The organism is Providencia sp. Je.9.19 (assembly GCF_051129765.1).
Classification (GTDB): Bacteria; Pseudomonadota; Gammaproteobacteria; order Enterobacterales; family Enterobacteriaceae; genus Providencia.
The window spans coordinates 57,672-173,014 of sequence record NZ_JBCPSS010000001.1 but is presented as its reverse complement, the minus strand read 5'-3'; the positions used below and the strand labels follow the sequence as shown (position 1 = coordinate 173,014).

General features: G+C 39.0%; 107 protein-coding genes, 4 tRNA genes and 2 pseudogenes (1 of these 113 only partly in view). 51 read left to right on the top strand and 62 right to left on the bottom strand.

Annotated elements, in window-relative coordinates:
- Window positions 1-1,321, top strand: partial view of an anion permease gene (locus tag AAZR93_RS00830; RefSeq protein ID WP_294107683.1) — the 3' portion only. The gene continues 113 nt to the left of window position 1, outside the view; only the last 1,321 of its 1,434 coding nucleotides appear in the window; its start codon lies beyond the left edge, outside the window; the stop codon is at window positions 1,319-1,321.
- A 500-nt stretch (window positions 1,322-1,821) separates the two neighbouring features.
- Window positions 1,822-2,880: a 4-oxalomesaconate tautomerase gene (locus tag AAZR93_RS00825; protein ID WP_434718690.1), complete on the top strand. Its 1,059-nt coding sequence runs from the start codon at window positions 1,822-1,824 to the stop codon at window positions 2,878-2,880.
- A 119-nt stretch (window positions 2,881-2,999) separates the two neighbouring features.
- Here AAZR93_RS00825 and AAZR93_RS00820 read toward each other — a convergent pair whose 3' ends face one another.
- The 4 genes from AAZR93_RS00820 to AAZR93_RS00805 form a co-directional block, all read right to left on the bottom strand.
- Complete coding sequence (locus tag AAZR93_RS00820) at window positions 3,000-4,133, bottom strand: AAA family ATPase (protein ID WP_434718689.1); 1,134 nt, start codon at window positions 4,131-4,133, stop codon at window positions 3,000-3,002.
- Window positions 4,133-4,840, bottom strand: coding sequence for an RNA ligase family protein (locus AAZR93_RS00815; RefSeq protein ID WP_294107687.1), 708 nt, complete (start codon window positions 4,838-4,840; stop codon window positions 4,133-4,135). Before AAZR93_RS00815 ends, AAZR93_RS00820 begins: the two co-directional genes overlap by 1 nt.
- A 224-nt stretch (window positions 4,841-5,064) precedes the next feature.
- Window positions 5,065-5,883 carry a VanW family protein gene (locus AAZR93_RS00810; protein WP_434718688.1) on the bottom strand — a complete coding sequence of 273 codons (819 nt, stop codon included), beginning with the start codon at window positions 5,881-5,883 and terminating at the stop codon, window positions 5,065-5,067.
- A gap of 339 nt (window positions 5,884-6,222) precedes the next feature.
- Window positions 6,223-7,539, bottom strand: a complete 1,317-nt coding sequence (locus AAZR93_RS00805) for a CitMHS family transporter (protein ID WP_294107691.1) — start codon at window positions 7,537-7,539, stop codon at window positions 6,223-6,225.
- A gap of 597 nt (window positions 7,540-8,136) precedes the next feature.
- On the opposite strand from AAZR93_RS00805, the gene AAZR93_RS00800 reads away from it, so the two are divergent.
- Entirely contained in the window at window positions 8,137-9,228 is a 1,092-nt protein-coding gene (locus tag AAZR93_RS00800) for an NADH:flavin oxidoreductase/NADH oxidase (RefSeq protein ID WP_294107693.1), read from the top strand.
- Between the two features lie 90 nt (window positions 9,229-9,318).
- Here AAZR93_RS00800 and AAZR93_RS00795 read toward each other — a convergent pair whose 3' ends face one another.
- Both AAZR93_RS00795 and AAZR93_RS00790 read right to left on the bottom strand, forming a co-directional pair.
- Entirely contained in the window at window positions 9,319-9,639 is a 321-nt protein-coding gene (locus AAZR93_RS00795) for a hypothetical protein (protein WP_294349568.1), read from the bottom strand.
- Between the two features lie 242 nt (window positions 9,640-9,881).
- Window positions 9,882-10,754 (bottom strand): DMT family transporter, encoded by an 873-nt coding sequence (locus AAZR93_RS00790; protein ID WP_294107697.1) that lies wholly within the window; start codon window positions 10,752-10,754, stop codon window positions 9,882-9,884.
- A gap of 368 nt (window positions 10,755-11,122) precedes the next feature.
- Here AAZR93_RS00790 and AAZR93_RS00785 point away from each other — a divergent pair, with 368 nt between their 5' ends.
- Entirely contained in the window at window positions 11,123-11,335 is a 213-nt protein-coding gene (locus AAZR93_RS00785) for a 3-oxoacyl-ACP synthase (RefSeq protein ID WP_434718687.1), read from the top strand.
- A 214-nt stretch (window positions 11,336-11,549) separates the two neighbouring features.
- Here the strand turns inward: AAZR93_RS00785 and AAZR93_RS00780 are convergent, their stop codons facing one another.
- Window positions 11,550-13,022, bottom strand: a complete 1,473-nt coding sequence (locus AAZR93_RS00780) for a DASS family sodium-coupled anion symporter (RefSeq protein WP_294107700.1) — start codon at window positions 13,020-13,022, stop codon at window positions 11,550-11,552.
- A gap of 699 nt (window positions 13,023-13,721) precedes the next feature.
- On the opposite strand from AAZR93_RS00780, the gene cutA reads away from it, so the two are divergent.
- Both cutA and AAZR93_RS00770 read left to right on the top strand, forming a co-directional pair.
- Window positions 13,722-14,069, top strand: coding sequence for a divalent-cation tolerance protein CutA (gene cutA / locus AAZR93_RS00775; protein ID WP_434718686.1), 348 nt, complete (start codon window positions 13,722-13,724; stop codon window positions 14,067-14,069).
- Window positions 14,070-14,457: 388 nt separating this feature from the next.
- Entirely contained in the window at window positions 14,458-14,799 is a 342-nt protein-coding gene (locus tag AAZR93_RS00770; RefSeq protein WP_294107702.1) for a carboxymuconolactone decarboxylase family protein, read from the top strand.
- An 89-nt stretch (window positions 14,800-14,888) separates the two neighbouring features.
- Here AAZR93_RS00770 and AAZR93_RS00765 read toward each other — a convergent pair whose 3' ends face one another.
- Window positions 14,889-15,248, bottom strand: coding sequence for a hypothetical protein (locus AAZR93_RS00765; RefSeq protein WP_336430842.1), 360 nt, complete (start codon window positions 15,246-15,248; stop codon window positions 14,889-14,891).
- A gap of 304 nt (window positions 15,249-15,552) precedes the next feature.
- Here AAZR93_RS00765 and AAZR93_RS00760 point away from each other — a divergent pair, with 304 nt between their 5' ends.
- Window positions 15,553-16,470 carry a chitinase gene (locus tag AAZR93_RS00760; RefSeq protein WP_434718685.1) on the top strand — a complete coding sequence of 306 codons (918 nt, stop codon included), beginning with the start codon at window positions 15,553-15,555 and terminating at the stop codon, window positions 16,468-16,470.
- Window positions 16,471-16,531: 61 nt separating this feature from the next.
- Here AAZR93_RS00760 and kdgR read toward each other — a convergent pair whose 3' ends face one another.
- Window positions 16,532-17,314 (bottom strand): DNA-binding transcriptional regulator KdgR, encoded by a 783-nt coding sequence (gene kdgR / locus AAZR93_RS00755; protein WP_294107708.1) that lies wholly within the window; start codon window positions 17,312-17,314, stop codon window positions 16,532-16,534.
- A 228-nt stretch (window positions 17,315-17,542) separates the two neighbouring features.
- On the opposite strand from kdgR, the gene AAZR93_RS00750 reads away from it, so the two are divergent.
- Together AAZR93_RS00750 and AAZR93_RS00745 are read left to right on the top strand one after the other, a co-directional pair.
- Window positions 17,543-18,475: a sugar kinase gene (locus tag AAZR93_RS00750; protein ID WP_434718684.1), complete on the top strand. Its 933-nt coding sequence runs from the start codon at window positions 17,543-17,545 to the stop codon at window positions 18,473-18,475.
- 16 nt (window positions 18,476-18,491) lie between these two features.
- On the top strand, window positions 18,492-19,109 hold the full coding sequence (locus AAZR93_RS00745) for a bifunctional 4-hydroxy-2-oxoglutarate aldolase/2-dehydro-3-deoxy-phosphogluconate aldolase (protein WP_294107713.1): 618 nt from the start codon (window positions 18,492-18,494) through the stop codon (window positions 19,107-19,109).
- A gap of 83 nt (window positions 19,110-19,192) precedes the next feature.
- On the opposite strand, the gene AAZR93_RS00740 is transcribed toward AAZR93_RS00745, so the two are convergent.
- Together AAZR93_RS00740 and cbpA are read right to left on the bottom strand one after the other, a co-directional pair.
- Window positions 19,193-19,489, bottom strand: coding sequence for a chaperone modulator CbpM (locus AAZR93_RS00740; protein ID WP_434718683.1), 297 nt, complete (start codon window positions 19,487-19,489; stop codon window positions 19,193-19,195).
- A complete protein-coding gene (cbpA, locus tag AAZR93_RS00735) occupies window positions 19,489-20,427 on the bottom strand; it encodes a curved DNA-binding protein (protein WP_434718682.1) in 939 nt (312 codons plus the stop codon). The genes AAZR93_RS00740 and cbpA overlap by 1 nt, the downstream gene beginning before the upstream one ends.
- Window positions 20,428-20,708: 281 nt before the next feature.
- Here cbpA and AAZR93_RS00730 point away from each other — a divergent pair, with 281 nt between their 5' ends.
- Window positions 20,709-21,155 carry a GNAT family N-acetyltransferase gene (locus tag AAZR93_RS00730; protein ID WP_336430844.1) on the top strand — a complete coding sequence of 149 codons (447 nt, stop codon included), beginning with the start codon at window positions 20,709-20,711 and terminating at the stop codon, window positions 21,153-21,155.
- 352 nt (window positions 21,156-21,507) lie between these two features.
- On the opposite strand, the gene AAZR93_RS00725 is transcribed toward AAZR93_RS00730, so the two are convergent.
- Together AAZR93_RS00725 and AAZR93_RS00720 are read right to left on the bottom strand one after the other, a co-directional pair.
- Window positions 21,508-22,221 carry an RNA polymerase sigma factor FliA gene (locus AAZR93_RS00725; protein WP_294107719.1) on the bottom strand — a complete coding sequence of 238 codons (714 nt, stop codon included), beginning with the start codon at window positions 22,219-22,221 and terminating at the stop codon, window positions 21,508-21,510.
- Between the two features lie 456 nt (window positions 22,222-22,677).
- Window positions 22,678-23,826: a FliC/FljB family flagellin gene (locus tag AAZR93_RS00720; protein ID WP_434718681.1), complete on the bottom strand. Its 1,149-nt coding sequence runs from the start codon at window positions 23,824-23,826 to the stop codon at window positions 22,678-22,680.
- 358 nt (window positions 23,827-24,184) lie between these two features.
- On the opposite strand from AAZR93_RS00720, the gene fliD reads away from it, so the two are divergent.
- Genes fliD through fliT form a run of 3 tightly spaced genes read left to right on the top strand, consistent with a single transcriptional unit; the run spans window position 24,185 to window position 26,404 of the window.
- Window positions 24,185-25,621: a flagellar filament capping protein FliD gene (gene fliD, locus AAZR93_RS00715; protein ID WP_434718680.1), complete on the top strand. Its 1,437-nt coding sequence runs from the start codon at window positions 24,185-24,187 to the stop codon at window positions 25,619-25,621.
- A 5-nt stretch (window positions 25,622-25,626) separates the two neighbouring features.
- Window positions 25,627-26,025: a flagellar export chaperone FliS gene (fliS, locus tag AAZR93_RS00710; RefSeq protein ID WP_294107726.1), complete on the top strand. Its 399-nt coding sequence runs from the start codon at window positions 25,627-25,629 to the stop codon at window positions 26,023-26,025.
- Entirely contained in the window at window positions 26,015-26,404 is a 390-nt protein-coding gene (gene fliT / locus AAZR93_RS00705; protein WP_336430845.1) for a flagellar protein FliT, read from the top strand. Before fliS ends, fliT begins: the two co-directional genes overlap by 11 nt.
- A gap of 201 nt (window positions 26,405-26,605) precedes the next feature.
- Here the strand turns inward: fliT and def are convergent, their stop codons facing one another.
- Window positions 26,606-27,109, bottom strand: coding sequence for a peptide deformylase (def, locus tag AAZR93_RS00700; RefSeq protein WP_434718679.1), 504 nt, complete (start codon window positions 27,107-27,109; stop codon window positions 26,606-26,608).
- 693 nt (window positions 27,110-27,802) lie between these two features.
- Between def and AAZR93_RS00695 the strand changes: the two genes are divergently transcribed.
- Window positions 27,803-28,915, top strand: coding sequence for a YadA C-terminal domain-containing protein (locus AAZR93_RS00695; RefSeq protein WP_434718678.1), 1,113 nt, complete (start codon window positions 27,803-27,805; stop codon window positions 28,913-28,915).
- Between the two features lie 161 nt (window positions 28,916-29,076).
- On the opposite strand, the gene AAZR93_RS00690 is transcribed toward AAZR93_RS00695, so the two are convergent.
- Window positions 29,077-29,577, bottom strand: coding sequence for a hypothetical protein (locus AAZR93_RS00690; protein ID WP_434718677.1), 501 nt, complete (start codon window positions 29,575-29,577; stop codon window positions 29,077-29,079).
- Window positions 29,578-29,981: 404 nt separating this feature from the next.
- Between AAZR93_RS00690 and AAZR93_RS00685 the strand changes: the two genes are divergently transcribed.
- Window positions 29,982-30,437 carry a DUF1097 domain-containing protein gene (locus AAZR93_RS00685; protein ID WP_294107736.1) on the top strand — a complete coding sequence of 152 codons (456 nt, stop codon included), beginning with the start codon at window positions 29,982-29,984 and terminating at the stop codon, window positions 30,435-30,437.
- Between the two features lie 570 nt (window positions 30,438-31,007).
- Here AAZR93_RS00685 and AAZR93_RS00680 read toward each other — a convergent pair.
- The 4 genes from AAZR93_RS00680 to fliE all read right to left on the bottom strand — a co-directional run bounded on the left by AAZR93_RS00680 (window position 31,008) and on the right by fliE (window position 33,797).
- On the bottom strand, window positions 31,008-31,235 hold the full coding sequence (locus AAZR93_RS00680; RefSeq protein WP_294107738.1) for a sulfurtransferase TusA family protein: 228 nt from the start codon (window positions 31,233-31,235) through the stop codon (window positions 31,008-31,010).
- 8 nt (window positions 31,236-31,243) lie between these two features.
- Window positions 31,244-32,287: a YeeE/YedE thiosulfate transporter family protein gene (locus AAZR93_RS00675; protein ID WP_434718676.1), complete on the bottom strand. Its 1,044-nt coding sequence runs from the start codon at window positions 32,285-32,287 to the stop codon at window positions 31,244-31,246.
- Window positions 32,288-32,372: 85 nt separating this feature from the next.
- Window positions 32,373-33,044 (bottom strand): MmcQ/YjbR family DNA-binding protein, encoded by a 672-nt coding sequence (locus AAZR93_RS00670; RefSeq protein WP_434718675.1) that lies wholly within the window; start codon window positions 33,042-33,044, stop codon window positions 32,373-32,375.
- A gap of 441 nt (window positions 33,045-33,485) precedes the next feature.
- Window positions 33,486-33,797: a flagellar hook-basal body complex protein FliE gene (gene fliE, locus AAZR93_RS00665; protein ID WP_336430847.1), complete on the bottom strand. Its 312-nt coding sequence runs from the start codon at window positions 33,795-33,797 to the stop codon at window positions 33,486-33,488.
- Window positions 33,798-34,038: 241 nt separating this feature from the next.
- On the opposite strand from fliE, the gene fliF reads away from it, so the two are divergent.
- The 15 genes from fliF (at window position 34,039) to AAZR93_RS00590 (ending at window position 46,637) form a co-directional block, all read left to right on the top strand.
- Window positions 34,039-35,724, top strand: a complete 1,686-nt coding sequence (gene fliF / locus AAZR93_RS00660; RefSeq protein WP_336430848.1) for a flagellar basal-body MS-ring/collar protein FliF — start codon at window positions 34,039-34,041, stop codon at window positions 35,722-35,724.
- A complete protein-coding gene (fliG, locus tag AAZR93_RS00655; protein WP_294107748.1) occupies window positions 35,721-36,713 on the top strand; it encodes a flagellar motor switch protein FliG in 993 nt (330 codons plus the stop codon). The genes fliF and fliG overlap by 4 nt, the downstream gene beginning before the upstream one ends.
- Window positions 36,706-37,437 (top strand): flagellar assembly protein FliH, encoded by a 732-nt coding sequence (gene fliH / locus AAZR93_RS00650; protein WP_336430849.1) that lies wholly within the window; start codon window positions 36,706-36,708, stop codon window positions 37,435-37,437. The genes fliG and fliH overlap by 8 nt, the downstream gene beginning before the upstream one ends.
- Window positions 37,434-38,798: a flagellar protein export ATPase FliI gene (gene fliI, locus AAZR93_RS00645; protein ID WP_294107752.1), complete on the top strand. Its 1,365-nt coding sequence runs from the start codon at window positions 37,434-37,436 to the stop codon at window positions 38,796-38,798. Before fliH ends, fliI begins: the two co-directional genes overlap by 4 nt.
- Before the next feature lie 11 nt (window positions 38,799-38,809).
- Window positions 38,810-39,253 (top strand): flagellar export protein FliJ, encoded by a 444-nt coding sequence (gene fliJ, locus AAZR93_RS00640; protein WP_294107754.1) that lies wholly within the window; start codon window positions 38,810-38,812, stop codon window positions 39,251-39,253.
- Window positions 39,254-40,657, top strand: a complete 1,404-nt coding sequence (locus AAZR93_RS00635) for a flagellar hook-length control protein FliK (RefSeq protein ID WP_434718674.1) — start codon at window positions 39,254-39,256, stop codon at window positions 40,655-40,657.
- Between the two features lie 163 nt (window positions 40,658-40,820).
- Window positions 40,821-41,303, top strand: coding sequence for a flagellar basal body-associated protein FliL (fliL, locus tag AAZR93_RS00630; RefSeq protein WP_294107757.1), 483 nt, complete (start codon window positions 40,821-40,823; stop codon window positions 41,301-41,303).
- A gap of 5 nt (window positions 41,304-41,308) precedes the next feature.
- Entirely contained in the window at window positions 41,309-42,316 is a 1,008-nt protein-coding gene (gene fliM, locus AAZR93_RS00625; protein ID WP_336430850.1) for a flagellar motor switch protein FliM, read from the top strand.
- Window positions 42,309-42,725, top strand: a complete 417-nt coding sequence (gene fliN, locus AAZR93_RS00620; protein ID WP_294107759.1) for a flagellar motor switch protein FliN — start codon at window positions 42,309-42,311, stop codon at window positions 42,723-42,725. Before fliM ends, fliN begins: the two co-directional genes overlap by 8 nt.
- 26 nt (window positions 42,726-42,751) lie before the next feature.
- Window positions 42,752-43,210: a flagellar biosynthetic protein FliO gene (fliO, locus tag AAZR93_RS00615; RefSeq protein ID WP_294107761.1), complete on the top strand. Its 459-nt coding sequence runs from the start codon at window positions 42,752-42,754 to the stop codon at window positions 43,208-43,210.
- A 12-nt stretch (window positions 43,211-43,222) separates the two neighbouring features.
- The gene (gene fliP / locus AAZR93_RS00610) at window positions 43,223-43,966 is read left to right on the top strand and encodes a flagellar type III secretion system pore protein FliP (protein WP_294107763.1); all 744 of its coding nucleotides are present in this window, start codon (window positions 43,223-43,225) and stop codon (window positions 43,964-43,966) included.
- An 8-nt stretch (window positions 43,967-43,974) separates the two neighbouring features.
- Window positions 43,975-44,244 carry a flagellar biosynthesis protein FliQ gene (gene fliQ / locus AAZR93_RS00605; protein ID WP_294107765.1) on the top strand — a complete coding sequence of 90 codons (270 nt, stop codon included), beginning with the start codon at window positions 43,975-43,977 and terminating at the stop codon, window positions 44,242-44,244.
- 2 nt (window positions 44,245-44,246) lie between these two features.
- On the top strand, window positions 44,247-45,026 hold the full coding sequence (fliR, locus tag AAZR93_RS00600; protein WP_336430851.1) for a flagellar biosynthetic protein FliR: 780 nt from the start codon (window positions 44,247-44,249) through the stop codon (window positions 45,024-45,026).
- A 355-nt stretch (window positions 45,027-45,381) separates the two neighbouring features.
- A complete protein-coding gene (locus AAZR93_RS00595) occupies window positions 45,382-45,744 on the top strand; it encodes a hypothetical protein (protein ID WP_434718673.1) in 363 nt (120 codons plus the stop codon).
- 74 nt (window positions 45,745-45,818) lie between these two features.
- Entirely contained in the window at window positions 45,819-46,637 is an 819-nt protein-coding gene (locus AAZR93_RS00590) for a colicin-like pore-forming protein (RefSeq protein WP_434718672.1), read from the top strand.
- A gap of 22 nt (window positions 46,638-46,659) precedes the next feature.
- Here AAZR93_RS00590 and AAZR93_RS00585 read toward each other — a convergent pair whose 3' ends face one another.
- From AAZR93_RS00585 to flgB, 13 genes are all read right to left on the bottom strand, one after another.
- Window positions 46,660-46,995 carry a colicin E1 family microcin immunity protein gene (locus AAZR93_RS00585; protein WP_434718671.1) on the bottom strand — a complete coding sequence of 112 codons (336 nt, stop codon included), beginning with the start codon at window positions 46,993-46,995 and terminating at the stop codon, window positions 46,660-46,662.
- 28 nt (window positions 46,996-47,023) lie between these two features.
- On the bottom strand, window positions 47,024-47,443 hold the full coding sequence (locus AAZR93_RS00580; RefSeq protein ID WP_434718670.1) for a hypothetical protein: 420 nt from the start codon (window positions 47,441-47,443) through the stop codon (window positions 47,024-47,026).
- Between the two features lie 399 nt (window positions 47,444-47,842).
- Window positions 47,843-48,778 carry a flagellar hook-associated protein FlgL gene (gene flgL, locus AAZR93_RS00575; RefSeq protein WP_434718669.1) on the bottom strand — a complete coding sequence of 312 codons (936 nt, stop codon included), beginning with the start codon at window positions 48,776-48,778 and terminating at the stop codon, window positions 47,843-47,845.
- Window positions 48,779-48,904: 126 nt separating this feature from the next.
- On the bottom strand, window positions 48,905-50,545 hold the full coding sequence (gene flgK / locus AAZR93_RS00570) for a flagellar hook-associated protein FlgK (protein ID WP_294107772.1): 1,641 nt from the start codon (window positions 50,543-50,545) through the stop codon (window positions 48,905-48,907).
- A 172-nt stretch (window positions 50,546-50,717) separates the two neighbouring features.
- Window positions 50,718-51,695 carry a flagellar assembly peptidoglycan hydrolase FlgJ gene (gene flgJ / locus AAZR93_RS00565; RefSeq protein ID WP_434718668.1) on the bottom strand — a complete coding sequence of 326 codons (978 nt, stop codon included), beginning with the start codon at window positions 51,693-51,695 and terminating at the stop codon, window positions 50,718-50,720.
- Entirely contained in the window at window positions 51,695-52,798 is a 1,104-nt protein-coding gene (locus AAZR93_RS00560) for a flagellar basal body P-ring protein FlgI (protein ID WP_434718667.1), read from the bottom strand. Before AAZR93_RS00560 ends, flgJ begins: the two co-directional genes overlap by 1 nt.
- Before the next feature lie 29 nt (window positions 52,799-52,827).
- The gene (locus tag AAZR93_RS00555; RefSeq protein WP_434719610.1) at window positions 52,828-53,502 is read right to left on the bottom strand and encodes a flagellar basal body L-ring protein FlgH; all 675 of its coding nucleotides are present in this window, start codon (window positions 53,500-53,502) and stop codon (window positions 52,828-52,830) included.
- Window positions 53,503-53,702: 200 nt separating this feature from the next.
- On the bottom strand, window positions 53,703-54,485 hold the full coding sequence (gene flgG / locus AAZR93_RS00550) for a flagellar basal-body rod protein FlgG (protein WP_294107779.1): 783 nt from the start codon (window positions 54,483-54,485) through the stop codon (window positions 53,703-53,705).
- Window positions 54,486-54,504: 19 nt separating this feature from the next.
- On the bottom strand, window positions 54,505-55,260 hold the full coding sequence (locus AAZR93_RS00545; protein WP_294107781.1) for a flagellar basal body rod protein FlgF: 756 nt from the start codon (window positions 55,258-55,260) through the stop codon (window positions 54,505-54,507).
- Between the two features lie 15 nt (window positions 55,261-55,275).
- Window positions 55,276-56,496 carry a flagellar hook protein FlgE gene (flgE, locus tag AAZR93_RS00540; RefSeq protein WP_294107783.1) on the bottom strand — a complete coding sequence of 407 codons (1,221 nt, stop codon included), beginning with the start codon at window positions 56,494-56,496 and terminating at the stop codon, window positions 55,276-55,278.
- A gap of 83 nt (window positions 56,497-56,579) precedes the next feature.
- Window positions 56,580-57,437 carry a flagellar hook assembly protein FlgD gene (locus AAZR93_RS00535; protein ID WP_294107785.1) on the bottom strand — a complete coding sequence of 286 codons (858 nt, stop codon included), beginning with the start codon at window positions 57,435-57,437 and terminating at the stop codon, window positions 56,580-56,582.
- 12 nt (window positions 57,438-57,449) lie between these two features.
- Window positions 57,450-57,854 (bottom strand): flagellar basal body rod protein FlgC, encoded by a 405-nt coding sequence (gene flgC / locus AAZR93_RS00530; protein WP_294107787.1) that lies wholly within the window; start codon window positions 57,852-57,854, stop codon window positions 57,450-57,452.
- 6 nt (window positions 57,855-57,860) lie between these two features.
- A complete protein-coding gene (gene flgB / locus AAZR93_RS00525) occupies window positions 57,861-58,274 on the bottom strand; it encodes a flagellar basal body rod protein FlgB (protein WP_294107789.1) in 414 nt (137 codons plus the stop codon).
- A 310-nt stretch (window positions 58,275-58,584) separates the two neighbouring features.
- Between flgB and flgA the strand changes: the two genes are divergently transcribed.
- The 3 genes from flgA (at window position 58,585) to AAZR93_RS00510 (ending at window position 60,136) form a co-directional block, all read left to right on the top strand.
- Complete coding sequence (gene flgA, locus AAZR93_RS00520) at window positions 58,585-59,253, top strand: flagellar basal body P-ring formation chaperone FlgA (protein WP_294107791.1); 669 nt, start codon at window positions 58,585-58,587, stop codon at window positions 59,251-59,253.
- 129 nt (window positions 59,254-59,382) lie between these two features.
- Window positions 59,383-59,685, top strand: coding sequence for a flagellar biosynthesis anti-sigma factor FlgM (gene flgM / locus AAZR93_RS00515; RefSeq protein WP_294107793.1), 303 nt, complete (start codon window positions 59,383-59,385; stop codon window positions 59,683-59,685).
- A 10-nt stretch (window positions 59,686-59,695) separates the two neighbouring features.
- The gene (locus AAZR93_RS00510; RefSeq protein WP_294107794.1) at window positions 59,696-60,136 is read left to right on the top strand and encodes a flagella synthesis protein FlgN; all 441 of its coding nucleotides are present in this window, start codon (window positions 59,696-59,698) and stop codon (window positions 60,134-60,136) included.
- A gap of 506 nt (window positions 60,137-60,642) precedes the next feature.
- Here AAZR93_RS00510 and flhA read toward each other — a convergent pair.
- The gene (gene flhA / locus AAZR93_RS00505) at window positions 60,643-62,739 is read right to left on the bottom strand and encodes a flagellar biosynthesis protein FlhA (protein ID WP_434718666.1); all 2,097 of its coding nucleotides are present in this window, start codon (window positions 62,737-62,739) and stop codon (window positions 60,643-60,645) included.
- The gene (gene flhB / locus AAZR93_RS00500; protein WP_434718665.1) at window positions 62,732-63,883 is read right to left on the bottom strand and encodes a flagellar biosynthesis protein FlhB; all 1,152 of its coding nucleotides are present in this window, start codon (window positions 63,881-63,883) and stop codon (window positions 62,732-62,734) included. The genes flhA and flhB overlap by 8 nt, the downstream gene beginning before the upstream one ends.
- A gap of 261 nt (window positions 63,884-64,144) precedes the next feature.
- Between flhB and AAZR93_RS00495 the strand changes: the two genes are divergently transcribed.
- Window positions 64,145-64,702 (top strand): hypothetical protein, encoded by a 558-nt coding sequence (locus AAZR93_RS00495; protein WP_294107802.1) that lies wholly within the window; start codon window positions 64,145-64,147, stop codon window positions 64,700-64,702.
- Window positions 64,703-64,919: 217 nt separating this feature from the next.
- Window positions 64,920-66,167, top strand: coding sequence for an SGNH/GDSL hydrolase family protein (locus tag AAZR93_RS00490; RefSeq protein ID WP_434718664.1), 1,248 nt, complete (start codon window positions 64,920-64,922; stop codon window positions 66,165-66,167).
- A 92-nt stretch (window positions 66,168-66,259) separates the two neighbouring features.
- Here the strand turns inward: AAZR93_RS00490 and AAZR93_RS00485 are convergent, their stop codons facing one another.
- The 12 genes from AAZR93_RS00485 to flhD form a co-directional block, all read right to left on the bottom strand.
- Window positions 66,260-66,898 carry a protein phosphatase CheZ gene (locus tag AAZR93_RS00485; RefSeq protein ID WP_434718663.1) on the bottom strand — a complete coding sequence of 213 codons (639 nt, stop codon included), beginning with the start codon at window positions 66,896-66,898 and terminating at the stop codon, window positions 66,260-66,262.
- 24 nt (window positions 66,899-66,922) lie between these two features.
- A complete protein-coding gene (gene cheY / locus AAZR93_RS00480) occupies window positions 66,923-67,315 on the bottom strand; it encodes a chemotaxis response regulator CheY (protein WP_294107808.1) in 393 nt (130 codons plus the stop codon).
- Between the two features lie 40 nt (window positions 67,316-67,355).
- Window positions 67,356-68,423, bottom strand: coding sequence for a protein-glutamate methylesterase/protein-glutamine glutaminase (locus AAZR93_RS00475; RefSeq protein ID WP_294107810.1), 1,068 nt, complete (start codon window positions 68,421-68,423; stop codon window positions 67,356-67,358).
- Complete coding sequence (locus AAZR93_RS00470) at window positions 68,423-69,259, bottom strand: CheR family methyltransferase (protein ID WP_434719609.1); 837 nt, start codon at window positions 69,257-69,259, stop codon at window positions 68,423-68,425. The genes AAZR93_RS00475 and AAZR93_RS00470 overlap by 1 nt, the downstream gene beginning before the upstream one ends.
- A 90-nt stretch (window positions 69,260-69,349) precedes the next feature.
- Window positions 69,350-70,915 carry a methyl-accepting chemotaxis protein gene (locus AAZR93_RS00465; RefSeq protein WP_336430852.1) on the bottom strand — a complete coding sequence of 522 codons (1,566 nt, stop codon included), beginning with the start codon at window positions 70,913-70,915 and terminating at the stop codon, window positions 69,350-69,352.
- 125 nt (window positions 70,916-71,040) lie between these two features.
- Window positions 71,041-72,726, bottom strand: coding sequence for a methyl-accepting chemotaxis protein (locus tag AAZR93_RS00460; protein WP_294107816.1), 1,686 nt, complete (start codon window positions 72,724-72,726; stop codon window positions 71,041-71,043).
- 105 nt (window positions 72,727-72,831) lie between these two features.
- Window positions 72,832-73,329, bottom strand: a complete 498-nt coding sequence (gene cheW, locus AAZR93_RS00455) for a chemotaxis protein CheW (protein WP_294107818.1) — start codon at window positions 73,327-73,329, stop codon at window positions 72,832-72,834.
- A 15-nt stretch (window positions 73,330-73,344) separates the two neighbouring features.
- A complete protein-coding gene (gene cheA, locus AAZR93_RS00450) occupies window positions 73,345-75,423 on the bottom strand; it encodes a chemotaxis protein CheA (protein ID WP_434718662.1) in 2,079 nt (692 codons plus the stop codon).
- A 108-nt stretch (window positions 75,424-75,531) separates the two neighbouring features.
- Window positions 75,532-76,452, bottom strand: a complete 921-nt coding sequence (gene motB, locus AAZR93_RS00445; protein ID WP_294107822.1) for a flagellar motor protein MotB — start codon at window positions 76,450-76,452, stop codon at window positions 75,532-75,534.
- 7 nt (window positions 76,453-76,459) lie between these two features.
- The gene (motA, locus tag AAZR93_RS00440) at window positions 76,460-77,347 is read right to left on the bottom strand and encodes a flagellar motor stator protein MotA (RefSeq protein WP_294107824.1); all 888 of its coding nucleotides are present in this window, start codon (window positions 77,345-77,347) and stop codon (window positions 76,460-76,462) included.
- A 97-nt stretch (window positions 77,348-77,444) separates the two neighbouring features.
- The gene (gene flhC, locus AAZR93_RS00435; RefSeq protein WP_434718661.1) at window positions 77,445-78,035 is read right to left on the bottom strand and encodes a flagellar transcriptional regulator FlhC; all 591 of its coding nucleotides are present in this window, start codon (window positions 78,033-78,035) and stop codon (window positions 77,445-77,447) included.
- On the bottom strand, window positions 78,032-78,382 hold the full coding sequence (gene flhD, locus AAZR93_RS00430) for a flagellar transcriptional regulator FlhD (protein ID WP_336430853.1): 351 nt from the start codon (window positions 78,380-78,382) through the stop codon (window positions 78,032-78,034). The genes flhC and flhD overlap by 4 nt, the downstream gene beginning before the upstream one ends.
- A 1,657-nt stretch (window positions 78,383-80,039) precedes the next feature.
- Between flhD and AAZR93_RS00425 the strand changes: the two genes are divergently transcribed.
- Both AAZR93_RS00425 and AAZR93_RS00420 read left to right on the top strand, forming a co-directional pair.
- Window positions 80,040-80,480 carry a hypothetical protein gene (locus tag AAZR93_RS00425; protein WP_294107829.1) on the top strand — a complete coding sequence of 147 codons (441 nt, stop codon included), beginning with the start codon at window positions 80,040-80,042 and terminating at the stop codon, window positions 80,478-80,480.
- 1,358 nt (window positions 80,481-81,838) lie between these two features.
- Window positions 81,839-82,960 (top strand): JmjC domain-containing protein, encoded by a 1,122-nt coding sequence (locus AAZR93_RS00420; protein ID WP_434718660.1) that lies wholly within the window; start codon window positions 81,839-81,841, stop codon window positions 82,958-82,960.
- Between the two features lie 108 nt (window positions 82,961-83,068).
- Here AAZR93_RS00420 and AAZR93_RS00415 read toward each other — a convergent pair whose 3' ends face one another.
- From AAZR93_RS00415 to AAZR93_RS00385, 7 genes are all read right to left on the bottom strand, one after another.
- On the bottom strand, window positions 83,069-84,310 hold the full coding sequence (locus AAZR93_RS00415; RefSeq protein WP_434718659.1) for a lipase/acyltransferase domain-containing protein: 1,242 nt from the start codon (window positions 84,308-84,310) through the stop codon (window positions 83,069-83,071).
- 1 nt (window position 84,311) lies between these two features.
- Window positions 84,312-85,730 carry an AmmeMemoRadiSam system radical SAM enzyme gene (gene amrS / locus AAZR93_RS00410; protein ID WP_434718658.1) on the bottom strand — a complete coding sequence of 473 codons (1,419 nt, stop codon included), beginning with the start codon at window positions 85,728-85,730 and terminating at the stop codon, window positions 84,312-84,314.
- Window positions 85,731-85,744: 14 nt separating this feature from the next.
- Window positions 85,745-87,961 (bottom strand): penicillin acylase family protein, encoded by a 2,217-nt coding sequence (locus AAZR93_RS00405; protein WP_434718657.1) that lies wholly within the window; start codon window positions 87,959-87,961, stop codon window positions 85,745-85,747.
- Entirely contained in the window at window positions 87,958-88,989 is a 1,032-nt protein-coding gene (locus tag AAZR93_RS00400; RefSeq protein WP_434718656.1) for an NAD-dependent epimerase/dehydratase family protein, read from the bottom strand. The genes AAZR93_RS00405 and AAZR93_RS00400 overlap by 4 nt, the downstream gene beginning before the upstream one ends.
- A complete protein-coding gene (locus AAZR93_RS00395; protein ID WP_434718655.1) occupies window positions 88,976-90,067 on the bottom strand; it encodes an acyl-CoA reductase in 1,092 nt (363 codons plus the stop codon). The genes AAZR93_RS00400 and AAZR93_RS00395 overlap by 14 nt, the downstream gene beginning before the upstream one ends.
- Window positions 90,064-91,101, bottom strand: a complete 1,038-nt coding sequence (locus AAZR93_RS00390; protein WP_434718654.1) for a hypothetical protein — start codon at window positions 91,099-91,101, stop codon at window positions 90,064-90,066. Before AAZR93_RS00390 ends, AAZR93_RS00395 begins: the two co-directional genes overlap by 4 nt.
- A 217-nt stretch (window positions 91,102-91,318) precedes the next feature.
- On the bottom strand, window positions 91,319-91,801 hold the full coding sequence (locus tag AAZR93_RS00385) for a glutathione peroxidase (protein WP_434718653.1): 483 nt from the start codon (window positions 91,799-91,801) through the stop codon (window positions 91,319-91,321).
- A 392-nt stretch (window positions 91,802-92,193) separates the two neighbouring features.
- Here AAZR93_RS00385 and AAZR93_RS00380 point away from each other — a divergent pair, with 392 nt between their 5' ends.
- The 3 genes from AAZR93_RS00380 to AAZR93_RS00370 all read left to right on the top strand — a co-directional run bounded on the left by AAZR93_RS00380 (window position 92,194) and on the right by AAZR93_RS00370 (window position 94,142).
- Window positions 92,194-92,949: a DNA-binding protein gene (locus tag AAZR93_RS00380; RefSeq protein ID WP_336430857.1), complete on the top strand. Its 756-nt coding sequence runs from the start codon at window positions 92,194-92,196 to the stop codon at window positions 92,947-92,949.
- A 310-nt stretch (window positions 92,950-93,259) separates the two neighbouring features.
- Entirely contained in the window at window positions 93,260-93,646 is a 387-nt protein-coding gene (locus tag AAZR93_RS00375; RefSeq protein ID WP_434718652.1) for a hypothetical protein, read from the top strand.
- 313 nt (window positions 93,647-93,959) lie between these two features.
- Window positions 93,960-94,142, top strand: coding sequence for an IS3 family transposase (locus AAZR93_RS00370; RefSeq protein WP_434719608.1), 183 nt, complete (start codon window positions 93,960-93,962; stop codon window positions 94,140-94,142).
- Between the two features lie 29 nt (window positions 94,143-94,171).
- On the opposite strand, the gene AAZR93_RS00365 is transcribed toward AAZR93_RS00370, so the two are convergent.
- Window positions 94,172-94,687: a lipocalin family protein gene (locus AAZR93_RS00365; RefSeq protein ID WP_434718651.1), complete on the bottom strand. Its 516-nt coding sequence runs from the start codon at window positions 94,685-94,687 to the stop codon at window positions 94,172-94,174.
- 397 nt (window positions 94,688-95,084) lie between these two features.
- Here AAZR93_RS00365 and AAZR93_RS00360 point away from each other — a divergent pair, with 397 nt between their 5' ends.
- Window positions 95,085-95,216: an entericidin A/B family lipoprotein gene (locus tag AAZR93_RS00360; RefSeq protein WP_048607741.1), complete on the top strand. Its 132-nt coding sequence runs from the start codon at window positions 95,085-95,087 to the stop codon at window positions 95,214-95,216.
- 134 nt (window positions 95,217-95,350) lie between these two features.
- Here AAZR93_RS00360 and AAZR93_RS00355 read toward each other — a convergent pair.
- Window positions 95,351-95,479, bottom strand: a pseudogene (locus AAZR93_RS00355) (glycoside hydrolase family protein); the annotation flags it as partial.
- A gap of 210 nt (window positions 95,480-95,689) precedes the next feature.
- Here AAZR93_RS00355 and AAZR93_RS00350 point away from each other — a divergent pair.
- Both AAZR93_RS00350 and AAZR93_RS00345 read left to right on the top strand, forming a co-directional pair.
- Window positions 95,690-96,682: an acetyltransferase gene (locus AAZR93_RS00350; RefSeq protein ID WP_434718650.1), complete on the top strand. Its 993-nt coding sequence runs from the start codon at window positions 95,690-95,692 to the stop codon at window positions 96,680-96,682.
- A gap of 96 nt (window positions 96,683-96,778) precedes the next feature.
- Window positions 96,779-97,072: pseudogene (locus AAZR93_RS00345) on the top strand (tyrosine-type recombinase/integrase); the annotation flags it as partial.
- Window positions 97,073-97,142: 70 nt separating this feature from the next.
- On the opposite strand, the gene AAZR93_RS00340 reads toward AAZR93_RS00345, so the two are convergent.
- Window positions 97,143-97,218, bottom strand: a tRNA-Lys gene (locus tag AAZR93_RS00340).
- A gap of 256 nt (window positions 97,219-97,474) precedes the next feature.
- On the opposite strand from AAZR93_RS00340, the gene cycA reads away from it, so the two are divergent.
- Window positions 97,475-98,875 carry a D-serine/D-alanine/glycine transporter gene (cycA, locus tag AAZR93_RS00335; RefSeq protein WP_294107222.1) on the top strand — a complete coding sequence of 467 codons (1,401 nt, stop codon included), beginning with the start codon at window positions 97,475-97,477 and terminating at the stop codon, window positions 98,873-98,875.
- A gap of 90 nt (window positions 98,876-98,965) precedes the next feature.
- On the opposite strand, the gene putP is transcribed toward cycA, so the two are convergent.
- Entirely contained in the window at window positions 98,966-100,450 is a 1,485-nt protein-coding gene (gene putP, locus AAZR93_RS00330) for a sodium/proline symporter PutP (RefSeq protein ID WP_294107223.1), read from the bottom strand.
- A gap of 472 nt (window positions 100,451-100,922) precedes the next feature.
- On the opposite strand from putP, the gene putA reads away from it, so the two are divergent.
- Window positions 100,923-104,906: a trifunctional transcriptional regulator/proline dehydrogenase/L-glutamate gamma-semialdehyde dehydrogenase gene (putA, locus tag AAZR93_RS00325; RefSeq protein WP_434718649.1), complete on the top strand. Its 3,984-nt coding sequence runs from the start codon at window positions 100,923-100,925 to the stop codon at window positions 104,904-104,906.
- Window positions 104,907-105,204: 298 nt separating this feature from the next.
- On the opposite strand, the gene fliZ is transcribed toward putA, so the two are convergent.
- On the bottom strand, window positions 105,205-105,717 hold the full coding sequence (gene fliZ, locus AAZR93_RS00320; RefSeq protein ID WP_294107225.1) for a flagella biosynthesis regulatory protein FliZ: 513 nt from the start codon (window positions 105,715-105,717) through the stop codon (window positions 105,205-105,207).
- A 1,046-nt stretch (window positions 105,718-106,763) separates the two neighbouring features.
- Here fliZ and AAZR93_RS00315 point away from each other — a divergent pair.
- Window positions 106,764-107,072 carry a DUF5339 domain-containing protein gene (locus AAZR93_RS00315; protein WP_294107226.1) on the top strand — a complete coding sequence of 103 codons (309 nt, stop codon included), beginning with the start codon at window positions 106,764-106,766 and terminating at the stop codon, window positions 107,070-107,072.
- A gap of 298 nt (window positions 107,073-107,370) precedes the next feature.
- On the opposite strand, the gene mgtA is transcribed toward AAZR93_RS00315, so the two are convergent.
- The 4 genes from mgtA to cspE all read right to left on the bottom strand — a co-directional run bounded on the left by mgtA (window position 107,371) and on the right by cspE (window position 111,865).
- The gene (gene mgtA / locus AAZR93_RS00310) at window positions 107,371-110,073 is read right to left on the bottom strand and encodes a magnesium-translocating P-type ATPase (protein WP_434718648.1); all 2,703 of its coding nucleotides are present in this window, start codon (window positions 110,071-110,073) and stop codon (window positions 107,371-107,373) included.
- Between the two features lie 150 nt (window positions 110,074-110,223).
- Window positions 110,224-110,922 (bottom strand): MgtC family protein, encoded by a 699-nt coding sequence (locus AAZR93_RS00305; protein ID WP_336430794.1) that lies wholly within the window; start codon window positions 110,920-110,922, stop codon window positions 110,224-110,226.
- A gap of 427 nt (window positions 110,923-111,349) precedes the next feature.
- Complete coding sequence (gene dsrB, locus AAZR93_RS00300; RefSeq protein ID WP_294107229.1) at window positions 111,350-111,541, bottom strand: protein DsrB; 192 nt, start codon at window positions 111,539-111,541, stop codon at window positions 111,350-111,352.
- Window positions 111,542-111,652: 111 nt separating this feature from the next.
- Window positions 111,653-111,865: a transcription antiterminator/RNA stability regulator CspE gene (gene cspE, locus AAZR93_RS00295; protein WP_294107230.1), complete on the bottom strand. Its 213-nt coding sequence runs from the start codon at window positions 111,863-111,865 to the stop codon at window positions 111,653-111,655.
- Window positions 111,866-112,360: 495 nt separating this feature from the next.
- Between cspE and AAZR93_RS00290 the strand changes: the two genes are divergently transcribed.
- The 5 genes from AAZR93_RS00290 (at window position 112,361) to pyrC (ending at window position 115,302) form a co-directional block, all read left to right on the top strand.
- Window positions 112,361-112,864, top strand: a complete 504-nt coding sequence (locus tag AAZR93_RS00290; RefSeq protein WP_434718647.1) for a YlaC family protein — start codon at window positions 112,361-112,363, stop codon at window positions 112,862-112,864.
- Window positions 112,865-112,999: 135 nt separating this feature from the next.
- Window positions 113,000-113,075: transfer RNA gene (locus tag AAZR93_RS00285), tRNA-Asn, on the top strand.
- Between the two features lie 422 nt (window positions 113,076-113,497).
- Window positions 113,498-113,573: transfer RNA gene (locus AAZR93_RS00280), tRNA-Asn, on the top strand.
- A gap of 369 nt (window positions 113,574-113,942) precedes the next feature.
- A tRNA-Asn gene (locus tag AAZR93_RS00275) sits at window positions 113,943-114,018 on the top strand.
- 231 nt (window positions 114,019-114,249) lie between these two features.
- The gene (gene pyrC / locus AAZR93_RS00270; RefSeq protein ID WP_434718646.1) at window positions 114,250-115,302 is read left to right on the top strand and encodes a dihydroorotase; all 1,053 of its coding nucleotides are present in this window, start codon (window positions 114,250-114,252) and stop codon (window positions 115,300-115,302) included.
- Window positions 115,303-115,343: the final 41 nt, after the last annotated feature.

Here is a 115,343-nt window from a genome sequence, read left to right as displayed (position 1 = left end):
TTACCTTGCCGCAATTGTTGGGCTGGTATTAAAACCTTATTCAGAACCAGTTATTTTGTTAGCAACCATCGCTGCTAGTGCCATTATTATTGGCGTAACCGGTACCAAAGAAGTTAAAGCGGGTGAAGTATTAAGTGGTTATGCATCCGGTACCACATGGTTGGTATTTGCTGCATTTACACTGAGTGCTGCGTTTGTTATTACAGGCCTTGGTAAAAGACTCTCCTATATCCTCATTGGTAAATTAGGCGGAACAACTCTAGGACTAGGATATGTCACAGCTTTACTTGACTTAATCATAGCCCCAGCAACACCGTCAAATACAGCTCGTGCGGGTGGGATTGTTTTTCCTATCATTAATAGTGTGGCGGTAGCGCTTGGCTCAGATCCTGAAAAAAGCCCCCGCAAAGCAGGTCATTACTTGTTAGTTAACGTTTATATGGTGACGAAAACCACCAGCTATATGTTTTTAACAGCAATGGCACCGAATGCTTTAGCATTGGCTATGATGACGGACATTATGGGTATTCACTTAAGTTGGGGCGGCTGGGCTTTAGCGGCATCAGTACCTGGCTTAATCATGCTTATTTTAACGCCATTGATTATTTATAAACTCTATCCACCTGAGTTAAAAAAGGTCAATAACAAAGAAATCGCCGCAAAAGGTCTTAGTGACTTAGGCCCAATGACTATCCGTGAAAAGCTGCTCGCTCTTATCTTTATTATTGCACTAGCAGGCTGGATATTTGCAGATAAAGTCGGTGTTAGCGCCTCAAGCGTGGCTATCGGTGTCATGGCATTAACGCTAATTCTTGGTGTTGTCACTTGGGATGACGTATTAAAAAATAAAGGTGGCTGGAATACGCTGATTTGGTATGGCGGTATCATCGGAATGTCCGGTGTTTTGACTAAAGCAGGCTTTTTCAAATGGCTAGCTGATGTCATGGGACAACACCTTTCCTTTGGCGATCAAACCATGTTGGCGTTCTTTGTCATCATGTTTATCAGTGTCGCGATACGCTACCTATTCGCCTCTGGCGGTGCATATGTCGCCGCAATGGTACCTGTATTTGCTACCGTAGGTATGGTTGCAGGTGCACCTCCGATGCTGTTAGCACTAGGCTTATTATTCTCCAATGCCTATGGCGGTAGCTTAACCCATTACGGAGGCGCTGCAGCTCCAATCGTATTCGGTGCAGGTTATAACGATATTCGTTCTTGGTGGATTATTGGTGGGATCATCGCTTTCTTAAGTTTGTTAGTGCATATGACTATCGGCTTGGGTTGGTGGGAAATTCTAATCAATACAGGCTTGATTTAATGCCTTCGCATTTAATTACCCACTAAATATTCCTAATGGGGTGCAATGTAAAAATTGTACCCCATTTAAATACAGTATTATTTCTTGCTAAGCGATTATTACTTTCAAAATTAACGCCACAGCTTGAAATAGAATAAGTAACCTACTCAAAATAGTTCGAGTTGTGGCTAGGCGGCAAGTGACTAGGGTTAGCAAGCGCAGCCAACAACGCCACAGCTTGAAATAGAATAAGTAGCCTACTCAAAATAGTTCGAGTTGTGGCTAGGCGGCAAGTGACGCTAATCCCTAGGAGCATACATAAGTATGTGACTAGGGTTAGCAAGCGCAGCCAACAACGCCACAGCTTGAAATAGAATAAGTAACCTACTCAAAATAGTTCGAGTTGTGGCTAGGCGGCAAGTGACGCTAATCCCTAGGAGCATACATAAGTATGTGACTTAGGGTTAGCAAGCGCAGCCAACAACGCCACAGCTTGAAATATGAAGAGTAATAAGGACACTATGAAAAAAATTCCTTGCACCTTAATGCGCGGCGGCACCTCAAAAGGTGTCTTCCTACTCGCTGACTCTTTACCTAATAATATTAAAGAACGTGATGAGCTTATTTTAGCCATTATGGGTTCTGGCCATCCGTTACAAATTGACGGTATTGGCGGTGGTAGCCCGCAAACAAGTAAAGTGGCGATTATTAGTCAGTCAACTCATCCTGATGCTGATGTTGATTATCTATTTGCACAGGTGGCGGTTACTGAGCGTATTGTCGATACAGCGCCTAATTGCGGTAATATGCTGTGCGCTGTTGGGCCTTTCGCTATTGAACAAGGCTTAGTTTCTACTTCAGGTGATTTAACAACGGTTCGAATTCGCAATATAAATACTGATACTTTTGTTTATTCCACTGTTCAAACCCCTGATGGTAAAGTTCGATATGATGGTGAGACTGAGATTGCCAGTGTACCTGGTCGCTCTGCGCCAATAGCGCTAACATTTCTAAATGCTTGTGGCTCAAAAACAGGTAAATTATTACCCACTGGTAACGTCATTGATTCTATTGATGGTATCGATGTGAGTTGTATTGATATGGCCGTTCCTGTCGTTTTAATTGATGCCCCTCAGTTAAATAAAACCGGATATGAAACTGCCGCTGAGCTTGAAGCAGACAAAGCATTTATGCAGCAAGTTGAAAGTATTCGATTGCAAGCTGGCATTGCGATGGGTCTCGGTGATGTCAGTAAAAAAGTGATCCCAAAACCGATTTTAGTTTCTCCCGCCATCAATGGTGGCACCATTAATGTGCGTTATTTCATGCCTCATAAATGCCATGGCGCATTGGCGGTTACAGGCGCGATTGCCATTGCTATGGGAGTACTATTACCGGACAGCATTATTCAGCAATATATTGATATCAAGGCTGTTGATACAAAAAATATATCAATAGAACATTTAAGCGGTAAATTTGAGGTATCTCTGACTCAAAAGGGAAATTTCCCTGAAGGGGTACAAGCGTCTATTATCCGAACAGCTCGAAAATTGCTTGTTGGTGATGTGTTTGTGCCTTAATTTATTACCAATAAATAGCCTGTCTATTTTCTCTTATTCAATAGATTCAAGACAGGCTATTCTCACTTTTCTATACTCGATTCACTCTACTCGCCAAATAATTCAGCAATTCATTATTGTTATTTAAATAAAGTAACGAATTCTCCATTAATATAATACGAAACCTGATGAGCTTCATCTGGCGTTGGTACTTCGAGCTTACCTGCCATTCGTGCAATAGCATTATCAGGTACCGCATATTGTCGCTGACGATTTTGCTGCATCCACTGTTTGTAAGGTACTTCAAGATACACCAAATGGATTTTTGCTTGATAACGAGCAAACAAACTCACCATTCGTTCTCTTAAAGAAGCGCTTAATGAGGTTGCATTCCAGATAAAATCTTGTTTATCGCGCAACAATATTTTTGCCTGATCCTTCCCTTGCTGAGCCACCCATCCTTGTGCGTTTTTATCTGTGGGACTTATTTTGTGCGTCCGCCGAATATCATCAAGGCATACCATTGAAGTTTGCGGATAAAACTTCTGAATAAAATGATCTTTACCCATCCCTGGCAAGCCACATAACATAATCACTTCACTGCCTTGCTCTTCAAAAGGTGCGTAATCCGTTGTGCCACGTTGATAATGAAAATAACTAAAACGTCCTGCTAACGAAGCAAATTGTTTTGGTTGATCCCAGCAGCCGTTTTCACGACAAAAAAGTTCAAATAGCTCAATACGGGAAAGTAACTCGCCCTGATCTTCACATATTCGACCAATCGCATCCGCTTTCGCTAACAGACATAAAAGTGACATTTCAACGCGTAACGAGGCGGCAAATAATGTCCGCTCTGGATCCGGTTTTTCCATTAACCATAATGGTAAACCATGAAAACGTACAAGTGCCGCAATTTTCTCACGAATAGCAAATGGTGTTTCTGCTTGTCGAAAAAGAATGTTTCTCGCGGATAACTCCCCTTTTTTAGCGTGTCCCGGAGAGATAATGCGTCCATTTTCATCTTCTCGTGTCGTACTGCGTTTTTCTACATCGTGTAATAATGCCGCTGCCCAAACAATATTTTGCTGTAATAATGGAAGCTGTTGATATTCAGGTAAATTCACTAGGGCCGCTAATACCATTTGGGTATGAATAGCCACATTACCTTCCGCATGATGTTGGCTATCTTGAGGTACAGCTTGCATATCACGAACAAAATCAAATTGTGCCTCAAGGTGTAACCAGCTAGGTTTATCCATTAATTGCCAAGTCATTAGTGACCTCCTTGGCGTTCAAACGCAAGTGGCGCACGCTGCCAATTGCGTTTCCAGTGAATATCTGTTTTCACATGGTTTTTGCGTACATATTTAAAGATATGTTGTATAAAATTATCCACGTGAAAGCCTTGGCTATCACGAGTAACGATACCTTCCATGCTACAAGCTTTCCCTGTATGAGTATCTTTAGCAATGAATTGACTATCTAATGATGCCGCATCCATTAATAAGCCTGTGTATTCTTGCTTACCTAACTGTTTATCAATTGAAAGCGTAAGCTGTGGTACCGTAGGAAAATCAAATAATGCTGCGTAAAATTTCACTTCTTCCCAGCTTAACCAATAGTTACCCTGCCTAACGGCAAACACATAGAAATAATCTTCAATATGTTGATATTCAATGGAATGTATCGCGTACAGGTTTTCGCCAAATAGCTCAATATCCGCTAAATCGTTTTTAATTAATTGCCACCGTTGGCGAATTTGTTGACTCCACGCTGATTGCGTAGGTGCTCCATGAGAGCGTGCAAAAACGCCATGACGATTCAGACAATTATTTTCACCATCAAGTTTTTCAGTATGAACAAGTTGTTCAATATTTTGGATGTGTGACCACCAATCGTGATTAATACGATCGTCACTAGTGGTACCGGGTGAGAACGGATAGTGATACGTTCTACCATACTTTCTTGATTGCATATTCATTATGCTTTCTCTACATAAATAGGAATAACAACAAACCTTATGCAAGATTTGCTTGTTGAATTATTGAGAAATCAAGTGTTGGTATTACATATTGGTTCCGAGCTACGGCCTCTTTAAGCTTGTTTTTTAATAAAAACAGTAAGAAATAATAAATCGAGAAGATTTTAGACCAATAGTCAAGAGAAAGGCTATCAATTTATTCCTAATTTGACATTCGTTTCAATCTATTCAGTACTAATTTGGTTGTCATCAAGAGGATATTTTACAACTACCTTATTGCGATATAAGCACTTATCTTGCAACGTAGTGGGTTCCTGCCCTTTTGTCGTCACTTTTTGCCAAATTTCATTATGACGATAAACCACACCATTTTTTCGTGTGAATTTATGATTTTGCTGATGAATATGATATTTAACACCGCGAGGTGCTGAGCACAACAATTCACCTTCAAGTTGATGCTCTGCTATATTAAAAATCAGTTGAAATGTCGTTTCAGTTGGATTGTAAAAAACCAAATCAATATAGTTATAGAAGATAGCGGCTCCTGAGCCAAATGGCAGTACCCGCCCTTCATCGGGGAAAGGATCAAAACTATGATTTGCCCGCTCAACCACTTGTAATGGTGAATGTAATATCATCCAGTGAATTAAATTACTAAGCTGACAAATTCCGCCGCCAATACCTGATCGCGCTTCACCAAATGACAATTCCATTCCTTCAACAAAACCTCGTTTTACACTTGGCTTACCCACTAAGCGGCAAAAAGAGAAATATTCCTTCGGCCTAATAACAATGCCATTCATAGCATCAGAAGCAATTCGTAGGTTAATCACTTTATTATGTTGAAGTTTTAAATCTGAGTTACCCAATTTACGAATAAGTTTAGACGTGTGCTTGTTATAGCGATATTCCAAGCGCTGTGCATCTCGTTTTCGGGCATATTGCCTAGTTGAAAATGTCCAATGTAGCCTGCGAACAAATCGTTTTTGCCGAACCCGTAGCCAATAAAGTATTGGGTGATATGTCGATAACGGCCGGCGCATGAAACATCCTTATCAGTGATGGTAAGTTACAGATTATCTGCATCTCTCTAATCCCTGAATAATCCCACACTTAACCAACAATCAAAATATCAATTATCCGATAAACATTATTCATCTTAGCAACTAACCCCATAAATTACTTTTTCAGCTTATGATTTCTTATTTCTTAGTTTTCAGTTTTCAGCTTTCTCACATTGCAATATTTGCTCTAAGGATTTCAAATTGCAGCTAGGCGGCAAGTGATTTCATCCCTGGGAGCATAGGTAACTATGTGACTAGGGTGAAAGACCGCAGCCAACAACGCTGCGGTTTGAAAGACAACGAGCAAAAACGAGTAAGTTAGTAGAGGCCGAGGAAAGCACCGACAGCCAGTGTAAAAAAGCTAAACACCCAAATCCATCCAAACGAATAACGCAAATGCCTTCCCATATCAATTCCTGCTAGTCCCATTGCTAACCACGCAGCAGGAGAAAATGGGCTTACAAATGTCCCTGCGTTATTGCCTATTGCCATGGCGTATACGACCGCTGATGGGTCCACCCCTGCTGTTGCCGCGATTTGCTGAATAATTGGTAACAGTGCGAAATAATAGGCATCTGTACTGGTGAAAATATCCATCGGGACGCCGAGTATACCGACGAAAATATGAATTTTTGAAATCCATTCAGTAGGTAAGATTGCCGTTAAATCCGTTGCGATAGATTTAAGCATCCCACCGTCAGATAGAATACCCAAAAATGCCCCTGCGGCTAAAATGATTGCCACCATTCCTAAGGCTTGCGGAGCATGTTGCGATAGCACTTTCATTTGGTCTTTAGGATTCGGGTAGTTAACTAACAGCGCGATCGATAACGCTATCATAAATACATAAGGCGCTGATAATAATCCAAATGCTAAACAGATAACTGAAGCAATGATCAGACCACCATTAATCAGTGGTTTTTTAGGTTTGTGAATAACATCGGTCAAATCAGCTGTTTCATCACTGAGCGGTAATAATGAATCCATTTGATACGGTGTTGTTCCTTTTTGCGCCGCGGCAGCAATCCGCCTTTTCTCTCGTATTCCCATTATCGCAGCAAACCCCACTGCGCCAGCCATACCAATAATTTGAACCGGAATTAATCCCTGCCACAGCACGGATGCGTCAATCCCTGTTACCGCAGAAGCTCGACCTAGCGGGCCTCCCCACGGCACCATATTCATGATCCCCATACTGGCGCACATCAATAACAACATCAAATAAGGGCTCATACCCAACTGGCGATATAACGGAAGTAATGCTGGGATAATAATAAGAAAAGTTGCCGCACCCGAACCATCTAAATGTACAACCCCAGCAATCAAAGTTGTCATGATGCAAACAACAATGACATTTCCTCGAGTCATTTTAACCATTATACGGATCAGTGGATCAAAAATATGAAGGTCTTTCATTAAACTAAAGAATAAAATGGCAAATAGAAACATGGCTGCCACTTTTGAAACTTTATTAATACCGCTCTCAAAGAAAACGGAAATTTCTGGAATTGAATAACCGGCGGCTAAGGCACCGATAAATGGAATACAAGACATTGCAATAATAGGGCTTGCTTTCCCCATCATTAATAAAGTCACAATCGATACAATGATTAAAATACCAATAATCGTCAACACATTTATCTTCCTTATTAGAATTATATTTTTCAGGTGAATTGATTTTAAAAATAGTACTTACATCCAACATGTCTTACTTTTAGACATCAGGACACTAAAATCGTAAAACTCTATTTTCGTTAAATATCAATTTCTTCTTATATAAACCTATCAACAATCATGCAAGATGAAATTTATTTTTTTGCGATGGCAACATGTCATTTACAATTACTTAAATCACCCTTTAAAATAAAAAAACAGTTTAAAACGCTATTAGCACCATTAAAACCATTAGTGATTATTAGCACCATTTAGATTTGGTTATTATTATTTTAATTATTAACACTTGGATTATCAGTGCCTGTTTAATATTACTATCTACATTATTTTATTTTTTCTATTTTATTTTAGCTAAAATGCATGATATACGATAACAACACACAGAAAATTATACTTTTTGCTATTTTTCTCAAATTTAGACTTAACTACTTGCATTTTTTATCTGCTACTCAGTGAAAAAAGACAATAACTATCAAATATCACACCTTCTCACAAAAAAAACTCATCAAAATTTGTATACTTAAGAAATTATTAAAATCTACAGATAAGGAATACACAATGAGTCACCTTTTTTCCTCGGCGTCTGTTGGTCAGGTATTATTAAAAAATAGAATTATTATTCCCCCTATGTGCCAATATTCTGCGGACGAGGGAATGCCAACTGCTTGGCATCATGCACACTACATGAACTTAGCGTTATCAGGAGCTGCGCTAGTCATCGTGGAAGCCAGTGCGATCACACCTGCTGGCCGTATTACCTATAAAGATTTAGGAATATGGAACGATCAACAAATGACTGAGATGCAAAAGATGCTAACGGGTATCAAACAGTTTTCAGATACACGCCTTGGTATCCAAATTGCCCACGCAGGTAGAAAAGCATCGACCGACTTACCTTGGTTTGGCGGCAAAAGCTTAAGTGCTACAGATAAAAATGGCTGGCAAACAGTTTCCCCTACAGCGCTTTCTTTCGCACAGAATCATCCTCCTCGTGAACTAAGTGTCGATGAAATCTTAGAAGTAAAACAACAATTTGTGGACGCAGCTAAACGTGCAGAACAAGCAGGATTTGATGTAATCGAAATCCATGCAGCCCATGGATATTTATTGCATGAATTCTTATCACCAATATCCAATAAGCGACAAGATGAATATGGCGGTAGCTTTGTAAACCGTAGCCGTTTATTACTTGATGTATATCAGGAAATAAGAGAAGCCATTGATCCTAATATTGCCGTGGGTGTGCGTATTTCAGCAACAGACTGGATTGACGGTGGCTGGGATGTTCCTGAATCAATTGAGCTAAGTACATCACTTGAAGAATTAGGTTGTGATTATGTTCATGTATCCTCTGGTGGTCTTTGTGACAAACAAAAAATACCATTAAGCCCTAATTACCAAGTACCTCTAGCGCAAGCTATTCATGAGCAAACCATGATGCCCGTAATTGCGGTCGGTTTAATTACCGAACCTCTTCAAGCTGAAGCCATTATTGCCACACACCAAGCCGACTTTATCGCAATTGGTCGAGGAATATTATTTGAGCCTCGCTGGCCATGGCGTGCAGCAACCGTACTCAATCAACAAATTGAAGTCGCACCACAATATTTACGTAGCGCTCCTCATCAATTTAAAAATTTATTTAAATAACTACAAATAAAAACCGCAGCCTTTCAATAGTGCAAGCTGCGGTTTAAATTGAACTAATTTAAAAATTAAATATTCAAGTATTTAATTCTATTAACGTGAATTTTGTGAACATTGTTGAACAAATTCAATCATAGACTGCTGAAATTCCGGAACCGCAGTACCTGATTTAGCCAACTCACTATCCATACGTTTAAATTCTTTTAAGCCATATTTTTCAATGGTTTTATCATAGGCACAACCACAGATTGCGGTCACAGCGTTAGCAGTTTCACCCTGTGGGTTACCTGATGCAACAACGCAAGTGTTTACAAAATTGGTTTTATACTCTGCAATTTCTGACTTTTCATCTGAACATGCGGATAAAACTGTCATTAAACCTGCCATACCCAATACTAGTGCAATTTTTTTCATTTTACGCCTATTCTCCCTTTATGCTTCAAGTTGTCACTAAGCAGTGAAGTGAAAAACCACGCTTTACTCACTACAACTCAAATTATTTAGGGTATTTATTATGTTTGAAATACCATTAATCTTAATATCTAAAATAAAAACATCATATTAAGATTAATATCCCTACCACAATGCCATGTTATTAATAATAGCGTCTTTAATATAAAAAATCTGCTACCTGTCACTTATTTTTCAAACTCATCTTATTTAGACGATGAATTAAAAGAACGCCAGCGATAATAAAAAAGTGCCAATAATATAAGAATACAGCCAACAATCTGAATAAATGGCATTCTTTCGTGATACCAAATAGCAGCTACAAATACAGTCATCACGGGCTCTAAAATCATAATAATTGCAGCATTAGCCGCAGTCGTATTTTTTTGGCCAATAAGTTGCAAAACAAAACGTAAGCTTGTTGCTATAACGACACTAGCAATAAACCACATAATTGTAGGAGTAGTTAAATTTGTAGGCCATTGTTCTAAAAATGCCGATAACACTAAGCCAACAACTCCAGTACAGGCAAGTTGCATCGCAGTCAAAGGTAGAATAGGGACACTGCGAGTATATAAACTGGTGTAGCAAAAATAAATCGCCTGAACAATAGCTGCACCAAGAAACCATAATTGACTAGCTTTAAATTCTAATTGAGCCTTAAAAAGAGTTAGACACGCCAACCCTAAAATCGCAACAGGTAAAGCTTCCCAAAAATATCGGCTTGGCTTGCTTTTAAGAATAACCCAAGCCACTAAAGGAACAAAAAGCATAGCAAGGCTCATAATAAAAGCCCCTTCCCCTAATGAATCTGTAATAGCAACTGCATGGATCCATAATACGAGATTTAGTGCCATCCAACCGCCCGTCATCACAATTTTAGGCAGTTGTTTGCGGCTAACTTTATTTGCTTTACCCCGACAAAACGGTAATAAAATAATTGCAGCAAGTAAAAATCGCGTTCCTAAAAAAGCAAATATTGGCATTCCTTGTACAGCTTCACGAGAAAAAACCCACCCCCAAGCGGCAATCATAGTTGTCAGCACTAAGAATAATTCTGCTTTTCTTTGTGAGTACATTTTTTCCTCTAAATATTTTTACTGCTTAATAGCTTTCATCATACTGGCTTTCGTTGGTAAACCAATCATATTTTGGTCTTTATTCCCCATGAGCAACATAAAAAAATTTATAACTAAAATTCGATAAATAAGACCTTTAAATGAAGGTAATTTCCTCTTAACAGCGATACTTTTACTTTCATTCAGCGAATTCATCCCTCTTTTTCGTTAAGAAATACTTTTTCAAGTGATAAATGAGGATATCCACTTATAAGCTGGTCAATTTTTCTTTTTTTCTATCCTGAGATAATCATGACATAACAGCTAAGTCTATCAATTAGAAAGCTTAGTATTTGAATTAATCGTTATTTCAAAGGTAGGTAGCTATAATGACCAATACCAATCAAACACAGTCTGATATCTCTCTGGTCAGACAAATTAAGTCAACCATCCGTACTCGAAAGTATGCTCATGTTGATGAAATCAATATATTATGGCGGCATGCAATGAGATCGCAAAAAGTAATTGAGTGGCGTAATATTATGGTCATTTCGAGTATTGTGTGCGCCATCATAGTACTCATTAAATACTCATCATTTTAATACTCCATTACTAGCAAGCAAAAAAGGTAAAAACCAGAAACTATTTGGCAAGAACTGTTTTTGTTCTGATATTCAAAACTAAGCCATAGTTTTTGCTTTTAACATCAATAATCAGCCGGCTAGTTGAAAAACCGGCTGATGTTAATGAAAATTCTCTTTACGATTGATAGCTATTGTTTTGACTTGTTATTAATCAGTTTTTATCTGCAAGCAGTTACCAATAACCAAGAAATTTCCACCAAAGACTTCCTAAACTAATCCAAATAATTAAGTTCACCACACTCATCACAAAACCAGCTTTCCACCATTCGCCTAAAGTGGCATAACCCGAACCGAAAATAATGGGTGCCGTACCTGTACCATAATGGGTCAAGGACATCATAAGAGATGAAGAAAATGCCAAAATTAAAGCTAATAACATTGGCGGTGCGCCAAGCGCTAAACCAGCCGCAAAAAATGCAGCAAACATAGCGGTAATATGCGCAGTGGTACTCGCAAAGAAATAATGAGAATAAACATAGATAAGCACCAATATTAGCGTGCCCCATACCCAACTAATTCCCATACTATCAATTGAATTACCAACCGATAATGACATCCATTTAATTAGGCCTAATTTACCTAAGAAACTCGCCATCATAACCAATGCGGAAAACCATACGACAGTGTCCCAAGCACCTTTATTTTTAAGAACATCATCCCAATTGATGACGCCAGTTGCCAATAAAATACTTAAACCAACAAATGCAGCAGTGGTCGCATTAACACTGAACGCTGGGCCAAATAACATAGCCGGTACCCCTGCCCACATTAATAGCAATAGTCCAAATACTGCTAAAGTAATTATTTCAGGTAAGGAGATAGGACCTAATTGCTGTAAACGTTCCTTTGCAAAATCGGGTGCGTTTGGCGTTGAGGTAATTTCAGGCTTATACATTGCATAAATAATAAGAGGCATTAAAATTAATGACACAATCGCAGGAACAAAAGCTGCGATTGCCCACATAGCCCAAGTCAATTCATTCCCCTGACTTGTTTCACTAATAATCAGACTGACTATTAATGGATTTGGCGCAGTCGCAGTAATAAACATCGCAGAGGTAATAGGATTAATATTATAATTAACTAAAGAAAGATAACGCCCAATTTTCCCCGCAGTGCCATCATCAGCCTTTGAGCCAAAACTATCTGAAATCGAGCGCATAATAGGGTGAATAATTCCCCCACCACGAGCAGTATTACTTGGTGTAACTGGAGCTAATATTGTTTCTGCAATTGCTAACGAATACGCAATTCCTAAGGTTTTTTTACCAAATAATGAAATAACATAATATCCAATCCTTGCGCCTAATCCAGTCTTATTCAAACTCATCGAAACCATGATTGAAATACCAATTAACCAAATTAAATCATTAGAAAAGCCGCTTAATGCATCAGCTATTGCCCCTTTAGTTGATTCAGGATTAGTTACACCTGTAATTGCGACCAGAGAAATAGCCACAATTGATACACCACCAATCGGCAATGCTTTCCCAATTATGGCTGCAATAGTTCCAACAAATAAAGCCAACAAATGCCAAGCATTCGGATTAACCCCTTCAGGAACAGGAATAATAAACCAAATAATTAAAGTGATAGCTAAGGCTATTAAGGTAGGTATAGGTTTTAACGGCGTCAATTTATTCATTAGGGTATCCATACAAGTTATAAGATGGAGTAACAGAGAAAAAACAGTTATATATTCTTATCTTTATCACCATGTTAACAAACCATCCTATATAAACCTTGATCGTTATCAGTGAGTTACTTTGTTTAGGATAAAAAGTAACTATTTTTGTAACAGAGTGTAATTCATACTTTGAGTAAATGTTTTTTATTTAGTACGCAAACACATGACTTATTACTAAACACAATACAAATATATTTAGTTATTAAAACAACTCCTCACCCGCAAGTTGAGTAAAAGAGTTATTAAGAGTTTAAATTAAGATAAATCATTCTGTTGGCGTCAATCTTAATATACAAAAAAAACAAACTAAATTATATCTACATCCCTAAATCTGTAGGCTGAATCGAGTAAATGAAAGTAAATATAAAAATGACTTAATAAATTAGATATACATAGTAAATATTTAAATCCAATAAAGCCGATACAAAAGGTCAAATAGCAAGCTCAAACCGAACAAATAATAACCAATTCAAAATAGTCATCACAATAAATACAACGACTATGAGTTTTATTTTCAATTGATATAATAACAACACTAAATATTAATTAGATTTTATATTGATATCTATTTTTAATATTTAAACATTCCAGTTGTATTTAATCTAACATTACAGTGTCTTTATTCTAAATAAGACTACTTCTATTAAGGAAATAAAAATGACACTAAATGACACTCATATTATGACTAACCAACAACCCTGTATTATTTTATGTACAACAAATAGCTATGAGAGCGCGATGAAAATAACACAATCTTTGCTAAACAACCGCCTTGCAGCATGTGTATCATTATTACCGGAGATAATTTCGTTATATCTTTGGGAGGAAAAAATCACTCAAAATAAGGAGATATTATTACTCATTAAAACAATGCAAACTAATCAAATTAAGTTATTTGAGATGATTAAAGAAATTCACCCATATACAGTACCCGAATTGATCCGCTTAGACCAAAACCAAGTAGAAGATAATTATTTACAATGGCTAATAAACTCCATAAAATGACGTATCCATATGATTTTAATATTATTTTTTGATACTTAAATTACCTCTATTATGAGTTTACAATTTAAACTAACTGGTCGGCTATGGTTTATAATAATTTAATGTTATACAGATAGCCTCGCTTTATATTTTTATTTTTTTCCCCTCCTCTTATTTTGGAGGGTTTTTTTTGCTTATTTTTCACACCTTCAGAACTAAACTCTGATATTAACGAAAGCGCTTATTTCAGGTAATGGAATATTTCAATAGCATAAAAATAAAAAGCCATTAACTCTATAATCTAATCTTTTAATATATTACCTTGATAAATTACATAAAAACATTATATTAAAAAGTATATTGTTAGTGAGGTTTTTTTTTATTGATAAACGGCTTATAGGATATAAAAATGACTAAATTTAAAGATATAACCAGCAATATTTCCGGTAATTTAAATGAATTGGGCAAGCATATTCCAGATGTCATGAAGCAATTTTCTGGCCTTGTTACTGCGGGCACTCAAGATGGCGCCTTGGATAAAAAAACCAAAGAATTGATTGCCATTGGTATCGCTGTTGCAAACCGCTGCGATGGCTGTATTGGTTTTCACACGAAAACATTAGTTGATTTAGGCGTGACAGAGCAAGAATTATCTGAAGCTCTTGGTGTCGCTATCTTTATGGGCGGTGGTCCTTCTGTTATGTACGCCGCAGAAACAATCAGCGCATATAAAGAATTTTTAACAAAATAACTCAACGGTCACAAACAAGAGAAGCTAATACTTCTCTTGTTTATATCCGCTTAGTTTCTTTTTACCTACGCATCCTGCGCAATATCAGATCAGTGCGGTATTTTCGCTTGTTCCATCATATGTTTCAGTTGTTGTGGCTCATCTATCCACGCTGGTGAATTAGGGCAGCCGGCACTCTTGGGATTAATATCGCACAACGTAAACTTATTCAATATCGATTTTTCATCTGAATCTCTTTGTGCCAATAAATCCTGATAGCTTCGATCCTCTTGCGCGATTTTCTTGTTTGGATCAAAAACAAATTGTTTTTTTGCCTGTACTTCTTCACGATTTTGACCGATTTCTGCATACTGACGGTCAACGGGTGGCTTTTCATGGTATGAATAATCGGCGGCAAAACCGCAAAAAGAAAAACCAAAAAAGATAAGAAAAATAATCTTTCTAAACATATAGATACCTCCAAACTTTGGATATAAGTTGGCATTATAGGCATCTGATAATTCAATGCTATTAAAAATTAAAAATAAATATATAAAAAGCTTATCATTCAACTTGTTATTAATAAATAACTATACAATCAATTGATTGATGAGATTATTCTTTTTCCATAAGCAAAAAGTGTAAACTTAAAAATTGCACACTGCTATTTTTTAACCTTGTACCCTCTGTCTTTTTTCCTTCAAAGTGATCACGCTAAATATGCCTTTACGACATTATTTATTTTAATTGATCACCACAGCGAAGGAATACCTAATGCACAAAACACAATTTGGACCCTATATTGATGTCAGCGTAAATGCAATTTGGGATGACTGGCAAAATTATCCAAATGGAAGACCTAACCCTGAGTACAGCCAAGCAGCAATAAAGTATGGAATGGATATTCTGTATCTTGGTTTTTTAACCGCAGATCCTAACAACAATGCTGCTTGGTCAGCTCAACCGAGCATGCCAATTTCATGGGCGACACCGATGAGTGATGAATTAGTTGCAGGTAAGGTTAAAGTAGCGGTCTCTTTTGGTGGCGCAGCAAATAAAGATGTTTCACTAGTACAAACACCTGAGCAATTAATCGCAACATATCAACAAGCAATCGATATATTACAAGCGTCTCATTTAGATTATGACTTTGAAAATGGACTTTATGATGAAGATAAAGCGTTCAATGCATTAGCGGTTATCATAGAAAGAAATCCCGAAATAACGCTAAGCCTCACTTTACCCACTATGCCGACAGGCCTAACAAGTACCGGACTTGCACTAGTTAAAAAATCGATTGATGCAGGTTTAGTCATGAAAATCAATGGAATGGCAATGGATTATTATAACCCTAATTACCCAGATTTAGGTAAAGCGGCCATTCAAGCGGCAATCAGTATCAAGAATCAATTAGAGACCTTTTACCCGACACTATCAGACAGTGAGCTATTTAATTTGGTCCAAATTACGCCAATGATTGGCTTGAATGATGATCTAACGATGTTTACTTTTGATGATGTCAATATTCTGAGTGATTTTGCTAAAACCACTGGCGTCAATTTACTCTCAATGTGGAGTCTTACCCGAGACATGCCGGGTGCTAGTCCCTATCCTGAAGCAACAAGCTCAGGTAATCCAGAGCAAACAGAAGATTTCGAGTATTCTGCGTGTTTTACACAGGCACTCAATTAATTATTAATACACCAATGAGTACAAAAATAGTTTTGTGCTCATCTATTACAGGCCGCTCTACCTATGACGGATAATGATGAAAACCCATTTTCTCAGACACGTTTCGACCAGCGGTTTTTAATAACGTCACATAATGGTCAATTTGCAATTCATCAAAACGGATCGTTGGAAATGATATCGATAACCCTGCAATCACGTGACCTAAACGGTCATATACTGGCACTGCAATACAGCGCAAACCTAATTCTTGCTCTTCTCTATCTTGTGCATAATGCAATTCACGTACCGATGCCAACTCCGCCAGCAATTGGTCAATACTCAGCAGCGTCGTCTGTGTTTTTTTAACAAATGACTCATCTTTTAATGCATGACGAATAGCATCTTCACTTTTCCACGCTAACAGTATTTTACCAATTGCAGTGCAATACAAAGGGTTACGCCTACCAACCCGTGAATACATACGTAAATTATAGTTTGAGTCTATTTTATGAATATAAATAATTGCATTTTCATCTAATGCGCCGAGATGTACCGCCTCATGGGTTTCTAAGCTTATCGCACGCATTTCTTTGTCTGCGATTTCAATTAAATCAACATATTCGAGAGACTTAGCACCAAGTTCGAATAATTTTAACGTTAACGAATATTTATCAGCTTCCCCTTCTTGCGTCACATAACCGAGCTGTTTCATGGTTTGTAAAAAACGAAAAGTTGTCGCTTTAGACATTAACAAACGTTGCGATAATTCAGACACGCCGATTTCTTTTTGTTCGCCTAGCGCACTGAGAATACTAAATACCTTAACGACCGCAGACACCGCATCCGTTTGAATTGTTTTATCCATATCTATTATTCATCCACTATTGATAAGAAATCGCATCTAATTATTTACATTATACCTATTCAGTCAAACTTCACGACAGAGCCAGTAGCATAATTGCCCATTAACTAAAAAACAAGAACAGTGATTTGATATTTTTAAAACAGCGTTTCATTTTGTTGAACTTATTTTGAAAATGCGTTTTAATAGTAAGCAACACGCAAAGTTATCGTCATAGAGTAGGTGGTAAATATGGGTACAGGTCTACAAGTTGCCGTTATTGGTGAATGTATGGTTGAGTTGCAAAAATCAGGGGAGCTTTATAAGCAAACCTTCGGTGGCGACACGCTAAACACTGCGTTATATTTGTCACGCTTAACGCAATCACAAGGTGTCACAACCCGTTACCTTACTGGATTAGGACAAGATCCATTCAGCCAGCAAATGCTTTCAAGCTGGCAGCAAGAAGGTATCAACACTGAAAATGTCGCAATTTCAGACAAACTTCTTCCCGGCATGTACCTTATTGAAACTTCACCCGATGGCGAGCGCCGTTTTTTTTATTGGCGTGATAATGCAGCCGCTAAATTTTGGTTAAATGAAGACAGCAAAGCACACACACAGCAACTTCTTAATGAACAACAATTTATTTACCTTAGTGGCATCAGTTTAGCCATTTTACCCGACGCCGCACGCCAATTACTGTTTGAAATTCTTCAACAAGCTAAGCAGCATGGCGCTAAAATAATATTCGATAATAATTACCGCCCTACACTTTGGCCTTCAAAAGATGTTACAAAACAAGCATATCAACAAATTTTAAACCTAACTGATATTGCATTTTTAACCTTTGATGACGAACAACTACTCTATGGTGATACCCAAGAAACTGAATCTATCGTCCGCGCTCAGCAATGTGGTGTAAAAGAGATCGTCATTAAACGTGGTGCAGAAGCCTGTTTTATTATTATTGATCATCAAAAAATCGAAGTACCTGCCAATAAAGTCGACCATGTGGTGGATACCACCGCCGCAGGGGATTCTTTCAGCGCAGGATATCTTGCATGTCGTATATTAGGTGGTACACCTATCGAAGCGGCAAAAACAGGCCATTTATTAGCTGGAACCGTCATCCAACACCGGGGAGCGATAATTCCATCTGAAGCAATGCCGGCTATTAATTAATTGAAAAGGTTAAATAATGAATCAGCTACTTGAAAAAATAAAAAGTCTCAAAGTTGTCCCTGTTATTACAATTAATAACGCTGAACATGGCGCACCACTCGCAAAAGTATTGATGGAAAATGGCCTACCTTGCGCTGAAGTGACTTTTCGCACCCCTGCGGCAGTACAAGCAATTAAAAACATGCGAGCGGCTTATCCTGATTTGCTCATTGCCGCTGGTACCGTATTAACTACAGCTCAAGTGGATCAAGCCATTGAAGCTGGTGTTGATTTTATTGTTAGCCCAGGTTTTAATCCAAAAATCGTCGCTTATTGCCAACAAAAAAATGTGATTATCATTCCTGGTGTGAATAGCCCAAGTTTGGTTGAACAAGCTCTCGAATTTAATCTAACTACATTGAAGTTCTTCCCTGCGGAAGCTTCTGGTGGTGTTGCGATGTTAAAAGCCTTAGGTGCCGTTTACCCAGTCAAATTTATGCCAACTGGCGGTATTGGTTTAAACAATATTGCGCAATATACCGCACTACCGTCTGTTCTCGTTTGTGGTGGCTCGTGGATGGTACCTAATTCGCTGATTGATAGCGAAAATTGGCAAGAACTTGGTAAGTTAGTGGCTGAAGCCGCAAGTATTTAATTTTTAGTTAAATTGGCAAGCCTCGTTACCAAAATTTTAAATGGTACGAGGCTTGCTGTTTGCATCGAGGAAATTAACGCAAATCAACTATTAATAAACCGTTTTAATTGTTGATGTAATTTATTGTTTTCTTGCTTAAGCAGTTCATTCTCTTCAAGTAAATTGATGGTAATTGCAATACCCGGCCAATCAATTTCCAGTTCATGATAAAGGCGTACTGCACGTTGAACAATAACAACCGCACTATCATCAAATAACCATTCTGTATGGCTGATAATGGGTTGAACTATCCCTAAACCGACAATTTCATTCAATTCATCTTCACGGATACCCGTATGAACGCAAAATTCAACAGTTGTGAGTGTAGTAACTTGTCCCATTATTTTTTCCCCCAATCTTGGCGTGGGTCAAAACCTTGCTGGGAGGCTGCGAGTTTCTCCCAAAGTACAGTCGCTTCAGCATTCGTATTGGTTGGCATGACTATCTTAATGATAGCGTACAGATCGCCGGTTTTTTCTTTACTCGCCAACCCTTTGCCTCTTACGCGCAACCTTTGTCCCGCTTGGCTATTAGCTGGTATCGTCAAGGCAATTTTTTCTTTCAAGGTCGGTATGGTGACTTTAGCGCCTAAAGCCGCCTCCCATGGAGCGAGTGGGACAACAATTTCAATATCATGATCTTTAACATCAAATAGCGGATGCGGTGCAATACGAATTGTTAGCCATAAGTCGCCATTTTCGCCACCATTCTCCCCTGCCGTTCCTTGCCCTTTTAAACGAATTCGTTGCCCTTCTACAACACCTGCCGGAATTTTCACATTCAGAGTTTTAGGTATTTCACTTTCAACAAAGCCATAAGCATTATATACAGGCAGGTTATAACTCAGAGTTCGCGTATGTGCTTCTTGGGTTTCTTCTAAAAAAACGGCCAATTCTATTTCTAAATCGTGACCGCGCGTACTACGTTGTTGATGCCAAGAGCTGCGCCCACGTTGGCCAAATATTGAGGAGTAAATGTCGTCAAAATCTTCAGGGCTGGCCCCTTGCTGACGATAAGATTGATTAGGCTGCCCTTGGCCATATTGCTGAAATTGTGGGTCATTTCTGTGTTCCCACAGTTGGTCGTATTCTGCTCTTCGCTCTTTGTCACTCAAAACTTGCCACGCTTCGGCAATTTCTTTAAAGCGCGCCTCCGCATCGGGTTCTTTACTGACATCTGGGTGATATTTTCGTGCTAGGCGACGATAAGCCGTCTTGATTGTTTTTAGGTCATCGGTACGTTTTACACCCATAATGGTGTAATAATCCTTTAATTCCATAGTCATATCCTGTTTATTTCATGGTGGATAGATTTCTTATGGTGCTCTACGATATCAATTATAGGTCAGGTAAATATAATAACCGACTCAAATTTGACTTATATGACTTAACGCATAAATGCCACTATTTTAGAGGATATCGGTAATATCTATATATGTTTATCACTACCATTATCAATGTAGAAAGCAATTCAGCCCCACAAAAATACAAAAAAAATAGGCAATTTTTATAATTTCACGCTAAACCTATAAGAGCATCTTTCTTTGCAAAGGACCACTCTATGGACGCAATAGCAAATGGCCTTACTTATCACGTTAATCACTCGATTGCGGTTGAAGATTTTATTACGCTAATTAGGCAATCACCGCTCAATGCGACGGTTCAAACCGATAATATCGTTCAATTAGAGAATATGCTGAATAATGCAGATTTGTTGATTAGTGCATGGGATGAAATACAGGTGGTTGGTTTTGTGCGAGCGATCACCGATTTTAGTTCTTGTTGTTATATCGCCGAATTAGCGATAGATACGAACTATCGCCAGCATGGCATCGACCGACAGCTTATGCGTATGGTCGCTGAAGAACTCCCACCCGAGTGCGATATCCTGTTTCTGTCCACTGAAAGCAACCACACCGGATACTTAAAATTGGGCTTCAGCCAATCACCCCGCGCATGGCACACAAATGCCAAAAATTTTTTAGATAAGCTGAATGAATCACAGTGATTAGCTGATAAATAAACAAAAATAGTTATATATCAAATGATTATAATATCGAAATAGATTTAACAACAGCACAGCAGTAACTAAATAGTTCACCATACGAATGGAAGACAAACGAAGATATACTTTAGAAATAACTTAGTATTTTAATTTTTAATTTTTAATTTTTAATTTTTAATTTTTAATTTTTAATTTTAGAATTAAGTCAGTTTTCCCTCGCCACCCATCTGATGCTCAAAATAATTCGTATTGTGGGTAGGCGGCCAGTGAGGATATCTTGGGGAGCATACATAAGTATGTGACCCAAGTAGCCGAGAGCAGTCAACACCCCTACAATGCGAAGTATGACGAGCATCTATTTGAGACGACCGCGGAGACGCTTAATAGCTTGACTATGCAACTGACTCACCCTCGACTCCCCGACATCCAACACCGCCCCTATCTCTTTTAAATTCAGCTCCTCCTGATAGTACAGCATCAAGACCATTTTCTCCCGTTCAGGTAGTTGGTCAATTGCAGCTACAATTTGCTCACGCAAACTGGATTCCATCAGTAGGCTTAACGGGTTTCCACCATCGTCATCATCCATTGAGGGTTCACAACTTTCCCCATGAATTTCATGCCATTCATCATAAGAGGATAGCTGGCTGTTATTGGTGTCTAGCAAGGCTTGGCGATATTCAACGAGGTCAATGTCGAGCGCTTTGGCAATTTCAGGCTCGGTGGCACTGCGCCCAAGGGATTGCTCCAATGTGCCGATCGCTTTCGTCATTTCACGGGCTTGACGACGCACACTACGTGGCGCCCAGTCACGGCTACGCAGTTCATCGAGCATAGAACCCCGAATACGCTGTACCGCATAGGTGGCGAACGAAGCCCCTTGGGTAGCATCGAAACGTTCCAATGCATGCAATAAACCGATGCCCCCCGCTTGAATTAAGTCGTCGATATCGACACTGGCGGGTAATCTGACTTGCAGTTTTAGGGCTTCATGGCGTATTAGAGGGTAATAACGCTCCCATAGGCTATTTTTATTAATGACACCTTCGGCAGTATACAAATCACTCACAACCTGAATCACCCTTCAAGTTTTACGAAAGGTAGTTATTATCTGTGTTGATTTTAATTTCAATCCGCAGAGTAAGGCGCTAAATCAGGCTCTATTTACCCTATCCTAAATAGGTAAAATTTGAATGATTACCATTTTAATGGTTGTTCTAAGTGGATTTATGGTGTGATTTGTTGGTGACACAAGAGATAAAATTCAGCACTATTTTTCTTAAAAATTAATTGGTTAGAGCTAAATCTTAGGCTTTACATTTGAAAAATGGGAGTTTTAAAAATGGCTAATGATGGTCTAAATAATTCGAGTTGTAGGAAGGCGGCAAATAAGGTTATCCCGATGAGCGTACATAAGTACGTGATTCGGGTGGCCTTATGCAGCCAACGCATCTACGACTTGAAGTATGACGACCAAAGAAAAAGGCCAGCAATGCTGGCCTTTAATCAGGAATACAAGTCTAAATTAACGAAGCAGACTCAGAACACCTTGTGGAACTTGGTTAGCTTGTGCCAACACTGCAGTACCTGCTTGTTGCAGGATCTGACCACGGCTCATGTTAGAAACTTCTGTTGCGAAGTCAGCATCTTGAATACGGCTGCGTGCTGCGCTCAGGTTGTTAACAGAATTGTTCAGGTTGTTGATGGTAGATTGCATACGGTTTTGAATCGCACCCAAATCTGAACGGAAGCTATCAACTTGAGCCAATGCTTTGTCTAAAGTATCTAATGGCTTCAATGCAGATTGCTCTTTTTCAGTTATAACATTACCTTTTGCAAAGGCAATTTCTGCTGGGTCTGTAGCTGGAGTAGTACCATCAGTAACACCATAAGTTGTTTTTACTGTATACTCTTTGCCATCAGCAGTTTTACCTACAACATACACATTTTTACCATCAGCTTTACCATCTGCATCTAATTTTTGGTATACTTTAGCTTCAGTAAATGTAACATCAGTTTTACCATCTGCATCAAATTTCATTGCTTTTAAAGCAGTATCAGTCGCACCAGCTCCGACTGCAACGCCCCCTGGTCCTTTCATCGCATCGAAATCAGCTAAAGATATTTCTTCACCCATACCTTTGCTTGCTGCATCAAAACCAGTTAAGCCTAAAGTAGCACTGTCGATTTTTTTCAGGCCGATAGAGATAGTTTCATTATCGTTAGTACCGACTTGAATACTCATTTTAGTGTCTTGAGTTAATACTTTTACACCGTTAAATTGAGTTTGTTCAGAGATACGGTCAATTTCTTCCATGCGAGCTTTAACTTCTTTATTGATTGACTCTAAATCGCTCTTAGAGTTAGTCCCGTTTTGTGCTTGAGCAGTCAGTTCACGAACACGTTGTAAGTTATCGTTAATTTCGTTAACTGCGCCTTCAGCGGTTTGTGCGATAGAAATACCGTCGTTCGCGTTACGTGCAGCTTGAGTTAAACCTTTAACGTTTGCAGTGAAACGGTTAGCAATTGCTTGGCCCGCAGCATCATCTTTTGCGCTGTTGATACGTGAACCTGAAGATAAACGCTCAATTGCAGTACCCAGTACGCCTTGTGAACGGTTTAAGTTGTTCTGAGTAGTCAGAGACAGAATGTTAGTGTTGATAACTTGAGCCATGATTTATATCCTTGTTATTCATATTAATACGTTAAGCCTAGATGCTTAACTCTGTAAATTTCGTCAGCAAGTAGATTATCGGCTGCAACCAAAACCCCTTTAGGCCTTTTAATGAATATTTTTGTTAACAAGGTAAGAAATGGCGCTGCTATCAGCTTCTTGACGGATAACTTTTTTATTTAATACCCGAATTTTCATTCATTTCATCATCATTTATTCTTAATAAAGATAATTACCTCTATTTAGCCCCCTTACTCCCGTCATCATTATTTATAGAAATAGTCTAATATTTTCAGCCCATCCGCCGATAAAGAGCTAAACAGTATTTATTTTTAGGATTTATATTCAGGAGTAAGACATGGCAGGTATATCTACACTCGGTATCGGGGCTAACTTAGATTTAAACGTCCAAATGGACCAACTTGAAGCGATGGAACGCCGTCGTCTTGATCCGCTAAACACCCAAAAAGCCAGTTATGATGCACAAATCAGTGCCTTTGGCAAAATGCAATCTTCATTAGAAAAGCTTAAAAAAGCAGCGGAAGATTTAAAAAAGTACGGCGATATCAGCACCACTAAAGTGACGGGTGAATACAAAGCTTTTGACGTCAAAACGGATGGTAAAGCAGTTGCCGGTGTGCATGACATTTTAGTTACTCAGCTCGCTAAAGCGCAGACCATTGCCACCAAAGGGCAAACAGATAACAAAGCGCTACTCGGTAGCGATGCCGCTGAACGTACAATTACCATTACTCAGCCTTCGCAAAAAAAAGATAGTGATAAAATCGTTATCAAACTTGATAAAGAAAGTACCTCATTAATTGAAATTGCCGATGCGATTAATAAAACCGATAAAAATATCACAGCTTCAGTAGTTAAAGATAAAACCAACAATTACCATTTGGTTGTCACCTCTAAAAAAGAAGGTACCGAAAACCGCATTAGTATTAATGTTGATGGGGATGATACCTTAGCTGCCATATTGAATGTCGAATCTGACATTGACGATAAAGGTAATGTGACTTTAAAAAATGCAGCTAGCTCTGGTATGGAGCAAAAAGTTGCCCCGCAAAATGCCCTGCTTGAAATTGATGGCTTTGAATTAGAATCACAAACCAATGAAGCTAAAGACTTATTCCCTGGTTTAACGCTCACCCTAAAAAAAGAAAGTGAAAATGGCAAACCCGATCATTTAATTGTGTCGGAAGACATTGAACCAGCCAAAGCAAAAATCAAAGTTTGGGTCGATGCTTATAATGAATTCCAAACACTCGCCTCTGAATTAACCAAATATACACCAACAGAAAGTGGCACCGCCCCCAATAAAACTAACGGCCCACTGATTGGTGATTCAACTTTACGAGGCATTCAGAGCCAATTACGCACACATGTACGAACAGCCCAAAATAGTGGAGAGCTCAATTTACTCAATAAAATGGGTATTAAACAAAAGCTTGACGGTACCTTAGAGATAGACAATAAAATTTTAGATAAAGCGCTAAAAGAGAACCCTTCCAGTGTTAAAGTATTTTTTGCTGGTGACGGTGAAAAAACTGGCTTTGGTACTGAAAATTTTAATTTCTTAAAAGATACTTTAGACAGTAAAGAAGGCACCTTACATAACGCCACTGACGGCATACAAAAGAAAAAGAAAAGCCTCGATAAGCGTATTGAACAAACCAATAAGCAAATTGAAAACACTATGGACATCTATCGTCGTCAATTCCAAAATCTCGATAAAATGATGAGTTCACTTAGTAGCACCACAAACTCATTAAGCAGACTTTTAGGTTAATCATTATGTATCAACGTAAGGCCAATCAAGCTTATCAACAAGTCAACTTAGAAAGTGAAATTACCAATGCGACACCTTACCAACTGATTCAAATCTTATTTAAAGGGGCATTAAGTGCCCTTAAACGAGGTGAAATCTTTATGGCGCAAGGCAAAGTGGCAGAAAAAGGTAAAGAAATCTCAAAAGTTATCGACATCATTGACACAGGCTTAAAACAATCGCTAAATTATGAGGCTGGCGGTGAGCTTGCTGAAAATTTAGCAAGTTTATATGACTATATGGTCATGCAACTATTACGCGCCAACCTCGAAAACGACGTGGCTTTAGTCCAAGAAGTTTACCAATTACTCTCCGATATCGCGTCTGCATGGCAGCAAATCGGTGCAAATGTGGATGAAAGATAATCAGGTGGACAATAAAAATCCTATCGATTTACAAGAAATATATCGTAATGTCTTAGTATTAAGTGAAAATTTAGTGGCCTTGGCCAAATCTGCACAGTGGGAGACGCTAGTTTCTCGCGAAACAGAATATGTGCTTGCGGTTGAAAATCTCACCGTATTAACCCATGAATACGAACAGCAAGAACCGATTACTGATGAATTTATTCAGTTTTTGCAGCAAATTATTGAGAATGAACGTATCACTAAAGAGTACTTACAAAAACATTTAAATTTTCTCAGTAAAGAAATGAAGCAATTAGAACAAAAGCGGGTACTCAATAATAGCTACGGACAGTTTAATGATTCAGAGACCCCTTATATTATTAAACCCATGGAATGAGCATTCAGGTGTCAGGCATTTCTAGCTGGCACTTAAACCCTCCGTTTAAAAATATTAGCAATCAATAGATTCGCTATATAACTTGATAATTAAAATCTAACCGCCACATACTTCAACCCGAATCCCACGCGCTACTTATCGTATTCATCGGGAGGTTTTAAAATATCGTAGTCGTTTGGAATGAACAAATAAGCAGATAGCTTATTGCTTTAAACGTTGCTGTTTCTTTAATTTTTTCAACAGCATATTACGTTTTAATGTTGATAAGTGGTCGATAAACACTTTGCCGTGTAAGTGGTCAATTTCATGTTGCATCACAATAGATAAAAACTCATCGCTATCAACAATAAATTGTTCACCATTTCTATCGAAAGCTTTCACTTTGACACGTAAAAAACGATCAACATCCGCGTAGATCTCAGGGATAGATAAGCACCCTTCCTGATAGCTTGTTTCCCCTTCACTTTCAATAATTTCAGGGTTAATAAACACCATAGGTTGATTACGGTCATCAGAAATATCAATCACCATTATCGACAACGTTTCAGCAATTTGTGTCGCCGCCAATCCAATACCGCTATCAGTGCTGTACATGGTATCTAATAAATCATCGATTAATGTTTGTACTGCCGCGAAATCTGTGACAGGCTTACACTTGATGCGCAATCTTTCATCAGGAATTTCAATAATCGTTCTTACTGCCATCGCTTAAATCCTATTAATTCAATTACTTTAATTCAAATATCTATAAAATATTATCGTCTTTTTATTTTTGTGATTACATGCAAAAAATGTCATATCTGTTTGATTGATGATATCTTTTATTATAACTCAATACGTTAGCGCATGATCAGCGTTTTAATCACTTAACAAAAATAGATTACATAACAAGTTTTACAGAAAAATAACATGTTATATAGAAAAAAACACCTGAATTAGAAAAAATAGTGATGAATTATTTTGATAGATGCTTTATTCAACAGCTTGTTTTCTTGATTTATCTTTTAGCTCATGGCCTTCACGATTATAGTTTTACACTGCTACCACCATAAAAACTTAACTCATTGATATTTTTATGTAATTCAAAATAAGTCAAATACATAATAAACTTATAGTGTAACTTTTAATTCACTCAATTTAATTAAAATTAATTTCACTTTTAATATATTAATTTATAAATAAACACCAAAAATAGGCTAATCACTTTAATTTTCATTGTAAATGTTACCGTGTTAATTTTAATCAACCACGGATATACCGAACCAAAATCATTAAAAAACTGATTTTACCATTAAAATAAAATTCTTTATTATTAAGTTTCACGTTAAAAAGCAAAATTAACTAAACTTAATTTATTAATTTTAATTATTATTTTTTCAATTATATGGAAATTACAGAATGAAAAAGAAATTATTATTAAATAGCATTACTATTACTTTGCTATCGAGTTTATCTTATACCACTATAGCAAATACAGTTGTTAATAATGAAGCAGAATTAGATGATGGATATGAATATACATCTCATACATATAATATGCCCACTCCCTCCTTAGATAACTTAAAAAATAAAACCAATAATTCTACATATTCAAAACCGGCCCCTACTTTGGATGACTTAAACGTAAAAACTGAAAACCAAAATAAGGTATCACTAGCGATTACATCAACGTCTAAAGAACTCGAAGATCTTGTTACTCATGTCCCCCTTATCTCACCTTTATCAACAACAACTTTGAATTCAACGATAAAAGATAAATTATTACAACAAGACGATTCAAATGAAGCTATCCCAACTATGGCTATCATCAGTACCGAAAATGCGTTAGGCAGTAGTGCATTAAACATGCTACATCTGGAAGAATTTACTGAGGGGCTTATTACTGCCTTCACCCCAGTTCCCCCACTAACGCCGCCCGCTAAATTAGCTGCGCTTCCTAATAATACCAATTTAAAAAATCCAAATAGACTAAAAAACACTATTCATCAATTATATACAAACTCAATAAAAACAAATAAATCGGTAATAGAAACAGCAAACAGAGTCAATAATTTAGTTGATGAAGTCAAAAATACAAATAAAAATAATTACGAGTTAAATAATAAAATAGAAACAAGTTTTAAAAATATAGATAAAGATATTAGTAAAAATAAAAATATAATTACAGCGATGAAGGCCAATGCCATAAAAACGCAAAAAACTAATGATAAAAAGTTTACTGCATTCGAAAGCAAATATGATAATGCAGTTAATCAACTAGACAACAAGATTGATAAAAGATCTAAAGAGGCTAATTCAGGTATTGCCTCGGTTGCCGCCATGAGCAACATTCCATATGCAATCAATACACGTTTTAGTGCTGGTGTTGGTGCAGGAAACTACAAAAATGGTACCGCGATCGCTGCTGGTGCACAGTATCAACTCAAAGAAAACGTAAACTTACGTAGTTCCATATCATGGAATAACTCAGATAGTGCTGTTATGGGGGCGGGTATCGCTTTTGGCTGGTAATTCAGCTGTTAACACCCACAACAGCTAAAGTTATTTTTTAATTACCACTCACTAATAGTGCATAGTGAATAGCTCAATAGTGAATAGTCCCGACATCTTCTCGGTGCTATTCACTAGTCATATCTGTTAATTAAATCTACTACAGAAACTGTCTTACTAATTTACTCTTGGGTATATGTCACTATCGCGATCGGCGTTGGATTAATGGTAATCCAAAGGTTAGACATACCTATGGTTGTTTTTGATGATTCGCCAACTTTATTACATGTCGGTTCAAGCTGACACTTATCACTAATTAATTTACTCGTTTCTTTATTAAAACCCTTCGACGTTAAGTAACTAAGCTCACTATTCAATTTACCCGTAAAATTATCAAAATTAGGTTTAGGCAATGAATAATCCTCAACACCGACAAGAGTTGTAACCACTTGGGTAAGGTTATTACTCTCAAATATAAGCTGATTTTGATAGCTCCAATCATTGAATGGCTTTTGATTATCGAACGTGCAAATGGTTTTACCTCCATTGACTTTACAATCACCGCCTTTGATAAAATTGACACTATCGATCGTTTGTCCCCAATTAAGACCAAACGGTGCGTTAGATGCATTATCACACCCAGCCAAAACCAATGCAGCAAAACCAGCAATAATCCATTTCATTCAGTTACTCCCACTATGCATTATTCAATTGTTATTCATCAATACTTCCATCGATAGACTCACTAAAATAGCTAAGTTCAAATAATGGAAAGTGGAGATCTACAGTAAGCTTAAATCATCTTAATTTAAAGCTGATAAATTTGTCTTATACAAATTGCAACGCTTCTCCTGTCCCTATACAATGCTTGGCTTTGTTAGATAGCGTGGCTGTAATAACATAATAAAAATCATAATATTTGTATGTTTGGCAATTATATTGGCACTTTTCCCCGATGAACTCCCCTGCAAGGGCAATATAACCGCATAAAGTCGGCTCAATAATGCCTAAATTTGATGGATGAACCACGTTACAGCACTAACGGATTCGTTCTACTCACTTGTAACTATAACTTTAAGTGTAAATTGTGAAGATACTTTTCTCTCTTTCTTTGACCACAGCACTGCTTTCAGGCGTCTGGGCATGGGTTGCTGACGCATTAGGGCTCATCGGGTGGGCCGGATTTTTAGGCTGTACAGCCTATTTTGCCTATCCTAAAGACGGCATCAAAGGACTTGCTGTAACCGCTATCACTGTCGCTAGTGGTGTTGCTTGGGGTTTAATTATTATTCATGCCAGTTTATGGCTAAAAGATTCTCCGAATGTTATCGGATATCTCATCACAGGCGTTATCGCTTTTATAATGTGTATCCAAGCCCATAAATCATGGTTTGCTTATATCCCTGGAACATTTATTGGAGCATGTGCGATATTTGCCGCTCAAGGCGAATGGGCGATAACAATACAATCTTTAATCGTCGGTGTTTTGTTTGGCTATTCCATGAAACAAAGTGGACTTTGGTTATCTCGAAAATTGAAATAATCAATTATCTCAAATTTGTGCGAATACGTAGGAAATCTAAAGAGATAAATTTGGGTAATAAATCAAATAAAAAAAACCGCCATAATGGCGGTTCGAACATAATCAAAATGAAACCAAGGGAAATTCAAGACCAAACTGATAATACATTAAATTCACATACTAACAATATATAACACAATGATTTAACTAACTAATAACAACCATATAAACCAAGTATGAATACCTAATAATACGGAATAAATAGCAAAAGTATTATTAAAGAAACGATAATACCACTATCATGGTATTCGTTTAATGATTAAAATAGTTGATATGACTGAGTGAATATTCATTAACTAAAATAAGAAACTACACAAGAACGGAGTAATTAGGATTTATCTGTATGATTTTATAAAGCACCAAAGTAAGAATCAGATTTAAATCTTGCATAAAGTAAAATATAAATAACAAATATTAAATAAGGAAGGAAAAACTAAAAGCATTTTAGTAATAACAAATAAAGATAATAGCGTAAAAATTTACCATAGCGTTAAGTAATAGCGGCGGATATACCGCCACCGTATGCTAATGTTACCCTTTCTTTATTTGCATGCGCCACTGAGCATCTGCGAATTGTTCAAACTCAACAACTTCATGTCCCTCTTCAGCTGCCCATCGAGGTATATTTTCTGTTGCTTGCGCACAATCGTATTCAATGACAAGTAGATCTCCCGTTGCCATCAATTCTATTGCTTTTTTAGCTTCAATTAATGGAAATGGACATAGATGGCCGCATGTATCTAATTTAACTGTATTCATATTGTTTCTCACTTTTTCGTATATTGTGGACGAATGATCGTAAAGTAACTAACAATCCAACTTCCCAGAATGATACAGGGAATAAATGCCCAACCTTGCCATGAAAACCAAGCTGTATTCACTAAAGTATTTCCTAACATACAGCCACCAGCTAACCCACTCCCTACCCCCATAAACAAGCCGCCAATTAGACTTTTGAAAATGACAGGAAAACCTGGATGACGAAATTTAAATTCTCGACTTCCCTTTGCCGCAATAAATGAACCAACAAAAATACCAATCAGTAAAAAGCCAGCCCAATTAAAAAATTTCAAATTTCCTTCAGTCACTAACGAGAAAAGTTGAGCGCTCGGACCACTAATTCCCAAACCGCCAATTCGCCCATCAGAAAGACTTGAAGGCCATGCTAATAATGCAATAACGCCAATTATTATTGCTGAAATAAAGGGATGCCATCTAGCTTCAAAGAGCAAATGTGCAATTCCTATTCTTTTAGCTTTCATTCTCGGTATTTTTATCGATGACGTTTTCTTGAGATACCTAAATACCAATAACCCTGTAATTGCGACTAATATAAAAATAGCGATATAAGGAGGGATATTAAATGTCTGAGTGATAGTGCTGTTATCTAATTTTGGGGAGGTGATCGGTTGAAATAGATTTTTTAATATCGACTGCCTAATCAACCAACTTGCAATAACAAAACCCACTACTGCTAAAATACTGCCAATTAACCCCTCTGCTGCTCGATAATAAGCACCTGTTGAGCAAGACCCTGCACATCCCATTCCAATACCAAAAAGAAGTCCGCCAACAATCGTAGCCAACCACGCAAATGCATCTGTCGGAATTTTGGCCAACTCAAAATGGGCGAAAATAAATAAGCCGATACTCTGAATAGAGATAACAATTAAAATTGCAATCAGCATTCGAGTATCACGAAAAAGATAGAGATCGCGTAAGCCGCCAGCCATACAAAAGCGTCCACGTTGCATTACAAAGCCGAGAAGAATTCCTAAGAAAAGCCCGGAGAGATGAGATAAACTTATCATAAGCATCATTCCTATTGAAAACGGATATTCTACTTAGGATAAAATTTAATTTTTTAGATCTAAGTCATGCATATTTAAATAATTTTTATTTTGCCAAATGATAACTTGCATTCAACTTATCAACTATTTCTTCAAAACTTACCCTTCCATCTAGGCAAATAGTGAACCAGTGATTTTTATTCATATGATATCCGGGGAGATATTTATCATTATCAATTATTTTTTCTTTATCTTCTGGACGCATTTTTAAATCTATAATCTCAATAATGCCTTCACCAGATACGCCTATTTTACTTCTTTCAACGGTTAATAATGCAGCAAACCATTTTTGATTATCCAACCGTCTCACAATCGCATTATTGGGAAATTTAGCCCATAAATATTCAAACTCAATGGAATATTCAACATTAACGTACTCAATAATTTTATTGGCTAGTTCTGACTTAAAAACATTGTTATCAAAACATTTCTCGATGATATCCGATAATATTTGATTATACTCTTGGCGAACAAGGCCAACAAATTCGCCTGTCGATGTTGGGTTTAAATGTAAAGTATATTCTTCTCCTGCATTCAAATCCGTTAACATTGTATGAACTACACCAGAAAGCGAAATAGTTATTTTTAAATGAAAACCACTGCTTTTTAATGTGCATTCATACTCATAACATTGGTCACCTAAGATAAAGCCATAATCAATCAAGCGACCGAAATTAGGCTTTTTATTCTTGAAATCAACACGTTCAATTGTATTCATTGCACACCATAGCGTTAAATGTATTTAGATGAATGATTTTTATATCTTAACACTTTAAGTTTTATCAACATCCTATAATTTGATTATCACTTATTGTGCCATTCCCATATCAACTTATCATACTCTGAATGAGACGTGATATTTTCAATTAGAATTAAGTAAAAAATTAAGTAAAGAATTTAGTCATGTTCAGCGAGGTTGTAGCCATATATCATCAAAACTGGGGGAGGCGATGAAAAATCGATAAGAAGAATGCTAATTTAAAAAAGAATGACGTTAATATTAAGAATCAAAATAAAAAGCTCTAACTAAATAATGAAATAAAAATTATGATAATTAAATAAAACCGCCCCACTAAGATCCTATACGAATATCACAAATGAATATTGCAGAAAAACATGAGTAGAGCTATAAATGCATAATAATCAATTATATAATGTATTAAACAGGCATTGACATAATTTCTTGATAAGCTGACACCAGCTTATTTCTTACCTGAATCCCCATTTGTAGGCTCAAGCTCGCTTTTTGCATATCAACCATCACATCATTTAGGGAAATATCTTGTTTACCTAGCGTAAAGTCTTCGACTTTCTGTGCTGATTGATTACGTACCTGATTAATTTGATTAACGGATGCAACTAAGTGATCGGCAAAACCAACAGGCTCAATGATAGGCTTAGTTTGATTTGTCGCTTGTGTCGCCACAACATTTAGCTGTGATAAAACGCCTTCAATTGCTTGGATTGTCATCTTTTTCTCAACTTGTTATAGAGTAAATTCTTTCAAAAAATTATTTAGCTTGCCTACCCTACCACACCATTTTTAACTTGAAGCCGATAAATAACACCTAAATTAGGGGCTGATTCCGTCATTAGAACCCAACAAAGCATTAAATAATAGCAGCGTAAAAAAGTGACGTTACGAAGAGGGAAATAACATTGTTTCACCAAAAGTATTTTCATCCGTCTAGTCTGCAAAGCAGGGAATATTTATGAGTGCCGCATCTAAAGATACGGGAGAGGCCAAAACAGGTTTTGCCTCAATTGTTGAGAGTATAAAAGCCAATCCTAAAATACCGTTAATTATTGCCGGTGCTGCAGCGATATCGATTGTTGTCGCCCTTCTTCTCTGGTTACGCAGCCCTGACTATCGCGTACTGCTTAGCAATTTGAGTGCTAAAGACGGTGGCGAAATTGTAAGTCAGTTGACTCAGATGAATGTACCATATCAAATTGCTGATAATGGTAGTGCCATTTTGGTTCCCGCGGATAAAGTCCATGAATTGCGCCTAAAATTGGCACAAACGGGTTTACCTAAAGGTGGTAACACCGGATTTGAGTTACTTGATAAAGAACAGTTTGGTATTAGTCAGTTTAGTGAACAAATTAACTACCAACGTGCTTTAGAAGGTGAATTATCTCGGACAATTGAATCACTTAGCCCAGTACAAAGTGCTCGGGTACATTTAGCTATTCCCAAACCGACTCTTTTTGTTCGTGAACAAAAATTACCAACAGCGTCAGTTACCGTCGGCTTATTACCTGGCAGAATGCTTGATGAAGGTCAAATCAACGCTATCGTACATATGGTGTCAAGCAGCGTAACGGGTCTGACAGCCGCTAACGTGATTATAGTTGATCAGACAGGTCGTTTGCTAACGAATAATGATAATAGCCAGCAATCTGCTAACAACGCACAAATAAAAATGACCAAAGAGATGGAATCACATCTCAAACAACGCATTGAAGATATTCTGTCGCCATTAGTCGGTCGTGCAAATATTCATGCACAAGTTACCGCCCAAATGGATTTCTCTAAAGTTGAACAAACTTCCGAAGAATATAAGCCAAATCAAAAACCTGATGATGCTGCTATCCGTTCGCGCCAAAACAGCCAAAGTACGCAAAATAGCAACGGCGGTCCAGGCGGTGTTCCGGGTGCACTCTCCAACCAACCTGCTAGCGCGCCTAATGCTCCAATAGAAACCAATAAAGATAATAAAGACACACAGCAAACCGCTAACACGCGTAATACGACAGTTAACTCGCAAAGCGATGAAACGACAAATTACGAAGTGGATCGCAAAATTAGTCACACCCAGCGACAAATCGGCGTGGTTGATAGGCTTTCTGTCGCCGTTATCGTTAATTATCATTCTCAGCAAGGTGAAAGTGGTCCAGAAATGAAACCATTGCCACCAGAAATGATGAAACAAATTGATGCATTAACCCGTGAAGCGATGGGCTACTCTGCTAACAGAGGCGATTCAATCAACATTACAAACTCATTATTTACCGATGAGTCACCGATTGAAGCTGAGCCATCGATGCTGGATAACCCGCAGTTGATCGCCCAAGCCTTGGATTATGGAAAAATTTTGCTGATTGCCATTATTGCTTGGTTTATGTGGCGCTTTGGTATTAAACCTCAATGGGTTAAATACCGTAAAACACAGCAAGCACAAGCGGATGCCGATGTTTTTGTCGCGACACAGAAAATTGCACCATTCGTCGTAGAAGAAGAAATTGATGAAGAGATGGATGAGAAAACCCGTCGTCGTCTGACTCGTCAACGCGTGAGTGCTGAAATTCAAAGTCAACGTATTCGTGAAATGGCCGAAAAAGACCCTCAAGTGGTGGCTATGGTTATCCGTCAGTGGTTAGGAAAATCGCAATGAGTTTAAGTGGAACAGAAAAAAGCGCCGTAATGCTAATGACTCTCGGCGAAGATCAGGCTGCGGAAGTATTTAAGCATCTGAATCCAAAAGAAGTTCAACAATTGAGTATGGCGGTGTCTAACATGCGCCAAATCTCCAACAATGAACTGGCGGAAGTGTTAACCGAATTTGAAGAATCAGCCATTCAGTTTGCAGCATTGAATATCAACACTAACGATTACCTACGTTCAGTGTTGATCAAAGCACTTGGCGAAGAACGCGCATCAAGCTTGCTCGAGGATATTTTCGAAAAACAAGAAACCACTTCAGGTATCGAAAGCCTCAACTATATGGAACCGCAAACCGTTGCCGATATCATTCGTGATGAACATCCGCAAATCATCGCAACCATATTGGTTCACTTAAAACGCAACCTTGCAGCCGATGTTTTAGAGTTATTTGAAGAGCGTCAACGCAATGACATTATGCTACGTATCGCAACCTTTGGTGGCGTACAGCCAGCGGCATTAGCAGAGCTGACTGAAGTTCTTAATAACTTGCTTGATGGCCAAAATCTCAAACGCAGCAAAATGGGTGGCGTAAGAACCGCGGCAGAAATTATCAACTTGATGAAAAATCAGCAAGAAGAAAGCGTTATCGATGCAATGCGTGATTACGATGGTGAGCTGGCTCAGCGTATCATTGATGAAATGTTCCTATTCGAAAATCTTATCGAAGTGGACAACCGCAGCATTCAGCGTGTTCTACAAGATGTTTCTACCGATTCGTTGGTTATTGCCCTCAAAGGCAGCAATCAAGCGCTGCGCGACCATTTCCTCAACAATATGGCCGCACGTGCAGCCGAAATTGTTCGCGACGATTTGGAATCTCGTTCACCAGTGCGTATGTCACAAGTGGAAAGCGAGCAGAAAGCCATCCTACAAGTGGTTCGCCGTTTAGTCGAAAAAGGCGAAATTGCGATAGGTGGTGGAGACGATGTCTATGTCTAAGTCAACAAAATCAAACGAACAATGGCAGCCTTGGCAACTACGTGAGCTTAATCAATGGGAGCTTAATTCCTCAGGAATTCCTTCATTAAGTAATGTACCTGAGCCAGATGTGCCTAAGATCCCCTGCCTTGAGCCAAAAGAGGTGTTAGAGCAAATTAATTTGCTGGATAACATCAAAGCAGAGGCTCAGCGCACGGGCTTTCAGCAAGGTCATGAAAAAGGCCAGCAAGAGGGTTATCAAGCCGGTTTTGAGCAAGGCCTACGAGCAGGAGAAGAACAAGGTCGCGAGCAAGCTCTCGCCCTGCAACAGCCCGTTATCGAAACTTGGCAAAAATTGCTGTCTGAGTTTAATTATTCTCTAGATACCTTTGATACGGTAGTGACCACCAAGTTGCTGCAAATTGCATTAACTGCGGCTAAGCAAGTTTTGGGCCAATCTACCGTTTGTGATGGTACTGCATTACTTGAAGAAATCAGTAACCTATTACAGCAAAAACCTGTCTTTAGTGGTCAGCCGGAATTGCATGTTAATCCAAATCATTTTGAGTTGATTGAACAGCACCTTGGCTCACTGCTGAATCTTAATAATTGGCGTCTAGTGGCTGATCCAAAATTGCATATTGGTGGTTGCCGTGTTGTCGCTGAAGATGGCGAAATTGACATGACCGTTGCCACTCGTTGGCAAGAACTGTGCCGGTTATATGCACCGGAGAGCTTATCATGACCGCTCGATTAGGGCGCTGGATTGCAGCACTCGATGGTTTTGAATCTCGAATGAAAGGTATTCCAATGGTGCGCCAATACGGCCGCCTGACTAAAATCACCGGATTGGTGATGGAAGCCGAGGGCATCAAAATGCCCTTGGGCGCCACCTGTTTTATCGAGCGTTCTATGAATGGCGGTACTGATGAGGTCATTTGTGAAGTTGTCGGCTTCAATGGCCCTCGCATGTTATTAATGCCATTAGCCGATTTAGAAGGTATTGCGCCCGGTGCACGTGTTTATGCACAATCTACTGGTGATGAAGGACAAACTAGCCGTTTATTACCTCTGGGTAATGAGCTGCTCGGCCGCGTGCTAGATGCACAGGGTAATCCCCTTGATGGTAAAGGCGTACTCGAAGTTAAAACACGCGCTCCGCTAATTACTCCACCTATCAACCCATTAGAACGATCGCCAATTAATAGCGTACTCGATGTTGGTGTCCGCGCCATTAATGCCTTACTCACCGTCGGTCGTGGCCAGCGCATGGGTTTATTTGCTGGTTCTGGCGTCGGTAAAAGTGTGCTTCTCGGTATGATGGCGCGCTTTACTCAAGCCGATATTATTGTGGTTGGATTAATTGGCGAACGTGGCCGAGAAGTTAAAGACTTTATTGAAAATATTCTAGGTGCCGAAGGCTTAAAGCGCGCCGTTGTCGTCGCGGCGCCTGCGGATGTTTCCCCACTATTGCGCATGCAGGGGGCATCCTATGCCACTCGTATTGCTGAATATTTTCGCGACCTCGGTATGAGTGTTCTATTAATTATGGACTCGCTTACCCGCTACAGTATGGCGCAGCGTGAAATTGCATTAGCTGTCGGTGAACCGCCTGCCACCAAGGGATATCCACCTTCTGTTTTCGCCAAACTTCCGGCCTTAGTTGAACGAGCGGGTAATGGTAAAAATGGCGGCTCAATCACGGCATTTTATACCGTATTGACCGAAGGGGATGATCAGCAAGACCCTATAGCTGACTCTGCTCGCGCTATTCTTGATGGCCACATTGTGCTTTCTCGTTCTTTGGCTGAATCAGGACATTATCCTGCGATTGATGTTGAGGCTTCCATCAGTCGCGCAATGACTGAATTAATCACCAAAGACCATTATCGTAAAATTCAACGCTTTAAACAGCTGACATCAAGTTACCAACGCAACCGAGATTTAATTAACGTCGGTGCTTACGCAATGGGAACCGATCCTTTACTTGATTCAGCCATTCAGTATTACCCACGTATGTCTAAATTTTTACAGCAAGATATTGATGAACGTTGTGATTATCAAACAGCTTGTGAGCAACTTATACAGGTTGTTCCAAGTGAATAGCGAGGGGATAAATGTCAAATAACAATGCCTTAGCCACATTATTAAGCTTAGCTGAAAAAGCCTCCGAAGAGGCGGCGAAAGTATTGGCACAGGTACGTCAAACACATACGCAAATGAGCCAACAACTCAATATGTTGGAAAATTATCAGTCAGAGTACCGACAAAAACTAAATCAAACTCTGCACGCTGGGATGGCGTCTGACAAATGGCAAAATTATCAACAATTTCTAGTGACTCTAGAGCTCACCATTGAACAGCAACAACAGCAACTGACTATGTGGGAGCAACGAGTTAACGACGCCAACCGCCATTGGCAAGAAAAACAACAACGAGTCAACGCGTTTGATACCTTAATTCAACGCGCAGAACATACCGAATGCCAACGTCAAAATCGTTTAGAGCAAAAACAGATGGATGAATTTGCCCAACGAGCGACTTTACGGAGAATCCAATAAATGGATGTCAACGCGAACTTACTACCCACAGCTTTACCGGCTAATACCGCTAAAAATGCCAATTCGCAAAAAAATGAAACACATACTGATGAAAATCAAGCTACTGTGTTGCCATTTCAAGCCGTATTAGAGAGCCAACAACCCGCGCCTAAAAATACACAAGCGGATGCTTCCACAAAAACGCCAAATGATGAAAATGGACTGAATAAGCAAATTGTCTCGGATAAGCTCGCTGAATCAAAAACTGAGGCAACTTCGCAACCGCCAATAACCAAAGAAAGTGCTGAAAATACCCTTGATCAGCTCAATTTCAGTCGTAATTTGCGCGCTGATAACGGGTTAGCAATAGACAGCACACAAACTGCACTGAAAGCCGAGCTTCTGACGGGTAAGCAAGAGGGTGAACAAGCGTGGCAAGATAATTTAAAGTTATCTTTAACCGATCGCATACAGACTACATCTACGACAACTATCACTACAGATAAGCAAACAACCCTCGGTGTATTCACCCAGAAGATGCAACCGTTGAATGATGATATACAAAATGCCTCACAAACTGATGGTAAGCATTTAATTGGCTCACAGTTGGAATTAGCGGACGAAGAAAAAGCGCCAACTTTGGGTGTATTTATCAAAAATGAAAAAGATGAACGCCGCGATCAGCCACTTTTTTCGCTAGATAATCATCGTGATATCACCACTAAAAAATTAACTGAAGACTTTGCGCCTCTGAATAAAAAAGTTGTCGATAAAGAACCGTTATCGAGCCTACAAACTATCGTATCAGACAGTATCAATAGTGGTGCAAAAGGCGCATTTACAATCCAAAGTGAAACTGGGGCTTTTGCTAGCTCACAAACTCACCAAGCAACAACACAAGCCATTAGTATGATGCCTACGCAGTCAACGGCACAAGCAGCGGCGATGAATGCGCCAATGGCTCCACCCACTTTGCATCTCAATAGCCAATTGGGAAGTGAAGCTTGGCAACAACAGCTAAGCCAACATATGCTATTTTTCTCACGCCAAGGTATTTCACAGGCTCAGATTCGTTTACACCCCGAAGAACTCGGTTCCCTGAATGTTCATTTGCGTATTGAAGACAACCAAGCTGTGATGCATTTCGTTTCACCTCATAGTCATGTGCGCGCCATTATGGAGTCTATGATGCCTGTTTTGCGCAGTGCATTGCAAGAAAGTGGCATTAACTTAGCACAAGGCTCGGTTGGGCAAGATAATTTCAATCAACAATCTGATTCCCAACAGCAAAACGCCACCCATCATGATGGAAAAATTACGGCGACGCATTCAACAGCCGGTGCCGTCGGGATCAGTGAGGCGAATACTATCAATTCCGTTAATAACAATACGGCTCGCCAAGGTGGCATCAACACTTTCGCATAATTAATAAACAAATGGCGGTGATTTTATAACTGAAGCCCAGAGTTACCGCCTTTTTGTTTCGTTTTTCACTCCTTTAACTCTACGCAAGCAAGCCATAATGCTAGAGATCATAAAGTAAAAACCCATTTGGGTTTGGCATCTAAGAAACAGGAATTCAGCTAACATGTCGTCTTCACGCAATGAATCTAAGAGTTCGAATAAAGGGTTGATCATACTGTTCGCCCTTCTCGCCCTAGCCGGTGCTGGTTTTGGTGGTTATAGCTGGTGGATGACACAACAAGAGGCTCATGTCACAAATGAAGACGAAAAACGTCCTAATATGCCTCAACCGATTTTTATGGAGCTGGAACCTTTTACCGTTAACCTACCAGGGTTAAGCGACGCACCAGATCGCGTGCTCTATATCCATATCACCTTGCGTCTTGCGAATGAGAAATCACGTAAACAACTTCATGAATATATCCCTGAAGTACGTAGCCGTATATTGCTTCTGCTTTCAGAACAACAATCTAAAATAATGAGCACTCATGAAGGCAAGCTAAAATTGATGAAAGAAATTAAGGGTACGCTAACTCCTGCTTTGATCCCCGGAGATACCGATCAGGATATTTCCGATGTGCTATTTACTACTTTTATTCTGCGATAATTCTAATGAGCGATAATATTTTATCTCAGGCTCAAATTGATGCGCTACTGAATGATGATGCGCCATCAACCAATACGCCTGCTCCCGAGCATCAAGGAAAAGATAATATCCGACCATATGACCCGAATACTCAACGTCGAGTTATTCGGGAGCGGATGCAATCCCTTGAAATCATTAATGAACGCTTTGCTCGTCAATTCCGTATGGGCTTATTTAATATGTTACGCCGTAGTCCAGATATTACGGTCGGTGGCATTAAAATCGAGCCATATCATGAATTTGCTCGAAATCTACCCGTACCCACAAACTTAAACTTAATTCACATGCCACCTTTACGTGGTACTGCCTTGTTCACATTTGAACCCGCGCTAGTTTATATCGCTGTGGATAATTTATTTGGTGGAGATGGTCGGTTCCCTGTCCGTTCAGAAGGTAAAGAGTTTACTAATACCGAACAGCGTATTATCAATCGAATGCTTAAATTAGCCTTAAATGCTTATCGCGATGCATGGAAGCCAATTGCCGATATCGAAGTTGAATATGTTCGTTCTGAAATTCAAGTTAAGTTTACCAATATCACCACGTCGCCGAATGACATTGTCGTTACAACGCCGTTTTTAGTCGAAATTGGTAACACCGTGGGTGAATTCAGTATTTGTATTCCGATTGCCATGATTGAACCACTGCGTGAGCGTTTAATTAATCCGCCAGTGGAGCAAGGACATCAAGAAAATGAAGCTTGGGTCACCAATTTAGTCACTCAAGTGAAACGTTCTGAACTTGAACTCGTCGCTAATTTTGTCGATATTCCGCTACGAATTTCCCGATTACTGCAACTCCAAAAAGGGGATGTTATCCCTATAGATAAGCCAGACCGCCTGATGGTGAATGTCGATGGCGTGCCGGTATTGACCAGTCAATACGGAACCCAAAATGGCCAATATGCGTTGCGCGTAGAACATTTGATTAACCCTGTTTTAAACACTCTAGATGAGGAAAGTACCAATGAGTGAGGCGAAGAATTCTTCTGATGCATCAACCAATCAAGACACTGAAGACCTGTGGGCTGAAGCACTAGAACTGCAAAAAAAAGCGGAATCCGCCGCCTCAGGTGCGCAAGCCTTTGATAGCTTTGATGGGCAAAATCCACTCAATCAGTTATCTGATATCAATCTGATTATGGATATTCCCGTTCGCCTTTCGGTGGAATTGGGTCGCACTAAAATGACTATCAAAAAATTACTGAGTCTATCTCAAGGCTCGGTCGTGTCTCTGGATGGTTTAGCTGGTGAGCCTTTGGATATTCTGATCAATGGTTACTTAATCGCTCAAGGTGAAGTGGTCGTGGTTTCGGATAATTATGGTATTCGAATTACTGACATTATCACGCCATCTGAACGTATGCGCCGCTTAAGTCGCTAAGCTAATAAACAGGTGAATAACTGAATATGACATTACCGACTGAAACGCAACAGACGCCGAACAACGCGCCATTTTTATCTAGCACTATCATGCCAAGTGAACCTGCTGCGCCGGCTATCAATCATAATGATAGTTTGATACAAATTTCGGGGTCTCTTGGCGGTATTATTTTATTGATACTTGTCGGCGCTTGGTTGGTTAAAAAATTAGGCTTTGCACCCAAAAAAATGGGTAAAAACCAAATTATTAATGTTAAAGGCAGTTGTTCACTGGGTAATAAAGAGCGCGTTGTCGTGATTGAAGTTAATCATGAATATTTAGTGCTCGGCGTTACGGCTCAGACCGTCAATTTGTTGCATCAATACCCTGCTCAATCAGAAAATGAATTTGATGCGCAATTAGAGCCACTCACGTTTCAATCTTTATTAAATAAAAAACAAGATGCCGCCAAAAAAGCGGCTTCGGTTGTACCTATTTATAAGTAACCGGAAGCGCACATGTTATCTTTAAAACCGACCGCGGTTATTGCTGCGCTCTTGTTTATTCTGCCCAACAGCGCTTTCGCAGCGCTACCCGCAGTTATCAGCCATACGCTCGCTGATGGTGGCCAAACATGGTCATTGCCTGTACAAACACTGCTATTTTTAACACTACTTGGTTTTATCCCTGCATTACTATTAATGATGACCAGTTTCACCCGTATCATTATTGTGCTGGGATTATTGCGAAATGCGCTAGGTACCCCTTCTGCACCACCCAACCAAGTGCTGCTAGGATTAGCTCTGTTCCTCACCTTTTTTGTGATGTCCCCCGTGGCAGATCAGGTTTACCGTGAGGCATATCAACCTTTTAGTGAAGATAAAATCAGCCTTGAAATCGCCTTAGAGAAAGGAACTGCGCCGTTTAGAACCTTTATGTTAGGGCAAACTCGTGAGTCAGACTTAGCATTGTTCGCACGTATCGCCAAAATTGGTGATATTCAAGAAGCTAAAGATGTTCCGATGCGAATTTTAGTACCTGCATTTATTACCAGTGAGCTAAAAACAGCATTTCAGATCGGTTTTACCATTTTTATTCCTTTCCTGATCATCGACCTCGTTGTCGCCAGTGTTCTGATGGCGTTAGGTATGATGATGGTGCCACCTGCAACTGTTTCGTTGCCATTTAAATTAATGCTATTTGTACTGGTTGATGGCTGGCAATTGTTGCTTGGTTCATTATCGCAAAGCTTTTTTAATTAGGAATTATTATGACACCTGAATCCGTTATGGCGATGGGCACTGAAGCAATGAAGATTGCGCTAATGCTAGCAGCACCTTTATTGCTAGCCGCCCTTGCTGCTGGTTTGATTATCAGTTTGCTACAAGCCGCGACTCAGGTTAATGAGATGACGTTGTCATTTATTCCTAAAATATTATCTGTAATTTCGGTATTAATTATCGCTGGCCCTTGGATGCTAAACTTGCTCACTGACTATATACGCGCCTTATTTACTAATCTGCCGTTTATAATTGGTTAGCAATGTTAACCATCACCAGTGAAACACTCACACTGTGGCTTAGCCAAGGTTTTTACCCTTTCATACGCCTTTTGGCGCTGTTTGGTACAGCGCCATTTTTTAATGAAAAACAATCAGTAACTAAAGTTCGCGTCATGCTAGCGTTCTTTATTGTTTTGATTGTATCGCCGCAACTTCCCGTAGTTAATATTCCACTGTTTTCTGCTATGGGTTTATGGGTGATTGTTCAGCAAATGGTGATTGGTGTCGCTATGGGATTAACGATGCAAATGGCTTTTGCTGCTGTACGCCATGCGGGTGAAGTAATTGGCTTGCAGATGGGATTATCTTTTGCGACCTTTTTTGACCCGACTGGCGGCCCTAACATGCCGATTCTAGGCCGTATTTTAAATCTTATTACACTATTACTTTTTCTCGCCTTTGACGGCCATTTATGGCTAATTTATATTTTAGTTAGTTCTTTTGACCTACTACCGATTCAAACGGCTCCTTTAAATCGAGATGGTTTTTGGGTCTTTGTACAATTTGCTAATACCATATTTATCAATGGATTAATGCTGGCATTGCCCTTTATTATTTTGTTTTTAATCCTCAACCTTGCCCTCGGTATATTAAACCGCATGACCCCGCAACTCTCCGTATTTGTCGTCGGTTTCCCCCTCACCCTGACAATTGGCATCAGTATGTTAGGCGTGCTTATTTCCATTCTCCCCAGCTACACAGAACGTCTTATTAGCCAAGCCTTCGAACAGTTATCACTGATGTTTAATTTGTTTGTTTGATGGTTTTTGACAACGGTTATCAATTACGTATTTAAGATTTGCGCTCAAATGCTAGAAAAACGACTTTATATTTTCAGAGTAAATTTGAGTACCAGAGTACTTGAGAAACATAATATTTAAGCGCCATAGTATATGGCGCTTAAATCGTCCTGACTGAGTAAAACGGGCAATGTTAAGCGGTAAATCCAGAGACTTAATAAAATGAGCCTTAAGCGATTTAACTGTGTAGCACCAATATAGTAATGTCGCTTTTTATTTATTGCACTGGGAATAATTTTCATTGATATATACCCACATGACTGTATAAAAAAACAGTACATGTAATATGTTATTTGGATAAAGAGGGTAAATTATTATGGCTAATCGATATGAAGATACAACACCTTATGAAAGAGAAGTAATGACCTCTATGGGGTATCAATGGCGAGAACATTCATGGCAAAAATCTTATGGTAATACTAACTTTATGTCAGTTCATGCATGGGTAGGTCAAATCCCCAAACAATCAGGTCGTATATCAATGTGGGATAGTAAGCTAGGTGATATGAATAATAATGATAGTGTGCTACGTGATCTTTGGGAGGACGATAGTCCACCGCCGATGGTTCCCCCTAAAGTCCCAGAGGAAGTCAAAAAAAACGTCGAGAAGAATTTAAACGATTATTTTCTCAGATTGATGAAGTTAAAAAGAAATTGGTTTCTAGCCGTGATGCATTAGCTCAAGAAATTAATAAAAATTTAGATAAAATAAAAAAATAAAATGATCCTTTAACTAAAAGTGAATTAAATTTATTGTCAGAAAAATCACAACTTCAAAAAGAAAAAGAAGTTGGCATACAAAAAGAATTGGAACTAGAAGAAGCTAAAGCCAAGTGGAGAAGTGAAGGTGATGAAGCAGAATATTACTTTGATGAGACAGGTAAAGGTAAATATGGGACGTTGCAAGATGCAATTGATAACGAGACGGCCTATTATAAAAGTTTAGATGTTTTAAAAAATGTAGTAACGAAACAAAATAATAAAATAAAAAATGCTGAAAATAACGTCAGTAAAGCGGAGAAAGAGTTTAATGATGTTAAAGACTCGGTGAAATTTGTGGCTGATTTCTACAAAGAGGTCTTTAAAGTTTACGGAGAAAAGGCAGAACAGTTAGCTAAAGCATTAGCAAACCAAGCCAAAGGAAAGAAAACCCGCAATGCCAATGATGCACTAAAATCTTACGAAAAACACAAAGCTAACATCAATAAAAAAATCAATGCTAAAGACCGTAAAGCTATTGCGACAGCATTAGAATCTGTAAAAGTTGCAGATATTGCTAATAACTTTAAGCGGTTCAGTAAAGGTATGGGATATGCTGGTATAGCTATTGATGTTAATGATCTCAGAATAGAATTAATAAAAGCCTACCAGACTGATAACTGGCGCCCATTTTTTGTTAAGGCAGAAACAATTATGGCAGGAATGGCGGCTACAGCTGTAGTCGGATTTGCATTCAGCTTCTTGTTGGGTGGCCCTATAGGGCTTCTTGGTTACGGCTTAATTATGGCTGTAGTCGGTGCCTTAATTGATGATAAATTGGTCGAAGACGCAAATAAACTGATTGGCATTTAATTAGTTTAATAAAAAAAGCTGCTTATTTATCTAGCAGCTTTTTTATCAATAAGCCTAATAATAAAAATACTGTAATTGGAATGGAAAATAAAAAAACAGTCCCATAATATATCGCCAATCCGCCCATTTTACCGGGAGTATCCATAAAGAATCCTCTATTCCAAAACTCCCGAGTGGTGAATTTCAAGAATAGCCACTCAACCGCCCATTTAGCAAATGGATATAACCCCATGCCGGAAATACTAATGAATAAAATTAAATTTTTATATTTTAATTCACTATCCAGACATGAGTATAAAAATAAGGCACCTATAAACCAGCCCCAGCACATATTTTGAATATAATATTGTTTACTCATTAAACTCTATCCTGTTATCCGCTGGGTATTATTTTACCTTAAATTTCCCTTGTTTCCATTGCTTGATAGTATTCGCTTTGGCTGCGGCACTCTGAATATAACCAATCCCCCACGAACCGACACCGTACTGATAAATCTGATGTTTATAGGCACTTTCAGCGGTCGCTTCCCCAGCATAAGGCGCAACCGTATCCTGAAATGCCATAATGCCGTCATTTGTCCCGAAATCAGGCCAGTCAGCAATAAATTTTTTGATATCATCAGCCCCTTTTTTACAGGCTACTACTAATTCTTTATACGGTGTTTCAGCTCCCTCTTTAATTAATGCTTTAGCATTATAATCACAGTTATAACCAATATAAGCAGTAACCGCTTGTTCATATTCAGTATCAGCCAACCCAAATGGGCTGAAGCTGAGAGTAATAACTAATAATATTTTTTTATTCATCAAACTTTATCCTGCTATCTCAGATGGTGGCTATAGAGCATGTTAAGATAAAGTTTATATGAGAATGATACGTAATACCAATAATGTTAATATCGTCATGTGCCAAATTTTCGTAATATAGAATTCACAAATTAATCGATTGGTTCATCCTTCATATAATGAATTATTTAACATAATACCTTTTACATACCCTGCGAATGTAGCACCAATTTACTTATAACTTTAGTCAAAGGAGTTATGTATTTATGTGATAACAATCTAAGAGAATCGTATTTTTACTTTGCGAGAAAGGGGGTGACATTTTAAACTTGCAATAACAAAAAAATCACACCTGAAAATAAAGATATTATTTCAAAATGTGATTTATTTAAACGCGGTCTACTTAAACAAAAAAGCGAATTAACGGCCGCCGAATAACGACATGCTGTTCAAGTCCTTAAAGATATCTTGAGAAGCTTCAAACATCGCTTTTTCTTTATAGTAATCGGTCGTTGTACCTGTCCAGTTAGTACTTAACAGCTCACTTTTACGCTGCTCATTTTGAATGGTGCGCGTGTCAGCCAAGAAATCTAATTTTTCGATTTCTTGTAGTTGTAAGCCTTGTTTTGCTTCAATATTAGAAACTTGGTCTAGTGCTAACTTAATGCCTCTGTTAGCGGCATTTATGCCTTCTTGTGCTCTGTCTAAATCTGCTTGTGGTGCATCTTCTTGAGGAATTTTAAGCGCTTTAATCCCTTCATTCAGCGATTTAAACACATTCACCACATTGCTACCGTCTGTTTCAAAAACCTGCGCACCAGTGAAATAAGTGGTCATTTCCCGATCGCTAGACACGTTCTGCATAACAGGCTTGTCGCCACCATTGTATTTAACTTCACCATCGGCAGTGGTTTCAAATGGTGGCTTATCTGACTTAAAGCCAGCAAAAATATAACGGCCATTACCATCAGTGGTATTGCCCAGCGCCACCAACTGATCTTTAAGACCCGTTAATTGTTCTGCTAGTGAATTTCTATCTTTATCACTCAAGCCACCTTGGTTTGAAGCTTGAATAATAGTGGTATCGATTTGTGTTGTCACATCAGTCATTTGCGACAAAATACTCATTTGTAACGTCATGCCTGTTTTTGCAAAACCACGGCTCGTTACATACTGTTGATTACGGTTTTCAGATTGATTAATGCGTACCGCTTGGGATGAGGCTTGTGGATCATCCGAAGGCTTACTCACTCGTTTACCCGATGCTAATTGGCTACCCGCATCCATCCAACGAGATTGTGCATTATTCATGTCTTGCAATCGTTGATGGTAAATCATATTGGTACTTAAACGCATAATATTTAAATCCTTATTTAACGCTCTCTTATCCCCAAAATAACCTTAACTTATTGCCAATAATTCAAGTTACACAGTAATGGCGATGTGATGCATAGTCACTGGTAACTTGAAAAAACGAATAAATTAAAATGCGCGCATCAATGCATTAAACAAGTCATCGACGGTCTTTAATACCTGAGCATTAGCATTAAAAAACTGCTGAATTTTTTGCATCTGAATACTTTCTTCATTCATATTCACGCCAGAAATCGCTTGTTCTTGCTGATAAAAACTTTCTGTCATTTTATTTTGTGTTTCAGAGTCAATTTGAGCTTGCTTTGTTCTGCTACCAACGTCATTAACTAATGTTGCGTAGAAATCTGAGAACGTAGAACTATTATCAACTAGTTTTTGATCCTGTAATTTAACCAGTTCTTTGATGTTTTCGTTATCACCAGGACCACTATCTTTACTACCCGCTGCGGCAAAATCGGATGCATCAGTGACTTTGGTTTGCATCCCATTAATAACGCCGTTCACCGGCTTAACAACGAATGAATCCCCTTTCATGGCAGGACCATTACTGATGTTAAGTTCTATACCATCAAATTTGAGAACACCATTCGTTGCACTATCTACAGTGACTTTACTGCCTTCAGGCAAACGAGTGACATTCCATTCAGTGCCATCAAAACGCATTTCATAGTTATTACCCGTCACCTTAGATACATCACTGTATTTAAGATCGAAATCGACTTTGCTTTGATTATAGGTATTGCTAACTACGCTACCTTTACCAATATCAAAGAAATCCCCCCCTTGTTCACCGTTAGCTTTGAAACCTTTACTATGCGCTTCATTAAATTTGGTGGTGAACACTAAGGCGAGCTTATTTAATTTTTGATAAGCAGGGTCAATCACTTCTTGGCGTGAGCGTAAAATGCCGCTTAATTCACCACCACGGAATGATTCATCCGGTATTTCACGTGCTTGACCATTTGCACCAACAAACCCAATACTAAAACGGCTGTCATCTTTAGACGATGGAACGGCTTCTAGACGATTCGCTTTTTCACCCGTGACTAATGGCAAACCATTCGCAAAGGTCACGTTATAGTTACCATTTTGTTCGATAACTTTAACGCCAATCAGTGAATTAACTTCATTCACGAGGCGATCGCGCACATCTAGCAAGTCATTAGGTTCTGAACCGCTAACTGAGCGAACTCGTGCTATTTGCTGGTTTAAACCCGCAATTTTTTCTGCGTAGATATTAATGTCTTTCACCTTGTTTTCAATTTGGTGATTAATATCGCGCTCCATTTCTTGTAGACGTCTATCGGCTTCTTTGAATTGCCCTACAAGAGCATTCGCTTTGCCTAAAAAGACATCAATCAGTGTTTTATCACTTGCATCACTGGAAGCTGAATCCAATGCAGTAAAGAAACTACCAATATTGCTTGAAATATCTTCAATATCGTTAGTCAGTAAATCATCAACCTTATTACAGTTTTTAACGTAAGCCTCATAATCACCGCTACGTGCGCGAGATTGGCTATATTGTGCGTTAACAAATTCATCAAACTCACGACGAACATGACTGAAATAAGTACCATTACCAAAATAACCGTTAGGTGTCATTGTGCCGGGATTCTCCCCGAAAACAGCACTTTGGCGGTGATAATAGCCCACACCGGCGTTCGCTAGGTTATTTGAAATAACACTTAGCCCACCTTGCGCGGCATTGACACCACTTAGCGCATTATTCATTACATTGTTCAGCATAAGCTTTTCCTGTTCTTGGCGTGTATCCCATAAGGATAGTCACCTGAATTTCTTCACTTAATCAGTTATCGGAAAATTGGCGTAAACATTTAGTCCTAACGCCCTTTAATACTTAAAATAATTCAGGTTTTGAGCTAAATAGTGACTCACACAACCGAAAACATGTTCAGTATTAAAAAATATCATTTAAGTCGATGGTGTAAGCCTGTACAGCTCTAGATGCAGACGTATTTACTGGTTGATGACCACGAATTTGGTTAATCAACGTAATTAATTTATCTGAGTACCCAGGATCTGTTGCATACCCTGCTTGATGCAATCGACGAGCAGCTATTTCAGGACTCGATGCTGTTTGTACATTCTTATAGCGTGGATTATCAGTCAGTAGGCTAATGTAATCGGCAATAGCTTCTTCGTATGAGCCATACACCCGAAAATCATCTCGCATTTTAAGGGTTTTACCGTCAATCACTTCTGTCGTCATGATATTTGTGACAGGGCCTTGCCAGCTTTTTCCTGCTTTAATACCAAACAGGTTATGACTAGTTTTACCGTCCATAGTGAGGATTTCTCTTTGTCCCCAACCACTTTCTAGCGCGGCTTGCGCTAAAATCAAGAAATGCGAAATACCACTTTTTTGGCTCGCCGCTTTCGCAGGCTCCATCAATCGACCAATAAAATTAGTGCTATTAAGTGATAATGATTTTATTTTTTGGAATGGTGCAGAAAGTGCATCTCCCGTAGGGGCAAAACGGCGCATCATTTGTGCCATCGAAAATGGCGGCAATGATTGCAAGGTTTTCTCATCTAACGAGGAAAAAGAAGCTTGAGTCGGTAAATCTTGTTGCTGCGAGTTGCGCGTTAACTGTTGGTACATCATATCGGCAAAACCAAGCCCTTTTTGCGATAAATCTTGAGCAATTTGCTGATCATACATACTGGTTAACATACGTGTTTGGTCGCTTGAAAACATACCATCTTGTGGAAGCGCCGAACGCATACTTTTTAGCATCATTTGAACAAAAGTGGCTTCAAGTTGCTGCGTAACATGACGCAGCCCTTGTTCAGGATCTTTATTCAATTCACCTTTCAAGCTGCTTAGGGACTGAACATCAAATGCAGCCCCTTGCAATAACTGCATATCACTCATTAAATAATCTCCAATTTCGCACGTAGGCAACCTGCACTTTCCATCGCCTGCAAAATTGACATCAAATCATTAGGTGTCGCCCCTAATGTATTGAGTGCTTGAATTACTTGATTGAGTTGCACACTCGCGTTGACTTTTTGCAGTGCCCCACCTTGATCACGCACACCCACACTGGTATTACGCGTGACAACGGTTTGACCGCCTGCAAAAGGCGTATCAGGCTGACTCACTTGAGTTTGTCTTTCCACTGTAACTGCCAAACTACCGTGGGCTACTGCGCAGCTTTCTAACGTCACACTGCGATTAATCACCACTGAGCCTGTTCGGGAATTTAATATCACTTTGGCTTCTGCGATTGGCGTGCGCACATTCAACTCTTGTACACGGGATAAAAAGAGCACTTGATCTCGATTGTTTGCAGGAACCAGCAATTGAACAGTACGTGAATCCAGCGCCGTTGCTGTGCCCATCCCACCCATACGGTTAATCGCGTCTGTAATATCTTGTGCTAAGGTAAAACTATCTTCATTCAATTGCAGGTTGATAGCACCACTTTGACCGAAGTTGCTCGGTAATTCGCGCTCAATCGTCGCTCCACCAGAAATTCGTCCGCCATTAAGTTGATTCACTTTAATGCTGCTGCCACCACCACTTGCTCCCGCACCGCCCACTAAGACATTGCCTTGTGCCATTGCATAAACTTGACCGTCAGCGCCTTTTAACGGCGTCATCAATAACGTACCACCACGTAAACTTTTGGCATTACCCATTGATGAAACAACAATATCGACTTCCTGCCCTGCACGTGAAAAAGGAGGCAGTTTTGCCGTGATCATCACCGCCGCCACATTTTTCAATTGCATATTAGTGCCAGCCGGAACAGTGATCCCCATTTGGGATAACATATTGTTCAAGCTTTGAGTGGTAAATGGTGTTTGCATGGTTTGGTCACCAGTTCCATCAAGGCCAACCACTAAACCATAACCAATTAATGCGTTATCTCGCACACCTTGTATGGAGGTAAGGTCTTTAATGCGCTCACTTTGCGCAGGTGCCACAACAAGGCAAAATAGTGATAGCAAAATGAATATTTTGTTTTTCATTGAATTCTCTCGGCTGTTCTATTCGCTAATTAATAAGGGGATACATTTAAGAAGAAGCGCTGTAACCAACCCATATTTTGCGATTCATTGATATAACCATCGCCGACATATTCAATACGAGCGTCTGCGACTTGCGTCGAGCTCACATTATTATCTGCACCAATTGTGCGTGGATTGACGACACCAGAGAAGCGGATGGATTCAGTACCTTGATTAATAGCTATCTGTTTTTCACCCACGACATGTAAATTCCCATTGGCTAATAACTGGTCAACGGTAACGGTAATAGTGCCTTTAAAGGTATTATTTGCATTCGCGCCACCTTTACCGGTGAAATCACTATTTCCTTTGATATCCAACTCAGTGTTATTACCGCCTATCCAACCTTGCATAAATCCAGGCAGGATAGCCGCCAGAAAGCCTGTTTTCCCACTCCGATTCGCGTTAGCTGATGAGTTTTTACTAGCACTGACATTTTCTTGTAAGTTGATAGTCAAAATATCACCGACATTGCGCGGTCGCCTATCTTCAAACAGAGGCTGATAACCATAATAAGCAGGCTGAGCACTTTGAAAAATAGCACCATTTGGCGAAGGCGCAGTAGGTGCTGTTGGCACCGCTGTCGTTGTCGTATTCACCAACGGACTTGGTTTGATATACGCACAACCGCTCATCGTGAACATCAAAACAGCCACCAGCCACATTGGCTTAGGCGTACAAAAACGCGAATGTAAAACTGTTGCCTGCGGTTGTGGAACCATGTCGCTTTCAATCATCATGCTACTCTTTTGCTGCTGTATACGTTTTGTCATCATGAAGAGTTCCTTCTCACTGACAATTCACAACGCTAGTCTTACAATACGATGTGAATTGTCGCTCACGCGAGTGTCTATCAGGGCATTAATTACAGTTGTGCTAGACGTTGTAACATCTGGTCAGACGCCGATACCGCTTTACTGTTAATTTCATATGCACGCTGAGTTTGAATCATATTAACCAGCTCCTCAGCCACATTGACGTTAGAGGTTTCTAACATGTTCTGATAAAGCAAACCGGCACCATTCGTTCCCGGTGCACTTTCATTTGGTGCGCCTGAACTGGCCGTTTCCATATAAAGATTTTCACCCATGCTCTCAAGGCCAGCATCATTGATGAAAGTCGTCAGAGTAATTTGTCCAATTTGCTGCGGCTGATTATCCCCAAAAACAGTGACCGAGACAGTACCATCACGAGCAATACTGAGGCTATTTGCATTATCGGGGATCATAATTGCAGGCACGATTTGAAAACCACTAGAGGTGACTAATTGTCCATCTTGGTTTGGCTGCAAAGCACCATCACGCGTATAAGCATCGGTCCCATCTGGCATTTGAACATGCAAAAAGCCTTGGCCTTTGATCGCGATATCCGTCGTGTTACCTGTTTTATTCAGGTTCCCTTGCTCATGAACACGCATTGTCGCAACCGGACGTACCCCTGTACCCATCTGTAAACCGGATGGTAACGAGGTTTGATCTGAGCTCATAGCACCCGGCTGGCGAATGTTTTGATACAATAAATCTTCAAACACAGCCCGTTGACGTTTAAAACCATTGGTACTGACGTTAGCCAAGTTATTCGAAATGACATCAAGGTTAGTTTGTTGAGCATCAAGCCCAGTTTTCGCAATCCATAGAGAACGGATCATAATAATTCCTTACTGAATATTAGCTGATGGCAAGCAATTGATTTGCCCGTTGTGCATTTTCATCGGCACTACTGACAACTTTCATTTGCATTTCAAAATGCCTTGCATTGGCAATCATCGATACCATCGCCTCAGCAGCATTGACGTTACTTCCCTCAATCACACCTGATGTGACAATAGCGCGCTCACTTTGTGGCAAGACGTTGCCATTGGCCGCTTGTGCCTGAGGCGATAAATGGAATAAACCATCTTCACCACGAATTAAATCTTGAGGCTGCGCTTCGACAACTTTTAAACGCCCAATTTGTCCCAACATGGTTGGAGGATCAGTTGCAAGCAGTGCAGTAATGGTGCCATCAGTACCAATGGTAAGATCAGCATTAGGCGGCACGTTAATAGGACCGCCATCGCCTTGTAAACGACGCTCTCCAATCATCAACTCACCATCCGATGAAATTTGAAGATTACCGTTACGGGTATAAGCTTCTGTACCATCGGCTAATTCGACTGCAAGAAAATGCTTATCGTTTAGCGCTACATCTGTTTGCCTACCCGTATAGTTAAGCGGCCCTTGACTCATGTCAGCACCTGGAGTTGAAGCAACAACGAGTGTCCGCGTTGGTTCGCTATCCCCATTAATTGGCACAGCGCGCATCGCAGAAAGCTGCGCCTTAAAACCTGCCGTTGATACATTGGCAATGTTATTAGAGACAATCGCTTGGTTTTCAAGCGCATGACGCGCTCCACCCATAGCAGTATAAATGACGTGATCCATGGACAGCCTCTAGACTTATCGTAAGTTAACCAGTGTTTGTAACATCTGATCTTGCGTTTTAATGGTCTGTGCGTTTGATTGATAATTGCGTTGCATCACTATCATGCTGATGAGTTCTTGGCTCATATCCACGTTAGATGATTCAAGTGCACCACTGGTTAATTTACCAAACTGACCGACACCCGGTACGCCGTCCATTGGGTTACCTGATGCATTAGATGATGCCCAAACGTTACCACCTTGAGAAACCAGTCCATTAGGATTAGCAAATGCAGATAGTGCAATTTGTCCCACAATACGTTTTTGTTGGTTTGAATAGTTAGCGACAAGCATGCCGTTATCTTCGATTTTGAACGTGGTGTATTCACCCGCTGGATAACCGTCAACATCAATCGCACTGACAGAAGATTCACTGACTTTTTGTTGACGAGTTTTACTCAGATCTATCTGTAAAGTGTCATTATTCGCGCCATTAAGACCGGTATAAGCAAAATCAAATCTCGCATTTGCTGAGTCTTTTAATTTACCGTTACCATCAAACTCCAAATCACCGATTTTTTTAGCTTCTTTATCATTTGCATCTTTTGCATAAGCGGTCCATTTATTGTCAACAGTCTTAACAAAATAAACAGAGATCTCATGGGTATTACCTTGGCTGTCATAGGCAGTCATAGTAGTGCTAAAGTTATAGCTCGCGTTATCATCTGGATTTTTAACATCAAACGGCTTGTCTTTGACTTTATCGTCTGAATTCAAGTTAATCGTTAATTTCGCTAATTTAGACGCTTGCGCATCCATCATATCCGTTGGAATATTCAAGCCTGCTGGCACGCCACCGCTTTGTATAGATACATTACCTTTTTCATCAACACTTGCTGGATAGCCTGTCACAACCATGCCTTGGTTGTTCACCAAGTTACCGCTTTTATCTCGTTGAAATTGACCATCACGGCTATAAAAAATATCGCCATTTTTATCTTGTACACGGAAAAAACCACTGCCTGAAATCGCGACATCTGTTGCTCTATCAGTACGTGTAATTGGGCCATCTTTGAAGTTTTGTGTTACAGCCGCGACATTAACACCAAGACCCACACCTGAACCTGCAAACATATCTGCAAATGAGGTAGTCGCGCCTTTAAAACCATTAGTTGCGGAGTTGGCAATATTGTTACCAATCGAATCAAGTCCCGCTGAAGCCGCATTTAAGCCACTGACTGCTTGTGAAAAAGACATATTTTCTCCATAAAAATTAGGGGGCTGCCGATCTTAGTTGCTTATTGTTACAGGGCAAAAAGATTGAAAAACAACCAATTAAATTAAGATGCGGGATACACTTTAAAGATGCTGCTTAGCGGCACGCTTTGCCCAATACCAACATCTAATAAAGGGGCATCTGATCCCGGTGTAACACCATTGACGCGGGCATAGCCCAATTTGGTGACATCAATTTCAGCCCCCGACTTCAATGCTTTCACATCAAAGTAATATTTACCTTTGGTGTCTGAAACTAAATTACCGTTGTTATCACGTCCATCCCATGCCATATCGTAAATATCAGGTTTAACTTCGGTGTCATAAGTGATGGTACGGACAACCATTCTATTTTTATCGCGAATGGTAATTTCAACGGTGTCTGCTAATTTAGGTAAAAAGAAGCCAAACGGTGATGAAATATAATCCGTTTGTGGTTCTTCAGTTGCCTCTTCGCCATCAATTGCACTTTTATCACTAAGTGCAAATATGGATGCGCTATTAGGACTAATACCTTCTTCCGGTAGTGGATTGGAGGGTTTGGAGATTGTGCTTTTCTCGCCATTACTTTCTTTTTTCAACGGCGCTAAAATAATTTCGTTGCGAGGAATCAAGACCCCTTTGCCAACGAGCTGGGTCGCTTGTAGTGATTGTCCAGAACCAATTTGTTGAGAAATACCACTAACGTTGTCACTGAGCTTATTCATGCTCTCAAGAGTGGCAATTTGCGCCAACTGACTCGTTAAATCGGTATTTTCCATTGGTTTGGTTGGATCTTGATTTTGCATTTGCGTCACAATCATTTTCAAGAAAGTGTCTCGCATGTCATCACTTTGACTTTTTTTGGGTACATTACTTGCCGCCGCTGCGGGGCCAGCAGTGCTGTTATCCAAAGAATCGTACATTGTGGCTGCAATCCCCATACCGTGCCTCCGTTATTGACCTAGAGTTAATGTCTTTTGTAGCAATGACTTTGCAGTGTTCATCACTTCTAGGTTGGCTTGGTAGCTACGTGATGCAGAAATGGTATTGATCATCTCGCCAACAGTGTCTACGTTAGGCATTTTCACATAGCCTTTTTCATCGGCTAGAGGATGACCAGGTTTATATTCCATACGTGGTGGTGATGGGTCTTCAATCAATTGACTCACACGTACGCCGCCAACTTCATTACGCCCTTGTGGTGACATTTGAAATACCACTTGTTTAGCACGATATGGCTGACCATCAGGGCCTGCCACACTTTCTGCGTTTGCCATATTGCTCGCACTCACGTTAAGGCGTTGAGATTGTGCGGTCAGCGCTGACGCAGAAATATCGAAAATACTCAGTAAGGCCATGAAAAATTACCCTTGCTGCAAAACAGCCAACATGCTTTTGATGCGGCTATTGATGAATGTAAGATCAGCCTGATATTTCAGGGTGTTATCGGCAAACTGGCTACGTTCAATATCCATATCGACCGTATTACCGTCCATTGACGTTTGATAAGGCACGCGATATTTCAGATCTAATTGAGGTGCTTTCATACCATGCCCTTCAATGTGTCCCTTAGATGTCACCGCGAGAGAAACGCCTTTTCCTTGTACTGCGCCTTTATCCATCGCTTGTTGTAATTGACGATTAAAGTCAATATCACGCGCCTGATAGCCCGGCGTATCGGCATTAGCAATGTTAGAAGCTAAAACCGTCTGTCTCGCTTCTCTTATTGACAAAGCCTGCTGCTGGAATGCAAACGTGGCATTTAATTTATCAATCATATTTACCTCAACGGGTTTAAAGCCAGCCCTGGATTTATACGCAAAATAGTTCAAGCTAGATGAAATAAGCTATCCCGAGAACCACGATAAACTATGTGATTCGGGGAGCTGAGTGCATGTCAACGCACAGGCAACTTGAAGAATGACGAGTATTAAATGTTAAAATTCGACGCGCCTATATTAGCCGCCTAACAAAAAATCTAATGGCGAGATAAAGGCAAAATTATTGACCTATTTGAGTCATTCATTGTTTTTGAGGTGGGTAAACTGCAAGCGTGAAAAAGTTTGATTCTTGGGAGACGGCATAGGTATGCTTCGTATTCGTTCACTGATTTGGTTCCCAACTTTTGGTGTGTTGAGTTTATTTTCTAGCGTGGCACAAAGCGCACTGCCACAGGATATTAACCAATATTTTCGTCAAATTCATGGGGAGAAAAATAGTATTTCTATTGAAATTAAAACCCCTATTGACCGTTGGCCTAACTGTGAAAAACCCCAAATTAGTCCTGCTGTTGGGGGGCGAAATATGGGAAATGTCTCTTTACCTGTGCAGTGTGGTAAGAAAAAACAATTTATGCAGCTCACTGTTAATGTGATGGGGCAGTATTATGTAGCGACTCGAAATATCTCACGAGGCGAAATAGTTGAGTTTGTCGATATTGGTACTAAGAAAGGGTTATTGCATAAGCTTCCTGCGGGTGCTGCAACAGATAAAATAGCCGTGCGTGGAACCATTGCCCTACGAAATATATCCGCAGGACAAACATTGACGAATTCAATGCTTAGACGTCCTTGGGCCATTAAATCAGGACAAACAGTATTTGTATTTGCGACTGGCGATAATTTTTCGGTGAAATATGAAGGCCGCGCCATTAATAATGCAGTTACAGGTGGAAATCTACGTGTACGCTTAGTGAATGGACAAGTTGTTAACGGGGAAGCTTTAGAAAATGGCAGTGTAAAAGTTGCCTTAAAGTAAATGGAATTATTAATTATTTCATAACACTAGATAGCTATGCAATATTTTGTAACACTAGAGACACTAAAGATTCATACAGGATTGCCGATAACCTAAATATGAAAAATATCGGGAACAGGAAAACACATTATGGCTATTGAGCAGACATCTGCAATTTCTGCATTGACTCAGGTGACTAACCGCGATCCACAAGACGCGACTATCCCGGTGCGCGATAAAAAAGTTTTAATAAATGAAGTAGTTAAAGAAAGTGCATTTGCACCAAGTGAACTACAAAAAAAATTATTACAGCCTCAAGCTAGTGATATTGATCTGGCTAAAGTTGAAAGAATTAAGCAAGCGATTCAAGACGGCACCTTAAAAATGGACGCTGGCAAAGTCGCCGATGGTATTTTACGCGATGCTCACGAATGCATGTTATCAATGAAATAATATAATTATCATGAATGACGAATTATTAATATTACTAGAGCAACAGCTCTCACATTTGCAGTCACTGCAAATTGTGATGAAAAATGAAGAATTATTATTAGGTTATCATCAAGTTCCGCCTTCGCCTTTTCAAGAGACGACAGAGCAAAAACGTTTTTTAGTTGCGGCAATTAGCTATGGTGAAAACCATCGTTTACAGCTTGAAGCACAAGCGCAAATTGTCGCACCTTATGAAGACAATCTTGCGTTAAATGGCATCTGGGAAATGATCAAATCTTTAACGGGTGAATTAAAAGATCTAAATTACCGTAACCATCAAATGCTACAACTGCATATGGAACTTAATTCAGAGCGCCTGAATTTTGCAAAAAAACATAATAATCAATCAACTTATGGTGCAGACGGTCTAGAATCTAAACGCCCAGTTTTAGGTAAAAAGATATCAATTTAGGCGATTAAAGGCTTTATCTTCCATTATGATTAAAGATGGGAATTTTCGAATAACACGCCGAAAACATGGGCTTATTCATAATTATTGATTTAGATAATCAGTGTTTTTAATTCAATTAAATTAAAAAGTATTAGCACAGCACTATTTGCTTTAATTTCGCCTCGCGCCCATTTTGATACGTTTTCTTTCATCATATTCAATATCAAGGAAAAAATGATTGTGAGATATTATTTTGCTCACAAATTCGCCTGATATTTTTACCTGACATCAGTTTAGGCTCACCAAATTTTGTCATTCCTTTGCTTTTATTCTAGCGTCTATGCGCCGAGCCACTACGTCATCGGTAATACCAACCGCTTACATCTCTTGAGAAAATTGAAATAGTTCATTCAGTTTATTCTTCATCATTAATCTTAATCAAAATATTGCTTAAATAATTCGAATCACAGGTAGGCAACAAATGAAGCCAACACCCCTGTGATTCAAAGTATGACAGAAAGAAAAAACTAAGCGCCGCTAATCATCGACGTCATCCTAATCTTCCGATGATCGCTCAACTCAAGATTAGACATCACGACCAACTGCGGCAAGCTACGACGTAAGAAACGAGACAAAATCAGACGTAACCCGTGATTGACCAACAATACTGTTGGCGCGCCCATTGCCTCTTGGTGGCCTATCGCCTCTTCTGCTTGAGCTTGAATAAACTGTGCTAAATTAGGTTCTAAACCACCACCATTTTTCGCCGCTTGTAGTAAAATTTGTTCTAAATTTGCGTCTAAACCAATGACTTGAATCTCTTCTGCATTACCAAACCACTGTTGAGTAATAGCACGCCCTAATGCAATTCTGATTTGCGATGTCAGGTAATCAGTATCTTTTTGCTCGCCGTTTTCACCTGCCATTTCAGCTAACGTTTCGATAATAGTGCGCATATCACGAATAACCACATCTTCCATCAACAAGTTTTGCAAAACTCGATGTAAAATCGTTAAAGAAATCGTATCTGGGATCAAATCATCAGCCAGTTTCGGCATCTCTTTTTTCACACGGTCATACAGCATTTGCGCTTCTTGACGACCAAAAAGCGAACTGGAATTTTGTAATAAAATTTGATTAAAATGCGTCGCTACTGCGGTACTGGCTGAAACAACCGTATAACCTTGAATTTGTGCTTGCTCACGCAGATCATCATCAATCCAAACCGCCGGTAGACCAAAGGCTGGCTCTTTCGTAGTATCGCCTTCTAATGAACCCGCCGCATTGCCTGGGTCGATAGCTAGACTTCGTCCCGGTTGTGCTTCGCCACGCCCAACTTCAGCACCTTTAATTAAAATGCGGTATTCACAAGGAGATAGCTCTAAGTTATCGCAAATATGCACCACCGGTGGTAAATAGCCGATCTCTTGTGCAAATTTTTTACGTAATCCACGTAAACGCCCTAATAGCTCCCCCTGCTGCTCGTTATCAACCAACGGAATTAAGCGGTATCCCACTTCCATGGCCAATAAATCTTCCAGCTGCACATCATCCCACGTCGCTTCAACCACTTTATTTGCTTCATTAAAATGTTGCGCTTGGCTACTATCCGCTTTCCCTTCCGGATTTTTTGATTTACGAATCAGATACCAACCTAATCCAGCTAAAGCCGCGGTAAACAATAAAAATACAAAATTCGGCATGCCTGGAATAAGACCAATCAGCCCCAACACTCCAGCACTTAACCACATAACCCGTGGGTTATTGAACAGTTGGTTAACCATCTGTTCGCCCACATCTTCATCGGTCGCTACACGGGTAACAATTACCCCTGCGGCAGTTGAAATAATCAATGCAGGAATTTGAGCCACCAAACCATCACCAATAGTGAGCAATGTATAGGCACTCGTTGCATCCCCCAGTGACATATTGTGTTGCCCAACCCCGATGATAAGACCACCAATCACGTTAATTACCATGATCATGATCCCAGCGACGGCATCCCCTCGGACGAACTTACTTGCACCATCCATCGAGCCATAAAAATCAGCTTCTTGAGTCACTTCAGAACGGCGTTTTTTGGCTTCATCATCACTAATAATACCGGCGTTTAAATCGGCATCGATAGCCATCTGCTTACCGGGCATACCATCAAGGACAAAACGCGCGCCCACTTCGGCAATACGTCCAGCACCTTTAGTAATAACCATAAAGTTGATTAAAACTAAGATGATAAATACAACGATACCAATCGCAAAATTACCGCCAACCAAGAAGTGGCCAAATGCTTCAACCACTTTACCTGCTGCATCAGGGCCAGTATGACCATCCAATAAGATAATACGTGTCGAGGCGATATTGAGTGATAAACGCAATAACGTAGCAAATAGTAAAATAGTCGGAAAAGCGGCAAAATCAAGCGTGCGCTTAGTGAACATAGCCACTAATAGCACCATGATCGACAACGCGATATTAAAAGTAAATAATAAATCCAATAAAAAAGCCGGCAACGGTAAAACCATCATCGACAAGATAAGTAAGATAAGAATTGGCCCGGCAAGTATTTGCCACTGCGTTCCTTGTAGATTTTTCGGCAATTTTAAAAGAGCAGCCAAATTAGCCATCGCGATTGTTATCTCCAGCAAAGTCCAGTGTCGGTGGCACTGGTAAATTTTTCGGTTTTTTCGGTCTGAGTCCACCCTCACTACGCCAACGGCGTAATTGATAAACCCATGCTAAAACTTCTGCTACCGCTGCATACAGCGCAACAGGGATACTTTGTCCTATTTCCGCATGACGATATAACGCACGCGCCAGCGGAGGGGCTTCTAGCTGCAATATTCGATGCTCTTCCCCAAGTTGTTTGATGCGTTGAGCAATAACACCAGCGCCTTTGGCCAACACTTTTGGGGCTCCCATTCTTTTATCGTCATATTTAAGCGCTACTGCATAGTGAGTCGGATTAGTGACGATAACATCCGCATTTGGCACATCGGCCATCATACGATTACGCGCAATTGCCCGTTGCTGTTGGCGAATTTTCGCCTTGATATGTGGATCGCCTTCTTGTTGTTTAAACTCATCCTTAATTTCTTGACGGCTCATACGTAATTTTTTCAGATGAGAACGGAATTGATAAAACACATCGAACGCCACCATCGGGATCAGCAAAAAGACAATTAAATATCCTGCAAAAATGACCTTTTCTAGCCCATTAGCAAGCGCAGTAACAGGCGCTTCCATCGCAAGATGTAATAGCGATGGCCAACTTTGCCATAAAAATATAAACGTACCGAGCCCCACAAAGAATGACTTCAAAATGGCTTTGAAAAGCTCAGAAAGCGCATTCATCGAGAAAATTCGCTTTAATCCTTTTATCAAATCAAGCTTTTTCAAATCAAACTTAATTAGCTTACTATTAAAAACTAATCCACCAACCAATGACGACGCTGAGATCCCAACTAAGGCCAATCCCCCTATCACCGGAAATAATGCAAAAAGAGCTTCACTAACAACACGCCCTAAATAACTGAGCATCAACCCCGTATTTTGTAAATAATGCCCATCAAAAATAAAACCTTGGCGTACGGTTTGACGTAGTTGATCCGCCAAATGCCCACCGCTAAGCCACAGCAAACTAATACCCGCTAACATCATCATTAATGAGTTTAATTCTTTCGAACGAACGATTTGCCCATCATCCCTAGCTTTTTCTTTTTTATGGGGGGTGGGCTCTTCTGTTTTTTCTACATCGCTTTCGTCGGACACTTTTGTTCCAAAATTTAAACACAATATGAGTTATCGCTATAGCATGACAGACTGTCAAAAAATCAATGGTGGAAAATAGATGTACTTCAAGGGGGTTATTTGGCAATTGAACAATATGACAACAGTTTTGTGAACCGCGATGCAACGATGAATATTTAATGAAAAATAAATGAGGAAAAATCAAATAAGCAATTGATTTATTAATTGACCAATTTTAATTAATATAGTTGAAAATCAATTTGAAAATAAGGTCATTATGTTATGGATATTTGCCACCTAGTTGCTCCGGATATCAATTTAGAAGATGCCCCAAAAGAAGCGGAGCGAATGCTTAGCTGGCTTAAACAACAAGGTATTATTGATCCTATCTTTCAAGGCATTGAAGATGACGAAATCATTTATCGCCCGACCGCCGAATATAAAGAACCTGTTTTGTATGTGATTGATGACAATGTTGTACCAACACAGCTGCCAGAAAACACATTGAAAAACTATCTCACAATCGTGACTGAACGTACTGTATTTCACGCTGGTGGCAATGGCCTTGGTCTTTATTGCCCGCAATGTACCAGTGAACAAAGTGAACGTAGCAATGATTGGAGTGATACGGTAACTGATTGGTATGAGGGTAAACCTGAAAGTCTCGCATGCATTAATTGCGGCTTTGATGCGCCACTGTCCGGCTGGAAATTCGACCCTCAATGGGCATTTGGTCATCTTGGCTTTAGCTTTCATGATTGGGATCTCAGCGATGCTTTTATTATGGAGTTTGAACAAACGCTTGGCAGTGAAATCATCGTTGTTTATCAACATGATTAGTTATTAATATCAATTCAATAGTAGGATTACTTGCACTTAAATAAATACAAGTATTCCTACTATAAAACACATCATATATTATTAATTTTTATAAACTTTTTTATAAAACTCTTATCCACTTAGAAATAATCTATATTTGATATTTTATCAAATAAATACTTGGTATTTTACTCACACAAAACCCTTAGATTTAAGATTAATCAAAAAAGGTATTTTTATGTACGTACAGCAGTATTCAAATAATAGAAGAATACTTTCATGGAATAAACCTTCATTTAAAAAAGCATTTATTAATTTATTCACTAAGAATATAGTTAAAGTTAATTTATGCGACATACCAAAAACACCTAATACCTTAGTTGCAAATACGGCTATTGTAAATAATATTCCCTGCTTTGATGAGGTTGATTCTAGGCAAGAGATAAATAAACTAAATAAAGAGAATGATCACCCAAAATTTAAATTAGCTGCTTATATAGAAAAAAATAGAGAGTATTGTAATGGCATAGAAACACCAAGTATCAGTGCCCTAAATCAATCTCACAAAAAAGACATTATCGATTGCTTTAAACGAGTTATTGTCATTGGTGATAGTTTATCTGACTCTAAGGGCCGTATGTTTGCTAAAACTTTTGGAATACTGCCCTCGGCACCACAGTACCATGAAGGGAAATTTACCAATGGTTTTACTTGGCCTGAATTCCTTACTTCGCCACATTTCATGAAACATAAAACTATTGATACTCAGAATAATCGAATCACCTATTCCCCTGTGACTCTAATGAATAAAGCTGAAGGTGGTGCAGTCGCGGGAAATTATAATCAGTTGATTCCTAAGTTCAAATTTATTTCAAACATGAAAAAACAAATAAATAAAATTAAATTTGAGGTTACAGACTTGGCAATTGTTTCCCTCGGAGCTAATGATTATGTAACTTTTGCTAAAGAAGACATTAATAAAGTTATCGATGACCAAATTAATTTAATTAAAAAAATGACTCAGCAAGGAGCAAAAAATATTTTAGTAATGGGGATACCTAACCTAGCATCAACACCTTTCGCCAAAATACAATCCAGTACCTATAAAAATAAGATGAAAATAATTACACTCATTCATAATATAAGGCTAAAATTGCGATTAAATAAAATTACCGCTCAAGAAGATATAAACATTAAATTCTTTGACCTTTATAAGGCTATGGCCGAAATAACAAAAAAAGCTGAAGAACTAAATTTATTAAGTAGTTCTAATATTGAAGGCGATACCAAAAACCGACCTTATATTTTAGACAGGCCTTTTACGAATGGTTATATTGGAGGAACAGGCTATATGGATACGGCCCCCAATTATCTATTTAATGATAGCGTCCACCCGACGCAAGAAGTTCACTCCATTATCTCAGTGATATTAAACGATTTTATTGTGAAAGAGTATCAAACCAAAAATAATTCGAGTTACAGGTAAGCGGTAATTGAAGCTATCCCAAGAACATCCATAAGTATGTAACTTGGGTAGCTGAGAGCTGCTCTGTAGCTCGAAGTATGATAGGAATTGATTTAGAATCCTAACTCATCAAGTAAATCATCCACCTGCGATTGTGATGCCATCACATTCACACCTTCTTTATTAATTTGCGGACCATTCAGTAAACTATCAGTTTGCTGCTTCGCACGCATTTCTGGTGGTGTGTTTTCCACTAACAGCGCGAGAAGTTGTTTCTCTGCTTCTTCAACGACTTCCATCATTTTTTTAATAACTTGGCCGGTTAAATCCTGGAAATCTTGCGCCATCATAATTTCTAACAGTTCAGCTTTAGTTGTTTCACTGTCTTCAATCACTTGCGTTAAAAATGCTTGAGTTGACCCTTGCAGTTCAACAGAAACACCTTCTGCCTCTGAATTTTGCCATTGTTGCTGCAATTCAATCGCATCTTTGTTCATTTTCACTTGCAATGGCTTAATCACATCAATGCCATTAAGTGTTTTTTCTGCTGCCTGAGCGGTCATTTGAGCAATATAGCGTAACCTGTCTTTCCCATCAGGAATACTGGCTACCGCTTGCTGAACACTTTTTTCAAGACCAAGCTCACGCATGCTCTCTCTAAGTGTTCTCATTAAAGTACCAATTCGAGTAATAACTTGTTTTAAGTCTTCGTTACCATTTCGATTGCTTTGTAAAAATGTTGATTCAGTCATCACAGTCTCCTTTAACAAGTGCGCTTATTGCAGTCCCATTTTTTCGAATACTTTATTAAGTTTTTCTTCTAAAATGGCAGCTGTAAATGGCTTCACAACATACCCACTTGCACCAGCTTGTGCTGCGGCAATGATATTTTCCTTTTTCGCTTCAGCGGTAACCATTAATACAGGAATATGCTTGAGCGCTTCATCACCACGAATAGTTTTGAGTAACTCTAAACCGTCCATATTTGGCATATTCCAATCTGCAACGACGAAATCAATATTTCCAGTACGAATTTTATCTAATGCATCAACGCCATCTTCAGCTTCTTCTATTTTATTAAATCCAAGCTCTTTTAATAAGTTACGTACGATACGACGCATTGTGGAAAAATCATCAACAACCAAAAAACTAAGATCTTTAGCGGCCATAACCACTCCTTCAAAATACAATAGTGAATATCTGTAACAGTTATGCCGTTACAGAAGAAAGTTTTGCTAAAATACTTGGTGCAATTTTAAGAATATCTTGCACTTCATCTACAGCATCCATTTCGATAGCAGCTCGTGGCATACCAAATACCACACAACTACTTTCGTTTTGAGCATAGGTAATTGCACCTTGCTTACGTAAATTTAAGAGTCCTTTTGCACCGTCCATACCCATTCCGGTTAATAAGACACCGACACATTTACGCCCGACACATTGAGCTACTGAATCAAAGAGGACATCAACAGAAGGCCGATGACGATTTACCGGTTCACTTTGCTGCAAAATAACTTGAAAACCTTTGCCTTTATCAGCAATCAACATATGCGAATCACCAGGTGCAATGTAGGCATAACCTTTTTGCAATAATTCATTGTGCTCAGCTTCTTTTACCGTTAACACACACAGTTTATTAAGTCGTTCAGCGAACGAGCGCGTAAATCCGGCTGGCATATGTTGCGTAATGACCACAGGCGGACATTCACGAGGCAACATTTCTAAAAACTGACGTATCGCTTCAGTTCCCCCCGTTGATGCACCAACTGCAATAACGCGACTATGGCATACATGCGGGGAAAGCGGTTTCGCAAACGTTGTAGATTCTGACGCTTTATTTTCGACTCGTGCAAAACGAGTACGCTGCGTGATTTTCGACATCGCTGCCGCGCGAATTTTTTCTCCAATCAAGTCACGATAACTCATCATGGTTTCACGAATACCAATCTGTGGTTTAGTGACAAAATCGACCGCACCTAGCTCTAAAGCTTTTAATGTAACTTCAGAACCTTTTGAGGTTAATGTTGATACCATCACAACAGGCATAGGATGAAGTCGCATCAATTTCTCAAGGAAATCAATACCATCCATGCGAGGCATTTCAACATCAAGCGTGATCACGTCAGGAACAAGTTGCTTAATCAAATCACGCGCGACATAAGGATCAGGCGCAGTATCAACCACCTCCATATCAGGATGGCTGTTGATAATTTCCCGCATTAATTGGCGCATCAGTGCGGAGTCATCAACGCAAAGCACTTTAATTTTTTTCACTACCCCCTCCTTCCAGCTTGTACGCTGTAGACGGTTTGTCCTTTAATCACGAAACTTTGCGACAATTGAGATAAATTTTCAGAATGACCGATAAACAACAAGCCATCTGGTTTAAGTAATGTGGCAAATCGTTCAAGCATTTTTATTTGCATTTCTTTATCAAAATAAATCATGACATTACGACAAAAAATAGCATCGAAGCGATGCTGTAATTGCCAGTCGTTGTCACTCAGATTTAAATAACGAAACTCAATCATTTGCCGCAATGCCGGTTTAACTCGGGCATAGCCTTCAAACTCACCGACACCTTTCATAAAATTACGTTGCCTTTGCAAAGCACTTAAGGATTTGAGTTCTTCAACACGATAAACGCCTTGCTTGGCTTTATCTAAAACCTCGGTATCGATATCACTAGCTATCACTTTGGCATTAATTGCATGGGGCCCTAAAACATCGCTCAATGTCATCGCGATTGAGTAAGGCTCTTCCCCTGTCGAAGATGCCGCACACCAAATGTTAATATTGCTGTCTTTTCGTGTGCGGATAAAATCTGATAAGGTCACAAAATGATGTGGTTCACGAAAAAATGCCGTTAGGTTGGTCGTTAATGCATTCACGAAAGCCTGCCATTCTGGATTCGATGGCTCTCGCTCTAACATACGTAGATAATCAGTAAAATTGTCGATATTACAGTCACGTAACCGTTTTAATAACCGATTATAGACCATACTTTTTTTATTCATGGTAAGGACAATGCCTGATTTTTTATGAATAAATCGACAAACCCGACCAAAGTCTTCATCGGTCAATGGTTCTATTTGTGGTACAAAAAGCATCGTACTTGTCGCCCTATTCAATAAAACCCCAGAGGTAGCCTTCAATTGGTGGCCAGACTCTGAGGTTAATAACGCTATTGTTGATTAAATTCACCGTTTAATGCGGCTTGTTTGGTTGTCTGGTAGTTCAAAGAATGCAACGGTATCCACTAAGTTATTAGCTTGATCTTCAAGCGCTGCCGTTGCGCTTGTTGACTGCTCAACTAAAGCCGCATTTTGTTGCGTTACTAAATCCATCTGACTCACTGCGGTAGCGACTTGCTCAATACCTCTGCTTTGCTCATTCGATGCAGATGCAATACTCCCCATTAATTCAGTTACTTGATTAACCGCAGCAACCAATTCATTCATGGTTTGCCCTGCTTCATTAACTAAGAGGGAACCTTGGCTAACCCGGCCAACAGATTCATCGATAAGTGCTTTAATTTCTTTTGCTGCTTCAGCGCTACGTTGTGCCAGTGCGCGAACTTCACCAGCAACAACAGAGAATCCCCGACCTTGCTCACCAGCTCGAGCCGCTTCAACTGCTGCATTAAGGGCTAAAATGTTAGTTTGAAATGCAATACCATCAATCACGCTAATGATTGCGCTGATTTTTTGTGAGCTATGAGAAATCGACGTCATCGTTGCAATAACATCAATCGTGATTTCACCACCTTTTGTTGCCGTTTTTGATGCACTGACTGCCAATTCACTAGCTTGACGTGCATTGTCTGCATTTTGTTTCACTGTCGCGGTGAGTTCTTCCATACTCGCAGCAGTTTCTTCTAATGAGGCCGCTTGCTGTTCAGTACGCGATGATAAGTTGTTATTGCCTAACGCTATCTCACGAATACCGGTATACATTTGATCGGTGTTAGAACGTAATGCCGTAATCGACGTCGCGAGTGAATTTTGCATTAATTTCAATTGTTCAAATACATATCCAATTTCATCACGCGTGGTCACTTCAATCTTTTGATTTAATTTACCTTCAGCAACTTTAGTAAAATGTTCACTCATGCTACTTAATGGCTTGATAACTTTTCGTTTCATCCAATAATGCGCAAATGTTGTCACCAAAATAATAATGACGATAACTGAAAGGAATGAACTCCAAGCGAAAGTATTATAGAGCCTTGCCGCTTCTAAGGATTCTTGATCTTCAATTTTGATTAATGCTAAATAATCATTAATCATTCCTAATAACTGATCTTGATGAGCTTGCGCAGGCAGTGAAATATAAGAAGCGACATCATTGTTATCAAGGTGAGTATTTAATGCATTAAGTACGGTAATAAATGCTTGGTATTTGTCCTCAAGAGCTGCAAGATTTTCTTTTTCGGACAAAATAGGTTGAATTTTGAAAGATTCATAATCTTTCGCAGCTTCTGCCATAAACCGGTCAAACGTCGTTTTCGTTTCTTCGATAAGTGGCGCGTTATCACCTACTTTTAAAAGCAATGCAATTTGAGTAAGACTATTTCGAGCCTGCATTAAATCTTTATTTATTTCTTCTAATAATGCACTTTTTTTAGCGCCTAAATCGATACGCTCTAAAGAGTTTAATTCACTCGTGACTATTGCGACAGAAACCCCGCTCGATACAATTTGCATCCCGCAAAATAAAAAAAGCAATAGATATAAACTTACTGAAATTCGTATATTACCAAACATATAACCCCCACTTACGCCAACCAGGTTTCTGTAGATTTAAGCATCAATTTTGCGATATACAGAAACGCTGCAAAGTTGCTACCTAATAAGGTAATAACTTCACAGCGCTAAACTGTGCTTAACCTTTAGAACGTTTCCCAATTATCATCATTTTTATGATCCTTAGATGATAATTTAGCTAGATCCGGGGTTTTAACGATATTTGAAATCGTCCTTGCCGCCGGCTTTGTATTACGCACTTCCGTGTGTTTTAACGCCGGTAGACGGAAAATAGAAATGAGCTGTGACAGTTTTGCAACCTGTTCTTCCAACACATTTGCCGCTACCGCCGATTGCTCAACCAGTGACGCATTTTGCTGAGTCACTTTGTCCATTTCAGCGACTGCTATGCTGACTTGTGAAATACCTTTACTTTGCTCATCAGATGCAGTGGCAATATGAGACATAATGTCTGTGACCCGCGTGACCGACTCAACAATCTTGGTCATCGTTTCACCCGCATCTTCAGCTTGACGAGCGCCAGTGCCCGTTCTTGAAACAGAATCTTCGATGAGCGTTTTAATTTCTTTTGCTGCATCGGCACTGCGCTGAGCTAAGTTACGGACTTCATCGGCAACGACAGCAAAGCCACGACCATGTTCCCCAGCACGTGCTGCTTCAACGGCTGCATTTAGTGCTAAGATATTGGTTTGAAAAGCAATGCTATCGATAACAGCGGTAATATCAGATATTTTTTGTGAGCTATCGGCAATATTAAGCATGGTGCTAACGACATTAGAGACAACTTTCCCGCCTTCTTTCGCAATCACCGACGCTTGATTCGCAAACTCACTCGCTTGATGAGCATATTCGGTATTTTGTTTTACCGTCGCTGTTAACTCACTCATACTCGCCGAAGTCTCTTCTAGACAAGCAACCTGCTGCTCTGTTCTAGATGAAAGATCATTATTTCCGGCGGCAATTTCAGTCGTTCCTTGATAAATAGTTTCGCTACCATCAAGTACACCACGCACCGTATTAATAAGCTCTTGCTGCATGTGTTGCACACCTCGAGCAAGTTCGCCTATTTCATTATTGGCGTTGGTATCAACCTTTGGTGTTAAATCTCCGGCTGCAAAAACTTTAATACGTTCAATCAATAAAGTTAGTGGCTCAATAATACCTTTACGTACATAGCGGTAACTTAATAAGCCCACAAATGCCAACGTAATCGATAAAATCACTAACATATAAAGTGATTGGCGGTAATTATTGTCTGCATTGACAACTTCAGCCTGAAAATCGGCAGAAATATCAGCGAAATAGGCATTGAACTGTTCTTCAAATTTAACTTGAAGACCTGAGGTTCGATGCGCATAAAACTTTTCTAAATCACCTTTTTCTGCATATTCACCTAAGGTAACTAATGCATTACGATAATCTTCATAGGTTGCAAATAATTTCTCGAACTTAGCTTTATCATAGGTCGAGCTTTGCATCAGTTTGTTGTAACGAACATACGCATCATCTGCAGATTTAAAATTACGTTTAGCTGCTTTAATTAAATCTTCTGTTGTTGAATCATCTTGAATTTTTCGACCTTCTAATAAATAGGCATTTACTGACCGATTTAAGTTGGCACGAGCTTGTAATAAGTTAACCCAGCTTTCAGTTAATACTTGTCTTTGGCGTTGGAGCGAATTTAAATAATTAATACTGTCACTGTTATCGCCGAGCTTGTTAAACATCAAACCACTAGATACCAGTTGCAATAAAATAAAAATAAAAATGACGGACAGAAGTCCTGATACGATCTTAATTCGACTATACATGACGTTTTACTAACATTATTTTGTTGTATTTTGGATATCGGTCATTCAACTAAAAACTTTAGTTAATGAGATATTAATATTTGAGCAATGAATAAAGCTGAGTTGTTACTCAGCCATACTGTCAATTAATGCCATTTCATCGCTGGTCAGCAATTTTTCAATATCAACCAATATCAACATGCGGTCATTAACCGTACCAAGACCGGTCAAATATTGGGTCGATAACGTGACTGCAAAGTCAGGTGGTGCAGCAATTTGATCTTCGTTGAGAACCAACACATCTGAAACACCATCAACAACGATGCCAACCACTCTGTCTTTTAAATTCACGACAATCACGACAGTATTATCGTTATAAACCACATTTTCATGGGAGAATTTCACACGTAAATCAATAATAGGAATGATCACACCGCGCAGATTTGTTACACCTTTAATAAAATCTGGTGTATTAGCAATCCGAGTCACTTGTTCATAGCCTCGGATTTCCTGCACTTTTAAGATTTCAATTCCGTACTCTTCTTCCCCAAGAGTAAAAATGAGGTAACCTTCACCATTTTTTTCTTCATCAAGCTTATTTAAATCATCATCGAACATAGACATATGCATGACCTCTATTTAGTGCACCACAGGTTGTGAAACCTGCTGTTTCTTTTTAATCAAAATGCTGTTATTCATTTTTTGTAATTCAGCGACATCTAAAATCAACGCAACTGAGCCGTCTCCCATAATTGTTGCAGCTGAAATACCCGGAATTTTGCGGTAATTACTTTCAACATTTTTCACAACGACTTGTTGCTGTCCTACTAGCTTATCGACCAATAAAGCAAAACGATGACCTGCATTTTGGATAATCAGCACAATACTGTTATCTAAATTACGCTCAGCATCTTCAATGCTAAACACTTGATGTAATTCAACTAATGGCAAATATTCACCACGTACTAATAACATTTTTTCTTCGCCAGCTAAGCGATAAATATCATCCTGACGCGGCTGTAATGTGCTGATAATTGAACTTAGCGGAACGATAAACACATCTTCTGCAACTTTGACGGACATGCCATCCAAAATAGCTAATGTGAGTGGCAGAAGAATACGAATAATAGTGCCCTTGCCTTCCGTAAAACCAATCTGGACACGACCACCCATGTCTTGAATATTTCGTTTCACCACATCCATGCCAACCCCACGGCCAGAAACATCCGTGATGACTTCAGCCGTTGAGAATCCTGGTGCCATAATGAGCATTGCCACTTCTTCATTGCTCATTGCATCGTGAACATTCATACCTTGGGAGCGAGCTTTAGCAAGAATGCGTGTTCGATTAAGCCCCGCACCATCATCACGCACTTCAATACAAATATTTCCGCTTTGATGTGATGCTGCAAGAGTCAAAGTACCCGATTCCCGCTTGCCATTAGCAAGACGAACCTCTGGTTTTTCAATCCCATGGTCAAGACTATTACGAACAAGGTGATTCAGTGGATCGACAATACGCTCTATCAAACTTTTATCTAATTCAGTTGCACTACCTTCCACTTTAAGTTCGATTTTTTTACCCAATTTCGAGGCAATATCACGAACCATGCGAGGAAAACGACTAAATACATAGTCCATTGGCATCATTCGAATTGACATAACAGACTCTTGTAGAGCTCTTGAATTGCGCTCTAACTGGACAATCGAGCCTAGCAAATCAGCATATTCATTTTGATCTACCTGCTGGCTATGTTGTGTCAACATGGATTGAATGATAACGAGCTCGCCAACAAGATTAATCAGTTGGTCAACTTTTTCGACGGCAACACGAATACTGCTCGAGTCACCTTTTGGTTTAGTCACTGATGCTTTGCGTGTTACTGGCGCAGCTTCTTTTTCGATAACCTCAGCTTTAACGGCTTCGGCCTCAGCTTGAACCTCTACTTGGTCTGCTTGTTCATTAGCCTCTTCTTCGACAGCTTGAATATATGGCTGACAATCGTCGAAACTAATTACTTCATGGCTAATTTGAGATTCATCCACAACAAAGCACAGTACACCGCAAACATCATCAATTTCGGTATTACTTCCGAGCCAAACTTGTAAGCTATTTTCAGTTTTTTCGGTGTGATACACAGTGCCAAATAATTCCAATTCATCGGCAAGCAAATCAACTTCAGTGGTTTTTAATTGTTGAAGCGTGATCATAAAATAATACGTATGTTCACTTTTCATACCACAGGTTTGAGGTGCGTTCACAGATACTGCGGAATGTTCACTGTCAGACAATTGAGTTTCAGTTGACGCCAATGACGATTCGGTTATTTCTTCGGCACGCTGCTCAACGCTGCTTAACACATCACAAATACGTTTAAACATTTCATCATCAGGTAATGAACTGTTTTTATACGCATCTAATTGCGATGCCATCACATCTTTAGCATCTAAAAATATATCAATGATGTCAGGTGTTAATGTCAGCTGGTCGAGACGCGCCTTATCCAATAAATTTTCCAATGTATGAGTGGTATTTTGCAACTGAGTGAAACCAAAAGTTGCAGCTCCTCCTTTTATAGAATGAGCACTACGGAAAATGGCATTTAGCTGCTCGCTATCCGGGTCAAAAGGATCGAGCTCAAGTAAATGTTGTTCCATATCCCTGAGCAACTCATCGGCTTCATCGAAAAATGTTTGATAAAACTCGGTAATATCCATGGTTTTTATCCAGTTTCGCTTAGGTTTCACTTAACGCTGACTGCCGGAACATCCGGCAGTACAACTAAAATAGATTAATATTCAAATAGTCTTTGTAAATCAGTGCATTTATTGCTGAACTTTTACAGTGACTACTTCATTGGTTGCCGGTACTGGCTCGCGTTTTATCACTTTATTTAACACATCATTTATGGGTGTTGCCCCATCGTATTCACGTAAAATTTGTTTCGTTTCTTCATCATTTAAAACAATAATACTTATCCTGCGATTTATTGGTGCAAGACCATGTTCTTTATCTAAATGAATAGACGCAGCCATCCCAACAACTCGCAATACTTTGTTTTCATTCATTCCACCACGTATTAATTCGCGACGTGATGCATTTGCCCTATCAGAGGAAAGCTCCCAGTTGCTATAATTTGCACCGTTAGCGTAAGGCAAATCATCGGTATGCCCTGAAATACTGATCCGATTTGGTACATCATCAAGCAACGGTGCAATTGCACGTAAGATATCTCGCATATAAGGCTCGACAGTGGCAGAACCCACTTTAAACATAGGTCGATTTTCACTATCAACAATTTGAATACGTAAACCGTCGTTAATCATGTCAATAAGTAAATGAGGCTTCAATTCATTAAGGCGAGGGTCATTTAAAATCGCTTGCTCAAGTGATTTTTTAAGTTTTTCAAAACGATAATTAGCATCACCATCAGTGAGAGAGTTCGGCTCAGGTAAAACATCACCATCACGATAAATAGGATCTTTGCCGCCCCCGGGAATTGGGTTTGTCGCATCACCACTTTTTTTACCCGGATTAATTGCGGTACTCAGTGGCGTTCTAAAATATTCAGCAATTTGTGTTAATTCTTGAGGACTTGAAATCGAAATAAGCCACATCACCAAAAAAAATGCCATCATTGCTGTCATAAAATCAGCATAAGCAATTTTCCATGAGCCGCCATGCCCACCTTGATGATGTGAAGCACGTTTTTTGACTCGAATTATTTGAGGGTTATTGGCTGCCATCGACCGATTACTCCTCGCTCGATTCTTGAGCGCGATTGCCTATTTTCACTTCACGAACTTTATCTTCAAGCTCCAAAAATGAAGGTCTATCGGCACTAAACAATACTTTACGTCCGAACTCTACGGCGATTTGTGGCGCATAACCTTGCAATGCGGACAGGAAAGTGACTTTAATGCACTCCATCATTTTTAACTGTTCGCCACTGCGCAAGCGGATCAATGAAGCTAACGGTAAAATAAAACCATAAGCCACTAAAATACCTAAGAATGTACCGACCATTGCATGAGCAATTAATGCACCAAGTTCACCGGCGGGCCTATCGGCTGAACCCAAAGCATTTACTACCCCCAAAACAGCCGCAACAATACCAAAAGCAGGCATAGAGTCGCCGACCATGTTTAAGCCGGATGCAGGGACTTCATTTTCTTGGCGAAAGGTTTCTAATTCTTCATCCATCAATGCTTCTATTTCATGACTTTGCAAATTACTTGTCACCATCAGACGCAAATAATCAACAATGAACATCAATGTAGATTCATCTTTTAAAATTCGAGGATATTGCGAAAAGATTTCGCTTTCTCTCGGATTCTCAATATCTTTTTCAAGCGCAAGTAGACCTTGCTGACGGGATTTATTGAGTAATTGAAATAACAATGCCATTAGATCCATCGACATTGCTTTGTTATAGGAGGAACGACGGAAAAGGCGCGGCAATACTTTACATAATGCAATAATCGATTTACCACTGTTACCGACTACAAAGGCACCTAAACCCGCACCTAAAATAATAACAAATTCAGCCGGTTGATATAGCGCGCCTAAATGGCCGCCAACCATTAAATAACCGCCAATTACGGCAACTGTAACAATGATATACCCGATGAGTATTAACACAATATTCCCTTTCACTCCGTTGGTTAACAGATGGCAGTCAAAGGGAATATTAGGAACGACAGGCAAATAATTTTGCCTGTAAACCAAATCAATCCAATTACATCACCGCTTTGGTAATGCCATCCTGTCGATATAGCGTAATATCGGCGAGATCTTCGGAAAGTTTACGTTTTTTTATTGCACGTGATGGTGGCTGGCACAAACTGCAAGTAAAACTATTTTCAGGGATATGCGCATAGGTGATAAATGACCCACTACAACAGCGACAATCGGAACGCTGCAACATACCGCTTTCAACAAATCTAACTAACGTCCAAGCGCGGGTTAATGCTAATAATGGTTCTTCTCCTGGCGCTGGCGCACACTGTTCTAAATAAAGACGATATGCTTTCAATATTGCATCAACACCTTGGCAATAACCACTTTTCAATAAAAATTGGTATGCATTATAAAACATAGATGAATGTATATTCTGTTCCCATGTCATAAACCAATCTGTTGAAAAAGGTAACATTCCCTTTGGTGGTGGGCATCCTTTTAATTCTTTGTACAAGCGAACTAATCGTCCACGACTGATTTGAGTTTCACTTTCTAGCATTTGGAGGCGAGCACCTAACGAGATCAATTCCATCGCTAAGCGAATATCATTAGCCTCTTTAACAATACTTTTTTCAGCTATGGTGCTCATCTTTTTCTCGCTATATTAGTCTCGCCCTCATTATGCTTTTGCAGTAATCGAGTCGAAAGTAAGATACCCGTATGAATTTGTTGCAAATCATCAACCCTAGAATCACGTGTTAGTGTCTCTATCGTATCGCTGTTCTCAAATCTAAACTGACAGATTAGCTGGTTTGTTTCCGCTAATTTGACTAATTGAGAAAGAGAAAGATCTGCTAAAGTAGTTGCCATTGCATCAGAGATACCGAGACGAAACATGGCAGAGGCTTTTTCTTGAGAGATAAGTTTTTGAGCTAACAGCAAATATGAGAGGTTAATATCGTATATATGCTTCAGAAAATCTGTCGTCGTACTCATTTTTTTTCCTTTCCGAATATTTATCAACATCTGTGTGCAAAAAGAACAAATATGAAATTAAAAGTATTGTATGAACTGATTTTTTTAAATATTAAACGTTATTAAATTAGGTAATCGTATTCCATTACGTTCCCATGTTTTCCGTTAGTTAATACCCAATTTGGAGTATAAAAGTACAATATTTCAAATCTTAAATTAAATACATTTCCTGAATACCTACAAACAATAAATAGCGACTAAAAAGTTAGCATTTCCACTAAAAGTGGGAATATACCGATATCATTATTAGTCGTTAATTATTATGCACCACTAAATTAACTATTCAAGATACTTATGTTTCTTTTTATCTGATTAGACTAATTACCCATCCATACATTAGAAAATCTTTATTAAACCTATATATTGCCCCACCTTATCCGAAATATTCGCGACATTTTGGATCGACTTAAACTAAATGGTAGGATTTTAATCAATCCATTTACTCTTTTAAGGGGATTAAGGAGGTAAAAAGACCAATCACAACTTCAAGTACGGCATATTGATCTAGATCAATAGTTATTATTAAGAAACTGAACTGCCTTTATTCTGAATTCACTACTATCGGCAGGATTGGAATAAATTTTAGCCATTAATTTTCAATTTATTTGCTTAAACCTTTAACTATTCTTAAAAAGAATTCATAACCAGTTATTCTATTAAAAAAAATCAATTACTTTGATTCATAGTGAAACCTTACAAATTTGATAAGTAAGCCTTAACAGTTGTAATGAGCTGTAAATTTAATTGGATTAATTTAATTAATTAAAATTGTGATTTTTTAAATTTACTGAGTTTTAATTTGGCTTATAGTTGTTAATTGAATTTAATTATTTAACTCACTATTCCCACTTTTATTTTGTTAATATTTCATTACAACTTGACTATAAACAAATTAATTTTTTTATTTTTTCATCAAATGACCCAAAAAATATTTTTTTAATAAAAAGATCAACCTACGAAGACTGCAATCATTAACATCCAACTTAAAAAGTAAAAAACAAATGAGACCTACGTTCCTTTTTCTATATGTTTTCCATATGATTTTTAATTCATCGAAAGATGACTAAAATAAAAAATACATATCTAGTGCAAGTCCGTAATTTTGCTTAGTACCTATCATATTGACTGTTTCAATTTAATCAAAATAATAACAACAGTGATAATATCAACTGTTCACTATATACTTTTATTTTAACAAAATACTCAATAACGTTCTTAACCCTAAGTAAAATTGCGTAAATCGATTAAACTTAATGCTCAGATATTTTTATTTTTTTATAAAAACTCAAAAAATATAAAAATCATATAAAAGGCGTATTTAATATTTTTAATGAGGAATTTTTTTTGTTAAAACTGAGAGTTATTTCACATTTAATCTCACTCTTTCCTAATAATTTCCAAATAAAACTATTTCATAATGTATCTGTTTTAAGTGTTATAGCTCAGAAAATAGCCATGTGATTTGCTATCATGGATTTAAGTTATATAGACTAAAGATTAACCAGATGCTTTAGACTAAATATATTATACTCATAGCCCCGTATGGCAGAATTCATACCATGTAGCCATGTTACAGCTCTGTCATTTTCGCTTTAACGCACCAATAATAGGGACTAATATGTTTAGTTATTTAGCAACTGTAGAGTACATAGAAGAAGAAGGAACCTATGAAATTAGCTATTGTGATTTTCCTGAAATACAAGGCGTCACATTTAGCAAAGAAAACATTGAACTTGAAGCAGAGGAAACATTAACAGCAGCAATTGCGGAGTTGATTACATCACGACTACCAGTCCCAAGCCCTTCAGTCAGCACTGAAGATGCCTTTATCGTTTATTTACCAATCCTAAGTTGTTTAAAAATCGCACTAAGTAACGCTATTATAGAAACAAATACACGTAAAAGTGACCTAGCGCGCAAGCTTAATATCAATGCTCAGCAAATTGAAAGGCTACTTGATATCCATTACGCTTCAAAAATAGAAGCGTTAGAACAGGCACTTTATCTATTAGGCTATGATGCATCAGTAACCGTTACGAAAAGAGCTAGTTTAGAATAATAAAACATACTTTTTAGCCATAATTATTAGTTTTTATCAAAAAATACCTAATAAGTAGTAATCTAAAATAGATTAATAAAAATCTAATATTTATATTAAGCGCGCACCCACTTTATTAATTAATCAAATTCTGCTGATTAAACAGGCTATTTTAATAGTCTGTTTAATTTTTGTTTATTTTTAATATTATTATTGTTACTAGTTTTGGTGTTTTAAATATAATTAATCGCCATTAATCTATTATCTTTAAAAAAACCAGACTACAAATTAAAACAAACGATTAACTTAAGTATTTTTTAAAGCGCTACTTATGACAAAAATGCTCAATTTGAAAAAAACTCAAAGCAGAATTTTAATCCTAAAATATTACAATTTGCCCAATAACTCACCAAAATAGCTAGTAATATCAATGCAGGAGCTTAGTTTAGATGGTTTGGTGTTGGTTGGCTTATTCTACGAATGTAGTGCTTAACAAGACTTGATGTTAATAAATAAAACAAAGTATACCCATGAGTCATTAACAGGATTAATAATATAAACCCCGTAACCAATTGAATTTTAAATATAATTAATTTTATACTTTGACGTAAAACTAAATAGATTCAATAGATAAATGAGAAGTAGATAGGTGTTATAACTCTCAATGCCACTATGATCGTTAAAAAGTGTCAAGGAGTTTAACAATTACAAAGAACTAACTCATGGTATACAAAACTATATGTGATTCACTCGAAAAAAGCGCCTCACAGGCAATTAATATCTATAATTAATACCGCTCAAAAACGCTATAATCCGGCCTCTCACCTCTCATAACAGCTCGTTGCTGTTCATGTACAGCTTCTCTATCAACTCTTTTTTGTTCAGATGAGCGAGAATCTTTATGCTGTTTTGGCCATTTGGAATTATTTGGCCATTTTGAGTTATTTGGCTCAAATGTCGTCGACGATGAACACCCCGTGATTATAAACAGACAAACTAGTGAGTAGATTAATTTCATTATGATTATTGACATATCTTACGATTAACAAAAACGAAACTTATCAAATTTGAAATTTGATGACAACCACAAATATTTTATGGTGATAGTCATTATTAGATAAAAATAGAGCTTTAAGCGATAACCACCAATTTCTAACTCTCCATAAAAATTGAGTGCATTTTTAGATATCAGTCACGATACGTCAACCGAGGATAAGAGTAACAAAAAGTGAATAGGCATTAATGTGAAGTTTGACGTTAATGCCTGTTCTGCGGATATTCCCACAAAAGTTATTGACCGGTATTTGACGCCAAACAAAAATATGACGGTGCATTACTTCTATAATTACCAACTTATTTACTAATATAGATGTACTCACATGGTTAACAAACTCAATCTTAACTGGCCTGAATTTTTAGAAAAATACTGGCAGAAAAAACCCGTTGTATTGAAAAATGCATTTCCTAATTTTGCCGACCCTATCACACCAGATGAACTGGCTGGCTTGGCCATGGAGCCGGAAGTTGACAGTCGACTTGTCAGCTTCATAGATAACAAATGGGAAGCGAGTCACGGTCCGTTTGAGGACTACAGTGAATTAGGCGAAAAAGGATGGTCATTACTGGTACAGGCCGTCAACCATTGGCATATGTCTGCCGCTGAACTGGTGAAACCGTTCCGAGTATTGCCTGAGTGGCGTCTTGATGACTTAATGATCTCCTATTCGGTGCCTGGAGGTGGTGTCGGGCCGCATATTGATAACTATGATGTTTTCATCATCCAAGGAATGGGACGCCGCCGCTGGCGTGTGGGCGATGCCCTCCCAATGCGTCAGTTCTGCTCACATCCTGCATTATTGCATGTCGATCCCTTTGAGCCAATTATTGACGTGGAAATGGCACCGGGAGATATTCTGTATATTCCACCAGGATTCCCTCACGATGGTTTCACTTTCGAAGATACCATGAACTATTCTGTCGGCTTTCGCGGACCGACTGGACGTGATCTGCTGAGCAGTTTTGCAGACTACGTACTGGAACAGGATCTGGGTGGGGTAAATTATGGAGATCCTGACCTGACAGTGCGCGAAAATGCGGGAACCATGGAAACTCATGAGGTTGAAAGCCTACGTGCCATGATGATTGAAATGATCAACAAGCCCGGTGATTTTGAACAGTGGTTAGGCCGTTTTGCAACCACCCCACGCCATGAGCTGGATATTGCACCTGCGGAACCACCGTATCAGCCGGAAGAAGTTCTGAGCGCCCTGAATGCCGGTGAAAAACTGATACGACTGAGCGGCCTGCGTGTCATGCGTGCCGGAGAACATTTCTTCGTTAATACAGAAGGCTGGATTACCACAGAAATGAAAGGTGCAGATATATTGTGCCGGCTTACGGAAGTCGGAATGAATGAACTCGGTGAAGCGCTAGAGAACCCAGTTTTTGTCGCAGAATTAACAGAATTTATCAATCAAGGATATTGGTACTTCGAAGAATAAGTCACACCGCCTGACAAGATAAAACACCTGCTGACGGGTGTTTTATTCGTCAATTTGGGATAAATAAATTACCACTTAGGCGATTATAACTTATATCTGAATCAACCTTTAACGATTACGTTGCTTGCGAATTGTGGCAATATCAAAAGCCAAACTACGTAAATTTGGTGTGTGGTTAATCAGTGCTCGATGGGTTGATGCTTGGCTGATAAATACAAAACTTCCCCCCCAAGGTTGGAGATATTTATCCCGCACTAGGGGGCCACACCGCTGCTTTAATAAACCAGCAAGAGGGAGGTGATCGTCCCCTTTTGCCAGTACCTTCGGCGCTATATGCGGAAAATGTTTGGCGATGGGTTTAGCCTGTAAATACCAGCGATCCCTCGCAAAAATCGCCTGAGTAACCGCTAAATTATTATCACTGAGGTACCATGTTTGCGGTACCACTTGTTCTTTCAGGCATTCGCCAGCAATAGCTTCACGAAATGTTTTCGCATTCGCTAAATAGCGTGGGAGGTTATCTCGTACACGCTGATTTTGCGCCGTCACATTGCCCATTTTATAAGGGCCTATTCGCCATTGTTGCCAGCAATCGGCATTATATAAATCAAAATTCTCAATCTCTCCACCATGGCTATCTAGCGCTTTTGCATCACAAGGAAGGAGTTGGTAGGCACTAGGATACCCTGCAATATCATCAGGAGAGAAACCATTGAAATGCCGACTTCCTGCATAATACCCCGTTTCCATCATAGACCAAGCATGGTATGTCCCCTCCCACGGTGGACCAAACGCATACCATTTGGCAATTCTTTGCCGGTTCTCGTCACTGGTATGACGTAACCAATAGCGTACAGCTAAATTTGATGCTGATTGCGCAATAATAATAAATGGCTGTTGCTCACCAAATAAGGCCGTTAGCCTCGCGATTTCTTGGTCTAATTGCACCACGAGTTGACGATGATCGGCTCGCCAATCATGGGCGAGAAAGAATAAATCTTGCCCTTCCCTATAGCCTAACCCCACTTCCAAGACATCTTTCAGTTCTTGAGTGACCAAGGTGGTAAGTAATTTAGGGATGATGGTAAATTGGTGTAATTGCTCTGTCGCTAATACGTTAGGGATGTCATTCTCAGTGGTTTCACGATATTCATAATCACTATGTGTAAACACTCCGCGATAATCCCCCCAAATAAATCGTTGTTGAGTTCTATCAAATAGCTTACTGCCCAATATTCCCGGTAGATAAATAATGGGAATGTTGGGCACTTTCGCGATGAGTTTATGTTGGCTCAACTGCGCCATTATCATTCGGGCTCGTAGGTAAGAGTAACCGCGATTTAACGGCATACTAGCGTCCTTTTAGTGGAATAAAAGTCACTGGTACATTTTCACTACCCTGATGTGTTTTTTCAACTTCAGTCACCGGAAAATGGGCTCGATCATACACTTCAAAAAGCTGGCAAGGCTCATTTTCTCTATGATATAAGCGGATACCTGTGGACTTAGCATCACTTTTCGATAGCATAAAACGCGTACAACTATTGCTGTTAATCGTTCCTACAGGAGAGCCATCTTTGGCGACAAACTGGTAGAAAATTTCAGATTCATTCACTTGTTCAATATGGCAGGCTTGCACTGGGCCACGAAACGTATGATGAATACAGATCAATCCGTCAGGAATTGTCACTGATTGCTTATCCGCATTGGATTTTTCCCATGGCATAATGATCGACGTTTTAAAATGACAACTCGGGCAGTGCCCATTATCAAGATGAGGCTCGGCAATTAACCCACTGCGTTTCACTAGTAAGGTCTGGCACTCAGGACAATAAGAGTTCGCGCTCGTAGTATCAAACACATTCCCCACATACACATAACGCATACCATCACTGATAGCCTGTAAACGTGCTTGTTCTAAGAATGGAATAGAGGTGCGCTCAACATGGGTATATTGATAATCGGGATGGAAACGAACATAGTGCAGTGGAATATCCGCGTCCAAATGTTTGAGCATCCAATCGGACACTTTACGCGTTTCGTCAAGGCTATCATTGCGCTCTGTCACGCACAGGTTAGAGACTTCTAAATGTGGGTAATTAGTGCCTTTGCGTGCATCATAAACCTGTTTGATCCCATCTAGCACAGGGCGTAATCGCCCTCCCGTATGCTTACGGTAAAAGCTATCTTGCATTGATTTCAACGAGATACTGAAAATATCCATCACAGTTAATAACTCATCAATGCCTTTTTCGCTAATATAGAATGCACTTTTATAAAGATTTTTTAACCCTTTTTCACGGGCAAGCTTAGCGGTATCCATCACAAACTCATGCCAAACAATCGGGTCATTATAAGTCCATGATAATACGCGAATATTATGCTTTAACGCGTAGTTAACCACCTCTTCAGGACTGTAATAAGCCACATTATTGTCTTGGACATAACGAGCCTGACTGGTACTCCAGTTCTGGCAGAAATCACAACGTAGCATACAACCGATATTACCAAGGGAAAGAATGCGCTCCCCGGGGGCGTAGTGATATACCGCTTCAGTTTCAATGGATTCTTGGGTCATTGGCACTGATTTGCCGTAATTGAGAGTGACTAGTTTCCCCTCTTCATTACGTCGCATTTTGCAAGTCCCCACGCGGCCTAGCTTAATTTTGCAAGCACGGGGACACAATTCACACTGTATTGCACCATTGGCTATCGGGTGCCATAAACGCGCGGGATACCCCGTTTTTTGCCATTGCTTCATAATCGCCATTTTATCACTTCCTTTTAATTATTAGAGAGTTGAGTCTCTATTCTTATGCCATTTCTCCATGCATTAAGTACCGATTTTAATTGCCAAGAAAAAGGCGAACCTTTGGCGGGCGTATTAATAAGATACCAACATGCTTTTTGATTATCTAAATCCGACAGAAGTTTAAAACCCGGCCCAAATGTGTAAGGTTTGGTTTTGATGGATTTATTTTCCCCCGCGTGGGATTGCGTTAGAAAATCAGCATTTTGCCGAGTCGCGTGAATAGTTTCACGATTGCCACCATGATAAGCATAATGCCCCGTTAATAGCTTATTGAGCCACAATGGCTTTTTGATACTGTGCTGAAATTCAACTTGTGGCAGTACCATTTTTTGACTCGCCATCAATGCCCGTGCGTAGGTTTCACGTAATAACATTTCAATATCGTTACTGTTATATTGCCAATCCTCACTATGATGCTGAAGAATAGCTAACACATTCCAGCGGTAACTCGGCCAAAAATCGGTATATAACGTTCTGGCTCCACGTCGGAGGTTTTTTTTGAGTAGGTAATCGGTAATATATTGGAACCACACTTCAAACAATCGAGAAGCGGTAATATTTTCCGTATTCCCATCCCACGTTGATAAATAGATATCCTCAGGCACGTAAGCCAATAAATACGACAATGCTTTCTGGGCAAAATAGTCCGTTTTATCATCTTGAATAACTTTTAATGAGCTTAGCGTGTGCTGATCACTTTGCTTGAGAAGCGTCTCAATTCGCAGTGCACGGCTAGGAGAGTGCCAACGATTGGATAATGGCACTTTATTATCGAATAACGACTGCTGATATTGATTCGCATAAATCACATAACCACATTCTGGGTTATGCTCAAAAGGTAATTCATCAAAAGGAACATAACCTAACCACTGATGCTGAGGTTCGCTAAGTTTCAGCAGTAGACTCCCGAGTTGTTGATGACGTTGGGGGATATAACCCATTGTTTGTAGACCGATATCGCCATGAACATCAGCATATCCCACCATCATGGGGGAGTTTCTTACGTAACGTAGCGAGTCACGAAATGAGTTCCAATCATGGCATTTTGCAAGGGAATAAAAAGTAATATCCCCAGATGGGTCATCCAGCGCTGGCCAACGTAAAAACATGCCATAGCCATTCTTTTCAGAGACTAACTGCCCTTGAGCAAAATCATACGTTGTCAATGTATGTGATTTACCTGATTTTAATTTAATCTCATGTACCCGCTGCGTTAGTGGTAACGTGCCCGCTGCGGTTTCCACTTGCCGCTTATCCACATCCATTTTGCCCCAGAAGAGATCTTGGTTATCGGCCATAATGCCAACCATTCCCCAAGCGGCTTGTGTGTTTCGCCCCACAATGACCCCCGGCGCACCGGGGAAGTGAGAGCCAAGCACATTTAGCCCCTCTTGACTTTCTAAACGGCATAACAAATTAAAATTAGGATTAACTTGCCCCATATGTGGGTCAGAGGCGAGTAGTGGCTTGCCGGACGCAGTTAACGTTCCATTCACGGCAAACACATTCGACCCAGTATCAGGAGAAGATAACCCTAAATATTGCAATCCCTTTAGCCCATCTTTTAATGCTTGAAGCACTTCCTGATGGTAGTTACCTTGTTCATCCAAAGGTAGTGGAGCGATTTGTTCACCCTCTAGGCTAAATGTGGTCAGTAGCTGACGATGTTGTGTGGCAGAAAGTTTATTCGCAAGACGAGTATGAAACAGTTCATATTGCCAAGCAGAGTTAATAAAATATTTAAGTTGCCCTAATAAGTAGCTATCTTCTACCGTAAATTCTTCGGGGCGATAACGCAGTAATAAGCATTCAATAGGTAAGATTTTCATCTGTTTCAATGCATGGTTTATCCCCGCAATATAAGCTTGAATATGCAAATATTGTTGAGCTTGCCACGAGTCACTGACAGCTAGTTTATCTTGATTAGCCGCCCGTTTAGCCAGTTCCGGTAAACCTAATCGACGTTGAAAAATATCCGTACGTAAAGCCTCATTTCCCATGATCTCCGATAAGCGCCCACTGGCAACCCGACGGCTCAAATCTAACTGCCAAAGTCGTAGTTTTGCTGTGCCATAACCTTGGCCAAAAAATACCGCGCAGTCTGTATCTGCTTTAATGGATAACAGTTGATTTGATTCAAGCGCAACAACAACAGTTCCCCATGGGCAAGTTAAATGCTGAGGTTTCATATGCCATCCTTGTTTATGATATCAAAAGCGTTTTTTTGTTGAATTATCACATCAATCAACTCATTTTTGCTCTCTCCTGCACACCAGCCCAGCTCCCGCTGCGCTTTCTTGCTTGAATAGGTATAAGAGCTGCCATCCATAATGCGTAAGGCCTCTTGTGAAAGCGGCATGGTTAACCCTAAACCTGCCAGTTTGTCCATTATCCAAGCTAATGGTTTTAAAGATGATGCCGATTTAGAGGACAATTCATCCTTGTGGGTTATCTGGCTTAATAACTGAAAAATCTCAGGCATTGAGAACGTCGCCCCCGTCAATAAATAGCTTTGACGTTGGATCTCCGGTGACAGAAGTTTAATTAACCCATCACAAATATGGTTCACATGACAGAGCTGGAAAGTACTAGTGGTAGCAATTTGGAATGGGATTTTTTGACGAAAATACGCCTCTATTGTTTGCGCCAGTACACTATTATCCCCTGGCCCAAATACCCCACTGCAAATCGCAATATTAATTGGCGAACCTAGCTGCTGACGTTTAACCACCAGCTCATGGGCAATATGCTTAGTTTCTTCATAATAACTACGAAATACCCCATTATGACGGTGGCTTTCATCCAATAGTTGCCCATGAGTCTCACCAAAAGCAGCGGTGGTACTCATGTACAGAATTTGCGGTATTTTTGCCCGTTCAGCAGCTTCAATAACTTGCGCAGTACCAACAACGTTGGTTTGGTACATCCTTTGATGTGCTTGGCGGCTAGCTGGAAGTCCCACACGGTAATCTGCCGCTAGATGGATAACCGTATCATGCCCCATCATGGCATCTTGATAACTTTCTGGATGCAAAATATCGCCAACGACTGTTTTAATCGTTGTCGGTAATGTTGGGCGACCTATAACGGCTCGTGAGGTTGACGTTCTTTGCAATACCGTGATTTGATATCCCAATGCGCTGAGTTTATTGACTAAATGGGAGCCAATAAAACCAGTTCCCCCCGTCATAAAAATGGATTGATTAAGCAAAACCATCACCCTCTTGATTGATAAAATATACCAATGCAGAGAGCATGAAAAAGCCATCATGCGCAGCATTCATTGGGCGGAGTAACATACTGCCAATTGGGCAGTAGCGCGTAAAACTATAGCTATTTAAGGATAAGTGGCGTAATTCCCCTTGGTAACCCAATGTCTGTAGCTGTCCTGCCCATTGTTGCTTAATCTTCCCTAAACTTTCGGCTATGGGGGCAACAACCAGTTGAAAGCCCACAGGTAACCATTGGGTCGGGTTAAACTCCGTTTGATAAGTCAGTCCCCAACCCGTGGCACCACTGTAGCAAGCAGGAAAAGCTGTTTTATTAAGAAATTGAGTAAACTTGAAGTTTTGATACTGCACCATCTGTTGCAAACGCAAAGTATCAGGCAGCACACTGAGTGTATCGAGCTTAACTTTAAGTTGTTGATAAAGCTCATCTGCGCATTCAGGCTTATCAAGTAAAATAAACCGTGGAGAGCTACACACCCGCTGCTGAAATAAGCAAAAATCTTGTAGTAAAAAATCTATTGGAGGAAGCACATCACCAATAATTGCCATCCCACTGATTTTAGGCCCTAGCTCAACCAGTTTGATATTTGCCGGTGCCACTTGGCGATAGTGTCGAATGAGTGTTTCTCCCCCTGCTAGCAAAATAGTATCGACGCCTAACAAGATTTGCGAGTCATCTTGGGATTGGCTATCCCACTCCCTAATTTGACATTCATCATCACTCAGCCCAAGACGTTGGCGAAGCACTTGTAACCACTGAGTGGAAAGTCGTGATTTAATGCGAATTTTGCAGCCAATCAAATACGCCGCTAACAAGGCTTCAAGCGTACCCAAAGGATCGTTTTCTGAAACCACAATCAGCAGACGGTGAGGAGGACGCCAATTTCGCCCCCCAAGCTCCTGCTCAAATTTGTCTTTAATGCTGTCAGATTGGCTAAGATGAGCTAACCGTGAGAGACAAAAAGCCTGTGTGGCGCTATCTTTAGAAAATTGCCACTGCTCACTCACACAATCCACTAAACATTTCTGAATATTCGCAATTCTAGTGACTACTTGCTCCATCATTTAACTTGCGCCGCACATGTTCCTTCAGGAGAAGTCGCTCGCCCAATATAGCGTAAAAACGGTAACGGATGACCACAGACGCACTGTTGTCCCCAAGAACCGAGGTCTTGAGTTAGCAAGCGTTGAGACGGCAACGAAGCAAATAATGGGCTTTCTAAAGCAATAACACCGACTTGGTTTTCAGGAGCTTGTTCACCCTGTTCATCAATAATCGCAAAGCGAGAAAACATCGGAATATGGAAATGGCCTTCAGGGCAGCTGATATAGTGCAATGGGTGTTCTGTCATCCCATAAATATCACGAATATCCACTAAGGGGGCTTGTAAGGTTTGTTGTAATCCTTGAACAATCTGTTCGCGGTCTAACTGCTTTGTCATTCCTTTCCATCCACCACCACTTAACCCTCTAACCGAGCCTTTTAATGTGAAAGCTTCTGGGCGGCTAAGACAAAGGTACTCAAAATAGAGCGTCAAACCAAAAATATAGATAGGCGCGTCATCCTGTGCCCAACGTTTTAAGGTTGACCAAGCCTGCTCATGGTCAAATTCACCATCTGGCGACACGGTAAATACTAATTCTTCAATAGGCGCACATTGGGTGAACTTTAAAAACGCGGTGGCAAACCCCGCATGATCGCCCTTAGCAGGATCTGGAGATAAAAGTAGAAAACGAGCTGGGGAGGGAGATATTAGCTTGTTATGTAAGAAAATCTGAACCATGCCAGTTTCAATGCGTTTTAAGCTAAGGTTATCGAAGAAAACTGCCGTTTTACCCTGCTTACCGGTGCCTGAGCTACTTAACCATATTCCATCACTATTCGTTTGCGTGGCCAAGTCGAGAGTTTTAAATAAATTAACCGGAAGCATCGGTTTTGGCTGAGCATCCCATAATCTTGCATAATTCGCATTATGCTCACGATGCCAATGGTCGGCATATTCCATGGCAGCATTAAATAGCGCATCATTTTGTCTCTCTAACGCGTAAGGCTGCTGGGTATTAATAAGTAAATCAATTGGATTATTATTCTCAGACATTTATTTACCCTTATAACATCATGGTTATTACCTACATCTTGTCGATTATTTGACTGAACTAAAGGTAAATAGTCTGAATGTTTGGATATTGTATTTTTATTTGCTGAATTATTGATATGGGGCATGGGTTAACTATATATGATTTTAGACCACACAGAATTTGTGGCTCTTGAGATATCTCTGTGTCTGCAATTGAATGTCTCAAATTACCAAAACACTAAATTTCAAGTGCAGCAAGGATTGCAGCTTCCATTTTCTCTGGGGTAGTAAATGGTGCAAAACGCTTAAGTGGTTTACCATCATGTCCAATCAGGAACTTAGTGAAATTCCACTTAATCCGTCCACCTAGCAGGCCGGGCAACTCGTTTTTCAGGTAACGAAACACCGGATGCGCAGAGGTTCCGTTGACCTCTACCTTCTCGAACATCGGAAAACTCACACCGTAGTTAATGTGACAGGTCTGCGCGATTTCGTCAGCGCCTCCGGGTTCCTGTTTACCAAACTGGTTGCAGGGGAAACCAAGCACCACCAAACCCTGCACGGCATATTTCTTGTAGAGTGCTTCGAGGCCGCCGTATTGTGGCGTAAAACCACAATGGCTGGCGGTATTAACGACTAGAACCACCTTACCAGCATAGTCACCCATAGAGATAAGCTGACCACCAAGACTAGTCGCTGTAAGTTGATGAAAAGTAGTCATATCGAGATCCTCAAAGCTAGAACCAGTTGGACGTCGACATTGCCACGCAATACGTTGCTATCGGGTCATGGAGATTGGAAAGCCGCTCCTGTTCCTGATGGCATGGCAAGTCTGAAATCGTGTGCGACTTATCTCTGCATCTTTGCAAAGTTAAACAAAAAAAACAACAAATAGGCGATTTTTGACCTACATCCATTGATTAAAATACCTTGATGTTTGTTGCCTGCGTTTTGGCAGATGGAATGTATACGAAATAATATTACGAAATCACAAACGAGGTCTGTAACTCTACTTTATTTTTCAGTGTACACAATTTAGCGATAATTAATTTAACTTAGGAGTGGTACTATATCTTTTGATTGATTTGGATTATTAACATATAAGGATGTGGTATGTCATTTTTTCTTGGATTGTTATTACTGTTAGTCATTTTAATTGTTATTTGCAGAATACGCGCCTTAAGACACATAGCAAAACATACAATAACCGAAAAAGATCTTAAAACTTTTAGAGAATACAATGATATTGAAGATTATGAAAAAGAAGCCAAACAAGCAGTGTATGAGGTAATTAGATGCAAAACTATTTTTGATAAACTAAATTGTTACGTTGATTTAAGAATGATGTTTGAATCCCTTCATGCAGACTATTGTAAATACGAAAAGGTAAATCCATTGTTGATGGAGGCTTTACGCCGTAAATTTACTTTCGCATATTCCGCTTTCATTACGCCATACCCTGAGCCAATTGAAGAAAGTGGCTTAGAACGATTAAGCCTAATTCACACTAAAAAACATTGTCCCGAGTACATATGGAAACACATCATCGAAGCCGCAGTTTATACTAATGAAGAGTTAGATGAATATTTTGAAATGAAGGAATTCGACCCACTAGACAGAATGTGCACAGATATGGAGCTGTACAAGGATCTTATGGGCACCGTTCTATATGATGACGTGATGGGATGTTTTATTTATGAAGAAAATGACAGCTCTACAATTCTTGATAACGAGTTCTACACTGTTTCGAAAGAACAGTTAAATCAGTGGTTGGATGAAGAACTCGCATTTATAAGTTACCTGACTGAATCTTTGCTAAATATTTGCATTGAATACATAAGAAAAGAAAAAGGCATTATTAGAATTTGACGTTTTTTGAAAAACACCATTAACCCACCAAATGGATTACGAACTATCGAAAATGGCAGAAAAATAATGAAACTAACTTTAAATGAATTAAATGGCCAGTCTACTGTTAGAAGAAAATGACATTTTAGCTTATGGTTAGATTCAAACTTTATAACCAAAGTAAACTCAAGGAAATAAAAACCCTTCGAGTGTTATTTTAAAGAGAGTGAAAATTAAAGCAAATTGACTATCGCATCACAGCCTATTGCCTATAAATTCACATGCAAGTATCTTAGGTAAAGGTAACAACGTTCTCTATTTAGGCTCAGTTATGGACATAAGAATCGAAAGCCCAATCAGCATTTCATTTGAAACAATAGGATTTGAAGATAACTATGGATCAATTGAATTTAAAATAACCATAAGTACTAGCGGATTCGATTACAATCAATCAATAAGCTTGAATACATGGATAGCTTACTATCATATAGATGAATTCCTAAACGATCTGAACGAAAACAAAAAGTCAGAGCTAGTAAATCTGGATGGTAACTTTAGCTTAATAATAGATTCTAGTGAAAACTACATAGAATGGTCACATGTAGAATATAGATATTCAGATAATATCTTTTCAACTTTCAAAGCACGCAGAGAGATTAATGATTTTTACTACAATATTGTAAAAGCATTTAATGACTATCCTAAATGGTGGAAATAATATCTTAAGGCAATAAAAAACCTGCCGGTGCAGGTTCACTTTATCTTTCCATGACAGTTTTTATATTTTTGCCCATTACCACAATCACACAGATTGTTTCACTTACGCTTTCAGGTGATTTTTACTTATATCATCGACTATATCTTTGAAACCTAAAATTTCTGATGCATAAATGACAAGACCTAAGTTTAACATTGTACTAGTGATAACTTTTTGCTTAGATAATGCAGCAGCTGTAAACTTTTTCGGCCTATTAAAATCAGAAATGTATCATAGCTATCGTTTTCGAGGTGCCGATTAACTGATTGATTAAATTGATAAATATATAGAGTGTTACAATACCAAACGGATCAAAGCCAAATTAAAAGGCCTGACTCTGGTTGAATATCGAAATCAGGCCTTACAAGCCGCTTCACTAAAAGTGTTCAACTTTATGAAGTCACTTCAGGGTCATCATCTTTTATTTATTAAATCTGTAAATGTTCAAATCATTTGAGTCCATAATTCATAAGCTCAAGCTTGGCGCTATTGAAATATCAATACCTTTTGTATATCAAAACCATTTTCACTAGCAAAGCTAAGATATTCATTTAGTAACTCAAGCGGCATGGTTGGTGTACGAGATAATACCCAGAGATAATCTTTATCAGGCCCAACAACCAATGAATATTGATAGTTATCATCAAGCTTAATGATATTATAGCCACCATAGAAAGGACCAAAGAATGAAACTTTCAAAGCTCCCATATCGGAGGATTCAACAAAATAGGCTTTTCCTATACTCTCCTTCCATTTTTTACTATCTGCACTCCATCCTCTATTAATGACTTTGACTCCGCCGTCATCACGAAGAGAATAATTTGCAGAAACTTGGGTTAGCCCTTTTTCAAACCGATTATCTATTCTGGCCACTTCATACCACTCGCCAAGATAACGAGATAAATCAAAATTCTTAACTGGTGATATATCTTTTGGCACTTTAACGCTACATCCATTAAGTAAAAGCATACTTAAAAACATAAAGACTGACTTTATCTGCATTGTAACCCCGCTCAATATTCACCAGTGAGATACTATCTTACAAAAAAACTGTGGCCTTTCCTAACCAATTAGGCAATGCCATGGATGATAACAACAAAAGAATGCCAACTAATAAATATTGGAAAACATGAAGCATACGGATAAATAGCTCTTTTAATATCATAGAGTGTACCCTTTATTGCCAATGTTGATTAACCACCAAAATAAAATTAACAGTTAAAATATAGCAGCTTATTTCGTTTGTCAGGTACCTATAATGACATCTATTCCACAACGATATAATGGTTTAATACTGGCACTATGACTATCTATAGGTAAAAAATAGTAATCAGATTGTTCTGCTATAATTAAAAGTGACCTTTTGTAACTTATAACTTCACACTAAAAGGAAGATAATATGTTGAAAAAAATTAGTTTCCTCATCTGCTCATTAGCAGTTGCTTTCACATTAACTGCCTGTAACACCACTAAAGGTGTTGGTGAAGACATAGAGGCGGGAGGAGAGGCAATACAAAGAGCGGCGCAGTAAAGCCTATCTTCTTACCTAAAACACTAGAGGATATATTTATTTTTAATCTTCTAGTGTTTACTTATTCATTTAACGAAGCTCAAATTTTTATTTTCTTTTCTATATTTATTTACACTTGATTTGTGTGAAAACTATTACTTCATTTTAGTTACCAGTCCTTTCCATTGTTTCCCACCTGCATAAGTCCAGCGACGTAGCTCATTACATGCCCCGTGAATATCGTCAGAGTTGAGTTTCTTTAGCAGCGTTGAGCGAGAGAAAGCACTCCTCCGCCGTAGTAATAACTCCCTGCGGAGCGTTCCGTGATTAGAGTTAATAGAAAGCTACTAGATACAGTAGCCTAGATTTAGATTCATAGGACTAATACTTATTCAAGATAAGTTAAAATTGCTTCTTGACTATTGCCAAGGAATTCATTTCAAATAAGTATATCAATGCAGTACAATGAACTAATTTCTATATAGGGCGTGCATATGACACATCAAATCAAGCCTGAGTCAGATAATATCACCCAACCATATTGGCCTACTTTGAAGCTCATATTGAGCTCTCTTATTGTTTTTAATTTCTACTTAAATTTAGCTGATAAAAATAAGATTTCATTTCTTATTGGTATTTTCGACTTAACATTAATTCCTATGTTTGTATTCATAGTTGCATTCGTAACGAAGAATGCAACGTGGAAATCTTTGAAGCTTAGTTTACTTTCGTCTCTTATAATTTATATAACATTTCAAACAGTTGATGCAATTCCACTGTATTTTTCAGGTGAATTAAGTTTAAAACTTTATATCTTTGAACCCCAGAATGGAGTATGGTTTTTTTTAGCCACGCCTGTTTGGCAAGCTTTTTTTTTATTGTTACCACCAAAATTAAAATCCAATAGATTAATATTATTTTGTATTTTGATAGTATCATTAGTTTTTTCTTATTTAGCAAGTAATTACTTAATTAACTTATCAAGCTTTTTCTCTATTATTATATATTTCCCATTCTTTATAATTGCTTATTTAATTAATAATGAAAAAGTATCTTCGCTTAGAAAAAAACCTTATTTTATAATTGTAATCACTACAGCTTTAGCTATAACCGCACTCTATCATGAGGAAAGTATCAATAGGCTAATTATAGACATAACTAAAACTGATTTTATATCATCTTTTTTTGTTATTTATATTTTAAAATTCTTTATAAGTATAGTTTTAGGTTCTAGCATTATTTATTTCGCTTTATCAACTGATAAATATGCAAAAGTATCAAACAATGCTTTAGGTGTTTATTTAATCCATCCTATTATTTGCTTTGTTTTATTACAAACCTTAACTTATTTTCATGTGGAATATAGTTTATTAGTAATAATATTATTAACATTATCAACTATTAGCATCGCACTTTTATTAGCTTTTAACTCAACCATTCACTGGTTCATTGAACCTAAGTTAAATATCAACAAATTAACACATTAGGACTGCTTGAAAATCACTCCCTTACCGCATGAGATTTGCTACATTGGTACCAGTTACCAATGTAGCCTAGCCAATTACAATGTCATTGCAGTAATTAAACATATAGACATGCAAAGAAAAGTTGCTTGGATTAATCCAGAAGATAGCAAATCAGGTAAGGCCATTGGAGTGGCATTAAATGATACATCATGTCAGGCACTGCGTAACCAGATTGGCAACCATCATAAATGGGTGTTTGTACACAAAGAGGCTGCAAATAGAAATGACGGAACAATGGCTCAGGAAATCAGAAAAATGAGAGTTGACAATAATCGTTCTTGGAACTCGGTATTAAAAAGAGCTGGAATTGAAGACTTAAGGTTTCATGATTTAAGACACACAGGGGTAAGCTAGCTTGTTCAAGCAGGAGTTCCATTATCAATCAATGACATGCTAGTGGTGGCTAATATATTGATAAATTTGGTGGGTTGTGGGGGGTTCGAACCCCCGACCAATTGATTAAGAGTCAACTGCTCTACCGACTGAGCTAACAACCCGATGGCAAATATTTAACGCCTATCATTTGGTACAGTCAATGTTATTCTGCTATTTTTATTGCGTAAGTTAATTTTAAGTTGCGAATGTTAAATATATATTTGCTACAGATTAATTTATAACCGCTTCGATTTTAGTAAGCTAACTTTTCCTTACTATAATTGAGATTTATGTCACAATATTTAACGCAAACATAACCACATAAATAAAAAAATATTGTGGCTAAACATCATAAATCACTACCGGATATTTTACTGTATGGAAGAAAATGCGACGTCAAACTCGACTCAGCCCTCAGCTGATCGTAACCAATTACAACGCAGTCTTAGTAACCGCCATATTCAACTAATTGCTATTGGCGGTGCAATTGGTACTGGCCTATTTATGGGCTCAGGTAAAACTATCTCACTCGCTGGGCCCTCTATCATATTCGTTTATATGATAATCGGCTTCATACTATTTTTTGTTATGCGGGCAATGGGAGAATTACTCCTCTCTAATCTCAACTATAAATCATTCAGTGATTTCTCGGCAGACTTAATCGGTCCATGGGCAGGTTTCTTTGTTGGCTGGACGTACTGGTTTTGCTGGGTTATCACCGGTATTGCTGACATTATTGCAATCACAGCCTATGTCAGCTTTTGGGCACCCGACTACCCTGAATGGATAACTTCATTCATCTGTGTCATCACCCTACTAACCTTAAACTTAGTTTCTGTCCGACTCTTTGGTGAAATGGAATTTTGGTTTGCTATGATCAAAATAATTGCCATTATTGCTTTAATTGCAGTCGGTGGGACTCTTATTGCAATAAACTTCCAATCACCGGCCGGCCATACTGCTTCATTAAGCAACATCTGGAATGATGGTGGTATGTTCCCTATGGGGATCAGTGGCTTTTTTGCCGGTTTCCAAATTGCTATATTTGCCTTTGTCGGAATTGAGCTAGTTGGTACTGCGGCAGCAGAAACGCGTGACCCAGAAAAATCACTTCCTAAAGCTATTAATGCCATACCTATTCGTATCATTGCATTTTATGTATTGTCTTTAATTGTCATTATGGCAGTTACGCCATGGCGCACAATTTTAGCCGACAAAAGCCCATTTGTAGAAATGTTTGTCCTAATCAGTTTACCTGCCGCGGCAAGTATCGTGAATTTTGTTGTACTAACCTCAGCAGCTTCATCAGCTAATAGCGGTGTTTTTTCAACTAGTCGTATGCTATTTGGTCTTTCCAAAGAAGGTGATGCGCCAAAACAGTTTAGCCAGTTATCGAAAAAAGCCGTTCCAGCAACTGGACTAATTTTTACCTGTATCTGTTTGAGTTTTGGTATCGTTCTAATCTATTTTATCCCCGATATCATGCATGCCTTTACATTGGTGACGACGGTATCTGCGATATTATTTATGTTTGTTTGGAGCATGATCTTATACAGCTATCTCAATTTCCGGAAAAGACGCCCTGAACTACATAAAGCTTCGCGTTACAAAATGCCAGCAGGCATCATAATGTCTTGGGTTAGCTTAGCCTTTTTTGCTTTTATGATTGTACTACTCGCATTCCAGCACGATACTCGGCAAGCGCTGATTGCTACGCCAGTTTGGTTTATTATCCTATTTGTTGGCTACCAAATTGTTAAAAGACGTAAAGTAAGTTAAGTTGATTGAATGAATGACAAAAAGGCCAGCGAGTTGAAAATAACTCGCTGGCCTTTTAAGTGATATTTTCTGAATATGTTAACTTATCATCTATTTAACTTTATATTCAGCTTCCGCTTCATCAAAACGAGCCTGTGCAATAGCACTTGGCGCTTTAGTTATCATACTGACCACAACTATTGCAATCGCGGCAAATAAGAAGCCTGGAATAATTTCGTATAAATCAAACCACTTATACTTCATCCATACTAATACTGTAATGGCACCAACAAGCATTCCAGCCAAGGCACCAGTTCTGGTCATCCGTTTCCAAGTGACCGACAGTAAAACCACTGGACCAAAGGCAGCACCAAATCCAGCCCACGCATTACTCACTAAAGACAAAACTTTATTGTTAGGGTCGCGAGCGATATAAATCGCAATAGCAGCAACGAGCAATACCATGCAGCGTCCGACCCAAACTAACTCTTTTTGGCTAGCATTTTTACGAACAAAGGGCTTATATAAATCTTCTGTTAACGCACTTGCACAAACGAGTAATTGGCAACTCAACGTACTCATTACTGCGGCTAAAATTGCAGACAGTAAAATACCCGCGATCCATGGATTAAACAGAATTCCAGCTAACTCCATAAAAATACGTTCATTATTTTTTATTACCGCGCCTGCTTGGCCCGGATTCATTTCAAAATAACCAATACCGAAGAAACCAACCGCAATTGTGCCGCCAAGACATAACACCATCCATGTCATACTAATACGCCTAGCTGAACGAATGGTACGATGTGAATCTGCGGCCATAAAACGCGCTAAAATGTGTGGCTGCCCAAAATAGCCTAAACCCCATCCTAGTAATGAAAGAATGGCGATAAAGTTCATGCCTTTAAACATATCCAGATATTCAGGATTTTTTGCCTTAATAACTTCAATAGAAGTATCAATACCGCCCATAGATAAAATGACCACAATCGGCGTCAATATCAGCGCGAAAATCATCAGTGACGCTTGAACAGTATCCGTCCAACTGACTGCAAGGAAACCGCCTAAGAATGTATAGGCAATAGTTGCTAATGCTCCAAGCCACATGGCTTTTTCATAACTGATGTTAAAGGTGCTTTCAAATAATAAGCCCCCTGCAACAACCCCTGAAGCGCAGTAAATCGTAAAGAAAACTAAAATAACGACCGCTGAAATAATACGCAGAATTTTACTATTATCTTCAAAACGGCTTGTAAAGTAGTCCGGCAATGTCAATGCATTGTTATTTTTTTCTGTTTGTACACGCAAACGACCCGCGACAAATAACCAATTCAAATAGGCGCCTAAACTCAAACCAATGGCTATCCAACTTTCAGAAATACCCGCAATAAAAATAGCGCCGGGTAACCCCATCAGTAACCAGCCACTCATATCAGAAGCTCCAGCAGAAAGGGCGGTAACAACACTTCCTAAACTGCGTCCTCCAAGAATGTAATCATCAAAGTTTTTTGTTGAACGATAAGCAAGGTAGCCTATCAGCAACATGCCAAAAATATATACGATGAACGTGATGATCATCGGAGTACTTACATTCATCCGTTGTCTCCATAGAATTACTTATTAGTGAGTTATCTTTATAAAAATCATTGATAACTTGTCACTATATGATGTGGCACATAATTGCACAGTTGCAATTTTTTCATGCTCATCATTTATGTTGTGATTGTTTGCGTTGCACTTATTTTATTAGTTTAACCAGCACATGCTAAACAAAGTCACATGTAATTAACAAGAAATTAACCGAATTTTATTCTATAAATAGAAGCCATATCACAAATGTTAAAGTTATAAGTTAAATTATCAATTAATTGATTAACTAATCCCTCAACCTTACAAAGGTTATAATTAACTGATATACATATATAATTATTATTTTAGGCTGATAAAAACAAGCGTTGTTTCACATTTTAGCTACAATCATGATTAACAATGTTGCACAAAGTTGCAACACTGAGATAATGTTGTGTAACTTTTCTATTTTAAATACTGATGAATTAGAGGAATTAAGATGAGTAGCACAACAACTATGGGTGTAAGACTTGATGAAGCAACTCGAGAACGCATTAAAGCGGCCGCTCAACGTCTTGATCGCACCTCACATTGGTTGATCAAACAAGCTATCTATACTTATTTAGAACAACTCGATAATGAACAATTTATGCCTGAGTTGTCAGCCAATATGGACGCTAAAGATAACCAATTGATTAATGAAGATTTATCTATAGAGACTCATTATCAGCCATTCTTAGATTTCGCAGAACATATTTTACCTCAATCTGTAAAACGCTCAGCCATCACTTCCGCATACCGTATTCCAGAAACCCAAGCCGTATCCATGCTATTGCAGCAAGCGCAACTCCCCCCAGAGCAAGCAGAAGCAGCGCATAAGCTGGCTTATTCCATCGCTGAAAAATTACGTAATCAAAAAAGCAGCACAGGTCGAGCTGGATTAGTACAAGGGCTATTACAAGAGTTCTCGCTTTCCTCTCAAGAAGGCGTGGCGCTAATGTGCCTCGCTGAAGCCCTGCTCCGTATTCCAGATAAAGCCACTCGTGATGCACTTATTCGTGACAAAATCAGTAATGGAAATTGGCAATCCCATTTAGGTCAAAGTAGCTCGATGTTTGTTAATGCAGCAACATGGGGATTACTGTTTACCGGCAAGCTAGTATCAACACATAATGAAGCCAAATTGTCTTCATCATTAAACCGTATTCTAAGTAAAAGTGGTGAACCCTTGGTACGCAAAGGCGTTGATATGGCGATGCGTTTGATGGGTGAGCAATTTGTTACCGGTGAGACTATCGCTCAAGCCTTAGCCAATGCGCGTAAATTAGAAGACAAAGGCTTCCGCTATTCTTATGACATGCTCGGTGAAGCAGCTTTAACCGAAAAAGATGCTCAAGATTATATGGTGTCTTATCAACAAGCTATCCATGCAATCGGCAAAGCATCTAACGGCCGCGGTATTTATGAAGGACCGGGTATTTCAATCAAACTTTCAGCATTACACCCTCGCTATAGCCGTGCGCAATATGATCGTGTCATGGATGAACTCTATCCACGCTTATTGTCTTTGGTACTACAAGCCCATCAATATGATATTGGCATTAATATTGATGCGGAAGAAGCTGACCGTTTAGAGATTTCTTTAGATTTACTCGAAAAACTGTGCTTTGAGCCGCAGTTGGCAGGCTGGAATGGTATTGGTTTTGTCATTCAGGCGTATCAAAAACGCTGTCCATTTGTCATTGATTCTATTATTAATCTTGCACAGCGTAGCAACCGCCGCTTAATGATCCGTTTAGTTAAAGGTGCGTACTGGGATAGCGAAATTAAGCAGGCTCAAGTTGATGGGCTCGAAGGCTATCCAGTTTATACTCGTAAAGTGTATACTGACGTTTCCTATATTGCCTGCGCTCGTAAACTACTCTCTGCCCCTAACTTAATTTATCCTCAATTTGCAACTCATAACGCACATACGCTTTCGGCTATTTATCAATTAGCAGGTCAAAACTATTACCCAGGTCAATATGAATTCCAATGTTTGCATGGCATGGGTGAACCATTGTACGAACAAGTCGTGGGTAAAGTTGCTGATGGCAAGTTAAATCGCCCATGCCGTATTTATGCACCCGTTGGTACCCATGAAACACTATTAGCCTATTTAGTTCGTCGACTATTGGAAAATGGTGCCAATACATCCTTTGTTAACCGTATTGCAGATGGCACAATTCCTTTAGATGAGCTTGTAGCGGATCCGGTTAAAGATGTTATTGAACTGGCAAAAACAGAAGGCCAAATAGGTTTACCACATCCGAAAATAGCATTGCCTCGAGATTTATATGGAAAACGCCGAGTCAATTCAATGGGTCTTGACCTGTCGAATGAACACCGCTTAGCATCTTTATCCAGTGCACTATTGACTGCCGCAATGCAGGAAAAAATAGCCGCGCCATTATTAGGTGCAGACTTCCAATCAGAGCAACCTACACCTGAAGCGATAGCTATCATCAACCCCGCTTGCCATCGTGATATTGTTGGTCATGTACGAGAAGCCACTGAGCAAGAAGCCAATCATGCATTAAATATTGCGAACGATGCGGGCGCAATTTGGTTTGCAACCCCACCATCTGAACGGGCAGCTATTTTATTGCGTGCAGCCGATCTTATGGAACAACAGTTGCAGCCACTTCTAGATGTGCTAGTTCGCGAAGCAGGAAAAACCTATGAGAATGCAATTTCAGAAATCAGAGAAGCAGTTGATTTCTTAAATTATTATGCAACTCAAGTTCGCGACGACTTTGATAACAATACCCATCGTCCTCTTGGCCCAGTGGTTTGCATTAGCCCTTGGAACTTCCCGCTAGCCATTTTTACGGGACAAATTGCAGCGGCGCTCGCAGCTGGTAACCCTGTACTTGCAAAGCCTGCGGAGCAAACACCACTGGTTGGCGCAATTGCGGTTTCAATTTTACACCAAGCAGGTATTCCAACAGATGTGCTGCAATTCCTACCCGGAAAAGGCGAAACTATTGGTGCAAAACTGGTGGGTGACGAACGTGTTCGCGGCGTAATGTTTACGGGTTCAACAGAAGTTGCCGGACTATTACAGCGCAATATTGCAGGTAGACTTGATGCACAAGGTCGCCCGACCCCTCTCATCGCGGAAACGGGCGGGCTGAATGCGATGATAGTAGATTCATCAGCACTCACCGAACAGGTTGTCACTGATGTTGTTGCATCAGCATTTGATAGCGCAGGTCAACGTTGCTCAGCCTTACGTATTCTTTGTATTCAAGATGACGTCGCCGAACGTACAATCCGTATGTTAAAAGGGGCGATGGAAGAGTGCAGAATGGGTAATCCAGAGCATCTTTCGACCGATATTGGCCCAGTTATTGATAAGGAAGCCAAAGAAAATATTGAACAGCATATTCAGCAAATGCGCAGCAAAGGCAAAATGGTATTCCAAGCTGCTTTTGAAAACAAAGATGATCAGCAAGAGCAAATGGAAGGAACCTTTGTTAAGCCAACATTGATTGAGCTTGATGATGTCAGTGAATTGAAAAAAGAAGTTTTTGGCCCTGTTCTACATGTCGTTCGCTACAAGCGTGAAGATCTCGAGTCAATTGTTAATCAAATCAATGCTACAGGTTATGGACTAACTTTAGGTGTTCATACCCGTATTGACGAAACAATCAATCAAGTTATTGCCATAGCTAAAGTCGGCAACTTATATGTTAACCGTAATATGGTCGGTGCTGTCGTTGGTGTGCAACCATTTGGTGGTGAAGGTTTATCGGGTACCGGACCAAAAGCAGGTGGTCCACTGTATCTATATCGCTTACTGAGTGAACGTCCAGAAAATGCAGTTTGTCACACGCTAGAAAGACAAGATAGTGAATTGCCAATGGATGCAAGTGCACGCTCCCAGTTACTAATGCCTTTTGATGAACTCTCTTTATGGGCACAAAAACACGATCAACTAATTGAACCTACGGTTATCGAACAATTTTCTCGTCTCACACAAGCGGGAACTTCTCGTTTATTACCGGGACCTACAGGTGAACGAAATACCTATACCCTACGCCCTCGCGGAACGATACTGTGTATTAGTGATAATGAAAAAGATTGTTTAGTCCAATTGGCAGCAGTATTAGCAAGTGGTTGCCAATCACTGTGGCCTGAAGATGAACTTCATCAGAAACTATTTAAGTCACTACCAGAAAAAGTGCGCAATACTATTGCATTGACAAAAAACTGGCAAGAATTTCAAGGGCAAATTGAAGGGGTTATTTATCACGGAGATAGCGACCAACTAAAAGACATTTGCCAAGCGGTTACAACACGTAAAGGACCAATAATTTCTGTTCAAGGTTTTGAGCGTGGAGAAACGAATTTACGTATAGAACGACTTGTTCATGAACGATCATTAAGCGTAAATACGGCAGCAGCAGGTGGAAATGCTAGCCTCATGACAATAGGTTAAAATGCAAAGACCTGAACCTATTTAATTAGGTTCAGGTCATACTTTATATTACTCACTCTCTCCCCTATTCATTCCAACGTATTAATCTCTTAATATTAATTAATCATTCACCAATATTAAAAAAATTTTTATTTTTTAATAGAAAAAATAGCATGATTAAATCAAACAAAAAAATTAATTAAGGTTGAGAAAATTTGAGTGTTCCTAAAACGGCAAAAGGTGTCCAGAGGACACCAATTTCATTATTAACAAGAAAAATTAGATTAACCACCTAATTTTTATTATGTTTTAATGTCTATTAGTTCTTTTCTGATTCCCAATATAAATACTGCTCATACTTACGTAAGGCAATATTATAATTACTGAATGCAGAATCAGTCATTTTTTCACTTAATTGCTCTTGAACCTTGCTTGCAGCAAATTCTTTCATCGAGAAATTAGATGAAGACAGCAGTTCGTCTAAACGGCGTAGACGGACAACATATTCACGAACGGTACTATGGCTCATCTCAGTCTGTAAGAACAAATACTGTTTAAATGACATAATATCAAAATAATCAGTATTGCTATTGCAGTAAATTTCACTACAAAAACGACAAAGTGCAGTAAATTTACCCTGCAGCTCTACCCACGCGCTCTCATCGACTAATTCAGTCATATCAGCGATAGCTTCTTTATTTAAGATGTCATCGTTGAATACTAAAGAAATACGATCAAGCGTCTTGTGACAATGTGCACAATGAGTTTGGCTGTGTTTAAAATCTTTGATGTAACGGCTCAGTGGCCGTTTCTTTACAATAGAAGCAGACATAATGGTAAAGCCCTGTGTGTAAGTCTAAATATAAAATTGTAACAATATAAATCTTGTTACATACATGTCATGCCCATAGCATTAATAAAATGTCTACTATGTTGCATAGTGATACGACCTAAGCCGCATCTATTTTTCTTACTTTCCCTTTAGGCGAATATTCATCCTGAGAATGTAATGTAAGAAATTTTATTTCCCTTTGTCTGACACATTCTAACTCGTCTATCACTCTTTGGCGAATTTCTACAACGAGTAAATTTTGATACGAATTTGATTTAGCGTCAACTAAGAAAAAATATTTATTGTTAATTATGTACACATAATTTTAACCTAAGATTCCGATTCTCGATCGGCCTAAGGGGGAAGACTTTACCTGATAATTCGAGTTTCGTACAAAGGAAATTTGATTTAAAAATCAATCTTATACTCATACAAAGGTTTAAATCGTAAATTTGTGATTCAGCTCACTTTTCTCTTCTATAATAGCATCTTAAATGTACAGCTTATAATTCTGACAATATTGAATAGGCAGACATATGCCGAATTACGTAAAAAATAATTTACACTTTTCATTTTTTATTCTGTATTTACTGCATATACAAAAAAGTTATAAATATGAGTGAAATTGTTATAACACTCTAAAATTTCAGTTTATATCTGAAATGCGCTCATAATATTTAGTTATTTTTACTTAGTGAACAGTTTGTTTGTCATATGGCAAAATAGTTAGAATACGCATCTACTACATAACAACGCCATAACTAAAATCAGATTGAAAAACAAAAAATCAACATACTGATAACGAAAAATAAGATAAAAGCTACTATTTAATATTTTTATAGAGTGATATTTTTATATTATGCCATTTAAGACACTGTCACTAATAAAATTAGTGCTTAATTGATTGATTTAAAAGCCATTTGACGCGAACGATAATACGTAAAAATCACATCTTACTTTTAGGATTTGTTACAATTGATATTAAAAACTTCTCTTATATACTTTGTTTTGCAATATTTATAACTAAATAATTTAAAAGGTTGATTATGAAAAAGTTAATTTTAGCTTGTAGTATGGGGTTATTGGCACTGACAATCACTGCTTGTTCTGAAGAAGAAAAGAAAAGTGAAGTTGCTGGTGCAACTGAAACTTGTAATGCTTACTTCGCAGAAGTTGATAGTTTAATTGCAAAAGCTTCAGAAAATCCGCAAGCAAAAGCGCAGTTAGATGCGATGAAAGGTCAATTGGAAGAAGGCAAAAAACAAGTTGCAGCACTGCCTAAAGATCAACAAGACCAAGCCTGTCAGCAAGGTATTGATGCAATGAAACAAATGAAAACTGCTTTAGGTCTGTAATAAGCCGAATTCAGTTTAGTACACGAAAGAGTCATATTTTGGCTCTTTCTGTTTAAACCTATTCCTCTTTATGCATTGTTATACAATCCATTCTATAAATACCCATCTTATTATCTAATAAAAAATTAGTATCTAAAATAAAAAGTCATACATTATAACTCACTGATTTATTATCATTTATTTTATAATCAAAGACAAATAAATATGAAACATTAAGTCTAACTCGCTTATAATATCTAAATAGATTATCAATAATAAGCAGTAGAGACACGCATGTCCCTACTGCCTCATTTTTATTTTATAACCACGTTCCAAATCGTTTTATATAAAACTGTTTCATTAACTGAGCCACAACACAATAGCTTACTAATGTTAAAACAAGCCATGGGAAATACTCAATAGGTAAAGGCTGCAATCCAATCATTTCACCAAATGAAGAAAATGGAATATAAAGTCCTAATGCCATCACAATTCCGGTTGTTAATAATACAGGCAAGGCAGCTGTACTTTGAATAAATGGAATTTTTTGTGTTCGTAACATATGAACGACCAGTGTTTGCGATAACAGTCCTTCAACAAACCATCCTGATTGGAAAAGAGCCTCATGTGATATATTGTTGGCTTCAAATACATACCACATAAGCGCAAATGTTGTGATATCAAAAATAGAAGATGTTGGGCCAATCCAAATCATAAAGCGGCCGATATTTTTTGAATCCCATTTACGAGGACGTTTTAAAAATTCTTTATCCATTTTATCCCAAGGTAATGCTAATTGGGACATATCGTACAATAAGTTTTGAACCAATAAATGAATCGCTAACATCGGTAAGAAAGGAATAAATGCACTAGCAATTAAGACTGAAAATACATTCCCGAAGTTTGAGCTCGCCGTCATATTCAAATACTTAATAATATTACCGAACGTCTCTCTTCCTTTGATTACCCCCTGCTCTAAAACCATTAAATCCTTTTCAAGCAAAATAATATCCGCTGATTCTTTCGCAATATCGGTTGCTGTATCGACAGATATTCCCACATCAGCATCGCGCAAAGCGGGTGCATCATTGATACCATCACCTAAAAATCCAACTGTGTGCCCATTAGCTTGTAATCGTTTCAGTATTCTCGATTTTTGTAATGGTGTTAGCTTACAAAAAACAGAAACTTGCTCAACCCTTTGACTCAGCTCCTCGTCACTGAGCACCTCTACTTCGAGTCCACTCATAATTTCACTGACATTTAACCCAACATCATGGCAAATTTTTTCAGTAATAATCGCGTTATCACCAGTAAGTACTTTTACTGTCACCCCATTTTCACGTAATGCGGCAATAGCTTTTATAGCACTTTCCTTTGCAGGATCAAGAAACGTTAAAATACCTTGTAATTCAAGTTGTTGTTCTACCTTGGCAGATAAAGGTAAATGCGCTTCTGAATTATTCAGCACCCGAGTTGCAAGTAATAAAACACGAAAACCTTGTTTATTATAATGACTAACAAGTTCTGTTATTTTCTCTCTTGCAGATTCATCTAAAGAGCATAACTCACCATTTTGTTGATAATATTGGCATGCAGCAAGCATCTCTTCTGCTGCACCCTTACAAATTAATAAGGCATCTCCTTCTGGAGTCATAACTGAAACCGATAGCTTGCGACGAATAAAATCAAAAGGAAGCTCATCAATTTTTTGATAGCCTTTTAATTGCTCAATCTTTTCGTTGCCTCTGCCACGACGAACAATAGCTTGATCCATCATGTTCTTAGCACCACTTTGATGGAAACTATTTAGCCATGCTAACTGCAAAACCTTATTGTCGGTTTGCCCATAGCTATCCAGATAGTGTTCTAAAATAATACGATCTTGCGTTAATGTGCCGGTTTTATCCGTGCATAGCACATCCATTGCCCCAAAGTTTTGAATTGCATTTAATCTTTTAACAATCACTTTGTGCTTAGACATTGCGATTGCACCCTTTGCAAGATTCGAACTCACGATCATAGGTAGCATTTCAGGCGTTAAACCAACAGCAACCGCCAATGAGAATAGCGTCGCTTCAAACCAGTCTCCTTTCGTAAATCCATTGATTAATAAAACAATTGGAACCATGACTAGCATGAATCTTATTAACAACCAACTCACACTATTGACGCCACGATCAAACGCGGTCTGAGCCCGACTACCAACAATTGATTTAGCCAACGATCCTAAATACGTTTTTCCACCTGTAGCAACCACTATTCCTCTCGCAGTCCCACTTGTGACATTCGTTCCCATCAAACAAATATTAGAGATCTCTAATAATTCATTCTCTGACGGAGAGATAGCATCACTACTTTTGGCGGTTATATCCCCAAGCGTGTCATATTTTTCAACTGGGATGGATTCTCCCGTTAAAATTGCTTGGCTAATAAATAAATCTCTTGATTCAACTAACTTGAGATCGGCAGGCACCATATCTCCGGCAGATAATAAAACAATATCACCAGAAACAAGGCATTTGATAGGCACTTCTTTACGCGTGGAGCGGCCAGTTTTACTATCTCTTCGAAAAACAGTTGCGGTAGTTCGAACTAAGGATTTCAATGCTTCCGCGGCTTTATTCGTTCTATACTCCTGCCAAAAACGTAATAAACCACTCAGAAGAACCATGGTGACGATAATAATAACGCCAGTTAAATCAGTTTCTTCTCCATGACGCTCTGGAATGAGAAAATCAGTAAAAAAACTCACCACAGCTAATATGATTAATACAAAAATAAAGGGATTTTTAAATGAGGAAATTAGTTGTTTCCAAGCTGGGGGGGCTTTTTCATGAGCAACTTCATTTTCACCGTCAGTCACCAAGCGATCTAAAGCTTCGTTTTCAGATAACCCAAGCATGTTAGTTTGATACTCATTGAGCACTTGCTCGATGCTTTTACTCGCTTGTTCGCCAACAATATATTTTTGACGTGCAGGTATTTTCACGCTTTTGCGTTGATGTCTTAATTCAGTCATAACATTATCTCGAATACAGCACTATGTGCTTTTTCAAATGCTATCTAACTGAAAAAGAATTATATTTTCAGCTAGATAGCGTCGTTTTATATCTCCATGACGGAGGGTGGTCGTCCATTTCGGCTCCTATAGTTAATTAACTTTCGGCATTCAAGCAGGTAGCTCTGATGCCACTTTCCAATTGATAGCACTAACACTTTGTTCAAGACTAATACGGCATACCAATGCTTCTATTTCTTTTTGCTCCGCTGGTGTCGCAAGGAATTCAGCGCAAACTTCTAATTGTTCCGGTTTTAAAGTATCAGCACTACTGAGAGATTGCAGGCGGATATGCAATCCATTAATTGCTTGTAAAATCAACGTTCTAACTAAAATCTCATCATTTTGATGACACATTACTCGCATTTTGTAACGCTGCTCTACATCAAGCGCTTGCTGCTGAGGTTGTCGATTAATACGTGATGCCGCTTCTCTTAACAAAATATTGGCGCAAAGGATTAACAATGTTGCCATCCATGCTAAGGAATATTGACCAAGGCCACATAAAACACCAATTCCAGCGGAACACCAAAGCGTTGCAGCTGTGTTCAAACCGCGAATATTCATCCCTTCACGCATGATCACTCCGGCCCCTAGAAAGCCAATACCCGACACTACTTGTGCCGCAATACGACCTGGGCTATCAGGTGATGTTGTCACTGAACTCAGAATAAAAACGGCCGCGCCTGTGGCAACTAACGCATTGGTTCGCAGACCAGCCATACGTTGGCGCCATTGACGTTCAGCCCCAATTAATGCCCCCATACACATAGCGGCAATTAGATTTAAAATATCAGGAGTAAAAAGCATAATTGCTCCTCCAAAAATGAATTGGATAGCGATATATATACTTAATTAAAAGCATATAGCCTAATTATTGAATAACAGCGTTATTCGAATACTATTAGCTATTGCCTGGAGGGAATAAAGAATAAAAATAGATCAACATAATACTCACCCAATACAGCCGTAGTGAATTACTCATAAAAATGAAATAATACTCATATAAATATTAGGGGTATGCGTGATAGGAATATCAGACACCGCCCGCCATAGTGGCAAGCAGTTAAAAGAAAAGACGATTAATTACTTGCCATACATTAAGTTTTTAGTACAACTCTGACTGTCCAATTAATAATCTCCGTAATAAAAGCTGAGCTGAGTATAGAGGCGTAATTTTTGTAAGTAAAGAATAAAATGTTAATAAATAGAATATTATTAATCCCTTTATTTATTCTTATTCATCTATTGGTGTAACAAAAATACCTTCAGTACTTTCTTTTTCATTAAAGAACCAAATACCACCTGGATATTCAGGTAATGAAATTAAATACATAACCCCTTCATTAAAAGGTTCAATCAATAGTATTGTCCCTTCGCGACGCGCTTGCCCATCAGTTTTAACATAAACGCGATCATTAATTTTCATAATATAAAAATCCTCCAATTTAAAGTTAACCTAAGACTGTCAATGTAGCGCATACGAAAAAGCCCGTCATTAAAAATGACGGGCTTTAGAAAATTAGTTACGTAATTTAGCTTAGATAGCGTTTACGTTAGCAGCTGCTGGACCTTTAGCACCATTTTCGATGGTGAATTCAACTTGCTGGCCTTCTGCCAGAGTTTTGAAACCAGCGCCTTGAATGGCTGAGAAGTGTACGAATACGTCTTTGCTACCATCAGCTGGAGTGATGAAACCGAAGCCTTTAGACTCGTTGAACCACTTAACTTGACCTTTCATTTTGTCGGACATTTGCACTTTTCCTATATAACATCAAAAAAACTTGCCTTTTGGCATAATATGGCCAGAGTCAGCTATTTAATAGGGAAGTACCAAGATATTGTGTCAGGATAAAAAATCATCAATAACAATAATGCTACTGACAACATTCTTCTTTATAACTCACTAACTTAGTCATCGTACATCAAATAGGACTGCTAAACAGGCCGACGTTTATTAACTCATGAGTAAAAGATAATAGCAACTATTTTATACCCACAAAGTATAATTTTTTGCTATTTTTTCGACTAGGTCACTTTTCACTTTTTTCATTAACAATGAATTTGCATTTTATTGATAATTTAAAGAATTTTTTAAATTTCACTGTGAAAAAAATCTAAAAATGTCAGTAAGAAAAATCTGATACAATGACAATCACATTAAATATTTTTTTTAACTGATATATAACAATTTCACCTACACATGATACCCTCATAGCATAGATGTTCTACTAGAGAGCTATCACATATGAATATTATCAAACAAATACTTATAGAAGATTTACAAACCATCAACGAGAATGAAAAACGTGATGGAAAACCTTATTTCAATAGTCAATTTTTGATCGGTCATCCCTATTTATGTATTGGTATGGTTGCTGCTTACATTCCATTAGCTATTATCCTTTGGTACGCACCTTACTTTGGCCCCTATTGGACACTGGGTATCACCCTATTATTCTTAATATTAACGAGCGTATTATTATTTGATGTTAAGCCTGTTTACCATTTTGACGATATCGGTATTCTTGATTTACGCGTCTGCTATAATGGTGAGTGGTTTGTTACTGAACCCGTATCTGATAATGCCATTAGTAAAATACTTGATTCAAAAGAAGTTAATAGTTCAATCAAGCAAGAAATTTCTCGTTTATTAGCATTAAAAGGGACAATTTCGTTTTACGATATTTATCACATTGCTTTTCCTGAGGTTTCAGTACCCGAACAAGCAAAACTTGCTACTCAAAATTAAGTTATATCAATCAACTAGCGTAAAAATCAGTCATAATGAGCAACGAATAAGCATCTGAATTTTTTTTATGTTTTTATCGTTGACAGCCTGAGGCGATGTCGTTAATATCCGCCTCGTTCTCAGGAACAAAGTAATTCCTCCATAGTTCAGTCGGTAGAACGGCGGACTGTTAATCCGTATGTCGCTGGTTCAAGTCCAGCTGGAGGAGCCAAATTTAAGAAGCCTGCCTTGTGCGGGCTTTTTGTTGTCTATCGTTTGCATTACGATTTAAAAATACCGCCTCCCCTTGCTAGACGCGGATCTCTAGCTATTATATTTTCAACTTTGTTATTATTTCATTATTACGACTTAATTTTCTTCTCAATCTTATAAACCTGCTTTATAACTTCTACTTTTTCATCTCTTTGGCTTAATTTCTCTACTTAGCGCCACTGCATGCCATCACTCGTTATTCCTTTTTACTTAATAACTTCGGCGATTAAGGAATGTTCTCATCTATATTCATATCCATCTTCGAATAGATAACATCCTAATTGCTTACTTAACACCCACTTAGTCATTTTTTTTATTTTTGTGCTTTACAAGTGAAAGCAGGATGGGTAATATGCGCCTCGTTCTCAGGAACAATGCAATTCCTCCATAGTTCAGTCGGTAGAACGGCGGACTGTTAATCCGTATGTCGCTGGTTCGAGTCCAGCTGGAGGAGCCAAATTTAAGAAGCCTGCCTTGTGCAGGCTTTTTGTTATTTGCAGTTTTTCGAAATAATATTGTTTAAAAAATTGCACGTAGCAAAACCCACGTAACAAACCAACAAATTTAATCTAGCTAAAGCGCCTCTCACGCTAAAATACCCTCGTCAACCTCCCCCTCTGATTTTATTTTACCTACCTCTATTTATAATTTACCGTTAAACATCAGATTGTTGTTTCCATTTTATTATCATTTTTACATTCCCATAATGCTTTTCGATGAAACTTCCGACAATTCGAGCAGATAACAGGCAGTCAGTGCAATTTTGTTGTTTTCCCCTTTGACATTAAAGGTGGAGGACGCTAATATCCTCTGCGTATTAAGGAGTTCCTCCATAGTTCAGTCGGTAGAACGGCGGACTGTTAATCCGTATGTCGCTGGTTCGAGTCCAGCTGGAGGAGCCAACTTAATATATCCTTTCTATTATTCTTACGTTATAAATCCTGTTGACTACCTTATTTAAAGTTCACCTCAACCAAAACAATAAATCTCACATACCCTTCAAAAATGATTAATTAACATAGCTATTTTTTTGCTTTCGCTTTATCATTCTTTCCCGGCCTGAGCACTCGGTTTATAAGTTAAAATTTATAATCCAGCTCAAACTCATATCCTACCTTTACGGAGCCGGTTTAATGACAACTGTAACTACCCTAACGATCCGCCGCCCAGACGATTGGCATGTTCATTTTCGCGACGATGAAATGTTAAAGACTGTTGTGCCGTTTACGAGTCAGTTTTTTGGTCGAGCCATTGTCATGCCTAACCTTGTCCCACCCATCACCACGATTGAAGCCGCCAAAGCATACCGTGAGCGCATCATACAGGCAGTCCCTACGGGACACCAATTTACACCATTAATGACCTGCTACCTCACAGACAGCGCTGATGCTAACGAAATAATTAAAGGCTTTCATGAAGGCGTCTTTGCAGCTTGTAAACTCTATCCTGCGAATGCAACGACTAACTCTAGTCACGGCGTCTCTGATATCAAAAAAATATATCCTGTGCTCGCTGCTATGGAACAAGCTGGCATGCCATTGCTTATCCATGGAGAAGTCACCGCAAGTCACATTGATATTTTTGACCGAGAAGCGCTATTTATTGAGCAAGTCATGTTGCCACTAAGGGCCCAATTTCCGCAATTAAAAGTTGTTTTTGAACATATTACAACCAAGGAAGCCGCCCAGTATGTCTTAGAAGCTAATGAGTTCACTGCTGCGACGCTCACACCACAACATTTGATGTTTAATCGCAACCACTTGCTTGTTGGTGGTGTTAGGCCACACTTGTACTGCTTGCCTATTTTAAAACGTAATATTCACCAAGTAGCACTACGTGAAGCAGTCGCTTCCGGTTGTGACCGTTTCTTCCTCGGAACGGATACCGCGCCACATATTCAATCACGTAAAGAGTCTTCTTGTGGCTGTGCGGGTGTATTTAACTCCCCGACTGCACTGCAAGCTTATGCAACAGTATTTGAAGAACTCGGTGCATTAGCCCATTTTGAAGCTTTCTGTTCATTGAATGGACCTAAATTCTACGGCCTCCCGGTTAATGAAGGCCATATCACGCTCACAAGAACCGAAAGTATAACTTGCGAGTCAATTCACTGTGATAACGATAAATTAATTCCATTCTTAGCAGGTGAAGACTCTCGTTGGTCTATCTCTATTACTAACGCATAATTTAATAGGGGGAGTTGAATAAGCTTCCCTTAATTTCTTTG

What these genes read in the sequence shown, in the direction of transcription:
- AAZR93_RS00670 (WP_434718675.1), bottom strand. Translation starts at nt 33,044, where the DNA reads ATGAATACAATTGAACGTGTTGATTTCAAGAATAAAAAGCCTAATTTC.
- fliZ (WP_294107225.1), bottom strand. Translation starts at nt 105,717, where the DNA reads ATGTCTGCTTCTATTGTAAAGAAACGGCCACTGAGCCGTTACATCAAA.
- AAZR93_RS00360 (WP_048607741.1), top strand. Translation starts at nt 95,085, where the DNA reads ATGTTGAAAAAAATTAGTTTCCTCATCTGCTCATTAGCAGTTGCTTTC.
- def (WP_434718679.1), bottom strand. Translation starts at nt 27,109, where the DNA reads ATGGCAGTAAGAACGATTATTGAAATTCCTGATGAAAGATTGCGCATC.
- fliR (WP_336430851.1), top strand. Translation starts at nt 44,247, where the DNA reads ATGTTAACCATCACCAGTGAAACACTCACACTGTGGCTTAGCCAAGGT.
- flhD (WP_336430853.1), bottom strand. Translation starts at nt 78,382, where the DNA reads ATGAGTACGACGACAGATTTTCTGAAGCATATATACGATATTAACCTC.
- AAZR93_RS00750 (WP_434718684.1), top strand. Translation starts at nt 17,543, where the DNA reads ATGGGTACAGGTCTACAAGTTGCCGTTATTGGTGAATGTATGGTTGAG.
- AAZR93_RS00820 (WP_434718689.1), bottom strand. Translation starts at nt 4,133, where the DNA reads ATGACTTGGCAATTAATGGATAAACCTAGCTGGTTACACCTTGAGGCA.
- AAZR93_RS00545 (WP_294107781.1), bottom strand. Translation starts at nt 55,260, where the DNA reads ATGGATCACGTCATTTATACTGCTATGGGTGGAGCGCGTCATGCGCTT.
- AAZR93_RS00555 (WP_434719610.1), bottom strand. Translation starts at nt 53,502, where the DNA reads ATGTGGCTGGTGGCTGTTTTGATGTTCACGATGAGCGGTTGTGCGTAT.
- amrS (WP_434718658.1), bottom strand. Translation starts at nt 85,730, where the DNA reads ATGGCGATTATGAAGCAATGGCAAAAAACGGGGTATCCCGCGCGTTTA.
- flgE (WP_294107783.1), bottom strand. Translation starts at nt 56,496, where the DNA reads ATGTCTTTTTCACAAGCAGTCAGTGGCTTAAATGCGGCTTCAGCGGGA.
- AAZR93_RS00365 (WP_434718651.1), bottom strand. Translation starts at nt 94,687, where the DNA reads ATGCAGATAAAGTCAGTCTTTATGTTTTTAAGTATGCTTTTACTTAAT.
- AAZR93_RS00415 (WP_434718659.1), bottom strand. Translation starts at nt 84,310, where the DNA reads ATGCCGTTAAATCGCGGTTACTCTTACCTACGAGCCCGAATGATAATG.
- AAZR93_RS00690 (WP_434718677.1), bottom strand. Translation starts at nt 29,577, where the DNA reads ATGAAATGGATTATTGCTGGTTTTGCTGCATTGGTTTTGGCTGGGTGT.
- fliL (WP_294107757.1), top strand. Translation starts at nt 40,821, where the DNA reads ATGTCGTCTTCACGCAATGAATCTAAGAGTTCGAATAAAGGGTTGATC.
- AAZR93_RS00400 (WP_434718656.1), bottom strand. Translation starts at nt 88,989, where the DNA reads ATGGTTTTGCTTAATCAATCCATTTTTATGACGGGGGGAACTGGTTTT.
- AAZR93_RS00375 (WP_434718652.1), top strand. Translation starts at nt 93,260, where the DNA reads ATGGACATAAGAATCGAAAGCCCAATCAGCATTTCATTTGAAACAATA.
- AAZR93_RS00405 (WP_434718657.1), bottom strand. Translation starts at nt 87,961, where the DNA reads ATGAAACCTCAGCATTTAACTTGCCCATGGGGAACTGTTGTTGTTGCG.
- fliF (WP_336430848.1), top strand. Translation starts at nt 34,039, where the DNA reads ATGAGTGCCGCATCTAAAGATACGGGAGAGGCCAAAACAGGTTTTGCC.
- AAZR93_RS00680 (WP_294107738.1), bottom strand. Translation starts at nt 31,235, where the DNA reads ATGAATACAGTTAAATTAGATACATGCGGCCATCTATGTCCATTTCCA.
- fliH (WP_336430849.1), top strand. Translation starts at nt 36,706, where the DNA reads ATGTCTAAGTCAACAAAATCAAACGAACAATGGCAGCCTTGGCAACTA.
- fliI (WP_294107752.1), top strand. Translation starts at nt 37,434, where the DNA reads ATGACCGCTCGATTAGGGCGCTGGATTGCAGCACTCGATGGTTTTGAA.
- AAZR93_RS00800 (WP_294107693.1), top strand. Translation starts at nt 8,137, where the DNA reads ATGAGTCACCTTTTTTCCTCGGCGTCTGTTGGTCAGGTATTATTAAAA.
- dsrB (WP_294107229.1), bottom strand. Translation starts at nt 111,541, where the DNA reads ATGAAAATTAATGATCGCGTTTATGTTAAAACTGATGGGCAAGCGCGT.
- putA (WP_434718649.1), top strand. Translation starts at nt 100,923, where the DNA reads ATGAGTAGCACAACAACTATGGGTGTAAGACTTGATGAAGCAACTCGA.
- flhC (WP_434718661.1), bottom strand. Translation starts at nt 78,035, where the DNA reads ATGAGCACCATAGCTGAAAAAAGTATTGTTAAAGAGGCTAATGATATT.
- AAZR93_RS00585 (WP_434718671.1), bottom strand. Translation starts at nt 46,995, where the DNA reads ATGAGTAAACAATATTATATTCAAAATATGTGCTGGGGCTGGTTTATA.
- AAZR93_RS00390 (WP_434718654.1), bottom strand. Translation starts at nt 91,101, where the DNA reads ATGTCTGAGAATAATAATCCAATTGATTTACTTATTAATACCCAGCAG.
- AAZR93_RS00780 (WP_294107700.1), bottom strand. Translation starts at nt 13,022, where the DNA reads ATGAATAAATTGACGCCGTTAAAACCTATACCTACCTTAATAGCCTTA.
- AAZR93_RS00425 (WP_294107829.1), top strand. Translation starts at nt 80,040, where the DNA reads ATGTTTAGTTATTTAGCAACTGTAGAGTACATAGAAGAAGAAGGAACC.
- fliD (WP_434718680.1), top strand. Translation starts at nt 24,185, where the DNA reads ATGGCAGGTATATCTACACTCGGTATCGGGGCTAACTTAGATTTAAAC.
- kdgR (WP_294107708.1), bottom strand. Translation starts at nt 17,314, where the DNA reads ATGGATAAAACAATTCAAACGGATGCGGTGTCTGCGGTCGTTAAGGTA.
- fliP (WP_294107763.1), top strand. Translation starts at nt 43,223, where the DNA reads ATGTTATCTTTAAAACCGACCGCGGTTATTGCTGCGCTCTTGTTTATT.
- flgB (WP_294107789.1), bottom strand. Translation starts at nt 58,274, where the DNA reads ATGATTGATAAATTAAATGCCACGTTTGCATTCCAGCAGCAGGCTTTG.
- AAZR93_RS00490 (WP_434718664.1), top strand. Translation starts at nt 64,920, where the DNA reads ATGTACGTACAGCAGTATTCAAATAATAGAAGAATACTTTCATGGAAT.
- AAZR93_RS00720 (WP_434718681.1), bottom strand. Translation starts at nt 23,826, where the DNA reads ATGGCTCAAGTTATCAACACTAACATTCTGTCTCTGACTACTCAGAAC.
- AAZR93_RS00580 (WP_434718670.1), bottom strand. Translation starts at nt 47,443, where the DNA reads ATGAATAAAAAAATATTATTAGTTATTACTCTCAGCTTCAGCCCATTT.
- motB (WP_294107822.1), bottom strand. Translation starts at nt 76,452, where the DNA reads ATGGCAGCCAATAACCCTCAAATAATTCGAGTCAAAAAACGTGCTTCA.
- AAZR93_RS00385 (WP_434718653.1), bottom strand. Translation starts at nt 91,801, where the DNA reads ATGACTACTTTTCATCAACTTACAGCGACTAGTCTTGGTGGTCAGCTT.
- AAZR93_RS00760 (WP_434718685.1), top strand. Translation starts at nt 15,553, where the DNA reads ATGCACAAAACACAATTTGGACCCTATATTGATGTCAGCGTAAATGCA.
- flgG (WP_294107779.1), bottom strand. Translation starts at nt 54,485, where the DNA reads ATGATCCGTTCTCTATGGATTGCGAAAACTGGGCTTGATGCTCAACAA.
- AAZR93_RS00765 (WP_336430842.1), bottom strand. Translation starts at nt 15,248, where the DNA reads ATGTTTAGAAAGATTATTTTTCTTATCTTTTTTGGTTTTTCTTTTTGC.
- AAZR93_RS00350 (WP_434718650.1), top strand. Translation starts at nt 95,690, where the DNA reads ATGACACATCAAATCAAGCCTGAGTCAGATAATATCACCCAACCATAT.
- fliM (WP_336430850.1), top strand. Translation starts at nt 41,309, where the DNA reads ATGAGCGATAATATTTTATCTCAGGCTCAAATTGATGCGCTACTGAAT.
- AAZR93_RS00315 (WP_294107226.1), top strand. Translation starts at nt 106,764, where the DNA reads ATGAAAAAGTTAATTTTAGCTTGTAGTATGGGGTTATTGGCACTGACA.
- AAZR93_RS00770 (WP_294107702.1), top strand. Translation starts at nt 14,458, where the DNA reads ATGACTAAATTTAAAGATATAACCAGCAATATTTCCGGTAATTTAAAT.
- flgC (WP_294107787.1), bottom strand. Translation starts at nt 57,854, where the DNA reads ATGGCCTTACTGAGTATTTTCGATATTTCTGCGTCAGCGCTGACCGCA.
- cycA (WP_294107222.1), top strand. Translation starts at nt 97,475, where the DNA reads ATGGAAGAAAATGCGACGTCAAACTCGACTCAGCCCTCAGCTGATCGT.
- AAZR93_RS00485 (WP_434718663.1), bottom strand. Translation starts at nt 66,898, where the DNA reads ATGACTGAATCAACATTTTTACAAAGCAATCGAAATGGTAACGAAGAC.
- flgM (WP_294107793.1), top strand. Translation starts at nt 59,383, where the DNA reads ATGGCTATTGAGCAGACATCTGCAATTTCTGCATTGACTCAGGTGACT.
- AAZR93_RS00790 (WP_294107697.1), bottom strand. Translation starts at nt 10,754, where the DNA reads ATGTACTCACAAAGAAAAGCAGAATTATTCTTAGTGCTGACAACTATG.
- flhA (WP_434718666.1), bottom strand. Translation starts at nt 62,739, where the DNA reads ATGGCTAATTTGGCTGCTCTTTTAAAATTGCCGAAAAATCTACAAGGA.
- AAZR93_RS00495 (WP_294107802.1), top strand. Translation starts at nt 64,145, where the DNA reads ATGGATATTTGCCACCTAGTTGCTCCGGATATCAATTTAGAAGATGCC.
- fliE (WP_336430847.1), bottom strand. Translation starts at nt 33,797, where the DNA reads ATGACAATCCAAGCAATTGAAGGCGTTTTATCACAGCTAAATGTTGTG.
- cbpA (WP_434718682.1), bottom strand. Translation starts at nt 20,427, where the DNA reads ATGGAATTAAAGGATTATTACACCATTATGGGTGTAAAACGTACCGAT.
- fliT (WP_336430845.1), top strand. Translation starts at nt 26,015, where the DNA reads ATGAAAGATAATCAGGTGGACAATAAAAATCCTATCGATTTACAAGAA.
- AAZR93_RS00810 (WP_434718688.1), bottom strand. Translation starts at nt 5,883, where the DNA reads ATGCGCCGGCCGTTATCGACATATCACCCAATACTTTATTGGCTACGG.
- AAZR93_RS00460 (WP_294107816.1), bottom strand. Translation starts at nt 72,726, where the DNA reads ATGTATAGTCGAATTAAGATCGTATCAGGACTTCTGTCCGTCATTTTT.
- AAZR93_RS00815 (WP_294107687.1), bottom strand. Translation starts at nt 4,840, where the DNA reads ATGAATATGCAATCAAGAAAGTATGGTAGAACGTATCACTATCCGTTC.
- AAZR93_RS00795 (WP_294349568.1), bottom strand. Translation starts at nt 9,639, where the DNA reads ATGAAAAAAATTGCACTAGTATTGGGTATGGCAGGTTTAATGACAGTT.
- fliG (WP_294107748.1), top strand. Translation starts at nt 35,721, where the DNA reads ATGAGTTTAAGTGGAACAGAAAAAAGCGCCGTAATGCTAATGACTCTC.
- putP (WP_294107223.1), bottom strand. Translation starts at nt 100,450, where the DNA reads ATGAATGTAAGTACTCCGATGATCATCACGTTCATCGTATATATTTTT.
- fliN (WP_294107759.1), top strand. Translation starts at nt 42,309, where the DNA reads ATGAGTGAGGCGAAGAATTCTTCTGATGCATCAACCAATCAAGACACT.
- AAZR93_RS00395 (WP_434718655.1), bottom strand. Translation starts at nt 90,067, where the DNA reads ATGATGGAGCAAGTAGTCACTAGAATTGCGAATATTCAGAAATGTTTA.
- AAZR93_RS00635 (WP_434718674.1), top strand. Translation starts at nt 39,254, where the DNA reads ATGGATGTCAACGCGAACTTACTACCCACAGCTTTACCGGCTAATACC.
- flgL (WP_434718669.1), bottom strand. Translation starts at nt 48,778, where the DNA reads ATGCGTTTAAGTACCAATATGATTTACCATCAACGATTGCAAGACATG.
- AAZR93_RS00535 (WP_294107785.1), bottom strand. Translation starts at nt 57,437, where the DNA reads ATGGGGATTGCAGCCACAATGTACGATTCTTTGGATAACAGCACTGCT.
- AAZR93_RS00510 (WP_294107794.1), top strand. Translation starts at nt 59,696, where the DNA reads ATGAATGACGAATTATTAATATTACTAGAGCAACAGCTCTCACATTTG.
- cutA (WP_434718686.1), top strand. Translation starts at nt 13,722, where the DNA reads ATGACACTAAATGACACTCATATTATGACTAACCAACAACCCTGTATT.
- AAZR93_RS00380 (WP_336430857.1), top strand. Translation starts at nt 92,194, where the DNA reads ATGTCATTTTTTCTTGGATTGTTATTACTGTTAGTCATTTTAATTGTT.
- AAZR93_RS00745 (WP_294107713.1), top strand. Translation starts at nt 18,492, where the DNA reads ATGAATCAGCTACTTGAAAAAATAAAAAGTCTCAAAGTTGTCCCTGTT.
- cheW (WP_294107818.1), bottom strand. Translation starts at nt 73,329, where the DNA reads ATGTCTATGTTCGATGATGATTTAAATAAGCTTGATGAAGAAAAAAAT.
- fliQ (WP_294107765.1), top strand. Translation starts at nt 43,975, where the DNA reads ATGACACCTGAATCCGTTATGGCGATGGGCACTGAAGCAATGAAGATT.
- AAZR93_RS00290 (WP_434718647.1), top strand. Translation starts at nt 112,361, where the DNA reads ATGAATATTATCAAACAAATACTTATAGAAGATTTACAAACCATCAAC.
- AAZR93_RS00305 (WP_336430794.1), bottom strand. Translation starts at nt 110,922, where the DNA reads ATGCTTTTTACTCCTGATATTTTAAATCTAATTGCCGCTATGTGTATG.
- flgK (WP_294107772.1), bottom strand. Translation starts at nt 50,545, where the DNA reads ATGCTGAACAATGTAATGAATAATGCGCTAAGTGGTGTCAATGCCGCG.
- fliJ (WP_294107754.1), top strand. Translation starts at nt 38,810, where the DNA reads ATGTCAAATAACAATGCCTTAGCCACATTATTAAGCTTAGCTGAAAAA.
- pyrC (WP_434718646.1), top strand. Translation starts at nt 114,250, where the DNA reads ATGACAACTGTAACTACCCTAACGATCCGCCGCCCAGACGATTGGCAT.
- fliS (WP_294107726.1), top strand. Translation starts at nt 25,627, where the DNA reads ATGTATCAACGTAAGGCCAATCAAGCTTATCAACAAGTCAACTTAGAA.
- AAZR93_RS00730 (WP_336430844.1), top strand. Translation starts at nt 20,709, where the DNA reads ATGGACGCAATAGCAAATGGCCTTACTTATCACGTTAATCACTCGATT.
- AAZR93_RS00785 (WP_434718687.1), top strand. Translation starts at nt 11,123, where the DNA reads ATGACCAATACCAATCAAACACAGTCTGATATCTCTCTGGTCAGACAA.
- AAZR93_RS00825 (WP_434718690.1), top strand. Translation starts at nt 1,822, where the DNA reads ATGAAAAAAATTCCTTGCACCTTAATGCGCGGCGGCACCTCAAAAGGT.
- AAZR93_RS00695 (WP_434718678.1), top strand. Translation starts at nt 27,803, where the DNA reads ATGAAAAAGAAATTATTATTAAATAGCATTACTATTACTTTGCTATCG.
- AAZR93_RS00595 (WP_434718673.1), top strand. Translation starts at nt 45,382, where the DNA reads ATGGCTAATCGATATGAAGATACAACACCTTATGAAAGAGAAGTAATG.
- cheY (WP_294107808.1), bottom strand. Translation starts at nt 67,315, where the DNA reads ATGGCCGCTAAAGATCTTAGTTTTTTGGTTGTTGATGATTTTTCCACA.
- AAZR93_RS00470 (WP_434719609.1), bottom strand. Translation starts at nt 69,259, where the DNA reads ATGCTTTTTGTACCACAAATAGAACCATTGACCGATGAAGACTTTGGT.
- flgA (WP_294107791.1), top strand. Translation starts at nt 58,585, where the DNA reads ATGCTTCGTATTCGTTCACTGATTTGGTTCCCAACTTTTGGTGTGTTG.
- AAZR93_RS00420 (WP_434718660.1), top strand. Translation starts at nt 81,839, where the DNA reads ATGGTTAACAAACTCAATCTTAACTGGCCTGAATTTTTAGAAAAATAC.
- AAZR93_RS00740 (WP_434718683.1), bottom strand. Translation starts at nt 19,489, where the DNA reads ATGGGACAAGTTACTACACTCACAACTGTTGAATTTTGCGTTCATACG.
- cheA (WP_434718662.1), bottom strand. Translation starts at nt 75,423, where the DNA reads ATGGATATTACCGAGTTTTATCAAACATTTTTCGATGAAGCCGATGAG.
- AAZR93_RS00675 (WP_434718676.1), bottom strand. Translation starts at nt 32,287, where the DNA reads ATGATAAGTTTATCTCATCTCTCCGGGCTTTTCTTAGGAATTCTTCTC.
- AAZR93_RS00560 (WP_434718667.1), bottom strand. Translation starts at nt 52,798, where the DNA reads ATGAAAAACAAAATATTCATTTTGCTATCACTATTTTGCCTTGTTGTG.
- cspE (WP_294107230.1), bottom strand. Translation starts at nt 111,865, where the DNA reads ATGTCCGACAAAATGAAAGGTCAAGTTAAGTGGTTCAACGAGTCTAAA.
- flgJ (WP_434718668.1), bottom strand. Translation starts at nt 51,695, where the DNA reads ATGAGTGATATGCAGTTATTGCAAGGGGCTGCATTTGATGTTCAGTCC.
- AAZR93_RS00465 (WP_336430852.1), bottom strand. Translation starts at nt 70,915, where the DNA reads ATGTTTGGTAATATACGAATTTCAGTAAGTTTATATCTATTGCTTTTT.
- fliO (WP_294107761.1), top strand. Translation starts at nt 42,752, where the DNA reads ATGACATTACCGACTGAAACGCAACAGACGCCGAACAACGCGCCATTT.
- mgtA (WP_434718648.1), bottom strand. Translation starts at nt 110,073, where the DNA reads ATGACTGAATTAAGACATCAACGCAAAAGCGTGAAAATACCTGCACGT.